Here is a 112056-nt window from a genome sequence, read left to right on the forward strand (position 1 = left end):
CGCCTGCTGCAGATCGACACCATCCACGTCGTGGCGCGCAGCCCGTACCTGGTGCTGCACGCGCGGCTGGGCGATTACCCACCGGAGTGGCTGGAGCAGGCGCTGGCACAGGGCGAACTGGCCGAATGCTGGGCCCACGAGGCCTGCTTCGTGCCGTCGGGCGACTATGCGCTGCACGATGCCTGGCGCCACCAGCGCGGACACCACTGGTCGTACCGGCACGCGGCGCGTGTGCACCAGGAGCATCGAGCGGAAATGGACGATCTGCTGGCGCACATCGCCCGCGAGGGGCCGGTGCGCGCGGCCGACTTCGCCCGCGAGGATCGCGGCGCCGGCGGCTGGTGGGCGTGGAAACCGGAGAAGCGCTGGCTGGAGGCGTGGTTTGCGCTGGGCGAATTGATGGTGGCCCGCCGCGAACGCTTCCAGCGGGTCTACGACCTGGCGGCGCGGGTGCGCGCGTCGTGGCCGGTGGCTGCCGACGATGGCGGGCTCGCCACCGAGGCGCTGCGCGAGCGCTTCATCCTCGACACGGTGCGTGCGCTCGGCATCGTGCCGGCGCGCTGGATCGCCGATTACTACCGGCTCAAGCCGCAGGTGAGCGATCGCGAACTGGCGTCGCTGGTGGCCTCCGGCCAGCTGCTGGCGGTGGCCGTGCGAGGCTGGAGCGTGCCGGCCTACGTCCATGCCGACCACGCGCCGGCGCTCGCCAAGGCCCGCGCCGGCCGGCTGCGCGCCACCCATACGGCGCTGCTGTCGCCGTTCGATCCGCTGGTGTGGGATCGCCAGCGTGCGCAGGGCATGTTCGACTTCGACTATGCGCTGGAGTGCTACACGCCGGCGCCCAAGCGCCGCTACGGCTACTTCGTGTTGCCCATCCTGCATCGCGGCGCGCTGACAGGACGGCTCGATGCCAAGGCGCATCGTGCGGACGGCGTGTTCGAGGTGAAGGCGCTGTTCTTGGAGGAGGGCGTGGTGCCCGGCGAGCGGCTGGTCACCGAGCTGGCCCGGGCGCTGCAGGATCTGGCCCACTGGCACGGCACGCCGACGGTGCGCGTCCTGCGGTCCCGGCCGGCCGGCTTTGCCGGTGCGCTGAGGGCCGCGCTCAAGCGGCGCTGAAGATCGCTTCAGTGCGTGCCGCCGCTGCCGGCGGCTGCCGGATCGGGCGCGCACGCCTTGCCGTGCAGCGCCTGGCGCAAGGTGCCGGCGAGCGAATTGCAGCGCGCGGCGAGCTGCGGGCGGATCTCCGGCCGCAGTGAATCCCGCAGCAGGCTCCGGCGCATTTGCTGGTAGTGGGATTCGATCTGGTCCGGTGCATAGATGGCGGCGGTCCGGTGGCAGGCGCGGTAGCTGGCCAGGTAATCGTCGCAGGCCGGGATGCCGGTGTTCGCTGGGAGCGTGCCCTCGGCCCGCGCCGTGTCGCCGGAGGATGCCTCGCTCGCGGCCGCAGGATGGGCATGCGCGGGGTGCGATGCGCGGGTGGCGGGCTTTACCGGCTTGTCCGCGCAGCCGCCAAGGAGGATGCAGAGGGCGAGGCCGGCAAGGGCAGGGCGGGGCAGCGGCATGGTGGTGTTCCTTGGAGCGGGCGCGAATGCCGCGACTAGACTACGCGGCTGGTCAAGAAAACCTGAATGCCGACCGGTCAAGCGGCGCTGATAGGCCGTCAGGCAGGGGCTGCGGCCATCGCGGAGCTTTCCGACCTGTGGTTATAATTTTCCCGCTGTGTTTGCCGGGGTCACCAGAGTCTTCTGACCCGATGCCGCTGATGCCTATCTGCTTCATCGCTTCACCCCTAGGATTTCCGCGCATTCCAGTCCCCTCGGCGTCCCTCGTGGTCGCCGGGTTCGATACCAGAAAACCTACGGAGTGACTCCCATGTCTGATCGTCAGATCGGTACCGTCAAGTGGTTCAACGACGCCAAGGGCTTCGGCTTCATCAGCCGCGACAATGGCCCGGACGTGTTCGTGCATTTCCGCGCGATCACCGGCAACGGCTTCAAGAGCCTGCAGGAAGGCCAGCAGGTCAGCTTCAAGGTGGTGCAGGGCCAGAAGGGCCTGCAGGCCGAGGAAGTGACCCCGGCCTGATCGGCTCCACGCCATTCTTGACCGAAAAGCCGGGCAGCGATGCCCGGCTTTTTTCTTCCGCGCGCGCCGCGCCCGGGCGGCCGGCTTGCGGACGGCGAAAATCCGCTATGCTTTTTTCACTGTGTCAGCTCCTCGCCCCTGCGGGTCCGTGCCGGCGTCAAGTCCGGTTGAGCCCACCGCGTTGCGCATGGCCCAGTCGGCCGTCGCCCGGGCGGGTGGCGGACCGGTCACGTCGAGCGTAATCGGAGTGAGTCATGTCGGATCGAGAGATTGGCACCGTCAAATGGTTCAACGACGCCAAGGGGTTTGGCTTCATCAGCCGTGAGAGCGGCCCGGACGTGTTCGTGCACTTCCGCGCCATTACGGGCTCGGGTTTCAAGAGCCTGAAGGAAGGGCAGAAGGTGAGCTTCAAGGTGGTGCAGGGCCAGAAGGGCCTGCAGGCCGAGGAAGTCACCCCGGCCTGATCGGCCGCAAGCATGTACTTTGACAGGAGGCCGGCATCAGTTGCCGGCCTCCTGCGCGTGTCCGGCATCCGAGCCGGCGTGGCGCGGCAGCGTCATTTCTCTGCTGGCCTGCGCGCCGGCTTTTCATGGAAGCGCGATGATTTCCCTTGCTGAAATGACGCCCCCGGCGCCCGACATCGTGCCGGTCGAGACGGTCGATGGCGCGCGATTCGAGCTGATCCTGGTGATGTCGCCCGAAGCCCCGGCACGTCGGGCGTTGCTGTGGCTGCCGGCGATGGGTGTGCCGGCGCGTCACTACCTGCCGCTGGCGCAGGAGCTGGCCGCGCGCGGCGTGACGGTGGCGATCCACGAGTGGCGCGGCATCGGTTCGAGCGACCGTCGCGCGAGGCGGCGGATGGACTGGGGTTATCGCGAGCTCCTCGAGCGCGATCTCGCCGCCAGCGCGGCGCTGCTGGGCGATCGCATGCCTGGCATCCCCTGGGCGATGGGCGGGCACAGTCTCGGTGGCCAGCTGGCCTGTCTCTACGCGGCGCTGCATCCGCAGCAGGTCGACGGCCTGGTGCTGGTCGCCAGCGGCGCGCCCTACTGGCGCGCATTCCCTCATCCCTGGTCGCTGCGCGCCGCGTTTCATCTGGCGCCGCTGCTGGCGCACCTGCGTGGACATTTGCCGGGACGCCGGCTGGGCTTTGCCGGCAACGAGGCGCGTGGCGTCATCGCCGACTGGGCCCGCACGGGCCGCAGTGGCCGCTACGCGGCGCGCGGCATGGCGCAGGATCTGGAGGCGGCGCTCGCCGAGCTGCGCACGCCAGTGCTGGCGATTCGCCTGTGCGACGACTGGCTGGTGCCTCCCGCTTCGCTGGACTGGCTGCTCGGCAAGCTGCCGGCATCGCCCGTGCAGCGGGTGGAACTGGCGGCCGACGCGCTCGACGGCCAGCGCGCCGACCACTTCGCCTGGATGAAGGCGCCCGCCGCCGTGGCAGACGCGATCGCCAACTGGTTGCGCTGAGGAAACACCGCGTTCGCCAGTCGACTCCGTTCGCGCCTTGAAGATGCGCCCGCGCGCCAGCAACTCGTTCTTTTGTTTTCGCCCAAGAGGTCTGCCATGTCCCTGTTCGAACCGCTGCCGCAGCGCTCCCTCACGCTGCGCAACCGCCTGGTAGTGGCGCCGATGTGCCAGTACTCGGCCAGCGACGGACTGCCGGACCACTGGCACCTCGTGCACCTGGGCAGCCGCGCCGTGGGCGGAGCTGCCTTGGTGATCAGCGAGGCGACCGCGGTGTCGGCACAGGGTCGGATCTCGCCCGGCGACACCGGCATCTGGAACGAGGCGCAGCGGGAAGCGTGGGCGCCGATCGCCGCCTTCATCAAGCAGCAGGGGGCGATTGCCGGCATCCAGCTGGCGCACGCCGGCCGCAAGGCCAGCGCGCAGCGTCCGTGGGAAGGCGGCGGCCCGCTTGCCGCCGAAGCGGGCGCCTGGTCCACGCTGGCGCCGTCCGCGATCGCCTTCGACGAGGGCTGGCACGTGCCGCAGGCGCTGGATCAGGCGGGGATCGACCAGGTCATCGACGATTTCCGCACCGCCGCCCGGCGCGCGCTGGCCGCCGGCTTCCAGCTGGCCGAAGTGCACGCCGCGCACGGCTATCTGCTGCACCAGTTCCTCTCGCCGCTGAGCAACCAGCGCACCGATCGCTACGGCGGCAGCTTCGAGAACCGCACGCGGCTGGTGCGCGAAGTGGTGAGCGCCGTGCGCGAGGTGTGGCCGGCCGAGCTGCCCGTATGGTTGCGCATCTCGGCCACCGACTGGGTCGAGGGAGGCTGGGACGCGGCGCAGAGCGTAGCCCTGGCGCGCATGGTCAAGGAGCTTGGCGTGGACCTTGTCGACGTGTCGAGCGGCGGCCTGGTGCCGCACGTGAAGATTCCCGTCGGGCCGGGGTACCAGGTGCCGTTCGCCGCGCAGATCCGCCGCGAGGCGGATATCGCCACCGGCGCGGTCGGCATGATCGACGAGCCGGTGCAGGCCGAGGCGGTGATTGCCGACGGTGCCGCCGACGTGGTGCTGCAGGCGCGCGAAAGCCTGCGCGATCCGTACTTCCCGCGTCGTGCCGCGAAGGCCCTGGGCGCGACGCTGCACGTGCCTTTGCAATACCTGCGCTCGTGGTGATGTGATCACTGCCTGCTCCTCAACTGCCGACGGAGGCCCGCCATGAACACCACTCCGCTTTTGATCGACGGACGCGTGCACGACCTCGGCGATGGCTTTCGCGTGCGCCGCCTGCTGCCCGTGCTGCAGGCTCGTCATGTCGGCCCGTTCGTGTTCTTCGATCACATGGGGCCGGCCGACATGCCCGCCGGCAAGGGCATGGACGTGCGGCCCCATCCGCATATCGGCCTGGCCACCGTGACCTGGCTGTTCGACGGCGCCATCCGCCACCGCGACAGCCTGGGCAGCGCGGTGGACATCCGCCCCGGCGCGGTGAACTGGATGACCGCCGGACGCGGCATCGTGCACTCCGAGCGCACGCCGCCGGCCGAACGCGAAGCCGGCCACACCCTGCACGGCGTGCAGGTGTGGGTGGCTCTGCCGCAGCCCGATGAGGAGGTGGTGCCCGAGTTCCATCATCACGAGGCCGGCGAGTTGCCGCGGATCGCCCGCGAGGGCGCCTCGCTCACGTTGATTGCCGGCACCGCCTACGGCGAAGCCTCGCCGGTGAAGGTATTCGCACCGATGTTCTTCATCGAGGCCCGGCTGGAGGCCGGGGCCACGCTGGACTGGCCGGCCGAGCACGCCGAGCGCGGCGTGCATGTGATCGAGGGTGAGCTGCAGTGGGACGAGCTGACGGTGCCGGCCGGCCTGATGGCCGTGCAGGCCGGCGACGGCGCGCCGCCGCTGCGCGCACGCGAAGCGAGCCGGGTGATGCTGTTCGGCGGCGCACCGCTGGATGGCGAGCGTCACCTGTGGTGGAACTTCGTCTCCACCCGTCGCGAGCGGATCGAGCAGGCCAAGGCCGACTGGCAGGAAGGTCGCTTCGAGCGCGTGCCGGGCGACGACGAGGAGTTCATTCCGCTACCGACGAAGTGATGCCGCAGGCGCGCTGCGCGGCTGTGCGTCATGCAATTGCGCAGTGCCGCGCGTAGGCTCGGGGACTCGCATCGGGGGTGCATATGGCCGGCTTTTCCAGCTTCCGCGAGTTCTATCCGTTCTATCTGGGCGAGCACCGCAATCGTGTGTGCCGCCGCCTGCATTTCGCCGGCACCGCCTGCGTACTGGCGATCTTGGCGGCGGCCGTCGTCACCGGGCGACCTGCCTGGCTGTGGCTGGCGCCGGTGGCCGGCTACGGCTTTGCCTGGGTCGGGCACTTCGTGTTCGAGAAGAACCGCCCGGCCACGTTCCGCCATCCGCTGTACAGCCTCGCCGGCGACTGGGTGATGTTCTTCGACGTGCTGCGCGGGCGCGTGCGGCTCTGACTTTTTTCTTGCAGCAATGAAAAAGGGCAGCCCGGACGGGCTGCCCTTTTTTTCGCGTGCCAGGCCGGCTTACTTGCGCTGGTCGGCGGTGGCGTCGCGGGCGGCGCGGAACTCGGAGTCGCGGCTCCAGTTCGGCCACTCGTCGGAGTTCGCCAGCTTCGAGCCGAGCGTGTAGAGCATGCCCAGGTCGTGCGCCATGCCGGTGAAGCTCCAGTCGGCCTGCCATTCGTCGGACGGCTGGTGGTAGTGGTCCTTGGTATACGCCTTCTCGGCGGCTTCGCCTTCCGCGACACCGCCGTTGGTCCAGTCGTCGCCCGAGCCGAACGAGATCGCCGGTACGCCGCGCTTGGCGAAGGAGAAGTGATCGGAGCGGAAGAAGTAGCCCGCCTCCGGATGCGGATCGGCCGCGTAGCTCACGCCGTCGGCCTTGGCCACGGCGATCAGGTCGTCGAGCAGGCCGAGCTTGGCGCTGCCGGAGATGGTGAAGTTGCGCGAGGGACCGTGCGGATCGAGCGCGTCCATGTTGATCACGCCCACCGTCTTGGCCTCCGGATAGAGCGGATGGGTGGCGTAGTACTCCGAGCCCAGCAGGCCTTTTTCCTCGGCGGTGACGTTGAGGAACACCACCGAACGCTCGGGCTTCGGCCCATGCGCGAAGGCCTTGCCCAGCGCGAGCAGGGCGGCGGTGCCGGTGGCGTTGTCCACCGCACCGTTGTAGATGCGGTCGCCTTTGGCATCCGGCTCGCCGACGCCCAGGTGATCCCAGTGCGCGCTGTAGAACACGGTCTCGTCCGGACGCTGGCTGCCCTTGACCATGCCCAGGATGTTCTGCGAGGTGATCACCGAGGCGTCGACGTTGAACTTCGCCGAGAAGGTTTCGCCCTTCAGCGTCACCGGCTTGAAGTCGCGGGTCTGCGCCTGCTTCTTCAGGGCGTCGAAATCCAGCCCGGCGTCCTTGAACATCTGCACGGCCAGGTCGCGCTGGATCCAGCCCTCGACCTTGGAGTGCACCTCGGCCGGATGCTCGCGCACGATGTCGAACTGGGTGTTGGTGTTGGAGTTCTTCACCGTGGGCCAGCCGTACGAGGCCGGCGCCGTCTCGTGGATGATCAGCAGACCGAGCGCGCCCTGGCGGGCGATTTCCTCGTACTTGTAGGTCCAGCGGCCGTAGTAGGTCATCGCCTTGCCGCCGAAGTCGCCCTGACCGGTCTCGAAATCCGGATCGTTGATCAGCGCCACCGCGATCTTGCCGTGCAGGTCCACGCCCTTGAAGTCGTCCCAGTTCCGCTCGGGCGCCTTCACGCCGTAGCCGACGAACACCAGGGGGGCGTTGGCGATGTCCACGCTGGTGGAGCCGTCCTGCGCGGCGCGCACGGCGATCTGGTCGCCCTGGGTCAGCGGTTCGCTCCTGCCGCCGATGGCCAGCGAGAAGCTCGGCTTGCCGGTGATCTCGAAGCGGCCCAGCGGCACCGGCTGGGTCCAGCTGCGCTTGCCGTCCTTGAGCGCGCCGGCCGGCTGCAGGCCGGCGGCCTTCATCTGGCTGATCACGTAGGCGACGGTGCGCTTCTCGCCGGCGGTGGCCGGGCCGCGGCCTTCGAACGCATCGGAGGCGAGTGTCTTCACCTGCTCGGAGAGGTAGTGCGGGTCGAAGGTCGGCGCCTTGGCGGCGTCGCTGGCCAAGGCGCCCTGGCCGGCGGCCAGCGCGGCGAGGATGGAACAGGCAAGCAGTCGTTTCACGATGGGTGGCACCTGCGTTTGGGAATCCCCTCGATCCTAGCGAGATTCCGCGTGCAGGCCCAATGCGCCGAAAGTCTCAGTCCGTCGCCGTATCGTCCTGCTCGCGCAGCCAGCGGCGGTAACTCACCACGCGCTCCAGCCCGAAGCGGTCCGCCACGTCGTCCACCACGGCGTAGTGGTACCAGTGCTCGCCGCGCACCGTGGTGGCCGGGATCATGCGCACCGGCGGCGCGCCGGCCTCGTCGCTGTAGAAGCCGTCGCGACTGCCGAACCAGGGCAGCGCCGTGCCATCGCGCAGGGCGGTCAGCACCTCGATCGGCGCGCCCAAGTCGCTGGCGATCTCGTAGTGGGTGCGCAGGTCGTCGTCGGTCTGGATCAGCACGAAGCGGCCGTGGCCGTCGGCATCGAGCAGCAGCAGGCCGGTGGGATTCACGTGCAGGTAGCACTCCACCGCAGGAAATTGCTGCAGCACCTCGCGCAGCACCGGCAAGAACACCGGATCGCGCAGGAAGTGCACGTCGCCCAGCGCCATCGCCTCGGAGACGAACTGCCCGGCGCGCTCGAAGTAGCGCTGCTGCAGCGTCACGATGGCCTGCTGCAGTTTGTCCATCGCCCGCGGGTCGTTCTTGCGGATGAAGCGGTCGATCAGCCCGGAGTTGAACGCCTCGATCGCCGTCTCGTCGTCGGCGCGGCCGGTGAGCAGCACCTTGCCGATGTACGGGTTGTCGAGCTGGCGGCAGAAATCCAGCCCGTCCATCTCCGGCATCGCCTGGTCGACCACTACCACCGACACCTCGGCGAAGCGGGCCGGGTCGTGCATGGTGCGCGCGATCGAGTCCACGTCCAGCGCCATCAGCTCGCGGTTCGGCGAAGGGTGCTCGCGCCAGCGGTACAGCCAGCCGCCGCCGGGTACGGCGCGGCTGTCGAGCCGGTGCAGGTCGGCCAGCGCCTGGCGCGGCGAGCTGTAGCTCTTCAGGCGCTGCAGCGGGTCGAGCATCAGCGGCACCACGCCGAGGTAGGTTTCGTGGTCGTCCACCATCACCGTGGTGGTGGGGAAGCGGAACGGCGCGAGGCCGTGGTCGAAGGTCAGCCTCATGCTCTGGCGTCCGTGTCGCGGGCAGGAAAGGAGATCAGGAATTCGGTGTACTCGCCCCAGCGCGAGCGGCAGGTGATGCTGCCGCCCATGCGCTCGACCGCCTCGCGCGAGAACGCCAGCCCGATGCCCAGGCCGGCCACGCCACCGCGGTCCTCGCTGTAGGAATAGAAGCGGTTGAAGATGCGCGGCAGCACGTCCGGTGGGATGCCCGGGCCGGTGTCGCGCACGCGGATCACGCCCTGGTTGCCGGCTCGCCCGATGCGGATGTCGATCTCGCCCTTGCCGGCGCGGCCGGTATGGAACAACGCGTTGCGCAGCAGGTTGAAGATCACGTGGGTCAGCAGCGGCTCGCTGCCGAGCAGGGTGAAGTCGCCGCCGTCGCGCAGGCGCACGCGCTCCTGCTCGCCGCGCGAGGCATAGGGATAGCGCGCCACCGCCTCGCGCAGCACCGCGCGGGCCTGCAGCGCGCGGAACAGCTGCGGATCGAGCGGGCGCGCGGCCATCAGCAGCATGTCGATCACCGTATGCGCGTGGCCCACCTCGTGCTCGATCGAGTCCATGCCGCGCTCCAGTGCCTCCAGATGGGCCGGGCGCAGCTCGGCCACCGGCAGCCCGGCCTCCTGCGCCAGCCGATGGCTCACCAGCAGGTCGGGCAGGTAGCGGCGGAACGCCTGGCCGGCAATGTGCAGCGCGCCCAGCGGCGTGCGCAGCTCGTGCGCGATGTTGTTCGAGGCACGCGTCAGCGCCTGGATGCGGGTCTGGTCCGCATGCTTCTGCGACAGGCTGGCCAGCGGGCCGAGCGCCAACGCCATGGCCAGCAGCGGCAGGTAGAGCAGGATGGGCCCGATCGGCATCGCCGCGTGCGGCCCGATCATCCACGCCAGCCACGCCAGCGCGCTGCCGATGGCGAAGATCAGCAGGAAGCTGACCACGTCGAACATCATCAGGGTGAGGTAGATCGACGCCAGATGGATCAGCAGCCACGCCGTGCTGCCGCCGTTGCGCAACAGCATGTAGCCGGCGAAGAACGGCAGCACGAAGGTCACCGCGACGTGCCAGTAGGCCGGCAGCACGGCGCGCAACTGGCGCGGCCACCAGCGCTGCGCCGACAGCGGCAGCAGCACCAGGCAACCGGCGATGCGCAGCGGCAGGCTCTCGAACGGCTGCGGCAGCGCGTACTTCCAGATCGGGTAGTACACCAGCATGCACAGCGAGCCGATCAGGCTCATCGTGGCCAGCGTGGGCTGGGACGGGCGCGCGTGCTCGAACATCGCGTCGTCCAGCTGCAGCAACCGCTGCCGCAGCCGTGACCAGAGCGTGGGCGTGGCTGGTGGCGTCATCGACACGCGCGTCTGCGGCCTCGCCTCAGCGGAAGCGCTTGTGGCAGCTGTCGCAGGCGTCATCCACCGGCTGCAGCGCGGTGGCCAGTGCGGCGCACGTGGTCGGTGCCGCCGTCACGGCGCTGCCGATGGTGCCCTGCAGTTTGTCCGAGGCATCCAGGAACGGCCGCTCCGCGCCCTTGAACGCGCCGGGGATGTCCAGCGCAGCGGACTGCAGGCGAGCCAGATTCGTGGCGATGGTTGCCGCGTCGCACTGTCCGGCTTTCACCGCATGGTGCAGTTCGCTGGAGTGGTAGGCCATCACCGTCATCACCGCCTTGGGCAGCGGCGTGCGCTGGTGCAGCGCGCTGAAGGTGAAGACGCTGCCGAGGATGCCGATGACCAGTCCCAGCACGATGAGCAGGGCAGAGCGCATGGGTTCGCATTCCTGTCGAAAAGGTGGCGGGCAGCATAGCCGAGCAGGGGCCGCTTTCCATCTGCCAGCCGTCGTGCGGGCGCGCCGTTTTACAATGTGCGGCCTTGTCCCTCGGAGTTGTCCGCATGTCGTCCCCGCCTGCCTGCCCGGAATCCGTCGGGGTGCGGCCATGAGCCGCGCCGGCGAGGAAGCACTGCGCGAGCGGTTTGCCGGCGTCGAGCGGCTGTACGGCGTGGGCAGCCTGGCCCGGCTGGCCGGGAAGCACGTGTGCGTCATCGGCATCGGCGGGGTGGGCTCGTGGGCGGCCGAAGCGCTGGCGCGCAGCGGCGTGGGGCGGCTCACCCTGATCGATGCGGACGAGGTGTGCGTGTCCAACACCAACCGGCAGATGCACGCGCTGGACGGTGAGTACGGCAAGCCCAAGGTCGGCGTGATGGCCACGCGCCTGCACGCGATCAACCCGCAGCTGCGGCTGGAGGCGATCGAGCGATTCCTTACACCCTCCACGCTCGACGAGCTGCTCGACCGCGGCTACGACGTGGTGCTGGATGCCTGCGATGCGTTCCGCGTCAAGCTCGAGGCCATCGCCTGGTGCCGCCGCCGCAAGCTGCCGATGGTTACGGTGGGCTCGGCCGGCGGTCGCACCGATCCCACCCAGATCCGCGTGCGTGATCTTTCGCGCACCGAGCACGACGCGATGTTCAGCCTGATCCGCAAGAAGCTCCGGCAGGACTTCAACTTTCCGCGCAGCCCCGCGCGCTACTTCGGCGTGTCGGCGGTCTACTCGCTGCAGAACGTGCAGTACCCGCAACCCGACGGCACCGTCTGCGGCACCCGGCCGCCCGGCGGCGACGCCTTGAACCTCGCCTGCGGCGGCGGATTGGGCGCCGCCACCCACGTCACCGGAGCCTTCGCCTTCGCGGCGGTGGGCAAGGTGATGGAGAAATTGCTCGAAAAGCGAGGAGTGACAAACGAGGAGTGAGTGAAGAGGAGTGAGTAGTGAGAGAGAGCTCGACGCGCTGCGGTTTGGCTTTCCCTCTCACTCCTCACTTCTCGATCCTCACTCCTGTTTACTCACCAACCCATGTAATGCCCGCCGTTGATGGCGAGGTTGGCACCGGTGATCCAGCTGGCCATGTCGCCGGTGAAGAAGGCCACGGCGTGGGCGATTTCCTCCGGCTTGCCGAGGCGGCCCACCGGGATCTGCGCCACGATCTTCTCGCGCACCTCCTCCGGCACCGCCATCACCATGTCGGTGCCCACGTAACCGGGCGAGACGGTGTTGACGGTGATGCCGAACTTGGCGTTTTCCTGCGCCAGCGAGATGGTGAAGCCGTGCATGCCGGCCTTGGCGGCGGCGTAGTTGGCCTGGCCATACTGGCCCTTCTGGCCATTGATCGAGCTGATCTGCACGATACGGCCCCACTTGCGCGCGCGCATGCCCTCGATCACCGGGCGGGTGACGTTGAAGCAGGCGTTCAAGTTGGTGTTGATCACGTCAGTCCACTGCTGGTAGTTCATCTTGTGGAAGGTGGTGTCGCGCGTGATGCCGGCGTTGTTCACCAGGATCTCGACCGGGCCGCATTTTTCCTCGATCGCCTTGATCATCGTCTCGCACGAGACCGGATCGGACACGTCGCCCGGCACCATGCACACCTCGATGCCCTCGGCCGCCATGGCCTTGCGCCACTGCTCGGCCTTCGCTTCGTCGCGGTAGTTCGACGCCACGCGATGACCCTGGCCGGCCAGGTAGCGAATGATGGCGGTGCCGATGCCGCCGGTGCCGCCGGTGACGAGCGCGGTGCGTTGGGTCATGTCCTCGATCTCCTTGGAGGGTGTGGCGCGGGCTGCGCGGCCGGTGCGGGACGCAGGCGCGAAGGGAAGATGTCCGCCGTGGCGGCAACCCTCTCTTTATAGCGGTTCAGACGTCCCATGCATTACTGCGTTGCCGCAAAAGTCCGGGATTGAAGCGCATCGATGTTGCAGCCAGCAGTTCGGCGGGCGTCGCAGCGGGCGCGTCGGCCGGCAAGCCGAGGAAATCCAGCGCGCGGCGCAGCGCCGGCAGCGGGTCGGCCGGGTCCACGGCGACGGCCTGGCTGGACTTGGACAGCTTGCGCCCCTCGGCATCCAGCACCAGTGGCAGGTGCAGGTAACGCGGCGTCGGCAGGCGCAGGCAGCGCTGGAGGTGGATCTGCCGTGGCGTGGAGTCGAGCAGGTCCGCACCGCGCACCACCTCGGTGATGCCCTGGTACGCGTCGTCCACCACGCAGGCCAGCTGGTAGGAATACAGGCCGTCGAGGCGACGGATCACGAAGTCGCCCACCGCTTCGCGCAGGTTCTGCCGTTGCGGCCCCTGCAGGGCATCGTCGAAGGCGAGCTCGATATCCGGAGCGCGCAGCCGCCATGCCGGTGGGCGCTGCGGATCTTCCGGCGAGACGCAGACTCCGTCGCGATGCATGCCGCCGGCGGCGGCCAGCTCGCTGCGACTGCACCAGCAGGCAAACAGGTGGCCGCCTGCCTGCAGTTGCTCGAAGGCTGCGTCGTAGGCGGCCCGGCGCTGCGACTGGAACAGCACCGGTTCGTCCGCCAGCAGGCCGAAGGCAGGCAGCGCGGCGAGGATGTCGGCGGCCGATCCCGGCACCTCGCGCGGCGGGTCGATGTCTTCCATCCGCACCAGCCAGCGGCCGCCGGCGTGGCGGGCACACAGCCAGCTGCCGACGGCGGCCACCAGCGATCCGAAATGGAGTGATCCGGTGGGCGAGGGGGCGAAGCGGCCGCGGTAGGTCATCGCGGCATTCTAAGCGGCCGGAGACACCTGCCCGCAAGGCGTCGGTGCGGCCCCAGCCCTTGAAACGGGCGGCCTGCGCCCCGAATAGCGGGAGACGGCGCAAGCCGCGAAGTGCCCCCTTTTCATGACTGCCAGAGAGCCAGCCATGCGTCGCATTGTCCTGTTCCTCGCTACCAACATCGCCGTCCTGCTGCTGCTGAGCATCGTCTGTCGCGTGCTCGGCATCGACCAGTGGGCGGCCTCACGCGGTTACGGTGGCATGACCGGGCTGCTGGTGTTCGCCGCCGTGTTCGGCATGGGCGGCGCGTTCATCTCGCTGCTGATGTCCAAGTGGATGGCCAAGATGTCCACCCGCGCCCGGGTGATCGAGCAGCCGGCCAACGAGACCGAGCGCTGGCTGATCGACACCGTGCGCCGCCACGCGCAGAACGCCGGCATCGGCATGCCCGAGGTGGCTATCTACGACGCGCCGGAAATGAACGCCTTCGCCACCGGCGCCAGCAAGAACAGCGCGCTGGTGGCGGTGAGCTCCGGCTTGCTGCAGCAGATGGACCGCGAGCAGGTGAGCGCCGTGCTCGGCCACGAGATCGGTCACGTCGCCAACGGTGACATGGTCACCCTCACCCTGATCCAGGGCGTGCTCAACACGCTGGTGATCGTCGCCTCGCGCATCGTCGGGCGGGTGGTGGACAGCTGGCTTTCCGGCGGTCGCGACAGCCGCGACAGCGGCGGCGGCATCGGCTATTTCGTCTCGGTGATGGTGCTGCAGGTGGTGTTCGGCCTGTTCGCCTCGATGATCGTGGCGGCCTTCTCGCGCTGGCGCGAGTTCCGCGCGGATGCGGCGGGCGCGCAGTTCGCCGGCCGCGGCGCGATGATCTCCGCGCTGGAGCGGCTCAAGGGCAACCACGGCGAGAACACCCTGCCCAAGACCATCGCCGCGTTCGGCATCTCCAGCCCGCTCGGCGCCGGCTTCGCCCGGTTGTTCATGAGCCACCCGCCGCTGGACGAGCGCATCGCGGCGCTGCAGAACGCGGCTGCAAGTTGATGAGAGCCTCGTCCCCGGTGAGATAGGGTGAGGGCGAGGCGAGGGGCCACAGCTCGCCCGGAAGTCTCTATCCCTCACGGTCATCCCGGCTTGACCAGCCATTCGGCTGTTGAGAGCCGCCGGGATGACGGCAGAAAGACAGAAGCTAATTCCAAGCAACCGCAACAAACGGAACCACCACGCATGAACGCACCCGCTGAAACCCGCAAGTTCGAAGCCGAAGTCGCCCAGGTCCTGCATCTGGTCACGCACTCGCTCTACTCGCACAAGGAGATCTTCCTGCGCGAGCTGATCTCCAACGCTTCCGACGCCTGCGACAAGCTGCGCTTCGAGTCGATCGCCAACCCCGCGCTGTCCGCCGGTGACAGCGAGCTGCACATCGACGTGAGCTGGGATGAAACCGCGCGCACCATCACCGTGCGCGACAACGGCATCGGCATGAGCCGCGACGAGGTGGTGGCCAACATCGGCACCATCGCCAGCTCCGGCACCAAGCGCTTCCTCGAGGCGATGAGCGGCGAGCAGAAGGCCGACGCGCGCCTGATCGGCCAGTTCGGCGTGGGCTTCTATTCCGCCTTCGTGGTGGCCGACAAGGTCACCGTGATCACCCGCCGCGCCGACGCGCCGGAAGGCGAGGGCGTGAAGTGGGAGAGCGACGGCAAGGGCGAGTACTCGCTGGAGCAGGTCGACCAGCCGCAGCGCGGCACCGCGGTGATCCTCCACCTGAAGGCCGACGAGGACGAGTTCCTCAAGGGCTGGCAGCTGAAGTCGCTGATCCGCAAGTATTCCGACCACGTGGCGTTTCCCATCCGCACGCCGGTGGAGAAGGACGGCAAGCCCACCGACGCGTTCGAGAGCACCAACGCCGCCTCGGCGCTGTGGACCAAGCCCAAGAGCGAGATCTCCGACGAGGACTACCAGAGCTTCTACAAGTCGCTCGGCCACGATTTCAACGACGCGCTGGCGTGGACGCACAACCGGGTCGAGGGCAGCCAGAGCTTCACCACCTTGCTGTACCTGCCCGAGCAGCCGCCGTTCGACCTGATGATGGGCGGGCGCGACGAGCGCAAGGGCCTCAAGCTCTACATCAAGCGCGTCTTCATCATGGACGCCGCCGAGGAACTGCTGCCGAACTACCTGCGCTTCGTGCGCGGCGTGGTGGATGCCGACGACCTGCCGCTCAACGTGAGCCGCGAGATCCTGCAGCAGAACCGCCAGCTCGATCGCATCAAGGGCGCCTGCGTGAAGCGCGTGCTCGACCTGATCGAGAAGCTGGCCCGCGACGAGCCGGAGAAGTTCGCCACCTTCTACAAGGCCTTCGGCAACACGCTCAAGGAAGGCATCAGCGAGGACGCCAACAACCGCGAGCGCATCGCCAAGCTGCTGCGCTTCGCCAGCACCAAGGGCGAGGGCACCGCGCAGAACGTCTCGCTGGACGACTACATCGGCCGCATGGCCGTGGGCCAGGACGCGATCTGGTACATCACCGCCGACAGCTACGCCGCCGCCGCCGGCAGCCCCCAGCTGGAGGCGTTCAAGGCCAAGGGCATCGAAGTGCTGCTGATGTCCGACCGCATCGACGAGTGGATGATCGGCTCCCTGAGCGAGTACGAAGGCAAGAAGCTCAAGAGCGTGGCCAAGGGCGACGTGCCGCTGGACGAGGCCGACAAGCAGAAGCAGGAAGAAGCCACCAAGGCCGCCGAGCCGCTGCTGAAAAAGCTCAAGGAACTGCTCGGCGACCGCGTGGGCGAGGTCAAGGTATCGGCCCGCCTCACCGATTCTCCCTCGTGCCTCGCGCTGAGCGACTACGAGATGGCGCCGCACCTCGCCCGCCTGCTGCGCGAAGCCGGCCAGGCCATGCCCGAGTCCAAGCCCACGCTGGAGATCAACCCGGCGCATGCCCTGGTCAAGCGGGTGGAAGCCGAAGCCGATGAAGCGAAGGCGCGTGATCTCGCCACTCTGCTGCTGGAGCAGGCCGAGATCGCTGCCGGCGCGCAGCTGCCCGATCCGGCGGCATTCGTGCAGCGCATGAATCGCGTGCTGTTGGGCTGATTCTGGTCATGCACCCGTAGCGAGAAGCCCGCCTATCGGCGGGCTTCTCTTTTGTCATCTGCATCGGCGCGAGCGTCGCAGCAGCGCTCGCACCCCGACCCTTTCCTGCCAAGAGCTGCCGAGACCGCATGCTTTGTACCGATTGCCAATCCGGCTATCACGCGCCCTACGACCGCTTCGAGCGGATGGCGGCAAACCCGGAAGTGCCCAGCTTCCTGATGCGCTGCAAGCACTGCGGCGCGCTGTGGAACGAAACATCCGGCGTGCCGGAGTTGCTGACCCGCACCCATGCCCGCGGGCTGTATACGCGCGCTCGCATTTAGTCCTCGCCAGGGGCCCGACCCGGCGGCAACGCAGGCCGCTTGCCGCCCTTATGGGCTGCCGGCAACGTATCGCCTAATGCTCCTGCGGAGCCAGAGTCACTTTTCTCTTGGGCGGCCAATAGAAAACCAAAAGAGATGGCCAATCCGGGCGCCGCTTGCCGAGCATCCATGCCCGGTAAGTCCGCAAGATGGTGCCGGGCTTTTCGACAGCACATCCCATCCCTGTGCTGGAGAAAAGGAATTGGCGTCCCGTCGACTCCCGCTAAGCGGCCTGACGTCCCCAGCTCACCGCCCCACAGGGGCCCCGGGTAGAGCGGCGTGCCATCCTGGCCCGTGCTCGGCGTGCCCGCTTATTCGCTGCCACCGTTGTGCGGGCCTGCGTGGTCACCGTTGTCCTCAATCGAATCAGAAGCAGTTGGGAGACAAGGAACAGTCCTACTTGCCTTCCGTGCGAAGGAAGCGACACGTCAGATCCCGCAAACCACCCCACAACGGGAGCGAAGCAATTTCTGTTGCCGTGGCTGGGCGAACGCCTTGGAATTCATGGAAGGCGTGATCGTCATCGGTGGGACCACCGCCAAAGGCGAACAGCTGATCGCACAGTGCAGGCACCCCGACCTGCTCGGCAACGAAGCATCCGTTCGCGTCGCAACACCCGCGGATCAGATCTTCTTCAACGTCGCGGCTCGCGCCGTAAAGAAGCAACATTCCGCCGGCCTTGTAGTTCGAGGCGTCACGGTACTGGTAAATGAAAACTTGGCGCTCGCCGTCGTCTTCGTCCTCATGCAGAAAATAGATTGCATCAGGAGTGTCTGAAGTCCACTCGCGTCGGGTCATGATGTATCCAAGCTTGTTGACGATGTGAAATCCCGGCATGGCGTACCAGTTCTCATCTTCATAAGCACCGGTATCGACGATGGTCCACACGCGCTCGACTGGCTGATCTTTGACGTCGTCGAAATCGAACATGCCACCATCGGATTTCTGGATAACGCCCCAGTCGCTCCAGAATGCATCTTCGGAAATATATGGGTCGCTCATGAGGCCTCAGTCGGCGACGTGTGTATCGAGCATGGTCATTCGATGCTTCGATACGAAGTACGGATCGGGAGCGAAGCGCTCGGGCATGTCGATTTGCTTGCCTTCAGTGGGCCAAAACACGTCCCGCAGGAAGCTGTCTTTGCTCGCTTTGATGCGATCGGACAGCACCACGCGCCAGTCGTCGCTCAGGCTGAAAAGATAATTATCGAAAGCCTTGTCGTGGATCGCGGACAGGCACAGGCCATTGCTCGGGTTCAGGCGGTTGGTCTTGTCTGCACTCCACGGAACGATATGGCTGGCCACCAGTAAACGCGGGTCGCTGACGCCAGAAATGCAGCAACGGCCCCGATAGCTGGCGAGCACGGTGCGGCGAAAGAAGTTTTGCTTGATGCGTTGCTGCACGATGGCTTGGCGAGTCTCGCCGGAGAAGTCGGTGAGCGTGATGCGATCGGGGGCGTCGCTTGGCTCCACCGCCGCCGTCCCACGATCGCGCATGAGGGATTGGCGCAGCTGCTCGCATTCCAGCGCGAGATCTTCCCAGTTCGCGTGAAAGGCGTCTCACGTTTCACGATCGAGGGCGGATGCGCCGCTCAGGCCTTTGCGGCCGGTATCGGTGATCGACGGATCGAGGCTGGCGAAGTTGACCAGCTTCATCGCCAGCGCGCTCGGGGTGCGGCCGATCAATGAGGCCAGCTCGACGATCTGCGGATTCTTGCCGTGAAGCTTGCCGAACGGAGTCTGGCAATAGAAATAGAAGGCGAGTCTGAGCTGTTCACTCGTCCAGTTGCCAGAGCTGGGGAAACGCGTGGCGGTGATGCTGGTGGGTTTCATTGGTGCAGGTTCTCGGGCCATAACCGTGAAAAGTGCTGCGGTCGAAGCAATGTGGGCAACACCGTGATATTGAATCGTCGTTGGCTCATGGAGCGAGACGCGCTGTCCGTGCGGGGAGCCAATGACTTGTTGGCGTTACGGCACTTCCTTCGTCGTCTTTTCGAGGATCTTCATCGCCTCGGCGTTTCGGCGCTTCCAATCGCGCAGCTCGGCGTCGGTTTGCGGAGTGTGGCCGTAATCGTGCACCGGGGCTGCTTGCACGCGTGCCGTGGTTGGCAAATAGCGTGGCGGTGTGGCGGGTGCCGGAGCCGCGGCTTGTGTCGGATAGATGTTGGCCGGTGAGGGTGTTGGGCGCGTGGCGTGGTTGAGCACGACGATCACAAGCAGACCCACGGCCATCGCGCCGATGAGCGCATGGGGCGTATCGACAAAGCGCGGCCGCTGCATTTTCGGGCGTTGTACCGAATGCACGGTGGCGATCAGCGCGCTGCCGTCGATCAGTTCGATGGGCTTGCCTTGCACGAAGCGTCGGGCGTCGAGGGTGTAGTCGCCCAGCGCGACGATTTTCACCGCATCGGCACGTTCGTGGGTGAGTACGCCATACATTTCACGTACCACGCTGACCGAGATGCGCTGGCTTCGCCATTGCTTGCACTGCACCAGGGTAGTCCGGCCGTCCTTGCGCAGAATCAGGTCGACGCCGCCATCGGCGCCGCCCAAGCCGTTCTCGGTGACGACGTAGCCCTGTCGACGAAACGCCTCGCCGGCAAGCATTTCGAAATCTTTCCAGCTCATGCGGCGCAGGCTGTCGAGGCCGGTCTGGGTGTCCAGCAGTACGCGTCGCTTGGCTTGGCCGAAGAACGACGCGGTGGCGGCTATCCAGCATCCGCCGAGAAGCATCCACCCGATCGGTGTGTAGATGCCTTTTGCGCTTGCCTCGCCAAGGCCGGACAAATACGGATTATGTGATGCCGTGAAATACCAGCTGATGCCGTAGCGCACGGCGAGATAGGCGATGAAGCCAAGCGCTATGCCGGCCGGCCATGGCATCGACGCCACCAGCTCGATGCCACTTTGATTTCTCTTCGCCATTGACTCCCCCTGAGTGCTCCTTGGCCCTCGCCACTATACGGCGAGCCATCGCGTTGACCGAGGCTTTCGCTATCCGCGGCTAATGAAAATCCCGCGATCCCGCCTGCAGTTTGCCGAGCAGGTCGCTGAGGTCGGTGAGGCGGTGGGCGAGGAGGTGGCGGACGCCGTCGACGTGTTGCCACTGGCCGTCGACCATCAGCAGGCGGGAGCCGATCAGGGCGCGGCGTTGCCGGGTGGCGATGCGCTGCCAGATGATCACGTTGATGGGGCCGTGTTCGTCTTCCATGGTGACGAAGATGACGCCGCTGGCGGTGCCCGGCTGCTGGCGGGTGATCACCAGGCCGGCGGCACGCACGGAGCTGCCGTGCGGTGCGTGTTGCAGTTCGCGTGAATCGCGGCAGCGTCGCGCGCGCAGCTGCGCGCGCAGCTGGCGCAGCGGGTGCGGGCCGAGGCTGAGGCCGGTGGCGGCGTAGTCGGCGGCGGTGTCCTGGGCCACAGTGGGCAGCGGCAGCGCGGCGGTGGCTTCCACGCTGCGCTGTCCCTCGAACAGCGGCAGTTGTGCCTGCACCCCGGTGACCGCCCAGCGGGCACGATGGCGATGGCCGGCGAGGCCGCGCAGTGCGCCGGCTTCGGCCAGCGCCTCGCGGTGCGGACGGCTGAGCTCGGCGCGCAGGCAGAGGTCTTCCACATCGAGGAACTCATGCTGCTTGCGTGCGGCAACCAGGGCACGCGCAGCGACTTCGCCGAGTCCGCTGATCATGCGCAGGCCCAGTCGCAGCGCGGGTTGGCCGCGGGCGTTGCGTGGATCGTCTTCCAGCGTGCAGTCCCAGTCGCTGTGGCGCACGTCAACCGGGCGCACGCGCACGCCGCCGGTGCGCTGCAGTTCCTGCACGATCTGGCTGGGCGCGTAGAAGCCCATCGGCTGCGAGTTGAGCAGGGCGCAGGCGAAGGCTGCCGGTTCGTGGCACTTCAGCCAGCAGCTGACGTAGACCAGGTTGGCGAAGCTGGCCGCGTGCGATTCGGGGAAGCCGTAGGAGCCGAAACCCTTGATCTGCTCGAACAGCTGGGCGGCGAATTCGTCGGTGTAGCCGAGCTTGAGCAGGCCGGCGGTGATGCGCTCGCGGTGCGGCTCCATGCCGCCGTGGCGTTTCCAGGCGGCCATCGAGCGGCGCAGCTGGTCGGCCTCGCCGGCGGTGTAGTTGGCCGCGACGATGGCCAGCTTCATCACCTGCTCCTGGAACAGCGGCACGCCCTCGGTCTTGGTGAAGATCGCCGCCACGCTGGGGTGGTGCTGCATGCGCTCGCCGCGGCCGTGCCGGCGCTCCAGGTACGGATGCACCATGTTGCCCTGGATCGGCCCGGGCCGGACGATCGCCACCTGGATCACCAGGTCGTAGAACACCTTCGGCCGCAGCCGCGGCAGCATCGCCATCTGCGCGCGGCTCTCGATCTGGAATACGCCCACTGTCTCGGCGCGGCGGATCATTTCGTAGGTCTTCTCGTCGTCCTGCGGCAGCGAGGCGAGGGTGGGGAAGTCGCGGTCGCCGTGTTGATTGCGTTGCGTGCGCAGCAGGTGCAGGCATTTGCGGATGCAGGTGAGCATGCCCAGCGCGAGGCAGTCGACCTTGAGCATGCGCATGGACTCGAGATCATCCTTCTCCCACTGGATGATGGTGCGGTCGGGCATCGCCGCGTTCTCCACCGGCACCAGGCTGTCCAGCGCGGCGTCGCTGATGACGAAGCCACCGACGTGCTGTGAGAGGTGGCGCGGAAAATCGAGCAACTGGAAGGTCAGCTGCATGACGCGACGGATCAGCGGGCTGTCCGGATCGAAGCCGCCTTCGCGCAGCAGCACGGGCAGCGGCGTCTCGCCCTGGCCGCGGGCGAAGATGCGGCTGAGCTGGTTCACCTGGTCCATCGGCAGGCCCAGCGCGCGGGCCACGTCGCGCACGGCGCTCTTGCCGCGGTAGCGGATCACCGTGGCGGCCAGCGCGGCGCGTTCGCGGCCGTACTTCGCGTAGATGTACTGGATCACCTGCTCGCGCCGCTCGTGCTCGAAATCGACGTCGATGTCAGGCGGCTCGTTGCGCTCGGCGGAGATGAAGCGCTCCATCAGCAGGTCGATCTTGCCCGGGTTCACCTCGGTGATGCCGAGCGCGAAACAGACCGCCGAATTGGCCGCCGAGCCGCGGCCCTGGCAGAGGATGTTCTGGCTGCGCGCGAAGCGCACGATGTCGGCTACGGTGAGGAAGTAGGCCTCGTACTGCAGCTGGGCGATCAGCTGCAGTTCGCGCTCGATCTGCGCGTGGATGGCATCCGGCACACCGTCGGGCCAGCGCCAGCGCATGCCGTCCTCGGTGAGCCGACGCAGCCACGAGGCCGCGCTGTGCCCGTCGGGCACCAGCTCCTTCGGGTAGCGGTAGTTGATGGTGCGCAGGTCGAAGGTGCAGCGTGCGGCGATGCGCAGGGTTTCGGCCATCAGCGTGGCGGGGTAGTTCGCCGCCAGCACCTCGCGCCGGCGCAGGTGGCGCTCGCCGTTGGGAAACAGCTTGTCGCCGATATCGGCCACCGGCTGGCGGTGGCGGATCGCCGTAAGTGTGTCCTGCAGCGCGCGGCGGCTGCGTACGTGCATGTGCACGTCGCCGCTGGCGACCAGCGGCAGCGCCAGGGTTTGCGCCATTTCGGTAAGCGCGTGCAGGCGCTGGCGATCGTCCGGGCCGTGGTGCAGTTCCACCGCCAGCCAGCAGCGGCAGGCGAAGGTCTGCACCATCCAGCGGCCGTGCTCGATCTCGGGTTTCGCCTCAGGAAGCCACAGCGCCAGCGTGCCGGGCAGGCCGTGGGCGAAGTCGGCGCGGGTGAGCCGATAGCTGCCTTTGTCGGCGCGGCGGCGCCCCTGGGTGATGACGCGACACAGCTGGGTGTAGCCGGCGTGGTCTTCGCACAACAGCACGAACTTCGGGCCGTCTTCCAGCTGGAATTCGGCACCGACGATCAGCCGCACGGCGGGCGGTTCGCCCCTCGCGGGACGGGTGGCGTCCTGCGCGTCGAGCGCGCGCACGATGCCGGCCAGCGAGCATTCGTCGGTGATCGCCAGCGCGGTGTAGCCCAGCGCCTGGGCGCGGGCGAACAGCTCCTCCGCATGGGATGCGCCGCGGTGGAAGGAGTAGGGCGACAGGCAGTGCAGCTCGGCGTAGTCGGGCGGTGGAGCGGGCGTCGGCGGCGTGCTGGGTGACATCGTGTCGCCCGGAGACACGACGCGCAGGCGCGGGCGTCCCTCGCGGCTCATGCGAACCAGCCGTGCAGCATCCAGCCGCTGCGCTCGTCCGGGTGTGTGCCCGGTGGACAGAACGCCCACGCGTGCTGGCCTTCGGCGGTTTCCAGCACGTAGTAGTCGCGGCGCAGGTCGCCGCCGTCCCACCAGCCGCTTTCGATCCGCTCCGGCCCGGCCAGGATGCGCACGTGCCGCGTGCGCAGCGGGATCGGCTGCGGCAGCAGCCAGGTGGGACGTGGGTGCACGCCCGGCGCGGCGGCACGCGACTGGGTCGAGGCCACGCGCTGCGCGCGTTCCGGGCGCGGGTCGCCGGTGGCCTCCAGCCGGTACACGGCGTCGTCGCCCAGCCGCGCGCGCAGGCGTTCGTGCAGGTGATCGAGCGGGATCGCATGCTCGGGGCGCGCGTCGAACAGGTCGCGCCGCTCGGGCACGAAGGGCGGCAGCTCGCTGGCGCGCAGCCGCAGCCATTCCACCGGATGCGCCAGCGTGATGCGCTCCAGCCGGCTGCGCGCAAATTCGAACAGTGCGGCGGCGTCACGCTCCGGCTGCAGCAGGCCGATCGGCACGTGGGTGGGCCGCTGACGGCGATGGCCCAGGCTCAGCGTGAAGCGCTGCACACCGCCATCGCGGCCGGCCAGGAACGCCGCCAGGTCACCGGTGAGCCGGCGCAGCGGAAACGCCAGCGAGGCCAGCTGCTCCACGTCGAAATTGAAGGTGATGCGCGCCTCGAACCGGTCCGGCGGCAGGTAGCGCGGGCGCGGCAGCTGGCGCTCGCCGAGCAGGTCGTCCAGATGATCGAGCAGGGCCGCGCCGAAGCGTCGCCGCAGGCCATCGCGCGGCAGCGCGAGCAGGGCGCCGAGGCGCTGCACGCCCATCCGGGCGAGCGCGTCGTCCAGTCCGTCCGGCAGGCCGGCGAGGCTGAGCGGGAGTTTGCCCAGTGCGGCGTGCAGTTGTTCGGGCGTGGTCAGCGCCGCGCCGTCCGCCGCCTCGGCCAGCACGCGCGCGGCCAGCGGCGTGGGAGCGAGCGCGAGGCGGTGGCGAAAGCCCATGGCGGCCAGGTCGTCGCGCAGCTTGCGCTGGAACTGCGGCCAGTGGCCGAACAGGCGCTGGCTGCGCTGCACTTCCAGCGCGATTGCACTGGGCAGCTGCAGCACCTCGGCGCTGTAGCGATAGGCCCAGGCGCCAAGCAAATCGTGCTGGCGCGAAGTGAGCGCGGGGTCGTGCGGCACGGCCTCGAAACGAGCGAGCAGGGCGTGCGCGGTGGTCAGCGGCTGGCCGGGCTGGATGCCGGCCGCGCGCGCGCTGTCATTGGCGTCGAGGACGCGGCGTGCCTGCAGCGGGCCGTCGATCAGCACCAGCGGCGCGGTGTCTTCCGGCGGGCGGCGACGCAGAAGCGTGTCCAGTGCCAGGTGCGGCAGCGTGATGCAGGCCCAGAGCATGGCGCGCCCTCATGCGTCCGCGCGGGCCAGCACGAAGGCCTGCGCCGGCGGCTGGCCGCCGCGGCATTTGCGCACCCGCCACTGCGGCTGCGGCTGGGTCTCCAGTTCAATGCGCAGGGCAGCCGGCGAGGCGTGCGCGGCGTGGCGACGATCGCGGAACAGGAAGCCCGGCGTATGCCCGCTTTCCGCCGCCACCTGCAGCCGGCGCAGCGCGCGTTCGTCGGCGTCGCCGGGCCAGCCCAGCACGGCCCCGCAGGCGCTGCTGCGCAGGCACTGCTCCATCGCCCACAGTGCGTCGCTGCCGGAGCCGGCGTGCACGATGGTGACGTGGCGCATGTCCACGCCGCGCGCCGACCAGCCGTCCACGCCGGGCACGTACGGCGGTGCCACCAGCATCGCCGGGCGCTGCCGGGTGGCGAGCGCGGCCAGCGCGGGCAGCACCAGCTGCAGTTCGCCCACGCCGTCGAGCGGCAGCAGGATCTCGCTCAGCGCATGGGCCGGCCAGCCGCCTTGGGGCAGGGCGGCATCCAGCGGGGCCCAGCCGGTGGGCACGCCGTCGGGGACGCCCTCGGTGGCCGGCCGCGCGCGACCGCGCCAGAGCCGGCGGGCGTCGAACAGCGGTGACAGCACCGCACCGGACAACACGTCGCCCATGGCTCAGCCCTGCCGGATCAGGCCCGCGAACAGGCCCTCGATGGCGAAGTCCTCGCGCGGGTCGGGATCGATCGGCTGGTAGCCCGCGCTGCGTGGCAGCAGGCGCAGCTGGCGACCCTTGCGGTACAGCCGCTTCACCGTGAAGCCGCCACCCACGCGGGCCACCACCGTCTGGCCGTGCTCGGCCACGGGCGTGGCGTGCACGCCGATCAGGTCGCCATCGAGAATGCCGTCGTCGCGCATCGAGTCGCCGCGCACGCGCAGCAGGTAGTCCGGGCGCAGCTTGAACAGCGCGGGATCCAGCCGCAGCACGCGCTCGGTGCCGGCCTCGCTCAGCAGCGGTTCGCCCGCCGCCACGCGCCCGATCAGGGGCAGGGCGAGCAGATCGTCTGTGGGCGAAGAGGGCGTCGCGGCATCCAGCAGCCGGATGCCGCGCGCGCGGTTCGGCAGCAGCGCGATGTGGCCCTTGGCCTCCAGCGCGCGCAGGTGCTTCACCACCGCATTGAGATGCTCGATCCCGACCGCCGTGCCGATCTCCTGCAGTGTCGGCGGCATACCCTGCGCCGCCGCGTGCTGATGCAGGAAGGCGAGGATCTCAGCCTGGCGGGTGGTGAGCGACATGGTGTAAATAATTTCACCTTTCGGGGCAGTTGCCAAGGGCGAGCGCAGGCATCAGAGCGCCCGGGCTTCTCAGCGGCTGCGACGGGTAGGGTGGCTTGCCGGCTGGCAGGCGAATTCATCGGAAAGGCCGAGCGTTTAGGCCAGCTCAAGCCCCTTGAGCTGCATCGTGGGGACCCACCCCGCATCGCCGGTGAGCACGTCAAATCCAGTGACCCTATCGGACGTCTGGCAACCCATTTGCATCGAGTCAGGCATGCCGTCTTTCATCAAAAATTTCACACGGCAGTGATCAGTCGTGATCACTGGATCTGCACGAATGGAATGTGAATTTATGCCGAAGTCGCTCTGCTGGCGGGTGCGCGAAGGATCGATGGATGCCTGACCCGGATCACGGATCGGAGTGGCCTTGAACCTTGAACGCAATGTCAGGCTCCCGTAGGGAAGGCCGCAGAACGGTTCTGGTCAATTGAATGACAGCGCAGCCGCGGACAGGCGAGAGGGGATCGCATGGGAATTCGTCTATGGATTGCAAATGGCCCGGCGTCTTCAGCGCTGCTGCATCCTCGTGCACGGAAGTGGCTCCTCAGACTTTCCGGTATCCAGATCGGCCATAGCGGTGTCATGCATGGCTGCACCTTTGGCGGTGACTTGAGGAAGCTCCGCATCGGCGAAGGCAGTTTCATCAATATCGCCGTTTCACTTCATCCCACCGGCGGTTTGGTGATCGGCGACAAGGTGGCCATCGGGCCAGGCACCATGATTTTTACCGGAACACACGACATCGGGCCGGCTCTCCAGCGAGCCACGCATCCGACCCGCTTCTCGCCTGTGACCATAGAAGATGGCTGCTGGATTGGTGCCAACGTGGTGATCAGTCCTGGCGTCACGGTGGGGGCAGGGTGTGTGATTGCCTCCGGCGCGGTGGTTATTTCGGACTGTGAGCCGAACGGGCTGTATGCGGGAGTTCCCGCTGTGCGAAAGCGCATTCTGGAATAGCGGTCAGAAGCATCAAGCGCGGGTGTGGTGCCCGGGAGTTAACCCCGCGCCGCAGCCGTGTGTGGACAACCCGAGCACACAAACGCCCCGGTTTGAGGCCGGGGCGTTTGTGAGATCAGGTGATGGAGTGCGCTCAGATGTCCTTGGCCAACCCCTCGGCCAAACCGACATACCCGCCTGGCGTCAGGTCCAGCAGTCGCTGCCTGGCATCGGCCGGCAAGGCGAGGCCGTCGATGAAGGTGCGCATGGAATCCCGGGTGATGCCTTGGCCGCGAGTGAGCGCCTTGAGCTGCTCGTAGGGCTCGGGCAGGCCGTAGCGGCGCATCACGGTCTGCACGGCCTCGGCGAGCACTTCCCAGCTGGCGTCGAGGTCGGCGGCGAGGCGGTCCGGGTTCACCTGCAGCTTGCCCAGGCCCTTGGCCAGTGATTCCAGCGCGACCAGGGTGTGGCCGAAGGCGGTGCCCAGCGCGCGCAGCACGGTGGAGTCGGTGAGGTCGCGCTGCCAGCGGCTGATCGGCAGCTTCTCCGCGAAGTGGCCGAGCAGCGCGTTGGCGAGGCCGAAGTTGCCCTCGGCATTCTCGAAGTCGATCGGGTTGACCTTGTGCGGCATGGTGGAGGAGCCCACTTCGCCGGCCTTCAGCGCCTGCTTGAAGTAGCCCAGCGAGATGTAGCCCCAGACGTCGCGGGCGAGGTCCACCAGCACGGTGTTGGCGCGGCGCACCGCGTCGCAGTATTCGGCGACGCCGTCGTGCGGCTCGATCTGCGTGGTGTAGGCGTTGTAGTCCAGGCCCAGGCTCTCGACGAAGCGCTGCGAGAACGCGCGCCAGTCCAGCTCCGGATAGGTGATGGCGTGGGCGTTGTAGTTGCCCACCGCGCCGTTGATCTTGCCGCTGATCTCCACTGCGGCCAGCTGCTTGCGCTGGCGCTCAAGTCGGGCGACCACGTTGGCGAGCTCCTTGCCCAGCGTGGTGGGTGAGGCGGTCTGGCCGTGGGTGCGCGAGAGCATCGGCAGCGCGGCGTGGGTGTGCGCCAGTGCGCGCAGGCTGGCGATGATCTTGTCGAACGCCGGTAGCAGCACGTCGCTGCGGGCATCGCGCAGCATCAGCGCGTAGGAGAGGTTGTTGATGTCCTCGCTGGTGCAGGCGAAGTGCACGAACTCCTTGGCCTGGGCCAGCGCGGCGTCGGCGCCGATGCGCTCCTTGATGAAGTACTCCACCGCCTTGACGTCGTGGTTGGTGGTGGCCTCGATCGCCTTGATGCGGCTGCCGTCTTCCACGCTGAAGTCGGCGGCGATGGCCTTGAGCGTGGCGATCTGCGCCGGCGCGAAGGCGGGCAGTTCGGCGATCGCCGGCTCGGCGCCCAGCGCCAGCAGCCATTCGATTTCCACGTGCACGCGCCGGTGCATTAGGCCGTATTCGCTGAAGATCGGACGCAGCGATTCGACCTTGCTGGCGTAGCGGCCGTCCAGCGGGGACAGGGCGGTGAGGGCGTGGGTGGACATCGGCGCGTTCCGGCAACGGGAAAACCGTCATTTTACATGGCGACCCGCCGTGACGGCTCGCGCGGCGGCGGGGCATTTTCGCGGTGCTTACGGGGAGGCGCCTATAGTGGCGCGGTCTTTCCAAGGAGTGTGGCCATGAGCGGCTTTCGCATCGAGCACGACAGCATGGGCGAGTTGAAGGTGCCCGTGGAAGCGCTTTACGGCGCGCAGACCCAGCGGGCGATCGACAACTTTCCGATTTCCGGGCTGCGGTTGCCGCGCGGCTTCATCCGGGCGCTGGGGCTGATCAAGGCGGCGGCGGCCGAGGCGAATCTCGCGCTGGGCCATTTGAAGAAGGGGCAGGCGGCGGCGATCCGCAAGGCCTCGCTGGCAGTGGCGGACGGGCAGTTCGACGATCAGTTTCCGATCGACGTGTTCCAGACCGGCTCGGGCACCAGCACCAACATGAATGCCAACGAGGTGATCGCGCACCTCGCCGCCAAGGCCGGCAGCAAGGTGCACCCCAACGACCACGTGAACTACGGGCAGAGCTCGAACGACGTGATCCCCACGGCGATCCACGTCAGCGCCACGCTGATGACGACGGAAGAACTGCTGCCGGCGCTGAAGCACCTGAAGAAGACCATCGAGCGCCGCGCCCGCGAGCTGAAGAACGTCGCCAAGACCGGCCGCACGCACCTGATGGACGCGATGCCGATCACCTTCGGTCAGGAGCTCTCCGGCTGGGCGGCGCAGATCGGCGCGGCGATCGAGTGCATCGAGGATGCGTTGAAGCGCATGCGCCGGCTGCCGCAGGGCGGCACGGCGGTGGGTACCGGCATCAATGCCGATCCGAAATTCGGCGTGGCAGTGGCGAAGGAGCTGAAGAAGCTCAGCGGGGTGAAGTTCGAATCGGCCGCCAACTACTTCGAGGGCATGGCCGCGCAGGACGCGGCGGTGGAGCTTTCCGGCGCGTTGAAGACGCTGGCGGTGGCGCTGATGAAGATCGCCAACGACCTGCGCTGGATGAACTCAGGTCCTTTGGCGGGCCTGGGCGAGATCGAGCTGCCGGCGCTGCAGCCGGGTTCGTCGATCATGCCGGGCAAGGTCAACCCGGTGATCCCGGAAGCCACCGCGATGGTGGCTGCGCAGGTGATCGGCAACGACGCCACCATCACCATCGCCGGGCAGTCCGGCAACTTCCAGCTCAATGTGATGCTGCCGGTGATCGCGTACAACCTGCTGCAGTCGATCGGCACGCTGGCCAATGTGTCACGGCTGCTCGCGGACAAGGCGATCCTCGGCTTCAAGGTCAACACCAAGCGGGTCAACGAGGCGCTGGCGATGAACCCGATCCTGGTCACCGCGCTGAACCCGGTGATCGGCTACGAGCTGGGCGCCGCCACCGCGAAGAAGGCGTACAAGCAGCAGCGGCCGATCATGGACGTGGCGCTGGAAACCACCGGGCTGTCGAAAGACGAGCTGAAGAAGCTGCTCGACCCGCTGACGCTCACCAGGGGCGGCATCCACGGGGGCGGTGGCGGCGGCTGAGCATCGGATCCAGCGGTTTCTCGACCGAGAACGGATGACGCCCGATGCCGGCATGGCACCGGGCGTTGCTTTTTACGGTTACGGCGGATTCTTCGACCGGTGCCGGCGAGGCATCAGTCGTCGTTGCTGTCGTTATCGTCCTTGCCGCAGTCGTCCACGTCTTTCTGCGTCATGGTCGCGTAGGGGCGGAACTCCGGCATCGCCGCGGCGAGCTTCTGCTGTGAGCTGAGCATGTCCGGCAGGCGAAGGCAGAGCTTCGCGGCGGCGGCCTTGATCTGCTCGGTCTGCGGCTTGATGCGGCCCTCGATCTCCTTGTCGCTCTTGCCGGTGAGCGCGCCCCAGATCGCTTCCTTCGCCGCCTGCGTGCCGAGGTTGGCGCCATGCTCGCCGATGTCCATGCCGGCTTCGGCGATGCCGACGATCTGCCGGCGATAATCCACCAGCATGGCGTGCTGCTCCGGCGTGGCCGGCACGGTCTTGCCGGCGATCACCAGATCGCCCTGCGGGGTGATCACTGCCTTGGGCAGGTCGCTGTGGTCATCCTTGTCGTCGTGATGGCCGTGGCCGACGTGGACGTTGTTGATGTCGATGTCCTTGGTGGCCAGCTCCTGCTTGGCCTGCTCGATGCCCTTGTGAATCTCGGCGGCAATCATCGACGGAGAGGTCTGGTCTTGCGCCTCCTTGATGGCCTGGGCGGCGTTGTCGGCGCTGTTCGAGCCGGTCTGGTCGGTCTGGCTGCACGCGGCCAGCGGCAGCAGCAACGCCAGCGCCAGGACACTGGTGGTGATCACGCGGCTGGTGATGGCGGTGTTCTTCATCGGATTCCTTCCTGCTCGGGATGATTGGGGGGTTCGCCTCGCCGGGACGCAGGCGGGCACGCTGCCGCAGCCTGGACGTGGCGGCGGGTGGGGTAACTAATCGCTGTTGCCTTTGCGGCACTCGCTCACGCTGTCGGCGGTGATCAGCTGGCCGTAGGGCTTGAAGGCATCCAGCTGGGTGGCGAGCTGGTCTTGCGCATCGCGGATCTGCTCGAGGTCGTCGCAGATCTTCAGCGCTGCCTGCTTCACCTTGTCGGCCTGAGCGTTCACCCGGTCTTCGGGCGATTTTCCCTCGCCGCCGGCGATACTGGATGCCACGCCCTTCAGCGCCTCCCCTGCAATCGCCGCTCCCGCCTTGCCGGTGGCCACGCCGTGCTCGCGTACGGCCGCGGCGCCGGCGTAGTACTGCAGCAGCAGGGCGCGCTGGGCGGGCGTGATTTCCACCGGCCTGCCGTCTACCGCGAAATCGCCCGAGCTGCCGATGGTGGCCGAGGCGCCATGCTCGGGATGAAGCACGATCTGGCTGCCTTCGACGCGGATGGCGCCGTCCTCGATGCTGGTATTGCCGCCGTTGATCAGGGTGAGGTGGTCACTGCTGCTGTTACAGCCGGCGAGCAGGGCGGTGGCGAGCAGGGCGGGAAAAAAGCGCGCGCGCATGGGAGGCTCCGTGAGATCCGTCGTTGGGAATGGGGACGGCGGCCGTGTGGCCGCCGTCGTGCGGTGATATCAGCTGTCGTCGCGCCAGCGGCGGAACCAGATGGCGGCGGCGATCAGGCCGATGCCAATGGCCACGCCGATCCAGAGGTTGGCGGTGGTCATCGCCGCCCAGCTCTGGCCGAGGTTCATTACGTCCAGGCCGTTGCCGTCGTTGATCACCAGGGCGTGACCGCTGCCGGTGTTGGCGGTGAAGCTGCCACCAGGGAACACGCTGAACAGGCCGCGCAGCACGATCTCTTTCCAGAACCACGTGGCGGGCAGGTTGAACAGGCCCATGATGCCGAACCAGCTGATCAGCAGGCCGGTGGCGACCGGCAGGGCGACCGCCCACAGGAAGGGCTTGCTGCGCGCCCAGGCCGAGCAGAGCAGGAGCCAGCCGGCAGAGGGCAGGGCCCAGAGCACGTACACCGGGATGTAGCCGAGCAGGTTGCCCATGACGCGGAACGGATGGGCCTGCATCAGCAGCTGCCACACGTTGACACCGTGGAAGGACAGGGTGATCGCCACCATCAGCAGCTGCGCCATGCCGGCGACGATGCCCACCACCACCGCGATCGCCGGGGCCAGCACGGTGGCACTGAGCACCTTGGACAACACGGTGCCGGTGTCGGAGATCGGCAGCGACTTCCAGAACAGGATGCTGCGGTCGCGACGGTCGTCGTACAGCGCACCCAGGCAGTAGAAGAACACCACGAAGCCGAGCACCACGGTGATGATGGCCATGGATGAGTACATGGCCACGTCCAGCGCCATGCCGACCTTGCTCATGTCGCCGGCGTCCATGCGCGACATGACGTTGCTCAGCTCGCCGCTGGCGCCGAAGTGGATGCCGTGGCGGGCGCCGAGCACCTCGGCAGTGATGATGCCCATCAGGTTGAGCAGCAGGAAGATGCCGCCGGTGATCACCGGCGCCCACAGGAAGCCGCCGCGGTTCTCCCAGAACTCGCGCTTCACCAGCCAGTACATGTTTGTCAGGGCGGAGTTTTTCGGGGCCAGGGTTTTCATGCGTAGGTTCCCTTCATGGTGGCGACGAACAGGTCGCTGACCGAGGGGCGGCGGGTTTCGCCCAGCGCCTCCAGTTGCGCGCGTTCGACGCCGTCGAACAGAAAGATGCTCTTGCCGAATACGGTGCGCTCGTCGATCGGGCGCAGCGCGCGGGCGGCCTCCGCGTGGTCGGCGCCGACCATCAACTCGATGAAGCGCTCACCGACGGCATCCATGTCGGCATCCAGCACGATCTTGCCGTCGCGGATGAACATCAGGTCGGTGAGGATGTGCTCGACCTCTTCCACCTGGTGGGTGGTGACGATGATGGTCTTGTCCTCGTCGAAATAGTCTTCCAGCAGGTTCTGGTAGAACTGCTTGCGGTAGAGGATGTCCAGGCCCAGCGTGGGCTCGTCGAGCACCAGCAGGCGGGCGTCGATGGCCATCACCAGCGCCAGGTGCAGCTGCACGATCATGCCCTTGGACATCTGCTTGACGCGCTGGTCCGGGGTCAGCTTGGTGCGCTTGAGGAAGGCCTCGCACTTGGCACGATCGAAGCGCGGATGGATCGCGGCGACGAAGTCCACCGCATCGCGCACCTTCAGCCAGCGCGGCAGCACCGCAACGTCGGCGATGAAGCACACCTGTTCCATCAGCTTGTTGCGCTCGGTGCGCGGGTCCATCCCCATCACGCTCAGCTGGCCCTCGAACGGGGTCAGCCCGAGGATCGCCTTCAGCGCGGTGGTCTTGCCGGCACCGTTGGGGCCGATCAGGCCCACGATGCGCCCGGACGGGATGGTGAAGCTCACGTTGTCCAGCGCGGCGGTGTTCTTGTAGCGCTTGCTCAGGCCGCTGGCGGTGACTACGGCGTTCATGCGGTTTTCTCCGTGCCGTCGCCGGCTTCGCGCAGCAGGGTCTTCAGGTCCAGGCCCAGGCGCTGCAGCCGGGCGAACAGGGTGGGCCATTCCTCGCGCAAAAAGCGCTCGCGCTCGGACTTCAATAGTGCCTCACGCGCTCCATCGTTGACGAACATGCCCAACCCCCTCCTTTTTTCAACCAGTTGATCGTCGACCAGCTCCTGATAGGCCTTGGAGACGGTCAGCGGATTGATCTGGAAATCCGCTGCCACCTGGCGTACCGACGGCAGCGGGTCGCCTTCGTTCAAGGCGCCGTCCAGGATCATCGCCACCACGCGTTCCCGCAGCTGGCGATAGATCGGGACGCTGTCGTTCCAGGTAATGGTCATGTTTTATTCCTTGGTGATGCGGCCGAGCTTGTTGCCAAAAGAGTAGTAGGGCATGGCCATTTGCGAACCGACCAGGGGGATGTCGGCTTCGGCGCGACCACCCAGGCCGTTCGGGGCCGGCAGGGCGGGGGCATTGATGACCGCGGTAAGGGCGGCGGCGCGCAGCTCTTCGGCGGTCGGCGTCACGTTGACCGGCGCCAGGTCGATGATGTGGATGCCGTTGATCTCGGCGACCGGCACGCGGGTGATGCCGTGGTTCATGGAGGCAAGGCCGGCGGCGGTAATGAGGACGGCGGCGGACAGGGCGAGCAGGTTCGGTGCTTTCATGACGGATCTCCTTTAGTGATCTCGTGGACCGGTGTTGTAGTGAACTATAACACCACATTTTGGACCGTCAATAGGCGAAGGCGAAAATCGCAACATGACTGATGGCCTATGCCGGAAAACCGCACCACAGAGCCGTTCTCCCCGTGCGCTGGGCGGCTCGCGATAGGCTTGGCAGCCTTTGGGCACGGGAGACAGGGCGATGGATCTGGAGCTTTCCGGGTGCCGGGTGGTGATCACCGGCGCCAGCAGGGGGATCGGACTGGCCTGCGCGCATGCCTTTGCGGCCGAAGGTGCAAAGGTGGTGGGGCTGGCGCGCTCAGCCGAGGGTCTGGCGCAGGCGCGCGAGGTGCTGGCGGCCGCCGGCCATGCAATGGCAGTGCATCCGGTAGACCTGCGCGATGCCGCCTCGACGCGGGAAATCTTCGACCGCATCGCGGCCGAACACGGCCCGGTGGACGTGCTGGTGAACAGCGCGGGCGCCGCGCGGCGGCGCCCGCCGGACGAGCTTGACGCCGCCGCGCTGCACGAGGCGATGGATGCCAAGTACTTCACCTACATGCACGCCATCGACGCGGTGATCCGTGGCATGGCCGCACGCGGCCGCGGCGCCATCGTCAACGTGATCGGGCAGGGCGGGCGGCAGGCCAATGCGCTGCACATCGGCGGCGGCGCGGCCAATGCGGCGCTGATGCTGGCCACCGTGGGCTATGCGCAGGCTTATGCGGCGCAGGGCGTGCGGGTGAATGCGATCAACCCCGGCATCACTCGCACCGATCGCATGGAGGAAGGCCTGGCCGCGGCGATGCGGGCCTCCGGGCTCGACCGTGCGGCGGCGCTGGCGCAGCAGATGGCTGGCGTGCCAATGGGACGCCCGGCCGAGCCGGAGGAAGTGGCTGATCTGGCCGTGTACCTGGCTTCGGCGCGCGCCGGCTACGTCACCGGCGCGATCGTGCCGATGGATGGCGGCAAGGCCTCGGTCATCTGACGCCCGCCGCGCGGCGCATCACTGTGCCGCGTACACCTGCTTGCCGCCGACCCAGGTCTGCAGCACGCGGGTCTTCCAGATGTCGGCGGGCGGGCCGGCGATGATGTCGCGGTCGATCAGGATGAAGTCCGCCCACTTGCCCGGCTCCAGCGTGCCGAGCGTCTTTTCGGCGTGCTCGGCGTAGGCGGCGTCGAGGGTGAAGGCACGCAGCGCCTCGGTCATCGTCATCGCCTGCTGCGGGTACCAGCCGCCCGGCGGCTGGCCCTGGTGGTCCTGCCGGGTGACCGCCGAGTACAGGCCGAAGAACGGGTTGGGCGATTCCACCGGAAAGTCCGAGCCACCGGCGATCACCGTGCCCTGGTCGAGGAAGGTGCGCCAGGCGTAGGCGCCGGCCATGCGCGCGTGGCCGATGCGTGCCTCGGCCATGTTCATGTCCGAGGTGGCGTGGGTGGGCTGCATCGAGGCGATCAGGTCGAGCGTCTTGAAGCGGGGGATATCGCTTACCGCCACGATCTGCGCGTGCTCGACGCGGTTGCGGAACGCCTTCGCTTCCGGATGCACCTTGTAAGCCGCGGCATAGCTGTCGAGCACCTCGCGGTTGGCCGCGTCGCCGATGGCGTGGATGCACACCTGGTAGCCCTTGCCGAAGGCCTTCTCGATCATCGCGGTGAGCTGCGGCTGCGGCTGGAACAGCAGGCCGCGGTTGTGCGTGTCGTCGGAGTAGGGCGACAGCAGCGCCGCGCCACGGCTGCCCAGCGCGCCGTCGGCGTACAGCTTCACCGCGCGTACGCTGAGGAAGTCGTGGCCGTAGCCGATCAGCGGGCCGCCTTGGCTGATCGTGTCGAAGTCGGCACCGGTGTTGTGGATCATCGCGTAGATGCGCGCGGTGAGCTTGTGCGCGTCCGCGTAGCGGCGATACAGCTGGTAGGTGGCCAAATCGATGCCCGGATCGCCCACGCCGGTCAGGCCGACCTTGGCCATCTCGGCCAGTGCGGCGTCCAGTGCGGCTGTGCGCTGGGCCGGCGTCGGTTCCGGCACCTTGGCGTTGACCAAGTCGGTTGCGCCGTCGACGAACACGCCGGCCGGGTTGCCTTGGGCGTCGCGATCGATGCGCCCGCCCTTGGGGTCAGCGGATTTTGCGGTGACGCCGGCGAGGCGGATCGCCGCGCTGTTGGCCCAGGCCGCGTGGCCGTCGACGCGGCTCAGCCACACCGGGCGATTCGACACCACGGCGTCGAGTTCCTTGGCGGTGGGGAAGCGGCCGAGCTTCCAGATCTCCTGGTTCCAGCCGCCGCCGATGATCCATGGTGCGTCGGGGTGCGCGTCGGCGTAGGTCTTGATCCGGGCCAGCGCCTCGTCCAGCGAGCGGGTGCCGGTGAGGTCGACCTGGGTGCTGTAGTAGCCCAACTCCATCACGTGGCCGTGGGCGTCGATCAGGCCGGGCAGAAGCGTGCGACCGCCGCCGTCGATGACTTGCGCCCCGCCGGCCTTCGGCTGCAGTGCAGCGAGCTTGCCGGTGGCTTCCACCTTGCCGTGATCGACCAGCAGCGCATCGAAGCGTTGCAGCTGGCCGTGGCCGTCCAGCGTGTAGCCGTTGACGTTCTTCACCAGCAGATCGGCGGCCATGGCCGGAGCGGCGAGCCCCAGCATCAGCGGCAGCGCCAGGCGCAGCATCATTGGCTTCATTCGCGTCGTCCCCATCGGCCCGTGGCGGGCCGGATGCCCGCCGCAGGCCGCATTGGAACACAGGAGGACGCGGGCTTCCGAGCGCATTCCGCGGGAGACCGATGCGCCTGGTTGCGTTGCTCAGGCCGCCTTGCGCAATGCCAGCTCGCCGATCGTGGCGTGCGCCGCCTGCAGCGCGGCCTGCTTGGCCTCGTCACCCATCGCCACGCCCTCGGCGCGCACGAACTCGATGTCGGTGATGCCGATGAAGCCAAGCACCGTGCGGAGGTACGGTTCCTGGAAATCCATCGCGGCGGCCGGGCCTCCGCTGTACTTGCCGCCGCGGCTGGAGGCGATGATCACGCGCTTGCCGCCGGCCAGGCCCTCCGGACCGTTCGGCCCGTAGCGGAAGGTGCGCCCGGCGACCAGCACACGGTCGAGCCAGGACTTCAGCTGGGTGGTGATGGTGAAGTTGTACATCGGCGCGCCGAGCACCACGATGTCGGCATCCACGAACTGCTGCAGCACGGCTTCATCGCGCAGGGCGTTGTCGCTGGCCGGGTCCGGGTTGGGCAGCCAGTGCGGCAGCGGCTCGGCCGCCAGGTCGCGGTAGCTCACCGAGCTGGCCACGCCATCGCGCTGCAGTTGGCCGACGATGGCCGCGGTGAGCTGGCGGGAGATGGAATAGGTGCCCAGTGCGCTGGTATCCAGATGCAGAACGTTCATGGCGAAATCCTCGTGCTCGTGCGGATGCCGGCAGGTCCGGCGTTGCAGAGAACGATAGATTGCGAACGATAAACCGATAAGATGGGCAAATCAGGACGTATTGTCTTTTAATGGGAACAATCATGTATCCGCTTACCGGCACCCTGCAGGACCTCAACGATCTCTACTTTTTCGCCGCCGTGGTCGAGTACAGCGGCTTTTCGGCGGCCGGCCGGGCGCTGGGCATTCCCAAGTCGCGGCTGAGCAAGCGCATCGCGCAGCTGGAGGAGCGGCTGGGCGTGCGGCTGCTGCAGCGAACCACGCGGCGTTTCGTGGTGACCGAGGTGGGCGAGCGCTTCTACGGGCACTGCCGCGCGGTGCTCGAAGAAGCGCGCGCTGCGCAGGACGCCGTGGACGAACTGCGCGCCGAGCCGCGCGGCATCGTGCGGCTGAGTTGCCCGGTATCGCTGACCCAGACCATGCTCGCGCAGGTGCTGCCGGATTTCCTGCTGCAGTATCCGAAGGTGCAGGTGCGCGTGATCGCGACCAACCGTCGCGTCGACGTGATCAGCGAGGGCTTCGATGTCGCCATCCGCGTGCGCAACAAGCTCGATACCGACGCCACGCTGGTGGTGCGCAGCTTCGGCCAGTCGCGCGTGCTGCCGGTGGCCAGCCCGCGGCTGCTCGACGAGCGGGGTCGCCCGGCCACGCCAGCGGAGCTCTCCGTGCTGCCCGCGCTGTCGATGAGCGAGCACGATGGCGCGCAGAGCTGGGAGCTGATCGATGCCTCCGGCGAGCGCGTGGTGGTGGACATCCAGCCGCGGCTGATCTGCGGCGATTTCGCCATGCTGCTGTCCGCTGCCCAGCGCGGCGCCGGCGTGGCGATGCTGCCGGAGTTCGTCTGCGCGCCGGCGGTGGCGCGCGGCGAACTGGAGGTGCTGCTGCCGCAATGGAGCGCGCCGGAGGGCGTGATGCACTTCGTCTATCCGAGTCGTCGCGGGCAGCTGCCGGGCGTGCGTGCGCTGGTGGAATTCCTGGCCGAGCGGCTGCCCGAGGCGTCGCGGCAGGAAAGCGATATCTGCAGTCGCCACAAGGCGGAGGCGGCCGCTGCGTGACGCATGCTAGCATCGTCGTTTAGCCATCCAGACGTATGAATCCATGCAGATAAGCAGCAAGCTTCCGGCCGTCGGCACCACCATCTTCAGCGTGATGAGTCAGCTGGCGGCCGAGCACAAGGCAGTGAACCTGGGGCAGGGCTTTCCGGACTTCGAGCCGCCGCAGGCATTGCGCGAAGCGGTGACGCGCGCGATGGCCGATGGCCGCAATCAGTACGCGCCGGGCATCGGCCTGGCCAGCCTGCGCGAGGAGATCGCGCGCAAGACGCAGCGGCTGTACGGTCATTCGGTCAATCCGGACATCGAGATCACTGTGACCTCGGGCGCCACCGAAGCGATCTTCGCGGCGATTGCCGCGCTGGTGCGCCAGGGCGAGGAGGTGATCGTGTTCGATCCCGCCTACGACTGCTACGAGCCGGCGATCGACCTGCAGGGTGCGCGCGCCGTGCACATTCCGCTCTGCCAGCCGGATTTCTCGATCGACTGGCAGCGCGTGCGCGATGCGATCACGCCGCGCACGCGAATGATCCTGATCAACAGCCCGCACAACCCGTCCGGTGCCGTGCTCTCGGCGGACGATCTAGACGCGCTCGCCGATCTCGTGCGTGATACCGACATCGTGGTGCTGTCCGACGAGGTGTACGAACACATCGTGTTCGACGGCGCCGCGCATCAGAGCGTGCTGCGCCACCCCGAACTCGCCGCGCGCAGCGTGGTGGTGTCGAGCTTCGGCAAGACCTATCACTGCACCGGCTGGAAGGTCGGCTACGCGGTGGCGCCGGCGGCGTTGAGTGCGGAATTTCGCAAGGTGCATCAGTACCTCACCTTCTGCACCTTCCATCCGGCGCAGGTGGCGTTCGCCGAGTTCATGGCGAGCACGCCGGAGCACTACCTGGAGCTGCCGGCGTTCTACCAGGCCAAGCGCGACCGCTTCCGCGCGCTGCTGGCGCCGTCGCGCCTCAAGCTGCTCGACGTGCCGGGCGGCTATTTCCAGCTGGTCGACTACTCCGCCATCCGCGACGAGGGCGACCTGGCCTTCTGCCAGTGGCTGGTGCGCGAGGGCGGCGTGGCGGCGATCCCGCTTACCCCGTTCTGCGCCACGCCACCGGGCACGCGCTTGGCGCGGCTTTGCTTCGCCAAGAGCGACGCAACCATGGAGGCGGCGGCCGAGCGGCTGTGCCGCCTGTGAGCACCATGCAGCCACTCACCGTCACGCTCGTGCAGGGTGCCACGCGTTGGCACGACGCGGAGGCCAACCGCGAGTACTACGGCGCACTGGTGCGTGCGCATGCTGGCGCGAGCGACCTGTTCGTGTTGCCCGAGACCTTCCTCTCCGGTTTCAGCAACGACACGCGCGCCAGCGCCGAGACCATGGACGGCTCCGGCGTGGCCTGGCTGCGCGCCCTGGCGGCCGAGGTGGGCGCGGTGGTTACCGGCAGCCTGGCGATCCGCGAGGGCGACACCGTCTACAACCGCCTGCTGTGGGCCACGCCCGACGGCGACCTGTTGCAGTACGACAAGCGCCATCTGTTCCGCATGGCCGGCGAGCACACCCGCTACGGCGGCGGCAGCGAGCGGCTGATCGTCGAGTTGAAGGGCTGGCGCATCCTGCCGCAAGTTTGCTACGACCTGCGCTTCCCGGTCTGGCTGCGCAACCGCCGCCAGGAAGACGCGGCCGGTGGAATGGATTATGACCTCGCGCTGTTCGTCGCCAACTGGCCGGCGCCGCGTCGCCAGCCGTGGCGCACGCTGCTGCGCGCGCGTGCGATCGAAAACCTCAGCTACGTGATCGGCGTGAACCGTGTCGGCGTGGACGGCAACGACCTTCCGTACGCCGGCGACAGCGCGGTGATTGATCCGGTCGGTGAGCCGCTCTTCGAATGCGGCGCGCAGGAGCAGGTGGTCACCGTGCACATCGACCCCGCGCCCCTGCTTGCGCATCGCGAGCGCTTTCCCGCGTGGATGGATGCCGACGATTTTCAGCTGCTTCCGTAAGGGATGACAGGTGTGTAGGTGTTTTCTCGACACGACTGTCGGGCCAGCGCGCGACGAATGAAAAACGCCGGAAATCGCGAGATTTCCGGCGTTTTGCTGTTGATCTCGTTGGCCGTGGACCCGTAGCCTTCCGGCCATCCGACGCGGCGCCGCACAGACGCGATTGCTTCGGATGCCGTTATCTCTTCAGGGGAAGAATCGATGTCACGCATGGATGCGATGGTGCGCGCCGACCGGTGCGCACTGCGGCCGATGGCCACGGTCGACGATGGGCTCACGACGCGGAACCTGCGTAGCTGGACCTGGCTGCGGCCCTAGCGCTTGCGCTCACGGTGCGGCGTCGCACGACACCGCCCACACCAGTACGTCCGACACGATTTATCGCCTTTCGTCCTGGAAGGCACGGGACGCCTTGTCCCTTTTCAGCCCGGGTGGCCGCTGGTCGCACCCGTTTCCACTTCAGTATCGACAAACGGAGTAATCATGAGAATTGACTCTCTCAAGCATGGCCTGTTCGCCGCCGCGATTGCGGCCGCTCTGACCCTGACCGGCTGCTCCACCATGCAGACCGGCGGTGGCAAGAATCCGGTGAGCGGCTCGGCCGGTGGCGCCCACAGCGCCAACGCCAACCCCACGCTGGAGCACTGCCCCAAGCCGCTGGGCACGCTGGCGGTGGAAGAGGATGAAGGCGAGCCGTGGTACGCTGTGCTGACCCAGCAGTACCACCTGCCGGCGACCACGCCGCTGATCCGCATGATGATCCAGCAGAGCAACTGCTTCGTGGTGGTCGATCGTGGTCGCGGCATGACCTCGATGATGCGCGAGCGCGACTTGGCGGCATCGGGCGAGTTGCGCGGAAACAGCAACCTGCGGCCGCACCAGATGGTGGCGGCCGATTACGTGGCAACGCCGAACATCCAGTTCTCGCAGAACACCGGTGGCGGTGCCGCCGGCCTGGCCGGCCTGGTGCCTTACGGCGCTCTGATCGGTGCCGTGGCCGGTTCGATGAAGACCAGCGAGGCGTCCACCACGCTGATGCTCACCGATACCCGTTCGGGTGTGCAGGTGGCCATTGCGCAGGGCAGCGCGAAGAACATGGACTTCGGCTTTGGAGGCCTGTTCGGCGGTGGTGGGGCCGTCGGCGCCGCCGGTGCCTACGCCAAGACGCCGCAGGGCAAGGTGATTGCCGCGGCCTTCCTCGACTCGTACAACCAGATGGTGAAGGCGGTGCGCGAGTACGCGCCGCAGCGGGTGGCCGGTGGGCTGGGTACCGGTGGCCAGCTCGGGGTGGATGGCCAGGAGCGTCCCGGCCAGGGCGGTGGCGAGGCCGGCTATTCGCTGATGGATGCCCAGCGCAAGCTGGCTACGCTGGGTCTGTACAAGAGCAAGGTGGACGGCCGGCCCGGTCCGGGCACGTCGTCGGCGCTGAGCAGCTTCCAGAAAATTCGCGGCCTCTCGGTGACCGGCAAGCTGGACGCCGACACTGCGGCCGCGCTGCAGGAGTAGGGCGCCGACGAACGCGGCTCGTCTGATGGCCGGCCGCGTCCATGCCAAAACGAACAAGCCGCCCGCGGGCGGCTTGTTCGTTTGCTCTTACATGGCGCTGAGCGCCAGGGTGAAGCCGAGGTCGGTCATCGGCGAGCGCTCCTGCTCCAGATCGGCTTCGGTGAGCGGATGCTGTTCCAGCCACGCGGCGGGCAACGCCAGCCGCAGGCGCTGGCGCGTGGCGGCCAGGCGCATGGTGGGCAGGGACTCCGCGCGACGCGCACGCCGGAACAGCACGGCCAGGCGCAGCAGCGCGGTGATCTGCCGGGCTAGCAGCCGGTAGCGCTGGGGCAGGGCGGAGATCAGCGCCTTCTCCGGCTTGCGCCGATGCAGTTCGACGATGGCTGCCAGCAACTGCTGCTCCTGCCGCGAGAAGCCGGCGAGATCCGCGTGGCGCAGGATGTAGGCACCGTGACGATGGTGCTGGCTGTGCGCGATGGCCAGACCGATCTCGTGCACGCGCGCGGCCCACGACAGCCACTCGCGGGTTTCCATGTCCAGCTTCCACTGCGGGGCGATCTGGTCGAACAGCATCAGCGCGGTGGATTCGACCCGGCGCGCCTGCGCGCGATCCACGCCGTAGCGTGCAGCCAGCGCGTCGATGCTGGCGGTGCGCGGATCGCTGCCGCCGGCACGGCCGAGCAGGTCCCACAGCAGGCCTTCGCGCATCGAGCTTTCACACACGCGCATGCGCTCGATGCCGAGCGCGGCGAACGCCGCCTCGAAGATCACCACGCCGCCGGCGATCACCGGCGCGCGGTCCTCGCCCAGTCCGGGCAGCTTGAGCGCGCTGATCTGCCCCTGCTCCAGCAGGGCATCGCGCAGTGAGGCCAGCGACGATGGCGTGATGCCGTCGTCGGAGAACTTCATCGCCTGTACCACCGAGCCGATCGCCTTGGCCGTGCCCGACGAACCGAACGCCTCGGTCCAGCCGGCTTCGCGGTAGTCCTCCTCGAACTGCTGCATCAGCAGGCCGATTTCGCCGCGCGCTTTCTGCCAGCGCTTGCGGTTGAGCTTGCCGCCGGGGAAGAAACGCAGCGTCGAGGCGATGCAGCCCACCTGCACGCTTTCCGTATGCAGCGGGGCCACGCCGCGGCCGATGATGAATTCCGTGCTGCCGCCACCCACGTCGATCACCAGGCGCGGTTCGCGCGAGGCGGGCAGGTCGTGCGCCGCGCCAAGAAAGATCAGGCGGCCTTCCTCGCGGCCGGAGACCACCTCCACCGGATGGCCGAGCGCGGTTTCCGCCGCGGTGAGGAAGGCCTGCGGCGAGGCAAGGCGGCGCACGGTGTTGGTGGCCACCGCCCTCACATGTAGCGAAGGCAGGCCGGCGAGGCGCTGGCCGAAGCGCTTGAGGCAGCTGAGCGCGCGGGCGCGGTGCTCGGCATCCAGCGTGCCGTCGCCGCGCAGGCCGGCGGCCATGCGCACGGTGTCGCGCAGGCGGTCGATCACCCGTGGTTCGCCGTGCTCGACGCGCGCCACCACCAAGTGGAAGCTGTTCGAACCCATGTCCACGGCAGCGATCAGTTCGCCGTCGCGGATCGGCACGTGGTCGGCCAGCGTCATGCGTGGCATCCGTCAGCGCAGCGGCCGCAGGGGGCGGAAAGGAAGAAAGGCATGCGGGTCGTCCCTTACTTGGCAGTCGATGCGCAGAGCTTGTCGAGCAGCGTCTGCTGGGCGTTGTGCGCCGGCGCGTCGCCGGGCGTGGCGCGGGCATAGCGCCCGTTGCTGCCGAGCAGCCAGGCCTGGGTATTGTCGGCCAGCGTGTTGGCCAGTGTCTCGTCGTACACGCGCGCGGCCAGCTCGGGATCGAGGATGGGAAAAGCCACCTCGATGCGCCGCATCAGGTTGCGCTCCATCCAGTCGGCGCTGGCACAGTAGATCTCCGGCTCGCCGTCATTGGCGAACCAGTACACGCGGCTGTGCTCAAGAAAGCGTCCCACGATCGAGCGCACCCGGATGCGTTCGGAGATGCCTGCCAGGCCGGGCCGCAGCGTGCAGGCGCCGCGCACGATCAGGTCGATCTCCACGCCCGCCTGCGAGGCGCGGTACAGCGCCTCGATCACGTGCGACTCGTTCAGCGCATTGAGCTTGGCGACGATGCGCGCGCTCCTGCCAGCCTTCGCGTTGGCGGTCTCGCGCTCAATCTTCGCCACCACGCTCTTGTAGAGAGTGAACGGCGAATGCAGCAGGCGCTTCAGGCTGATCGTGGGCCCCAGTCCCGAGAGCTGCTGGAAGATCTTGTGCAGGTCCTCGCCGATCTCTTCGTTCGCCGTCATCAGGCCGATGTCGGTGTAGAGCTTGCTGTTGGCCTGGTGGTAGTTGCCGGTGGACAGGTGCACGTAGCGGCGCAGCCCGGCGCCCTCGCGGCGGACGATCAGCATCATCTTGGCGTGCGTCTTGAAGCCGACCACGCCGTAGACCACCTGCACGCCGGCTTCCTGCAGGCGCGTTGCCAGGCGGATGTTGGCCTCCTCGTCGAAGCGCGCGCGCAGCTCGATCACCACGGTGACGTCCTTGCCGTTGCGGGCCGCGTCTACCAGCAGGTCGACCAGCGGCGTGTCCTCGCCGGCGCGGTACAGCGTCTGCTTGATCGCCAGCACGTTCGGGTCCTGCGTGGCCTGGCGCAGCAGGTCGATCACCGCGGCGAAGCTTTCGTAGGGGTGGTGCAGCAGCACGTCGCGCTGCGCGATCACCTCGAACTTGTTGCGGCTGGCCTCCATCGACGCGGGAATGCGCGGCGTGAAGCGCGGAAACTTCAGCTCCGGGCGGTCGAGCCAGTCGTAGATCAGACCGGCACGGATGATGTTGACCGGGCCGTCGCAGCGGTACACGTCCGCTTCGTCCAGATCGAAGTTCTCGATCAGCATGCGGGTGATCGCCTTGGGGCAATCGGTGCCGATCTGCAGCCGTACCGGCCGGGCGTAGCCGCGGCCGACCAGTTCTTCGGTGAGCGCGCGCGCCAGGTTGTCGACCTCGGCTTCTTCCACCATCAGTTCGCTGTTGCGGGTGACGCGGAACTGGTGCGAGCCGAGCACCTTGAAGCCCGGGAACATCAGATCGACAAAGGCGTGCAGCAGCTCGGCGAGGAACACGAAATGCTCGCCCGGGCCGCTGACTTCGGCCGGTACGCGGATGATCCGCGGCAGCGAGCGCGGCGCACGCACCAGCGCCATGTGGCCCTCGTGGCCGAACGCGTCACGGCCCTTGAGCACCACCGCGATGTTGAGCGTCTTGTTGAGGATGCGCGGGAACGGATGCGCCGGGTCAAGCCCCAGCGGCGAGAGCACCGGCAGCACCTCATGCTCGAAGTAACCGCGCAGCCAGGCGTGCTGGCGCTTGCTCCAGCGGCTGCGCGGCAGAATGCAGATGCCCTCCGCCTCCAACCGCGGGCTGAGGTCGTCCTGCCAGGTGGCGTACTGCTCGGCGACCAGGTCCAGGACACGGGCGCGGATGCGCGCCAACAGCTCGCCGGAGGGAATGCCGTCCGGCCCGGGTGACGCCGAACCGTAGTAGTGATGGTGCTTGAGCATGGCCACACGCACCTCGAAGAACTCGTCGAGGTTGTTCGCCACGATGCTCAGGTAGCGCAGGCGTTCGAGCAGCGGCACCTGTGGGTCGCGCGCCATCGCCAATACGCGGAAATTGAACTCCAGCGCCGCCAGTTCGCGGCTGAGGAAGAGTTCGGGAGCACAGGATTCGCCCGGGGCAGGGGCGTGGGGCATGGATGAGCGGCGCATTCGGACATTCTGTCGCATCTCACCGCGACGCACATCCCGTCAGTGTCCGGGCGCTGCGACAGCGGCGCGGCGCCGGTTCAGCTCTCCTCGGCGCCGGCCGGGCCGAGCAGGCGCTCACGGCCGAAATGGCAGGAGAAGGTGGAGCCCTGGCCCGGCGTGCTCTCGATCTGCAGCCTTGCCTGGTGCAGGTTCAGCACGTGCTTGACGATGGATAGGCCCAGTCCGGTGCCGCCGCTGTCGCGCGAGCGGCTGGACGATACGCGGTAGAACCGCTCGGTGAGCCGCGACAGGTGGCTGGCCGGGATGCCGAAGCCGGTGTCGCTGACCGAATACACCGCGCCGTCCGGACTGCGCTGCCAGCGGATGGTGATGGTGCCGCCGGCCGGCGTGTAGCGCACCGCGTTGCTGACCAGGTTGGACAGAGCGCTGTGCAGGTCTTTCGGCGAGCCAAGCAGGTCGGCCTCGGCGGTGGACTCGAGCACGATGTGGTGGCGACCCTGGCTCAGCGCTTCGGCCTCCTTGCGCAGCGTGGCCAGCAGCGGCGCCATCGCCACACGCTCGTCGGCCACGTGTTCCTGGGTTTCCAGTCGCGACAGGGTGAGCAGGTCCTCGACGATCTGGCCCATGCGCTTGGACTGCGCACGCATCTCGCCGAGCACCGGTGCGAGCTCCGGCACGTCCTCCGGATCGAGCAGCTCGAGGTAGCCGTGGATCACCGTCAGCGGCGTGCGCAGTTCGTGCGACACGTTGGCGACGAAGTCGCGGCGGATCTGCTCCAGCCGGGTCAGGTCGCTGATGTCCCGCGCCAGCAGCAGGCGCTGGCGGCGGCCGAACGGCAGCAGGGTGACGTTGAGGTGGCGATCCGGACGACCCGGCGCGGCGATGTCGTTGAGCGGCTCTCGCGCGCCGTCCTCCAGCCAGCCGGCAAGATCGGAGCTGCGCAGGCGCTCGTGCAGGTCGGCACCGCGATCCTGCGGGCGGCGCAGGCCGAGCAGGTCCTCGGCGGCATGATTGAACCAGCGCACGTGCTGCTCGTTGTCGAGCAGCACCACGGCATCGGGCAGGTTCCCGGCGGCGCTGCGCAGGTCGCGCAGGCTGGAGGCGATACGGCGGGTTCGCGTCATGAAACGGTCATGCGAGAGGAGGGAGGTGGGCGATGACGCCACCGGCATCATGGCGCTGCGCAGATGACTGATCGACGACAGCAGCAAGACGATTTCCGCCGCCGCGACCAGCGCGAATCCAGCCAGCGCATGGCCGCCGGCCAGCTGGCCCAGCAGCGCGCCCGCGGCCAGCGCGACCGCGAGCCAGGCGGCGAGGATTGGCGCGGAGGGCAGGCGAAAGGTGCTCAAGGATGGACGGCCCCGCGGTCATGGCGAGCCGGCAGCATCGGCAAAACCCCTCATCTGCGCAAGCGCCGCGGCGCACGCTCAGATGCTGGCGGAGAAGCGGTAGCCGGAGCCGCGCACGGTCTGCACCATGTCATCGAGCTTGAACGGCTCCAGCGTCTTGCGCAGTCGGCGGATGTGCACGTCCACGGTGCGCTCCTCCACGTAGACGCTGCCGCCCCACACGTGGTCGAGCAACTGGGCGCGCGAGTAGACGCGCTCCGGATGGGTCATGAAAAAGTACAGCAGGCGATATTCGGTAGGACCGATCGCCACCGGCTCGTCGCCGGCGAACACGCGATGCGCCGGGCCGTCGATGCGCAGGCCGCCGAGTTCGACGATGCCCGAGCCGTCGTCGCCCTGGCTGCGACGCAGGACCGCCTTGATCCGTGCGATCAGCTCGCGCGTGGAGAACGGCTTGATGACGTAGTCGTCGACGCCCGCTTCCAACCCGTTCACCCGGTCCATCTCCTCGCCGCGGGCGGTGAGCATGATGATCGGGATCTCGCGGCTGAGCTCTTCCTTGCGCAAGCGTCGCGCCAGTTCCAGGCCGCTGGTGCCCGGCAGCATCCAGTCCAGCAGGATCAGGTCGGGCACCTGCTCGGCGATGGCGAGCTGGGCGGCGCGGGCGTCGGCGGCCTGGGTCGCCTCCATGCCAGCCTTGCGCAGTGCGAAGGCGACCATGTCGCGGATCGACGCTTCGTCTTCAACGATCAGGATGCGCTTGTGCACGCTTGCATTCGCCCGGGTGTCTGTGACGGTGAGATTGCAGCGTCATTATGTTACGTCGCAATGACAGTTGTACCGCCCGATGATGACGGTCGGGTTACTGCGCGCCGCGATCGGGATTGTCCTCGGTCTGCACCTTGCGCTTGCGCAGCTCCAGCACCAGCGGCGTGAGTTCGGCGATGCGTGCCTGGATGCGCGCGCGGGCGTAGTAGTCGAGGTCGTCCCGCTTCAGCAGGCGCTTGAGTTGTTCCAGCGCATCGAACGGACGGCCGGCCAGGTAGCTGGCATTGGCATAGGCTTCGCCGGCACGGGCCTGGTGGCCGGCTTTCTCGCTGGCGCGGGCGTAGGTGCGGAAGATGTCGGGATCCTCGCTGGTGTCCAGCGCGGGCCGCAGCAGATTGGCGGCCAGCTCGGCCTGCGCGCTCGACGAGGTGCCCTGGATCAATGCCTTGGCGTAGGGCAGGGTGATCGACGGGTTGCGCGGCGATTCGCTGTTCAGGCCGGCGTAGCGGGTCAGTGCATCGGCACGATCGCCCTTCTGCAGCGTGGCGTCGGCCATGGCCAGGCGCAGCACGAGGTTGTCCGGATGGCTGGCCAGCATCGGTGTGAGCACGTCCACGGCCTTGTCACCGCGGCCGCTGCGGATCAGCGCCAACGCGTAGCCGTAGCGGTTGGCCGGCGTGTCGAAACCGGGGCGAGGCAGGTTGGCGGCGTAGTAGGTCGCCAGCTGTGGCGCATCGCCGGCCAGCACGCGCACGCGCTCGCGCATTAACGCGTAGGTGTCCAGCACGGCGCCCGCGCTGCCGCCGCTGGCCACCGACAGCAGCGCGGTCGGATCGCGCACGTAGGCAATCGGTGCGGTGTTGCGTGCCCACTGCTGCGGGTCCAGCGTGTTGCCGCTCGGGTGTTGTTTCTGCATCGCGATCAGCGCACCGGCACGGGCCTTGGCGTCGCTGATGCGGGTGGTGGTGACCGGATGGTCCTGCAGCAGTTCCGGCACGCCTTCGCCGCCGGAGCCGGCGCGCATGGTGTCGGACATGCGCTCGAAGAACCCGGCCATCGCATTGGGGTCGAAGTCGGCCTTGGCCAGGGTCTGGATACCCACGCGGTCGGCTTCGGTCTCGTCCTTGCGGGTGAAGTTGATCTGCTTCTGCAGCAGTGCGCCCTGGCCGCCCATCAGGATCGCGCCGGCCGCGTCGCCCGCATGCGCGCCGGCCCCGGCGGCGATCGCGCCCAGCAGCACCAGCGCCATCAGCGGGGCGTCCTTCTTGGACGCCTCGAACGCGCGCTGCAGGTGGTTCTGGGTGATGTGGCCGATCTCGTGGGCGATCACCCCGGCCAGCTCGCTCTCGCTGCGGGTGATCTGGATCAGGCCGGAGTTCACCGCGATGTAGCCGCCGGGCGCGGCGAAGGCGTTGATCTCGGGATCTTTCACGATGAAGAACGCGAAGTGGTCCTTCGGCTTGTCGCAGGCGGCCACCAGCCGGTAGCCGAGGTGGTTGATGTAGTCGTCCAGCAGCGGGTCGTCGACCACCATGTCCAGTGCGCGCATCTGCCGCAGCATGGCGCCGCCGTAATCCTGCGCTTCCTGATCGGAGATGAGCGCGTTGGCGGAGCTGCCCAGGTCGGGCAGGCGCACGTTGTCCTGCGCACCGGCGCCCAGGCACAGGCCGGCGGCGATCAGGGCGGTAAGCAGGCGGGGGATGGGGCGTCGTGGTGCCATGGCCATAGGTCGGCGACAATAGCACTGCGACCGCCGCGGTCGCGCCCGGTTCCGGACTGCATCCAGCCGCGCGTTCAACCGGCGGCAGAACTTGCGCGCCGTCCCGCGCGCCCCCACATCCAGCCACCTGTCGGTTTCCGGAGTTCGGCAATGCCCAAGATCGAGGTTTATTCCACCGCCTTCTGCCCTTACTGCGTCTCGGCGAAGAACCTGCTCAAGTCCAAGGGGCTGGAGTGGACGGAGGTGCGCATCGACATGGACCCGGCCCAGCGCGACGCCATGCTGGCGCGCAGTGGCGGTCGCCGCACGGTGCCGCAGATCTTCATCAACGATGCGCATGTGGGCGGCTTCGACGACCTGGTGGCCGCCGATCGCAGCGGCAAGCTGGCCGAGCTGCTGGGAGCGGGCGCATGAGCACGGAGAAGGATCGCCTCGCCGAGTTCACCGCGTTCCGCCAGCGCATGAACGAGCGCATCCTGGCCGAAGACAATCAGGTCGTGCGGCGCTTCTTCGCGCTGGACACGCAGACCTACAAGGCCGGCGCGCTCGACGTGAAGACCAAGGAGCTGCTCGGCCTGGTCGCCTCGATGGTGCTGCGCTGCGACGACTGCATTAGCTACCACGTGGCGCAGTGCAAGGAGGTCGGCGTGACGCGCGAGGAGTTCTTCGAGACCTTCAGCGTGGGGTTGGTGGTAGGCGGATCGATCGTGATCCCGCACCTGCGCCGGGCGGTGGACTTCCTCGACCAGCTCGAAGGTGGCCAGGGCGAAGCGGCCGCCGGATGCGTCGATCACGCCTGAGTGCGTGCAGCTTTTTGGGATGCTCCATCCCAGCATTTGCATCGTCTGTAGCGGCCATTCCGGTGGCCGCTGCAGTGGGCATAAGCGATAATTGCGCAGTTATAAGGCCCGGATATCCCCGTCCGGGCCTCTGCTGACGCACCCCAAGGAGCATCCCCATGAGCAAGACCATTGCCGTGATCCCCGGCGACGGCATCGGCCCCGAGATCATGACCGCCACGCTGCGCGTGCTTGACGCACTCGACTGCGGCCTGGCCTACGATTTCGCCGACGCAGGCATGGTGGCGCTCGACAAGCACGGCGACCTTTTGCCCAAGGCCACGCTGGACAAGATCGCCGAGCACAAGGTGGCGCTCAAGGGCCCGCTGACCACGCCGATTGGCGGCGGCTTCACCTCGATCAACGTCACCCTGCGCCGCCACTTCGACCTCTACGCCAACGTGCGCCCGGCCATCAGCTTCCCCGGCACCAAGTCGCGCTACGAGAATATCGACATCATCACGGTGCGCGAGAACACCGAGGGCGCCTACCTGGCCGAGGGCCAGACGCTGTCCGAGGATGGCGAGGTCGCCCAGTCGATCATCCGCAACACCCGCAAGGGCAGCACCCGCATCGTGCGCTACGCGTTCGAGATGGCGGTGAAGAAGGGCCGCAAGAAGATTACGGCCGTGCACAAGGCCAACATCCTCAAGACCAGCACCGGCCTGTTCCTCAACGTGGCGCGCGAGATCGCCAAGGAATATCCGCAGATCGAGTTCAACGAGATGATCGTGGACAACACCTGCATGCAGCTGGTGATGCGCCCCGAGCAGTTCGACGTGATCGTCACCACCAACCTGTTCGGCGACATCATTTCCGACCTGTGCGCCGGCCTGGTCGGCGGCCTGGGCCTGGCGCCGGGCGACAACATCGGCGAGCACGCGGCCATCTTCGAAGCGGTGCACGGCTCGGCACCGGATATCGCCGGCAAGGGCATTGCCAACCCCTGCGCCCTGCTGCTGGCTGCCGCCGACATGCTCGATCACCTGGGCCAGGTGGAGAAGGGCACCAAGCTGCGTCAGGCGATCCGCGACACGCTGACCCACGATCGCGACAGCGTGACCCCGGACCTGGGCGGCAAGGGCACCACCGAGAGTTTCGGCGAGGCGATCGCCAGGCGCGTCGCGGCCTGATCGAGGTCACGTCGTCTGAGCCATGAAGCCGCGGGGCCCGCAAGGCCCCGCGGCTTTTTCATGTGCGGCGTTGGCCTCGTGGGCGGGCGCGGCGCGATATCACTTGGCACAGCTCAGTGTGCGGCGGGTTTGTAACGTCCGGCGGGCGTGCGGGCGGCCAGGTTGATCCGGTTCCAGCTGTTGATGGCCGTCACCAGCAAGGTGAGGTGGACCAGCTCGCGCTCGTCGAAGTGCGCGCTCGCCTCTACGTACAGGGCGTCGGAAACGCTGTCGTGACCGTCGAGGCGGGTCAGCGCCTCGCACCACGCCAGGGCCGCCCGTTCGCGCTCGGCGTAGCAGTCCGCCTCGCGCCAGGCGGGCAGCAGGTACAGGCGCTGCTCGGTCTCACCGGCGGCACGGGCATCCTTGCTGTGCATGTCCAGGCAGTAGCCGCAGCCGTTGATCTGCGAGGCACGCATCTCGACCAGCGTGATGAGCCTTGGCTCCAGCCCGGAGGCCTGAATGGCCTGGTTCAAGGCAAGTAGTGGCTGGAAGGTGGCGAAGTGGCGTTGGATGGCGAAGCGGGACATGAGCATCTCCTGTGGCTTGAGTGACGGCGGTGGATGGCTGCTCACTGCAAGGACACGGGAGTGCCCGGTTTCGTGACCGCCTCGATGCGGGCGAGCTTGTCGGGATGGCGGATGGCGTGGACGGCGGTGATGCCCTCGTCCGTGCCGTCGATCCACATGGCTGATGCCAGCTGATGGTCGACCCACAGCAGCAGCATCGGCTCGCCGTTGAGCGAGCGCATCTCCCAGCGCGGATGCCGCGGCGCCACGTTGTGCACGATCTGCAGGTACAGCCGGGCCAGGCGCTCGGCGCCGTGCAGCGGCCTCAGCGTGGCGCTGGCCAGTCCGCCGCCATCGGCGATGTGCACGGCATCCTCCGCGAACAATGCAGAGAGGGTTTCCAGCGTGGGCTGCGCCATGGCCTCCAGCAGCCGCTGCAGCAGGCGCTCGCGCGTGGCCTTTGCTACCTCGAAGCGTGGCCGACCCTCGCGCAAGCGTGTTTTCGCCCGGTGCACGCGCTGGCGGCAGGCCTCTTCGCCGATGCCCAGCATGCGCGCCGCCTCGGCATGGCTGTAATCGAACACCTCACGCAATAGGAAGGCGGCGCGTTCGTCGGCGCTCAGGCGTTCCAGCAACAGCAGGAAGGACAGGTTCAGGCTCTCGGCGCGTTCCAGTTGATCGGGCGGTGCCTCGACCGTGTCCGGCAACGGCTCGGGCAGCCAGGGGCCCGTGTAGTGCTCGCGTTCGGTCCGCGCGCGGCGCAGTCGGTCAAGCGCGAGGCGGGTGGTGACGGTGACCAGCCAGGCTTCGGGGTCGTCCAGCGCGTCGAGGTCCTGCGCATGCCAGCGCAACCAGGCGTCGTGGAGCACGTCCTCGGCGTCGCTGGGCGTGCCAAGCATGCGGTAGGCCAGGCCGAACAGGCGCTGGCGGTGCTGCTGGAATAGGGCGGTTTGCGCGTCCATCGGGCGTTCCTTTGGCGGGTGACGCTAACCAGGACGCGCGGGCCGTGCGGAACGTGACAGCTATCAGCCCACGAACGGCCAGGGCGCCAGGAAGATCAGCCAGATCAACACCAGCATGCCGGCATACTTCACGGCCCGGAACAGTTTCGGGTGCTTCTTCTTGAACGCCCGGTTGCGTTCGCGGCTGCGCTGGTTGAGTGCGAACACGCGGTTGACGAAGCCGGTTTTCTCTTCCGGCGATTCGGTGTTCGGCGAGGCGGTGATCTTGCCCATGAACGCCCCGACGCGGCGGTTGATCGCGCTCATCCAGCGCGTGCGCAGCGGGCGCTCCACATCAGCGAACAGGATCACGCGGGTCTGCTCGGTCTTGTTCTCGGCCCAGTGCACGTAGGTTTCGTCGAACACCACGTCCTTGCCGTCGCCCCAGGCATGCATCTCGCCGTCGACGAAGATGCGGCAGTCGTCCGAGTTGGGCGTGATCAAACCCAGGTGGTAGCGCAGCGAGCCGGCGAACGGATCGCGGTGCGGGTTGAGTTTCGAACCCGGCGGCAGCAGCGCGAACATCGCCGCCTTCACGCTGGGAATGCTGTTGAGGAGCTTCACCGTCTGCGGGCACAGCGTCTCGGCCGAGGCCAGCGGTTCGCCGTACCACTTTAGATAGAAGCGTTTCCAGCCCTGCTTGAAGAAGCTGTTGAAGCTGGCGTCGTTGTGCTTCTCCGCGGCGCGGATGTGGCCTTCGTCGAACAGTTGCAGCGCTTCGGCGCGGATCGCCTGCCAGTTGGCCTGCAGCAGGTCCAGCTGCGGGAAGCCGCGGCGGTCGAGGATCGGTCGCGCCGGCACTGCCGAGAAGGCGTACATGAGGAGGTTGTACGGCGCGAACACGGCGGAGTGGTCGACCAGCTGGCGATCGAAACGCAGCCGGGCCCGGCCGCGCAGGTGCACGAGGAGCACGCACAACGCAAACAGCGCGAACAGCAGCAACAGGGCGAGCCGGGGAGCGAGGATCATGGCGCAGCGATCGATGGGAGACTCGCCGATTCTACGCCGCAGGAACGTTCCTCACGCGATGTCCACTGCAGGAGCCCGCGAGCGCGGACTCCTGCAGTGGACGGTTACAGCGCCTCGGAGGCGAAGTCGGCCAGGCGGGAACGTTCGCCGCGGCGCAGGGTGATGTGCGCCGAATGCGCCCAGTGCTTGAAGCGGTCCACGGCGTAGGTCAGGCCGGAGGTGGTTTCGGTGAGGTAGGGCGTGTCGATCTGCTCCACGTTGCCCAGGCAGACGATCTTGGTGCCGGGGCCGGCGCGGGTGATCAGCGTCTTCATCTGCTTGGGGCTCAGGTTCTGCGCCTCGTCGATGATCAGGTAGCGCGACAGGAAGGTGCGTCCGCGCATGAAGTTCAGCGAGCGGATCTTGATCCGCGAGGCGAGCAGGTCGTTGGTGGCCTGGCGCCCCCAACTGCCGCCTTCCTCCGGGTTGGCCAGCACCTCGAGGTTGTCGGTGAGCGCTCCCATCCACGGCGTCATCTTTTCCTCCTCGGTGCCGGGCAGGAAGCCGATGTCCTCGCCGACCGAGACCGTGGCACGGGTCATGATGATCTCTCGGTAGCGCTGCTGGTCCATCACCTGGGCCAGTCCCGCGGCCAGCGCCAGCAGGGTCTTGCCGGTGCCGGCGGTACCGAGCAGGGTGACGAAGTCCACGTCCGGGTCCATCAGCACGTTGAGCGCGAAGTTCTGCTCGCGGTTGCGCGCCGCGATGCCCCACACGCTGTGGTTGGGATGGCTGTGGTCATCCAGCAGCACCAGCGTGGCCTGCTCCTCGTCGACCGACATTACCCGCAGCTCGACGCTCTCTTCGCCAGGCAGGAACAGGCACTGGTTGGCGTACCAGTCCTCGCCTTCGTTGCGGTCCACCCGGTAGAAGGTACGGCCGCGCTCGTTCCACGACTCGACCTCCGCATGGCGGTCCCAGAAATACTCCGGCAGCTCGGTGGCGCCGGTGTAGAGCAGGGCGAAGTCGTCCAGCGCGCGGTCGTTCTCGTAGTCCTCCGCATCGATGCCGTAGATGGTGGCCTTGATGCGCAGGTTGATGTCCTTGCTGACCAGGATCACCGACCGGTCCGGCTGCTGCTCACGCAGCTCGATCACGGCGGCGAGGATCAGGTTGTCCGCCTTGCCGTGGTTGCTGGTCGCCCGCTGCTGGAAGTACAGGCGGCCGGTCTCGGCGCCGCGCTTGAGGTTCACCCCCTGCGGATTGTCCAGCGACAGGCCATCCTTGATGCCGTGGCCGTTGCCGCGCTCGATCAGCTCGTTGAGGAAACGGCTCACCTGGCGCCCGTTGCGGGAGACTTCGGAGGCGCCCTTCTTCTTCTCGTCCAGCTCCTCCAGCACCGTCATCGGGATGAAGACGTCGTGCTCCTCGAAACGGAACAGCGACGTCGGGTCGTGCAGCAGCACGTTGGTATCGAGCACGTAGATGCGCTTGCTTCCGGTCATGCGGAAGAAACCTCGCTGGGCGGGATGGACAGGGGAAATGACACTGGCGCCACTGGTTGCCGCAGAGAAGATCGGCGGCGGAAAAGTCGATCGCGCGCGTGGCGCCGAAGCACGATCGACGGGTGGGAATCAGGCCGCTGCGATAGCATCAAGTACGGCCTGCGCGTGGCCGGCGACCTTCACGCCGCGCCACTCGGCGGCGAGGCGGCCATCCGGATCGACCAGGAAGCTGCTGCGCACCACCCCGAGGTGCTTCTTGCCATACAGCACCTTTTCGTGGATCACATCGAATGCGTTGCACCAGACTTCATCGGCGTCGGACACCAGAGGAAACGGCAACCCCTGCTTGGCGGCGAAGTTGGCATGCGAGCGGATCGAATCGCGTGACACGCCGATGACTTCGGCGTTGCGCTTGCGGAAGGCCGGGTAGAGGTCGCGGAACTGCTGTGCTTCGGTGGTGCAGCCCGGCGTGCTGTCCTTGGGGTAGAAATAGATCACTACCCACTGGCCCTTGTAATCCGACAATTTCAGCCCGGAGTCGTCGCCGGTGTGCCCTTTCAGGGCGGGAATCTTCTTGCCGATCTCAGGCATGGGGTCTCCTGCAGCGGCCGGGGGCCGTCGCACAGTCATGGAATGGGGAGGAGGGTGGTGCGGCCGCGTGGGCGGCGAGAGGGGCGATATCGGTGGCGGTCGGGGCGAGGCCGCGAAGGCGGCTGTGGTTCCACGAAAGGTGCCCTGACTGCATGGCCGGCCTCACAAACGTCCCGGCCCAGAGACTAGCGCGTCTGCCAGCGAATGAAAGCCCTTGTCAGGGCGCTTTCGCCGCGCGATCCTCAGAACTTGACCGGATCCATGATGGCATCGAGGTTGAGGCTGTCGCACAGCTCCAGGAAATCGTCGCGCAAGGTGGCGATATGGCTGTCCGACGGAATGCCGATCGTGATCTGCGCCTGGAACATTTCCGCACCGGTCTGCATCGCCTGGTAGCGCATCGAATTGAGCTGCTCGATGCTGATCCGGTTGCGGTGGAAGAATTCCACGATGCGCACCAGGATGCCCGGGCGATCCGCGCTCACCACTTCCACCAGATACGGCAGCAAGTGCGAATCTGGCTCGCGCGGCTGCGTGCGGTAGTGCACCAGGTGCATGTCCTCGTCTCGGGCCAGCTTGCCGAGTGCGTTCTCCAGCTTGGCCAGCGCGTCCCAGGCACCGCTGGCCACCAGCAGCAGAGAGCTGTCGGCGCCGATCGCGGAGACACGCGCATCGGACAGGTTGCAGCCGGCATCGGCGATGCGCCGGGCCAGCGTGAGCAAGGGACTCTTGCTGGTCGAGGACAGGGTCTGGATCAGCAGCTGATGATCGCTGCCAGCGCGCGGGGCGGTGCGGTTCAAAGATTAGGCCTGCCTGTGCGGGGAAGCGCCTGATGCGAGTGCGTCAGGCGCTGGATTTTCGAGCTTACTTGCCCCTCGCGCGAGCCCGCAAGTAACATGCACGACTCGATTTTTTGCTGGAATTCGTCCCTTGGACATCCGCGGAAGCATCTGCGCCCTGGCCACCCCGTTCAGCGATGATGGCTCGCTCGACCTGGCCAGCTTTGCGCGCCTGCTCGATTACCAGATCGTCGGCGGCACTCAGTCCGTGGTGGTGGCCGGTTCCACCGGCGAGGCGCACATGCTCGAGCACGACGAGTTCGAGCAACTGCTCGCGTTTGCCGTGCAGCACGTGGCCGGCCGCGTGCCGGTGATCGCCGGCACGGGCGAGGCCGGTACCGCCAAGACGGTGGCACTGACCCGCCGCGCCGCGGCGCTGGGTGCCGATGCGGCGCTGGTGGTGACGCCTTATTACGTGCGCCCGACCCAGGAAGGGCTGCGTCGGCACTTCACCGAGGTGGCTGATTACGGTGGCCTGCCGGTGATCCTCTACAACGTCCCCGGGCGTACCGGTTGCGACATGTTGCCCGAGACCGTGTCCGTGCTGCGCGATCACCCGCGCATCATCGGCATCAAGGAGGCGCGTGCCGACGGCGAACGCATCCGGGCGATGGCGGAACTTGTCCGGGCGGATTTCGTCTATCTCTCCGGCGACGACGGCACCGCCAGGCAGGCCATGTTGTCCGGTGCCGCCGGAACCATCTCGGTGGTCGCCAACCTGGTGCCCGGCGTGTTCCGCGAACTGTGCGATGCTGCGGTGGCCGGCCAGGCGGAAGCGGCCGAGCGCATCGATGAGCGACTGTCACCGCTGGTGGAGGCGCTCAATGGTGCGCCCAACCCGATTGCGGTGAAATCGGGCCTGCCGTTGCTCGGTCTGGGCACGGCCGTCCCGCGCCTGCCGCTGGTCGAGCTTGCCAACGGCGCGGTGCGCGACGAAATCCACCGGGCGCTGGCCCGCCTTGTTCCACTGGCTGCCGCCGCCTGAAACCGGCGACATGACTCTCCCACGGAAATCCAACTACATGAAGAAAACGTCGCTCGCTGTGGCCCTGCCGGCCCTGCTTCTCTCCGGTCTCATGCTCTCGGGCTGCGGCATGTTCCGTTCGCACAAGTCGTGGGACACGGCCAAGCAGGAAGCTCCGCTGGAGATTCCGCCTGGGCTGGATACGCCCTCGGCCAGCGAAGCGCTGGTGATTCCGCCGCCTGGCGCCAACCAGCCCACCGCCAATGGCGCAACCGCCGCGGCACCCGGTGCCAACGCCACGATTACCGACGGTTTCGTGCTCAGCGACAGCGTCGATGCCGCGTACAAGCGCGTGGGCGATGCGCTGGCGCAGGGTGAGATCGGCCAGGTCACCGCGCGCGACGACGCGGCGCACACCTACACCGTTACCGTGATGGCGGCTGCGATGACCGGCAAGAAGCCCGGCTTCTTCGGTCGCCTGTTCGGGCGTGGCAAGGGCGAGGGCGATGCGTCCCGCGCCATGCCGCACGAGGTGAGTGTCTCGATCGCGCCCAGCGGCCAGAGCGGCAGTGAAGTGCGGGCGCAGGGCGAGGCGCCCGGCGTGGCCAAGCTGGTCGATGGCCTGAAGGCGAAGCTCGGCGGCTGATTCACCGACGCCGGGCAACAAAAAAACGCCGCCTCAAGAGGCGGCGTTTTTTCATGCCGGTTCGACGCTTTCCGTTGTTCGGGGCGTCTGCTGGAAGATCAGCGTTCGAGCAGATCGATCTTGTCCGGCTTGCCTTCCCACGCCTTCGCGTCAGCCGGAGGATCCTTGCGCTCGGTGATCACCGGCCATGCCTTGGCAAGCTCGGCGTTCAGCGGCACGAACTTCTCCTGACCCGCCGGCACGTCGTCTTCCGGATAGATGGCGTTGATCGGGCATTCCGGCTCGCACAATGTGCAGTCGATGCACTCGTCCGGGTCGATCACGAGAAAATTGGGGCCTTCATGGAAGGCATCGACAGGACAGACTTCGACGCAATCGGTGTACTTGCACTTGATGCAGTTGTCGGTGACGACAAAGGTCATGCTGCCGATCGCCTGTCGAGACGTCCGGCGCTTCGGCCGGACTGAATTGGCGCTCCCTACGAGGTTCGAACTCGTGTTCCCGCCTTGAGAGGGCGGTGTCCTAGGCCACTAGACGAAGGGAGCGTTCTGTTTCAGAGCGCGCTAGTATAACGAAATTGTTTCGCTCGGCAATGCTTTTGTCGCTTCGGTGCGCCGGTTCTCCTGCGTACTGTTCCGGCGGCACGCAGTGCGCTGCGGCTATCTGCGGGATGCTCTTGCATCCGCACGTGCGCTAGGCTTCCGGGATTCTCCGATCGGCAGGGATTCTTACCGCTTGAACTTCCAGACAGGGAACGATGACGCGCCTGCGCTGCGGATCATTCCGCGCGACCAGCATGCGATTTCCCGCAAGAGCATCAGCAAGGCCGCCCTGCGGGTGCTGTACCGCCTCAACGAGGCCGGCTTCGATGCCTATCTCGTCGGTGGTGCCGTTCGCGATCTGCTGCTTGGCGGGCACCCCAAGGATTTCGACGTGGCGACCAACGCCACGCCCGACGAAGTCAAGAAGCTGTTCCGCAACTGCCGGCTTATCGGCCGCCGCTTCCGCCTAGCGCATGTGGTGTTCGGGCCGGAGATCATCGAGGTGGCCACGTTCCGCGGCACCGGCGAGGACGACACCGAGGGCGATCGGCACATCGTCGATGGCCGCATCGTGCGCGACAACATCTGGGGCACGATCGAGGAGGATGCGGTGCGCCGCGACTTCCGTGTCAATGCGCTCTATTACGACATCAGCGATTTCTCGGTGCGCGACTACGTCGGCGGCATGCAGGACGTGGCCGATCGCGTGCTGCGCCTGATCGGCGACCCGGTGACGCGTTATCGGGAAGATCCGGTACGCATGCTGCGCGCCGCTCGCCTGGCGGCGAAGCTCGAGTTCCGCATCGATGCCCCGGCGGCGGCCCCGTTCGAGGCGCTCGGTCCGCTGCTCACCGAAGCGGCGCCGGCGCGCCTGTTCGACGAGTCGCTCAAGATGTTCCTGGGCGGGCACGGCCTAAAGAGCTTCCGCATGCTTGAACAGTGCGGCTTGCTGAAATTCCTGTTTCCCTCGACCGCACGGGCGCTGGAGCGTGGCGACCACGCGTTGCGCTCGCTGGTGGAGCAGGGCCTGGCCAATACCGACGCACGGGTGATCGAGGGCAAGTCGGTGACGCCGGCCTTCCTGTTTGCCGTACTGTTGTGGGGTGAGGTGCGCGATCACGCCCACGCGTGGATCGCCCAAGGCATGGAGTTGTCCGAAGCCTGGGCGCGCGCTGCAGCGCACGTGGTGGGCGAGCAGTGCCAGCGCGTGGCGATCCCGCGGCGGTTCACGTTCACGATGGAAGAGATCTGGTCTCTGCAGCCCCGCTTCGAGCAGATCCAGCGCAAGCGGGTGTTCCGCCTGCTCGCGCAGCCGCGGTTTCGCGCGGCGTTCGACTTCCTGCTGCTGCGCGCGGAGGAGTCGCCGGCGATGCGCGAACTGGGCCAGTGGTGGGCGCATGCGCAGCAGCTGCCGCAGGACGTGCTGGCGGCTGCGTTGCCGGCCGCCAGCGGCCCGATCGGGCCGGACGCGCCCGCCGCGGTTGCGGTCGGACGACCGCCTCGCAAGCGTCGCCGTCGCCGCAAGCCGTCTGGCAAATCCGGCTCGGCGTGATCGCGTCGGTACCGGCCCGCGATGCCTATGTGGCGCTGGGCAGCAATCTGGGCGATTCGCAGCGAACGCTGAGCTTGGCGATCGACGCTTTGGGTTCGCTGCCGTCCACCGCGATCACGGCCCGCTCGCGGCTCTATCGCACGGCTCCCTGGGGCATGCACGAGCAGCCGGACTTCATCAATGCGGTCGTGCGTTTGCACACCGCGCTCTCTCCGCATCAGCTGCTTGATGCCTTGCTGATGATCGAGGCGGCCGCCGGCCGGGTGCGTGACGGCGAGCGCTGGGGGCCGCGCACGCTCGATCTGGACCTGCTGCACATGGACGGCGTCGTGCTTGACGACCCCGCGCTGACGTTGCCCCATCCGCGCATCCGGGAGCGCGCGTTCGTGCTGGCGCCGCTGGCGGATGTCGCGCCGCAGCTGGAGCTGCCGGGCCAGGGGCGGGTCGCGGAGTTGCTGCAAAGAGTGGACTCCGCCGGCTGCATTGCGCTGGATTGATTCCCTGCCGTGCTGCACTGCGGCGGCGAGGGTTTATGATGTGCGGCCCGCTCGCCCGAACAGGATCGCCACGTGTACGTGCAGAACGCCAGTAACCCCGACCGCAAGCCGGTGACCGCGCCGGGCCTGCGGGCGATGAAGGCCGAGGGGCGCCGCATCGTCATGCTTACCGCATACGACGCCAGCTTTGCCTTCCAACTGGAAAGTGCCGGGGTGGACGTGGCGCTGGTCGGCGATTCGCTCGGCATGGTGGTGCAAGGCCATGCAAGCACGCTCCCGGTCACGCTCGACCACATGGTCTATCACACGGCGGCCGTCGCCCGTGGCCTGCATTCGACCCTGCTGGTGGCTGACCTGCCGTTCATGAGCGACCGCGACACGGCGCATGCGCTGGAGGCCGGAGCGCGTCTGGTGGGCGAGGGCGGTGCGGCGATGGTCAAGCTCGAAGGCGCTGCGCCGCACGTGCTGGAGGCCATCAGCGCGCTGGTGGCGCGGGCGATTCCGGTGTGCGCGCACCTGGGCCTGACACCACAGTCGGTGCACAAGTTCGGCGGTTTCCGCATCCAGGGCCGCGAACAGGAGGCGGCCGATCGCGTGCTGGCCGAGGCGCGGGCCGTGGAAGCGGCCGGCGCCGACCTGATCGTGCTGGAAGGCATGCCGACGTCGCTGGCCCAGCGCATCACCGAGGCCGTCGCCATTCCCACCATCGGCATCGGCGCGGGCCCGCACTGCGACGGCCAGGTGCTGGTGCTGCACGACCTGCTCGGCGTCACGCCGGGCAAGCGTCCCAAGTTCAGCAAGGATTTCCTGCTCGGCCGCGACTCGGTGGCCGCCGCCATCGCCGCCTACGCCGACGAGGTGCGCCGCGGCGTGTTTCCTGCTCCCGAGCACTGCTTCAACTGAGGTTCTTTCGATGCAGACCGTGCAAGATGCCGGCGCGTTGCGTGCCGCGATTCGCGGCTGGCGCACCGCCGGACAGACCGTGGGTTTCGTGCCCACCATGGGTAATCTCCACGCCGGCCACTTCTCGCTGATCCGCCTGGCGCGGATGCGTGCTGACCGGGTGATTGCCAGCGTGTTCGTCAATCCCACGCAGTTCGGGCCGAACGAGGATTTCGACCGCTACCCGCGCACGCTGGTGCAGGATCAAGCCGGGCTGGCCGAACACGATTGCGACCTGCTGTTCGCCCCCGACGTGGCCACCATGTATCCGTATGGCCCCACCAACACCGTGAGCCTGCGCGTGCCGCAGATCACCGAAACGCTGGAAGGGGCGCATCGGCCTGGCCATTTCGACGGCGTGGCGACCGTGGTGTGCAAGCTGTTCAATCTGGTGCAGCCGGATCTGGCCGTGTTCGGACAGAAGGATTTCCAGCAGCTGAAGGTGATCGAGCGGATGGTGCGCGACCTCGGCTTGCCGGTGAAGGTGATCGGTGCGCCCACGCAGCGTGCGGAGGATGGTCTGGCGCTGAGTTCGCGCAACCAGTACCTGACGTCCGAGGAGCGCGCGCTGGCGCCGCGCATCCACGCCATGCTGGTGCAGATGCGCGAGTTGATCGCCAAGGGGCACGCGGTGAGCGTGGTGGAGCAGGCGGCCGCCTCGCAGCTAGAGCGCGCCGGGTTCGCACCCGATTACGTGGCGATTCGCCGGGCGGAAGATCTTCTGCCGCCCAGTGGCGAGGAGCGCACGGGGCTGGTGGGCCTGGTCGCCGCGCGGCTGGGCAGTACGCGGCTCATCGACAACTTGCTGTTCGACTGAACGCCACCATTATTGGGCTGCAAAGCCGGTCGTGTTGCAGCGCATGGCCGGCGGTTCGATAATTGTCGGCTACGCAGGCCGTACCTGCCGGAAGTGATGCCATGCACCTGACCATGCTCAAGGCCAAGATCCACCGCGCCACGGTGACCCACGCCGAGCTCCACTACGAAGGTTCCATCGCCATCGACAGCCTGCTGCTCGAAGCGTCGGGCATCCGCGAGTACGAGCAGATCCACGCCTGGAACATCAACAACGGCAAGCGCTTCGTCACCTATGCGCTGAAGGCCGAGGCCGGCTCGGGCATCATCTCGGTGAATGGCAGCGCCGCGCATCGCGCGCAGCCGGGCGACCTGATCATCATCGCCGCGTTTGCCCAGCTGTCCGAAGCCGAGGCCGAAGCGCATCAGCCGATGCTGGTGTACGCCGACGCGAAGAACGGCATCTCGCACACCAATCGCTCGATCCCAACCCAGATGGCCGCGGCCTGAGGTCCGTCCGACCGCGTGGTGCGCTGCGGCGCCCACGCCCTGGTTACGGGTGAGCCACCGGCGTGCCTTGGTGATACACCGCCTTCCATCCTTCCACGGTGCGCCGCCACAGCGTGGTGCGCCGCGTGATGCGCTCGTCCTGGCGCAGCCGATAGCTCAGCAGGTACAGGCTCGGCGACAGCGGATGGCAGGCGAAGTCGTCCGCGGCCAGCGATTCATGGGGCGGATGCGCCACGCGCTGGCGCAATACTTCGAGCACGTCGTCGCGGCTGTAACGCTGGCCGGACGCGCCGATTTCCCAGAAGCCGGGTTCGGTGATCCGTTCGCCGTCGGCGGGGCCGGCGCCAGACTCGGGGCGGTGGAAGATCGGCTCCAGCTGGCGCAAGTCCTCCAGCACCTCCTCCAGTCGCGGCATTGCTTTCAGGTGCTCGTTCATCGCTCGTCTCCGGTCACGGTGGATGCCTCGTGCTGCTGCAGGGCCCAGGCGACGTGTTCGCGCACCACGGCCGAGGGATGGTCGGCGCGCGCGCGCAGCGCGGCCAGCACCGGCTCCGAGCGCGGCGCGTTGCCCAGCGCCACGGCGATGTTGCGCAGCCAGCCTTCGTAGCCGGTGCGACGGATCGCCATGCCTTCGGTGCGGCGCAGGAACTCGTCCTCGCTCCAGCCGAACAGCTCGGTCAGGCGGGCGCCGTCGAGCTGGTGGCGCGGCGCGAAATCCGGCTCTTCGGTCTGCTGCGCGAACTTGTTCCAGGGGCACACCAGCTGGCAGTCGTCGCAGCCGAAGATGCGATTACCCATGGGCTTGCGTAACTCTTCCGGGATGTTGCCCTTGAGTTCGATCGTGAGATAGGAAATGCAGCGTCGCGCATCGAGCCGGTACGGCGCCACGATGGCCTGCGTGGGGCAGATGTCGATGCAGCGGCGGCAACTGCCACAGTGCTCTGTGGCGGGCACGTCCACCGGCAGCGGCAGGTCGGTATACAGCTCGCCGAGGAAGAAGTACGAACCGGCGCGGCGATGGATCAGCACCGTGTGCTTGCCAATCCAGCCCAGCCCGGCGTTGCGCGCCAGCGCCTTCTCCAGCACCGGAGCGGAGTCGACGTAGGCGCGATGGCCGAACTCGCCGATTTCCCCGCGGATGCGCTCGGCGAGTTTCTGCAGGCGCCCGCGCATCAGCTTGTGGTAATCACGCCCCAGCGTGTAGCGCGAGATGTAACCCAGCTCGCCGTTCCCTATCACCGACCAGGCGCTGCCGATGTCCGGCGGCGCGTAATCCATGCGCACCGAGATGACCCGCTGCGTACCCGGTTCGAGTTCCTGCGGCCGGCTGCGCTTGGCGCCGTGGCGCGCCATGTAATCCATCTCGCCGTGGTGCCCGTCGGCCAGCCACTGCTGCAGGTGCTGCTCGTCGCGGGCCAGATCGACGCCGCTGATGCCGGTGTCGGCAAAACCCAGTTCGCGCGCCCATTGCTTGATCGACCGCGCGAGCGCGGCGTAGTCGATGGCGGGAAGATCCGGGGCAGGCATGCGGCTAGTTTAAGCGCTGCGGCGCCGCGCCCCGCGTTGCCTATAATCCGCCGATGACCGACACCGACCACCGCCACGCGCTGTACACCGTCGAGCAGGTGCGTGCGCTCGACCGCCGTGCCATCGAGGTGCTCGGTATTCCGGGTTTCGAATTGATGCGCCGTGCCGCCGCTGCGGGGCTAGCCAGCCTGCGGCGGCACTGGCCGCAGGCTCGCCGCCTCGCTGTGTGGTGTGGTCCGGGCAACAACGGCGGTGACGGTTATCTGCTGGGTGCGCTGGCGAAAGAGGCCGGCTGCCAGGTGGAGCTGGTCGCGCTGTCCGGCCAGGCCACAGGCGACGCCCTGCAGGCCCGCACGGCCTTCGAGTTTGCTGGCGGCCGCGTGCATCTGTTCGATCCGACCGCGCCCTGGCCGGATGCGGACGTGCATGTGGATGCGCTCTACGGCAGCGGCCTCAACCGCGCACCCGAGGCGCCGGTCGCTGGCCTGATCGAGCGCATCAACGCCTGCGGCAAGCCGGTGCTTGCGCTGGACGTGCCTTCCGGCCTGAATGCCGACCTCGGCACTTGCCCCGGCGTGGCGGTGCGCGCAGTGGTCACGGTGTGCTTCATCGCGGCCAAGCGCGGGCTGCATACCGGCGTGGCGGCCGATCACGTCGGCCGGCTCGAACTCGACACGCTCCAGCTGCCGGAAAGCCTTTGGCAGGACCAGCCGCACGATGCCGAGCTGCTGCGGGCGAGCCACCTGCCGCCGCGTTTGCGGGTGGCGCACAAGGGCGACAACGGCCATCTGCTGGTGATCGGCGGCGAGCACGGCATGGCTGGCGCGGTCCGCCTGTGCGGCGAGGCGGCGCTGCGTTCGGGGGCCGGGCTGGTGAGCGTGGCGACTCACGAGGCACATGTCCCGGCGCTCAATGCCGGACGTCCGGAGCTGATGGCGCATGGCGTGAACGGGCCGCAGGCGCTGGCCCCGCTGATTGAACGTTCCGACGTGCTCGCCGTGGGGCCCGGGCTGGGGCAGGGCGCCTGGGGTCACGCGCTGTGGCTGACCGCGCTCGACTCGGATCGGCCGCTGGTGCTCGATGCCGATGGTCTCAACCTGCTTGCCCGCGAGCCGCGGCGATTCGAACGCGCGGCCGTGCTGACGCCGCATCCGGGCGAGGCGGCCCGATTGCTCGGCGTGGAGATCGCCAACGTGCAGGCCGATCGCTTCGCCGCTGCCCGCGAGCTGGCGCGTCGGCACGGCGCGGTGGTCGTGCTGAAGGGGGCGGGCAGCCTGATCGCCCATCCGGATGGACGGCTCGCCGTGTGTCCGTGGGGCAATCCGGGGATGGCGGTCGCCGGCATGGGCGATGTGCTTACCGGCGTCATTGCCGCCCAGCTGGCACAGGGTGCCACGGCGTGGGAGGCTGCCTGCCTCGGCGTGGGCCTGCATGCGCGGGCGGGCGATACCGCCGCCGAAGCGGGCGAGCGCGGCCTGCTCGCCGGCGACCTGTTCGACCCGCTGCGCCGGCTCGGCAACGGCCTGGGTCATGCGTGAGCTAAGCGTGGACCTGCCCGACGAGGCAGCGACCGCGGCGCTGGCCGGACGGGTCGGTGCGGCCATCGACGGCGGACTGGTCTGCTATCTGCACGGCCCCCTCGGTGCCGGCAAGAGCTCATTCGCGCGCGCGTTGCTGCATGCGCTGGGCGTGTCCGGCCGAATCAAGAGCCCGACCTATAGCCTGGTGGAGTCCTATCCGTTGGGTGATGCGCAGGCGTGGCATCTGGATCTCTATCGCATCGCCGATCCGGACGAGCTCGAATGGCTCGGCATGGACGCGCTGGGCGAGCCCGGTGCGGTGGTCCTCATCGAGTGGCCGCAGCGAGGTGCAGGCGCCATTCCCGCCGCCGATGTCGAGGTGTTTCTCGATTACGCCGGTGCCGGCCGTCGCGTCGTGTTGCGTGCCGACAACGATCGCGGTGAGCGCCTGCTGCGTCGGCTCCAGGCGACCTGATCAATACCGGCCCACGGCGATGCCTTGCGGCTAAGTTTCCGTTTCTGCAAGGAAAAATTGGCGTTGTGCCGGGGCGATTAATGCCTGAAAAAGCGCGGCTTGCAGGGGGCTTCTGGATATCGCCTGACAAATGCGGTGCAGGTAGCGGATATCCAAGGAAAAAATGCTTGCAATGGCGTTTTCGCTGCGATTCAATGCAGGCCATGAGGGCATCCCTGTTCAGGATCGGCTTGATCGCGCTGGCGGCCACTTCCGCTGGCTTCCCCGCGCTGTCGGCCCGCGCCGCCGACGTTCGCGCCGCGCGGGTCTGGGCTGGCCCGGACTACACCCGCGTGGTGTTCGATCTCAGCGGCCCGGTGAGCTACCAGCTTCACCAGGGCGACGGCAAGGTGCAGATCGATCTGGGCAACGACCGGCTGGCTTCAGAGTTCGCCACACCGTCGGCGCAGGGCCGGTTCAAGGGGCTGAGCAGTCGTCGTCGCGGTGGCCGGCTTGAACTGGTCGCCGACGTGGATGCGCACAGCGCGCCCAAGAGCTTCGTGCTCAAGCCCGGCGGTGGATATGGTTACCGGCTGGTGCTGGACCTCTATCCCGACGGCGCTAGCAAGACTGCAAGCGCTCCGGTGGCCGCCAGTGCGCCGCCGCCCGTGATGAAGGCCGTGCACGCGAACAAGGCCACGCCGAGCGAGGTGATGACCTTGCGTCAGGTGGCCGAGCAGATGGGCGGCCAGCGCAAGGTGGTGGTGGCGGTCGATGCCGGACACGGCGGCGACGATCCGGGCGCGCACGGCCCGGGCGGCACGCTGGAGAAGAACGTCACCCTCGCCGTGGCGCGCCAGCTGGCTGCGCTGATCAACAAGCAGCCGGGCATGCAAGCCGTGCTCACGCGCGACGGCGACTACTTCATCCCGCTCAAGCGCCGCTACCAGATCGCCCGCGAGAAGAACGCGGACATGTTCGTCTCCATCCACGCCGATGCGTTCAAGAACGGCGACGCGAAGGGTTCGTCGGTGTGGGTACTGTCGCCGCGCGGCAAGACCAGCGAGGCGGCCCGCTGGCTGGCCGATCGCGAAAATCGCGCCGACCTGATCGGCGGCGTATCGCTGGACGACAAGGACGACAGCCTCGCCGCGGTGCTGCTGGACCTGCAGCAGGGTTACGCGATGCAGGCCAGCGAGTCGATCGCGGGCAACGTGCTCAAGGCCCTGGGACATCTCGGGCCGACGCATCGCGGCTACGTGGAGCGCGCCAACTTCGTGGTGCTGCGCTCGCCGGACGTGCCGTCGATCCTGGTCGAGACCGCCTTCATCAGCAATCCGGCCGAAGAGCGCAAGCTGCGCGATCCGACCCATCAGACCGAACTGGCGCAGGCGGTGATGGGCGGCGTGCGCAACTACTTCGAATCGACGCCTCCGCCGGGCACCTGGTTTGCCGCCGAGGCGGCCCGCCGCAGCGGCGCCATGCTGGCTGCCGCGCAGCCCGACACCGACAGCAGCGGCTCCTCGGCCGTCACTTCCGGCCGCGCGGATGCGTCCGTGCGCGACCTGCATCGTGTCGCCCGCGGCGAGAGCCTCGGCAGCATCGCGCGCCAGTACGGCGTGAGTGTCGGCGCGCTCAAGAGCGCCAATCGCATCGACGGCAACACCGTCCACGCCGGTGCAGTGCTGGCGATTCCCGCCGGCTGACGCGCCGATCCTTCAGACGGCACTGCAGCGACCGGTTCGTTGCATCCGCCCTGAGCGAAGCGATGTTGAAGGAACGGTGGTGACCATGCCGGTGGTCCCATCCAACGGTGCTTGCCAGACCGCTCGCCTTCTCGATCTACAGCCACTCCCGTAAGCTACGCCGATGCCTGTCATCCGCGTGCTGCCTCCCGAACTCATCAACCAGATCGCCGCTGGCGAGGTCATCGAACGGCCGTCGTCGGTGGTGAAGGAACTGGTGGAAAACAGTCTCGACGCGGGCGCCACGCGCGTCGAGGTCGACATCGAGCAGGGTGGCGCGCGGTTGATCCGCGTGCGCGACGACGGCGGCGGCATCGCACCGGACGAGCTGCCGCTCGCGGTAGCCTCGCACGCCACCAGCAAGATCGGCAGCTTCGACGATCTGGAGCACGTCGCCAGCATGGGTTTTCGCGGCGAGGCGCTGGCATCGGTATCGTCGGTGGCGCGCTTTGCGCTGACTTCGCGCGCGCGCGGCGCGGAGGCAGCGTTCCGCATCGAGGTGGACGGCGGCAAGCTGCAGGCCGCGCGACCGGCACAGCATCCACCGGGCACCAGCGTGGAAGTGCGCGACCTGTTCTACAACGTGCCGGCGCGGCGGAAATTCATGCGCGCCGAACGCACGGAGTTCGCGCACATCGACGACCTGCTGAAGTCACTTGCGCTGGCGCGCAGCGGGGTGGAGTTCCGGCTCAGCCACAACGGCAAGCCGGTGCGCGTGTGGAAGGCCGCGCGCGATGAGCAGGCCGCCCTGGCGCGCGTGGCCGACGTGCTCGGCGAGGAGTTTCCCGAGCGCAGCCTGCGCATCGACCACGCGGCCGCCGGACTGCGCCTGTCCGGCTGGGTCGGCCTGCCCACCGCTTCGCGCGGCCAGCCCGATTCGCAGTTCTTCTACGTCAACGGCCGCCTCGTGCGCGATCGCGTGGTGGCCCACGCCGTGCGCCAGGCGTATGCGGACGTGCTGTTCCACGGCCGCCATCCCGCGTTCGTGCTGTATCTGGAACTCGACCCGGTGGGCGTGGACGTCAACGTGCACCCGGCCAAGCACGAGGTGCGCTTTCGCGAGCAGCGGCTGGTGCACGACTTCCTGTTCCGCAGCCTGCACGAAGCGCTGGCGCAGACGCGCGCGGGACAGGCCATGCAGCCGGCTGCCGTAGCCGACACGGCATCGACGGGCGCAATCGCCGCCTCATCATCGTCGTACGGTGGCGGCTGGTCCAGCGGACCGGCGATGCAGAATCGGCTCAGCCTGGGCGTACGCGAACAACCGCTGGGCGACTATGCCGCCTTGCTCGGAGCATCGCCGCCGCGGGTGGACTCCTCCGACTGGGCCGCCCCCTCCATGGCGCCGGACAGCCCCGACCAGGCGCCGCCGCTGGGCTTTGCGATCGCCCAGCTCAAGAGCATCTACGTGCTGGCGGAGAACGAGCACGGCCTCGTGCTGGTCGACATGCACGCGGCGCACGAGCGCATCACCTACGAGAAGCTGAAGGCCGCGCGCGCCGCCAACCACCTGCGCTCGCAGGTGCTGCTGGTGCCGCTCAGCCTGGCCGTGAGCGCGAAGGAAGCGGCGGCCGCCGAGGAGCATGCCGAGGCGCTGGCGGCATGGGGGCTGGAGTTGTCGCGCGGCGGCCCGTCGGCAGTGGTGGTACGGCGCATCCCGGCGCTGCTGGAAGGCGCGGACGTGAGCCAGCTCACCCGCGACGTGCTGGCGGAGCTCGCCCAGCACGGCAGCTCGCGCCGGTTGCAGGAGCTGGAAAACGAGCTGCTCTCGACCATGGCCTGTCACGGGTCGGTGCGCGCCGGCCGTCGCCTGAGCCTGCCGGAAATGAATGCGCTGCTGCGCGAGATGGAGGCGACCGAGCGCTCCGCCCAGTGCAATCACGGACGCCCGACCTGGACCCAGCTGAGCCTGGCCGAGCTGGACCGGCTGTTCCTGCGCGGCCGCTGACCGGCGGCATTTGCCTCGCTGCCCGAGCGCTGCCCATACTCGGCGTTCCCTCCCCACCGGCTGACCGCCTGATGATCCGTCGCGCCCCGCTGGCTGTCGCCTTACTGCTTGGAGTTCCGCTCGTGCACGCTGCCGATGTTCCCGTAGTCCCGACTCTTTCCGCCCAGGACGTCACGCGCGAAGTCGAGCATTGGCGGCAGGGCCGGCTGCAGAGTCTGACTGCGCCGGACGGCTGGCTCAGCCTGATTGGCCTGGAGTGGCTGCACGAGGGCGTGAACCGCGTCGGCCATGCGGCGGACAACGATATCGTGCTGGCCGCGGGCCCGGATCACCTGGGCACCGTGACGCTGGGCAAGGACGGCGCGCTGAGCTTTGCGCCCGCCGGTGGCAGCGGTGCCACCGTGGACGGCAAGACCGTCACCAGCGCACCGCTGATCGACGACATGCACGCCGGGGCCGGCAACCCGACGACCGTGCAATTCGGCACCGCGAGCTTCTACGTGATCGATCGCGACGGCCGCAAGGCGCTGCGCGTGAAGGACACCGAGGCGCCCACCCGCAGGCATTTCCTAGGCATCGATTCGTTTCCGATCGACCCTTCGTGGCGCATCGTGGCGAAGTGGGTGCCGTTCGATCCGCCGCACAAGCTGGAGATCGGCTCGGTGATCGGCACCATCGACGCCGTCGACGTACCCGGCAAGGCGGTATTCGAGCGCGACGGCAAGACCTTCGAACTGCTGCCCTACCAGGAAGAGCCGGGCGGCGAGCTGTTCTTCGTGATCGCCGACCGCACCTCGGGCAAGGAAACCTATGGCGCGGCTCGCTTCTTATACGCCGCACTGCCCGCCGGCGGCGTGAAGCAGCCCGGCAGCGTGGTGCTGGATTTCAACCGCGCGTACAACCCGCCGTGTGCGTTCACGCCGTTCGCGACTTGTCCGCTGGCGCCGCCGGAAAACCGGCTGGATATCGCCGTGACCGCCGGCGAGAAAAAGTACGCAGGCAGCCACCACTAAAGCCTGCGTCCCCTGGTAGGAGCCCGCTCGCGGGCGATGCTCTTGGCTCCGATGCCGCATCAAAGCGAAAAGCATCGCCCGCGAGTGGGCGCCTACCGCAGTTACGCGAGGGGATTCAGCGGCCCTTGAACTCGGGCTTGCGCTTGTCGAGGAAGGCGCGCGTGCCTTCGCGCATGTCCCCGCTGGAGAACACCAGGGCGAATGCCTGGGTTTCGAACTCCAGACCCTGGTCGAGACCGGTTTCGCCGCCCTGCAGTACGGCGTCGAGGATGCCGGCGGCGGCCAGCGGCGCCGCGGCGGCGAGCTGGTCGGCGAGGGCATCGACCGATTCGTCCAGCGCCTCGGGTGCTACCACGCGGGTCACAATGCCCAGCTCGTGGGCGCGCTGCGCGCCGATCGTCGCGCCGGTGAGGCACAGCTCCAGCGCCGCGCCGCGGCCGGCCAGGCGCAGCAGGCGCTGGGTGCCGCCGAAGCCGGGGATCAGGCCGAGATTGATCTCCGGCTGGCCGAACTTCGCCTTCTCGCTGGCCACGCGCAGGTGGCAGGCCATCGCCAGCTCCATGCCGCCGCCCAGCGCAAAGCCCTGGATGCGCGCGATCACCGGCTTGCCGAGGCGTTCGATCAGGCTCATCAGGCGCTGCCCGGTGCGCGAGAACGACTGCGCCTGCAGCGGCGTGTAGCCGCTCATCTCGGCGATGTCGGCACCAGCAACAAAGGCCTTCTCGCCGCTGCCGGTAAGCACCACCGCGCGCACGCTGTCTTCCTGCGCCGCTTGGGTGAAGGCGAGGGTGAGCTCGTTGAGCGTGTCGCGATTGAGTGCGTTGAGCTTGTCCGGGCGGGCTACGGTGATGGTGCGGACGGCGCCGCGGTCGGCGATCTCTAGGTTGCGGTAAGCCATGGCAGGAACCTGCGGCAGAAAAAGCGCAGATGGTAGCAGCGGGAACCTTTGCGACCGGCCGGAATCTCATGCCGGGTATCGCACCCGGCGATGCTGCGTCGGGCAGGCATAGCGCATAGCATGCCCGCCTGGCGTCACGGTTTCGGAGAGCGGCATGGTGAAGTGGGCAGGACGGTTCATGGCGGCGGGACTCGGGCTGATCGGCACGGTCGCGCAGGCGCAGCAGTCTCCCAAGCCACTCGCCGTCCCCACCATCGACAAGGCCAAGCTGTCCTACGCGATCGGCTACCAGATCGGCAGCCAGTTCGCTGACGGCGAGCCGTCCGTCGACCTGGCCACGCTGCAGCGGGCGATCCAGGACGCCGCCGCCAAGCGCCCGCCGAGCGTGCCGATGCCGGACATGCGCGCCCAGCTGCATGCGCTGGACGAGCAGATGCACGCCCGCGCGGTGGACGAGTTCCGCCGCGTCGCCGCCGGCAACGCCCGCAAGAGCGAGCAGTACATGGCGCACAACCGCACCCAGCCCGGCGTGGTGCAGCTGCCCTCGGGCGTGCAGTACGCAGTGATCAAGCAGGGGCAGGGCGGCACCAGCCCCACGGTGGACAGCAAGGTCACCGTCAACTACCGCGGCATGTTGATCGACGGCACCGAGTTCGACAGCACCTTCGCCCACGGCAACCCGGTGAGCTTCGTGGTGAACAGCGTGATCCCCGGCTGGCGCGACGTGATCCCGCGCATGCACGTGGGCGATCGCTGGAAGGTGGTGATCCCGCCAAAGCTGGCCTATGGCGAGCGTGGCGCGTTGCCGCGCATCGGTCCGAACGAGGCGCTGGTGTTCGACATCGAGCTGCTGGACATCGCCAACCCCTGATCGGTGCGCCGTGCAGGCGCTATCATCGCGGGCCATGTCGACCGATCCCCGTGCTTCCTTCTCCCAGGCGCCGCTGACGCCCTGCATCGGCCTGTGCCGGCTGGACGGTCGCGGCTATTGCCTGGGCTGCCAGCGCTCGATGGGCGAGATTGCGCGCTGGGGCACCATGCCCGATACCGAGCGGCTGTACCTCATGCGCGTGGTGCTGCCGACCCGCAAGGCCTCGTGATGGAGCGGATCTGGCACGCGCTGGAGCCCGCGCTGCTGCCGTTGGCCGAGCCGCCGCAGCCGCCGGGTTGGAACCACGCGCACATGAGCGAACTGCTCGGCACTGCCGTGCGCCGACCCGCGGCGGTGCTGGTGGGCGTGCGCGAGGGCGTTCAGCCGCGCGTGCTGCTCACCGTGCGCACGGCGCACCTGCCGTCGCACGCGGGCCAGGTGGCGTTTCCCGGCGGCGGCAGCGATCCGGACGATCGCGATGCGATCGCCACCGCCCTGCGCGAGAGCAAAGAGGAAATCGGCCTGGACCCGGGCCTGGTGTCGCCGCTGGGCTTCTTGGACGTGTTCGAGACCATCAGCGGCTACTGCGTGACGCCGGTGGTGGCGCGCATCGCGGAGCACGCCCGGCTGACGCCGGCACCGGACGAGGTGGCCGAGGTGTTCGAGGTGCCGCTGGGGTTCTTCCTGGAGCCGGGCAACCTGCGCCGCTACACGATGGAATTTCGCGGCCATCAGCGGCCCATGGTCGAATTCCTGCACGGCGGACACCGCATCTGGGGCGCCACCGCGGCGATGATGCTGAACCTGCTGCAGAGGATGGGACGCGCATGAAGACCACGCTGATTTCCGCCGCCGAGCTGGCTGCGTTGCCGCCCGACGAGGTGCTGATCGTCGATTGCCGCGTCGACCTCGCCGATCCCGGCAAGGGCGAGCGCGACTGGCGTGCCGGACACATTCCCGGGGCGGTCTATGCCAGCCTCGACCGCGACCTGTCCGACCTCTCGCGCCAGTCGCTCGGGCTGGGCCGGCATCCGCTGCCGCTGGAGGCGGATTTCGCGGCCGTACTCGGCCGCTGGGGCTGGCATCCGGGCGTGCAGGTAGTGGCGTACGACGCCGCGGGCGGTGCACTTGCCGCGGCGCGGCTGTGGTGGCTGCTGCGGCTCATCGGCGAGCGCGCAGTGGCCGTGCTCGACGGCGGCCTCGGCGCGTGGACCGCCGCCGGGCTGCCGCTGGAAGCGTCGTTGCCGGAGCGCGCGCCGACGCAGGTGACGATCCACTACGACCCCGCGCAGCTCATCCTCGATCATGCCGCCGTGACGGCGCGGCCGGAGCAACTGCTGCTCGACGCACGCGCCGCCCCCCGCTACCGCGGCGAGACCGAGCCGCTCGACCGCGTGGGTGGCCACGTACCCGGCGCGAAGAATCGTCCGTTCGCGGACAACCTCGCCGTCGACGGACGTTTCAAGTCTTCCGGCGAGCTGCGGCAGGAGTTCCTTGCGGTGATCGACGGACAGCCGTCATCGCAGGTGGTGCACTCCTGCGGCTCCGGCGTCACTGCCTGCCACAACCTGCTGGCGATGGAGCACGCCGGACTGACCGGCTCGCGGCTGTACGCACCCTCGTGGAGCGGTTGGGTCAGCGATCCGTCGCGGCCGGTGGCCACCGGACCGGGCTGAGCGCCCGGCCGGCTCGACTCATTTCTTGCGCAGCCGGTCCACCAGGCCTTGCAGCACGACCTGGGTCTGCGGGTGGAAGAAGCCGTCCACGAACGCATCCAGCGGCAGCGCATCCACATCGGCGTATGCATCGGCCAGGTCAGCGCGGGCCAGCGCGCGGGTGGCGAGCATCGCATGCGCCGGCAGCGCCAGCAGTTCGCGCAGCCAGTGCAGCGCGCGGGTGGTGACCTGGTCCACGCCGGTGAGTTCGTCGACCATGCCGCAGGCCAGCGCCTGGGACGATTCGATCATCGCGCCGGCCACCAGCAGCCGCTCGGCGCGGTAGGTACCCACCACGCGGCGCAGCGCCAGCTGGATGCAAGTGGGCACGCTGAGCCCCACCTGCACCTCATTGAGGCCGATCTTGAACGGCCCCTCGGCCATCACACGGTAGTCGCAGAACAGCGACAGCACCGCGCCGCCGGCCGGGCTGTGTCCGGTGATCGCCGCCACCACCGGCACCGGCGAGCGGGCCAACGCCGCGCAGACGGCGAAGAACTCGCGCCAGAACGCACGCACCTCGCTGCGTTCGCGGCCCATCAGTGCCGGCACGTCGACGCCGGCGGAAAACATGCCCGGTGCGCCGGACAGCACGATGCCGCGCGCGCCGGTTGCGGGCGCTTCTTCCAGCGCGGCACGCAGGCTGCGCAGCAGTTCGAGATTCAGCGCGTTGACCGGCGGGCGGGCCAGCTGGAGTTCGACGATGGTGTCGTGGGTGATGCGGTTGAGCATGGTCGTTTCCCTGAGGGTCGGGCTTATTGCGGCTGGTCGTCGGCGGTCCAGGTGTAGCGCACCGCGTAGTCGAGGGTGGCGCTGCCGTGCGCCGGCACCTTCACCGCGAAGCCCAGCGTGTCGGCGGTGGTGACGGTGGGCTTGAGGCTGGAGGAGGCCAGTACCCAGGTGCGCCAGCGCGACGGGTGCTCGCGCACGGTGACGGTGCGCGCGCTGTCGCCCGCATTGGTGAAGACGAGGCTGAAGGCTTCGTCCATGGTGCGGCCGTCACGATCGACGTGGAACGCGGTGCGCTCGCGCTTGGCGCGCAGGTCGAACACGCTGCCGAGGGTGAGCTTGACCTCGCCACTCTTCGGGGTGTCCTCGATGCGGCTTTCGCCGATCACCTGCGCGGCGCCGCGGTCGTCGCGGGCCAGCACGCGCAGGTAGCCAGCCGGCAGGCTGTCGAAGGCGCGGAAGGCGAGCGTGCCGACCACGTTTGTTGGTCCTTCGACCATGATCGACGGCTGCGTCATCGGCTGCGGGGGCTGGTAGCTGCCGCCGGTCTCGTACAGCGCGGTGCGCTCGCAGGCGATGCTCTTGGGCGCGTACAGCGGCAGCAGACTGACGCTGCCGTCCGGCAGGTCGACCGGCGCGGGCAGGCGGTAGCTGCGGTAGTCGGCAAGCGTGGATTGTTGCGGCAGGTCGGCGGCCTTGCCGCGAAACGCCATGGTCATCACCGGCGCGGCCGACTTGTCCAGCCGCGGCTCGCCGGCGATGAGCGTGACCTGCACGTCGTGCCAGTCACTGCCGCTGCGATTGGCGACGCTGGCACGCGACTGCAGGTCGAGCCGGCAAGCCCCGGCATCGGCAAGCGTGCCGATGTAGGAGGCACGCCAGCCGAGGCCGCCCGTCACGTAGCTAAGCTGCGCCGTGGCCGGTCCGGCATGTCGCGCGTCCACGCGCAGGTCCAGCCGGGAGCCGCCGTCGACCGTGCCGATGGCACGTACCGCGGCATAGTCGTGTACCAGCACGGTGACGTCGTCCTGACGGATCTGCAGCGGGCCGCCGGCCGAGAGCAGGGTGCCGCTGGCGATCACGTTGCCCTGGTCGCCGAGCACGTCCACCTTGCGTCCGACCAGGCCGCCGACCAGCGCCGAGCCGCCCTGGGCCAGCTGCAGCCGCTGCGAGATCACCGAGGCTCTGGCGTCGTCGAACTCCAGTGCCAGCGCTTCCGGGTCCAGATACAGCGGCAGGCCGCCGAGGTGGATGTCCTGCACACCGGCGGCTAGGTTCACCGTGCGCGGCTGGCGCACCTGGGCGTAGCCGGCCGGGACGCTGGCGCCGTCGTTGGCAAACAGCGAGGCATCGTCGCTGCGGTAGATGGTGATCTCGCCGTGTTCGGCGGCAGCGGCGCCGGTGGCGAGCGTCAGCAGCAAAAGGGCGAGGGGCGTCTTGCGCACGGCGAACTCCTTGTCAAAGCGGTGCCGGCGATCTTACCGACACCGCATGAAGCGCAGACATCGGTGTCGCTGGGCGCACGACCCCGTCGGGCGGCGTCGTGCGTTCAAGCCGCGGCAGCGGCCGCCGAGTCGCGGATCGCCTGCGGCAGCGGTACCGGCTTGCCGGTGGCGGGGTTCATCCACACCAGCACCACATGCCCGTCGCAGTAGAGCCGCTCGCCGTCGTCTGCATCGAAGATGCGATGGGCGAGGGTGATCGAGCTGTTGCCCAGCCGCTCGCAGAACAGCTCCACGGCCAGATGGCCCGGCCAGGCGATGGGTTGGCGGTAGTTGAGGTTGCTGGCCGCGAGCACGGGCATCGACGCTTCGTCGAACCATGGGCCGGGGACGTGACGCAACCACTGCAGCCGCGCCTCTTCGAGGTAGGTGAGGTAGGTGGAATTGTTGACGTGGTTGAAGGCGTCCAGGTCGCGCCAGCGCACGTCGAGACGGGCCACGAACAGCGGCGCAGGGTGTGCACGGTCTTCGACCGGCGCGGTGATGGTATCGGCGGCCGCGGGTGTGCCGGCGGCCTTGCTTGCGCGCGGCTTGCGCGCCGGCTTCGGGGTGTCCTGCGGAGAACTCACGAACGCTTCTTCCTGGGCATGGGCCGGTGCTTGTCGGCCGAGGCAATGTGCTTGGTGGCGGCCTTGGTGCGCTTGGGCGCATCGGCCCGCTTGGACTTGGTGGCGTGAGTGGATGTGAGGTGCGGCGCGAGGAAGCGGCCGGTGTGCGAGCCGGGCGTGGCGGCCACCGTTTCCGGCGTGCCCGACACCAGGATGCGTCCGCCGCCGGAGCCGCCCTCGGGACCGAGGTCGACGATCCAGTCGGCGGTCTTGATCACGTCGAGGTTGTGCTCGATCACCACCACCGTGTTGCCCTGGTCGACCAGCTGATGCAGCACGTCGAGCAACTGCTCGATGTCGTGGAAGTGCAGGCCGGTGGTGGGCTCGTCGAGGATGTAAAGCGTGCGACCGGTATCGCGCTTGCTGAGCTCCTTGGACAGCTTTACGCGCTGCGCTTCGCCGCCAGACAGCGTCGTCGCGCTCTGCCCGAGCTTGATGTAGTCCAACCCCACGGCGCGCAGCGTGTCGAGCTTGCGGGCGATGGTCGGCACGTTCTCGAACAGCTTCAGCGCGTCCTCCACCGTCATGTCGAGCACGTCGGCGATGGTGTGGCCCTTGTAGAGGATGTCCAGCGTCTCGCGGTTGTAGCGCTTGCCGTGGCAGACGTCGCAGGGCACATAAACGTCGGGCAGGAAGTGCATCTCCACCTTGATCATGCCGTCGCCTTCGCAGGCCTCGCAGCGGCCGCCGCGCACATTGAAGCTGAAGCGGCCGGCGGTGTAGCCGCGCGAGCGCGCCTCCGGCACCTGCGCGAACATCTCGCGCAACGGGGTGAACAGGCCGGTGTAGGTGGCCGGGTTGGAGCGCGGCGTGCGGCCGATCGGCGACTGGTCGATGTCGACCACCTTGTCGAACAGGTCCATGCCCGAGGCCGAGGCGTACGGTGCCGGCTGCGTGCCCGCGCCGTTCAATTCCATCGCGGCGAGGCGGAACAGCGTGTCGTTGACGAGCGTGGACTTGCCCGAGCCGGACACGCCGGTGACGCAGGTGAACAGGCCGGCCGGAACCGACAGGTCGACGTTCTTCAGGTTGTTGCCGCTGGCGCCCTTGAGGTGCAGCCAGGACGCCTTGTCGATCGGCTGGCGGCGCTTCTCCGGCACCTCAATGGCGCGCTTGCCGGAGAGGAATTGACCGGTGACCGAGCGCGGCGAAGCCAGCATGTCCTCCACCGTGCCCTGCGCCACGATCTCGCCGCCGTGCACGCCGGCGCCGGGGCCGATGTCGAGCACGTGGTCGGCCATGCGGATGGCGTCCTCGTCGTGCTCGACCACGATCACCGTGTTGCCCAGGTCGCGCAGGCGGGTGAGCGTGCCGAGCAGGCGCTCGTTGTCGCGCTGGTGCAGGCCGATCGAGGGCTCGTCGAGCACGTACATCACGCCGACCAGGCCGGCGCCGATCTGGCTGGCCAGCCGGATGCGCTGCGCCTCGCCGCCGGACAGCGTGTCGGCCTGGCGATCCAGCGTGAGGTAGTTCAGGCCCACGTCGTTTAGGAAGGTGAGCCGCTCGCGGATCTCCTTGACGATCTTCACCGCGATCTCGCCGCGCCAGCCGGTGAGGGTGAGCGTGTCGAAGAACGCCAGCGTGTCGTCGATCGAGCGATGGGTCAGCGAGGGCAGCGCGTGGTCAGCCACGAACACGTTGCGCGCCGAGCGGTTCAGCCGCTGGCCTTCGCAGGTGGGGCAGGGCTGGTCGCTGATGTACTTGGATAGCTCCTCGCGCACCGCGGCCGATTCGGTTTCCTTGTAGCGCCGTTCGAGGTTGGGAACGATGCCCTCGAACGGATGCTCGCGGGTGACCCGCCCGCCGCGCTCGGTGAGGTAGCGGAAGGCGATCGCTTGCTTGCCGCTGCCGAACAGCACCGCCTGCTGGGTGGCGGCCGGCAGGTTTTTCCACGGCTCGTTGACGTCAAAGCCGTAGTGCGCAGCCAGCGACTGCAGCAGCTGGAAATAGTGCGGGTTGCGCCGATCCCAGCCGCGGATCGCGCCGCCGGCCAGCGAGAGCTCTGGATGGCCGACCACGCGGGCCGGATCGAACACCTGGGTCACGCCCAGACCGTCACAGCTGGGGCAGGCGCCGATCGGCGAGTTGAACGAGAACAGCCGCGGTTCCAGCTCCGGCAGCGAGTAGTCGCACACCGGGCAGGAGTAGCGCGAGGAGAGCATCTGGTCCGGCTGGTCGGTGTGGTCCATGTCGGCCAGCAGCACCAGCCCGTCGCCCAGCCTTAGCGCGGTCTCGAACGACTCGGCCAGGCGCTGCTTGATGTCCTCGCGTGGGCGGAAGCGATCGATCACCACTTCGATGGTGTGCTTCTGGCGCAGGGTGAGCGGCGGCACGGCATCCAGGTCGTATACCGCACCGTCGACGCGGGCGCGCACGAAGCCCTGGGCGCGCAGCTGGTCGAACACCTGCACGTGCTCGCCCTTGCGGTCGCGGATCACCGGCGCCAGCAGCATCAGGCGCTTTTCCGGATCCATTGCCAGCGTGGCATCGACCATCTGGCTGACCGTCTGCGCCTCCAGCGGAATGCCGTGGTCGGGGCAGCGCGGCGTGCCCACGCGGGCGTACAGCAGGCGCAGATAGTCGTACACCTCGGTGATCGTGCCCACCGTGGAGCGCGGGTTGTGCGAGGTGGATTTCTGCTCGATCGAGATCGCCGGCGACAGGCCCTCGATGTGGTCCACATCGGGTTTCTCCATCATCGACAGGAACTGCCTCGCATACGCCGAGAGCGACTCGACGTAGCGCCGCTGTCCCTCGGCGTAGATGGTGTCGAAGGCGAGTGAGGATTTGCCCGAGCCGGACAGGCCGGTGATCACGATCAGGCGATCGCGCGGCAGGTCCAGGTCGATGTTCTTGAGATTGTGCGTGCGTGCGCCGCGGATGCGAATGGTGTCCATCGCGCCGTGATATGGGGGAAACGATCACTATACCAATGCCCCGTGATCGGACCGTCGCGCCGGCGGCCGGTGCGTCACTCGTCCGCATCAGCGTCCGGAGCGTTTTGTCGGCAGCGGCGGCTGTGGCTAAATGCCGGGCTGATCAGCCAACCTGGAGTGGATACGCATGAAGCCGAAATCGATCAAACGCGCCTGGCGCACACTGGCCTGCAGCGCCGTCTTCGCCCTCGCCTGCAGTCCGGCATGGGCCGCCCAGGCCAGCGCCAAGCAGGTGCGCGAGCTGATGGACGTGTTCGGCGTCAATCGCATGTTCCAGCAGATGAACACTCAGATGGCCGGCATGATGGGCCAGCAGCTGCCCTGCGTGCCCGCCAGTTACTGGAACAACTTTCTCGACGAGAAGGGCATGCAGGAGCTGTCGGAAAAGATGATCCCGATCTACCAGCGCCATTTCAGCGCCGAAGACATCGACGGCCTGCTGAAGTTCTACCGTTCGCCGTTGGGCCGCAAGGTGGTCGCCGAGATGCCCGCCACCATGGCCGAGGGCATGCAGGTGGGCCAGCAGTGGGGCCGTGAGCGCGGTCAGGCAATGATGGAGCAGCTGCAGAAGGCTGGCACCATCACCGGCGAGGGGCACTGCCCGGCCACCGCACCGGCTCAACCCGTGCTGAGCAAGCCGGCGGCCAAGCCTTCCAAATAGGCGCCGGGGCTGCCGATTCGAGGGGTGGTCAAGGATTGACCAGCGCGCACGGGGCTCGCTATAATCATGAGTCCGCCGGGGTCAGAGCATCGCCCGCGGAACCCAAGAGAATAACGACAGAAGGGACAATCCCATGAGTTATGCAGTCATCAAGACCGGTGGCAAGCAGTACCGCGTGCAGCAGGGTGACGTCCTGCGCGTGGAGCTGCTGAACGCCGAAGAAGGCGCCACCGTGAGCTTCGACGAAGTTCTGCTGGTGGGCGAAGGCGAGTCGATCACCGTGGGCGCGCCCATCGTGTCGGGCGCCACCGTCAGCGCCACCGTGCGCAAGCACGGCCGTGCGGACAAGATCCGCATCATCAAGTTCCGCCGCCGCAAGCACCACAAGAAGCAGCAGGGACATCGTCAGCATTTCACCGAAGTCGAAATCACGGGCATCAACGCCTGAGCAACTGGAGCATTGAGTCATGGCACATAAAAAAGGCGTAGGTTCCAGCCGCAACGGTCGCGATTCGAACCCGAAGTATCTCGGCGTCAAGATCTACGGCGGCCAAGCCATCGAGGCCGGCAACATCATCGTGCGTCAGCGCGGTACCCAGTTCCACGCCGGCACCGGCGTCGGCCTGGGTCGCGACCACACGCTGTTTGCGCTGGTCGACGGCACTGTGCAGTTCAAGGTCCGCGGCGAGAAGAACCGCCGTTTCGTGGACGTGATCCCGGCCTGAGCCCGTCACGACGCGTTGTGCAAGGGCCCCGCTCCGGCGGGGCCTTTGTTTTTCAGGCGGGCGTGAAAAGCTCCGTGGCAATCGCCATCGGACTAATCTTGTCCCGCCCTGCCCATAGCACCCGGATGTATTCCCATGAAATTCGTCGATGAAGCAGTCATCAAGGTCCAGGCCGGCGACGGCGGCAATGGCTGCATCAGCTTCCGCCGCGAGAAGTTCATCCCGTTCGGCGGTCCCGACGGCGGCGACGGCGGCTTCGGCGGTTCGGTGTGGCTGGTCGCCGACGAGGGGCTCAATACCCTGATCGATTTTCGCCACCAGCGCAGCTTCAAGGCGCAGCGCGGCCAGAACGGCATGGGCAGCCAGATGTACGGCAAGGGCGGCGAGGACACCATGGTCCGCGTGCCGATCGGCACCGTGGTCACCAACGTGGACACCGACGAGATCATCGGCGACCTCACCCAGCACGGCCAGCGCCTGCTGGTGGCGCAGGGCGGCAAGGGCGGGCTGGGCAACATCCATTTCAAGAGCTCGGTGAACCGGGCGCCGCGCAAGTCCACCCCGGGTACGCCCGGTGACGTGCGCGAGCTCAAGCTCGAGCTGAAGCTGCTGGCGGACGTGGGGCTGCTCGGTTTTCCGAACGCGGGCAAATCGACCTTCATCCGGGCGGTGTCGGCGGCCACGCCGCGGGTGGCGGATTACCCGTTCACCACGCTGCACCCCAACCTTGGCGTGGTCAGCCTGGGTACCGACCAGAGCTTCGTGATCGCGGACATCCCCGGCCTGATCGAGGGCGCCGCCGATGGCGCCGGGCTGGGCATCCAGTTCCTGCGTCACGTGTCGCGCACCAGCCTGCTGCTGCATCTGGTCGACATCGCGCCGATCGACGGCGCCGACCCGGTCGAGCAGGTGCGCGCGATCGAGCAGGAGCTGGCGAAGTTCGATCCGGAGTTGCTGGAGCGCCCGCGCTGGCTGGTGCTCAACAAGGCGGACGTGCTGCCCGAGGACGAGCGCCAGAAGGTGGCCGAGGACATTGTCGCTCGCCTGGGCTGGACCCAGCCGTGGTTCCTCGTGTCGGCGATCGCGCGCGACAACACCATGGCGGTCTGCCAACAGGTGCAGCGCTTCTTCGAGGCGCAACGCGAGGCGCGGCGTGAATCTGCTGACGAGATGCCGGCCAATGATGTGCGTTTGCGCGGCGATGCCTGAGGAATCAGTGCGGACTGAGGCGCCCTTGGGCGCCTCAGTCAATCAGACACCGGCATAAAAAAAACCGGCGCCTTGGCGCCGGTTTTTTTTGCTTCCAACCGAATGATCGGAGGGCGCTTTACGCCAGCTCGCGGATCTTCGCGTTGAGGCGGCTCTTGTGGCGAGCAGCCTTGTTCTTGTGGATCAGGCCGCGCGCGGCGTAGCGGTCCATGACCGGCTGCGCAGCGGCGAACGCCTCGACGGCGGCAGCCTTGTCCTTGGCCTCGATGGCCTTGACGACCTTCTTGAGGGCGGTGCGGACCATGGAGCGGGCGCTGACGTTGCGCAGGCGGCGCTGCTCGGACTGGCGCGCGCGCTTCTTCGCGGACTTGATGTTGGCCAAGGTAAAACTCCGGAAATGCTTGGGTTGGAAAAAGACGCGCAATTATGCGGGCAATGCGCTATGGCGTCAACCGCTTAGCCTTTGCGGGGGCGGTTGCCTGCAGGGCTTTTGCAGACCCTGCGGCGGGGCGACGTGCCCGCATTGTGCCACAAGCGGACTGCCAACTCGGCCGCGTCGGCTGTCACACTACCCGGCCTGCATGGCGTGCCCGCCGAGACGGCGCATCCAGGTTCACTTCACAGAGGTAGCGTCACCCGCATGAAGTCCCCCAGCATGCTGCGCGGGCTGCTGTCGTTCAGCAGCATGACGATGATTTCGCGGGTCCTCGGCCTGATCCGCGACATTTCGATGAGCCACGTATTCGGCGCCAATGCGGCGACCGATGCGTTCGTCATCGCCTTCCGCATCCCCAATTTCATGCGGCGCCTGTTTGCCGAGGGATCATTTTCCACCGCCTTCGTGCCGGTGTTCACCGAGGTCAAGCAGGCCGGCTCGCGCGACGAGCTGAAGGAGCTTCTGGCCCGCGTCTCGGGAACACTCAGCGGCGTGCTGCTGCTGATTACCGCGCTAGGCATGATCTTCGCGCCACAGGTGGCCTCGATGTTTGCGCCGGGGGCGCTGGACAACCCGCACAAGTTCGACCTCACCGCCGATCTGGTGCGGCTGACGTTCCCCTTCATCTTCTTCGTGTCGCTGAACGCGCTCGCCGCCGGCGTATTGAACAGCTTCCACCAATTCGCACTGCCGGCGCTGGCGCCGGTGATCCTCAATATCTGCATGATCGTCGGGGCGCTGTGGCTGGCGCCGCGGTTGCATGTGCCGATCATGGCAATGGGCTGGGCGGTGCTGATCGCCGGCGTGCTGCAGTGGCTGTTCCTGCTGCCGGCGGTGCGCCGGCTCGGACTGCTGCAACGGCCGCGTTGGGGCTGGCGCCATCCGCAGGTGCGCCGGATCATGACGCTGATGGTGCCGACGCTGTTCGGCTCCTCCGTGGCCCAGCTCAACCTGCTGCTCGACACCGTGGTGATCTCCTACCTAGTGACCGGTTCGCAGACCTGGCTGTGGCAGTCCACCCGCTTCCTCGAACTGCCGCTGGGCGTGTTCGGCGTGGCGCTGGGCACGGTGATCCTGCCGGCGCTCTCCCGTCACCACGTCGGTACGGACCGGGCGGGCTTCTCCCGGGCGCTGGACTGGGGATTGCGCATCACCTTGCTGATCGCGCTGCCGGCGATGCTGGCGCTGCTGGTGCTGGCCGAGCCGCTGGTGGCGACGTTCTTCCAGAACGGCCACTTCTCGGCGTTCGATGCGCGCATGGCCTCGCTGTCGGTGCTGGCGCTGAGCGCCGGCCTGCCGGCCTATGCGCTGGTCAAGGTGCTGCTGCCTGCGTTCTATGCGCGGCAGGATACCCGCACCCCGGTGCGCGCCGGCGTGGCGGCGCTGGTGGCCAACATGCTGTTCAACGGCGTGTTCATCGCGCTGCTGTTCGAGCTGTGGGCGACCCCGGCGCAGAAGCACGGCAGCTGGATCGACGGCATCGCCCAGGTGCCGGGTCTGCATGTGGGGCTGGCGATCGCCAGCTCGCTGTCGAGCTACGTGAACTTCGTGCTGCTGTGGCACTGGCTGCGGCGTGACGGCGTGTACCAGCGTTTGCCCGGATGGTCACGGCACTGGCTGCGGCTGGGCGTGGCGTGCGCGGCGATGGTCGCGGTGCTGCTGGCGGGTCGTTGGCTGTGGCCGGACTGGACCGACGTCGCGGTGCTGGCGCGGCTGTGGCACCTCATGGTGCTGGTGATCGCCGGCGCCGGCACCTACGTCGGCGCCCTGTTCGCGCTGGGGTTCCGGATGCGGGACCTGCGCGGTGCCTGAGCTCCAGGCGCATGCGGCCGGCCGCTATACTGGAGAGATGATCAAGCTTTCCAGGGATGTCGCCGGTGCTTGCCTGACGCCGCGCGGCAGCGTGGTGGCGATCGGCGCGTTCGACGGTCTCCATCGCGGCCATCAGGCCCTGCTGGCGCAGGTGCATGAGCGTGCGCTCGCGCTGGACGTCGAGCCGGTGGTGGTGAGTTTCGAGCCGTTGCCGCGCGCCTATTTTTCGCGCGACCCGCTGCCGCGCCTGTCCAGCGTGCGCGAGAAGTTGCGTGGCTTCGATGCCGCTGGCGTGACGCAGGCCCTCCTGCTGCGCTTCAACGCGGCGCTGGCCGCGATGTCCGCCGAGGATTTCGTGCGCCGCGTGCTGGTGGAGCGACTGGCCGCCCGCGAAGTCTGGGTGGGCGGTGATTTCCGCTTCGGCCACCGCCGCGCGGGTGATGTGGCGATGCTGGAGCGTCTGGGCGAGGCGTTCGGGTTTGTCGCGCGCACCATGGCGCCGGTCACACTGCATGACGAGCGCGTATCGGCGACCCGCGTGCGCGAGCTGCTGGCGGCCGGCAATTTCGCCGCGGCGGCACCGCTGCTCGGCCGGCCGTTCGTGATCGAGGGCAAGGTGGAGTACGGCAAGCAGCTGGGCCGCACCCTGGGCTATCCCACCGCCAACATCCACTTGCGCGAGCGGGTCAGCCCGATCCACGGCATCTTCGCGGTGCGGATCGGCCTGGGCGATGGCGAGTGCGCCTGGCCGGGCGTGGCCAGCCTGGGCGTGCGGCCCACCGTCAACGAGGTGGCCGAGCCGCTGCTGGAAGTGCACCTGTTCGATTTCGAGGGCGACCTCTACGGCCAGCGCATGGCGGTGGAGTTCGTCGGGAAGTTGCGCGACGAGCAGAAGTTCGACAGCCTCGACGCGCTGACCGCCCAGATGGAGCGCGACGCCGCGGCGGCGCGTGCCATGCTGGGCATGAATCCCGTGCTGGTGGGCGCATGAGGACCGCGCGCCGCGCCGCGCCCGCCGGGCTTGCGCCAAGCCCGACCAGCATTAGCATCTGAGGGCTGCCCGTGGCGTGCGCTGGCCGCACGCACGCGGCCAGCCATGCATCACGTTCGTCCGGGATGGCCCGGCGAACCCACCCGACGGCAACCAGGCTATGACCCAGGATTACAAGAGCACCATCAACCTGCCGCAGACGGATTTCCCGATGCGCGGCGATCTGCCCAAGCGCGAGCCCGGCTGGCTGGCGCAGTGGGAGCAGGTGGATCGCTACGCGCAGATCCAGGCGCACACGGCGGGGCGCGACAAGGTGTTCGTGCTGCACGACGGCCCGCCCTACGCCAACGGTGCCATTCACATCGGCCACGCGGTCAACAAGATCCTCAAGGACATGACGGTCAAGTCCAGGCTGCTGGCCGGCCATCGTGCACCGTACGTGCCGGGCTGGGACTGCCACGGCCTGCCGATCGAGATCGCGGTGGAGAAGAAGTACGGCAAGCCGGGCGACAAGCTCGATGCCCGTGCCTTCCGCCAGAAGTGCCGCGAGTACGCCGCCGAGCAGGTCGACGCGCAGCGCACCGACTTCAAGCGCCTGGGCGTGCTGGGCGATTGGCAGAAGCCCTATCGCACCATGGACTTCACGTACGAGGCGAGCATGGTGCGCGCGCTGGCGCGCATCGTCGCCAACGGCCATGTGGTGCGCGGCGCCAAGCCGGTCTACTGGTGCTTCGACTGCGGCTCGGCACTGGCCGAAGCGGAGATCGAGTACGCCGACAAGCAGTCGCCGGCGGTGGACGTGGCGTATGACGCGCTCGATCCGCAGGCGCTGGCCCGCCTGTTCGGCGTGGACGCGGGCGATGCCATCGTCGCCGTGCCGATCTGGACCACCACGCCATGGACCTTGCCCTCCAGCCTGGCCGTGTCGCTGGGCGCGGAGCTGGAGTACGCGCTGGTGGAAGGTCCCGCCCGCGACGGCAGGCGCGTGCTGCTGGTGATCGCCAGCGCGCTGGCCGAGCGTGCCCTGCAGCGTTACGGCGTGGAGCAGGCGGTGGTACTGGGCACGGTCAACGGCCTGGCGCTGGAAGGCGTGCAGCTGAAGCATCCGTTCTACCCGCGCGAAGTGCCGGTGATCCTGGGCGAACACGTGTCGGCCGAGGACGGTACCGGCGCCGTGCACACCGCGCCCGATCACGGCGTGGAGGATTTCACCGTGTCGCGCCAGTACGGCATCGGCACGATCAACCTGGTCGACGGCCGCGGCATCTATCGCGCCGACACGCCGTCCGCCGACGGGGTCGAGCTGGCCGGCCAGCATCTGTGGAAGGCCAACCCGGTGATCGTCGAGCTGCTGCGCGCACGCGGCGTGCTGCTGGCCCACGTCACCATCGAACACGCCTACCCGCACTGCTGGCGCCACAAGACGCCGGTGATCTACCGCGCCACGCCGCAGTGGTTCATCGGCATGGAGCAGGCCGGCCTGCGCGACACGGCGCTGAAGTCGATCAAGGAGGTGCGCTGGGTGCCGGGCTGGGGCGAGGAGCGCATCGCCGGCATGGTGGCAGGGCGTCCGGACTGGTGCATCAGCCGCCAGCGCACCTGGGGCGTGCCGATCGCGCTGTTCGTGCACAAGGCCACGCAGGAGCCGCACCCGGATTCCGTCGCGTTGATGGAGCAGGTGGCGCGGCGGATGGAGCAGGGCGGCATCGATGCGTGGTACGAGCTCGATGCAGCCGAGCTGCTCGGTGACCAGGCCGGCGATTACGAGAAAGTCACCGACGTGCTCGACGTGTGGTTCGACTCCGGCGTCACCCACTTCGGCGTGATCGGCCAGCGCCCCGAGCTGCAGCAGGGCGACGCGCACGACTACAAGGTGATGTACCTGGAAGGCTCCGACCAGCATCGCGGCTGGTTCCAGTCGTCGTTGCTCACGTCGTCGGCGATCCACGGTCGCGCGCCTTACAACGACGTGCTCACCCACGGCTTCACCGTCGACGCCTCCGGCCGCAAGATGTCCAAGTCGCTGGGCAACGTGGTGGCGCCGCAGAAGGTGATGGACACGCTGGGCGCCGACGTGCTGCGCCTGTGGGTGGCCTCGGCCGACTACCGCAACGAGATGACCGTCTCGGACGAGATCTTGAAGCGCGTCTCGGACAGCTACCGCCGCATCCGCAACACCGCGCGCTTCCTGCTCGGCAATCTCGACGGTTTCGATCCGGCCAAGCATCTGCTGCCGGTGGAGGAATCGTTGCTGCTCGACCAGTGGGCCGTGCAGCAGGCGTACGACCTGCAGCAGGCGGTGGTCGCCGCGTACGACCGCTACGACTTCCCCGAAGTGGTGGCGCGGGTGCAGAACTTCTGCACCAACGAACTGGGTGCGCTGTACCTGGACATCACCAAGGACCGGCTCTACACCATGCCGACCGACAGCCGCGGCCGGCGCAGCGCGCAGAGCGCGATGTACCGCATCGCCGAGGCAATGGTGCGCTGGTTGGCGCCGGTGCTCAGCTTCACCGCCGAGGAAATCTGGCAGGCATTACCCGGCGCGCGCGGCGAGACGGTGCTGTTCGAGACCTGGTACGAAGGTCTTGCGGCCACGCAGGCGTCGCCGGAGCAGCGTCGCTACTGGGCCGACCTGCTGGCGATCCGCGACAGCGCCTCGCGGGTGCTCGAGGGCATGCGCAAGGCCGAGCAGATCGGCGCGGCGCTGGAGGCCAAGGTCACGGTGCATGTCGACGATGCGCTGCGTGCCCGTTACGCCCCGGCGGCGGGCGAATTGCGCTTCTTCTTCATCACCTCCGAGCTGACGCTGGCACCGCTGGCTCCGAGGCCCGACGATGCGGCGAAGGTCGAGCTGGACGGCAGCGAGGCGTGGGTTTCCTCCAGCGTCAGCGACGCGGCCAAGTGCGTACGCTGCTGGCATCGTCGCGACGACGTGGGCAGCCACGCCGATCACCCCGAGCTGTGCGGCCGCTGCGTGAGCAACGTCGAGGGCCCCGGCGAGGATCGGCGCTGGTTCTGACCTGCGCACTTCAAGCCTGTGTAGGAGCTCACCCTGTGCGCGATCGCTCTGGCGTCAATTGAGGCCAAAGGCAATCGTGCACAGGGTGCGCTCCTACCCACAAGGAATCAGAATCATCGAATCGGAAGCTACGCCGCCCATGACCACCAAACCCAACGCGCTTCCCTGGCTGCTGCTTTCCGCCGCCGTCATTGCGCTCGACCAGCTCAGCAAACAGTGGGCGCTGGGCGCACTGCAGCCCGCCGGCATGCCGCATCCGGTGATCCCCGGCTTCCTCAACTGGACCTTGGCGTTCAACACCGGCGCGGCCTTCAGCTTTCTCGCCGAAGGGGCCGGCTGGCAGCGCTGGTTCTTCGTGGTACTGGCGCTGGTGATCAGTGCCGTGCTGGCGGTGTGGCTGGCGCGCACCGCGCGGCGCGACTGGCGCACGGCGGCGCCGCTGGCGCTGATCATCGGGGGCGCGCTCGGCAACCTGATCGACCGCCTGCACGCGGCGGCCGTCACCGACTTCATCCAGGTCTACTGGCGCCAGTGGAGCTACCCGGTATTCAACGTGGCCGACTGCGGCATCAGCGTGGGCGCGGTGATGCTGATCGTATTTGGCCTGTGGGCCGGCAAGCGCTCCGCGGCCTGAGGGAAGCCACGAGCGGCATGCGATAATGGCCGCCTGCTTCCCACTTTCGAGACATCCGTGGACATCCTTCTCGCCAATCCCCGCGGTTTCTGCGCCGGCGTCGATCGCGCCATCGCCATCGTCGAGCGCGCGCTGGAATCCTACGGGGCGCCGATCTACGTGCGGCACGAGGTGGTGCACAACCGCTACGTGGTCGACAAGCTGCGCGCCGACGGCGCGGTGTTCGTGGAAGAGCTCCACGAGGTACCGGACGGCGCCACCGTTATTTTCAGCGCCCACGGCGTTTCGCAAGCGGTGCGCGAGGAGGCCGAGCAGCGTTCGCTCAAGGTGTTCGACGCCACCTGTCCGCTGGTGACCAAGGTGCACATGGAAGTGGCGCGGCTGGGGCGCATCGGTCGCAGCGTGGTCCTGATCGGTCACGCGGGCCATCCCGAGGTCGAGGGCACCATGGGGCAGTGGAACTCGGCCAACCGCGGCGAGATCCTGCTGGTGGAATCGGTCGAGCAGGTGGCCACGCTGGCGCCGGCATTCGCGCACGAGCTGTCCTATGTCACCCAGACCACGCTGTCGGTGGACGACACCAAGGCCATCATCATTGCCCTGCGCGAACGGTTCCCCGACATCGAGGGGCCGCGCAAGGACGACATCTGCTACGCCACGCAGAACCGTCAGGATGCGGTGCGGCGACTGGCCGAATCGGTCGACCTGGTGCTGGTGGTTGGTTCGGTGAACAGCTCCAATTCCAACCGGCTGCGCGAACTGGCCGAGAAGCAGGGCGTGCGCTCGTTCCTGATCGATGGTGCCGAGCATATCGAGCGGGACTGGCTCGCAGGCGTGCAGCGCATTGGCGTCACCGCCGGTGCCTCCGCCCCGGACAAGCTCGTGAAGGAAGTCATCGCCCGGTTGCAGTCATGGGGGGCGGGCGAGGTGCGCGAGCTGGACGGCGAACCGGAAAACATCACCTTTGCCCTGCCCAAGGAGCTGCGCCTGGCAGACGGCCACGCTGGCATCGCCTGAGCCCGACAGGTCCGCCAGACCAGCAAAAAGGCCCGCATCGCTGCGGGCCTTTTTGCTGGTCTGGTGCCGGAAATAGGAATCGAACCTACGACCTACGCATTACGAATGCGCCGCTCTACCAACTGAGCTATTCCGGCGAAGAGCCGCAAAGTCTACGTAGCAGGACGGGCTTGTGCAAGCGCTAGAACTCCCTGCCGAGGGTTCGCTCAAGTTGCAAGGGGCCGGGCCGTTACCTGGAATGCACCGCCCGGTGTCCCATCGCCATGGAGTGGCACTCGACGAGCCCCCTCCTTGCTGCGATATGCGCCCCCACCGCGAATGCTTGCCGGCTGCCTTGCGGCACTGCTAGTGCTCTCCGTTGCGGCCATGGCGGGCGAGGCTGGGCCACCGGCGGGAGCTGGATTCGATCGCCTGGCGGACCAGCTGGAGCGTGGGGAGCTGGTCATCACCACACACGCCGACGCGCTCAGGCTGCTCGACCAACTCAAGCAGCAGATTCCGCCCGGGGACGATCGCCGCGAACTGCGTTACCGCTACATGTTCTGCATCCTGGGCATGGACAACGACCCGGCCAAGGGCGTGGCCTATGCCGAACAAGGCATGGCCGATGCGCGCCGCGTCGGATACGCTGATGCGGAAATCAATTTCCATTTCTGTCGCGGCTCCAAGCAGGAGTCGCTGACGACCGCCCGCGACGCGCTCCCCGATTACAACGCCGGGATCGAGCTCGCCCGCCATGCGGAAAACATCCGGCTGGTGGCCGACGGCCTGACCTGGCGCGGCTCCGTGCAATCGCTGCTGGGGGAGCATGCGCTCGCCCTCGTCGATTTCCTGGAGGCGCAGAAGTTCTACGACAGCGCCGGCGAGCCGACCGAGAGCGAGCAGAACCTCTTCAACATCGCCGTGGCATATCGACGTCTGGGCGAGCGCACCGAAGCGCGCGGCTACCTTGATCGTTTGATGCAACTCGGAGGCGAGCGCAAGGATCTGCCTCAGCAGATGGCGGCTCACATGCAGCTCGGTTTCCTCGACCTGGAGACCGGGACGGATCACCTTGCAACCGCGCGCGCGCATTTTCTTGCTGCGCTGCAGATGGCCCGGTCCATTGGGAGCCACGTGTCGCAAGGATCGGCGCACATGGGGCTGGCGCAGGTGCTCAATCAGCTGGGTGACTACCGCGGCGCCCTGAGCGAATTGGGGGCGGCGCGTGCCGAGTACATCACTACGGGCGACCATTCCGACGGCGACATGTTTGCCCTGCAGGAGGGCGAGGCGCATGCCGGCTTGGGCGATCACGTCCTGGCGATCAGCGATTTCAACCGCTCCGAAGCATTCCTGCAAAAGAGCGGCAACCTGCGCTACCTCGCCGACCTCCTCGACCATCGCTCGCGCAGCTACGAGGCCTTGGGGAAAACCGCCCAAGCGCTGGCGGATCTTCGTCGCATGGTGAAAGTTCACGAGGCGCTGGATCGAAAGGCGCAGTCGTACACCACGACCCTGATGAGCTACCAGTTTGATACCTCCCGCAAGGAGCAGGAAAACCGCAAGCTTGAGGCCGACCGCACGTTGCGCGACGAACAGCTCGCCTCGCTGCAGCGCGTGCGCCGCTGGCAACGCGTTGCGCTGACGCTCGGCGGCGTGCTGATCGTGCTGCTGCTATGGCAGGCACAGCGCCAGTTGCGCCGATCCCGCCGCCTGCACCGCATGGCCATGACCGACCCGTTGACTGGAGTGGCCAACCGGCGTGGTCTCGAATATTTCGGCGAGCGGGCGCTGCAGCACGCGCGCCTGATCGAGGAGCCCATGTCGGTTCTTGCCATGGACCTGGATCACTTCAAGCGCGTCAATGATGAATATGGACACCCGGTGGGTGATGAGGTGCTCAAGCGATTTTCTGGTCTATGCCTGGAAAGCCTGCGCCAGATCGACCGGATCGGAAGGATGGGCGGAGAAGAGTTCGTAGTAATCCTTCCCGGCACGACGCTTGAAGCGGCCACCTCCATCGCTGAGCGGATTCGCGAGGCGGTGTCGGCGTTGGCGCTGGATGACCTTGAGACGGGTCTGCGCATCTCCGTGAGCCTTGGAATCACCGAGCGACGCGAGGCTGACAGGGAATTTGCCCAGCTGGTTGCACGCGCGGACGAGGCTCTATACGTGGCCAAGCGGCAGGGCCGGAACCGGACAGAGTCCCTTTGAGGGCGGGTGCGGTCGGAGCTTGTGACGTCCGTCGCCCTTTCCAGCGCTGAACGACCGCTGATCGGGAGAATTGCGCCGCTTGTCGGGTGCTATCGAGTCTGGCCCTCCTTGGATGCTTATTCTCCATGCCTTGGAATAGGGGAGAGCCATGGGCCAGTTTTTCGGGCAACTTGATCACGCCGGGAGCAGCGTCTGCGCTGATGACAGTGGGGCGAGTACAGCTCTGCGGGTGGCTCGCAGCCACTGTCAGCTGGCGCGGCGGAAGGAGGGCGAGCGGGGATTCACTCTGATCGAGCTGATGGTGGCCGTGATGGTGGCGGCTGTATTACTTGCCATAGCCGTGCCGAGCTTCAGGTCGATTATGGTGTCGAGCCGGCTAAACACATCAGTCAACGACCTCATTGCCTCGCTCAATACGGCGCGCATGGAGGCCATCAAGACCAACTCCGGCGTGCTGTTCTGTAGTAATTCGGCTTCTACCAATACGAATACCACTGACCCTAAGGATGCTGCGTTGGGCTCCAAATGCGGTACGGATACAGGTGCGGTTATAGCGACTATTGGCTCGACCCCTACCGTTGTTCGTGCCGGTCCTGCGTTGACCACTGGTGCAATCCAGGTCAGTGGCAATGTCCAAGCCCTTCACTATGGCGGTGACGGCCTAGCCCGCGCCGTGGGACAGAGCACGCTCTACGGCGGCACTGTCGCCAAGATCTGCAGCAGCTCGCTTACTTCCAACAACATACGCACCGTCACTATGACCGGAGGCTCGATCCTTGTGACTGCGCCTAGTTCGGGGGGCTGTCCATGAGAATCACCACTGTGTTGGAAGTGCCTTCTCTTGCACTGCAGGAATGTTTTTCTGTCGCCTCGCCAGAGGCGAGGGCTTGCCATACGCCCATGCGGTCTCTTGGGGGTATGCATCGTGGCTTCAGACAGTCGGGCGTTGGGTTGATCGAGGTGCTCATTGCGGTACTGGTGCTGTCGATTGGATTTCTCGGCATGGCCGCGCTGATGGCCAAGTCGATGGCAACTAACAACAGTGCGATGGCCCGGAGTATGGCGACCATCTCCAGTTACTCCATTCTTGACGCCTTGCGGGCCGATATCGTCGCAGCAAGGGCTGGCACCTATAACGGGAAGGTGACGGCCGACTCCTGTCCTGCAGCGGGCGGCTCTTTGAGCAGTTTTCAGCTGAACCGTTGGTGCAAGGAGCTTGGCAACGCTCTAGGCGCCCAAAGCACAACCAGCGGAGAAGTTGCGTGCACCGGTGCTGGTGAATGCACGGTCACCATTACCTTCGACGACAGTCGCGCTGGCGCCGGTGGCGCTGCGGATCAGAAAGTGATCACCAAGGCTATCTTATGAGCGGACATAGCGCTTCCCCTTTCCAGTTCGTTCGACAGAAAAGCTTAATCCAGCGAAGTTCTCAGATCGGCTTCTCCCTGATCGAACTGATGATTGCGATGGTGCTCGGTCTGATTGTCATCGGCGGCGTCATCAGCGTGTTTCTAGCCGGCCAGCGGTCCTACGTCACCAACACGGCGCTTGGGGATGTGCAGGACGGCTCGCGGATCGCATTCGAGATGATGGCGCGCGACATTCGCGATGCCGGTCTTACCGGATGCGGTAATCGTGATCGCGTCTCCAATGTACTGAACAACAGTCCCACGGCAGGTGGGTCGACGTGGTGGGCGGACTGGAGCAACGCAGTTCACGGCTATGGCGCCGGCACTGCGACTGCCGACCCGGCTTTGGTGGGCTTGAACCAAGTGGGCGGAACAGATTCGCTGCAATTGCTTGGTGCAACCGATTCCGGTCTGAGCGTGGCGGCTACCCCTAGTTCAACAGCGGCGAATTTCAAGCTGAATGACAAGAGTTCCGATCTCGTTACAGGGGACGTCATTATTGTGTGCGATCCTGATCACGCTGCGATCGTCCAGATCACTGACTACAACGACAGCACCGTCACCGTTGTCCATAATGATAACAGCGGAAATAAGACCATTCCGGGCAATTGTTCCAAGGGTTTGGGTTATCCCCCTCTTTGCACCACCAACGGCAATGGTTACCAGTACGGACCGAATTCACAGATTTTCAAGTTTGCTGGTGTGGATTGGTATATTGGAACTAATCCGACGGGTGGGAAATCGCTTTATCGCGTGTCCGTGACCACCGTAAGCAATAAGCCCACTCCGACGTCCCAAGAGATGGTGCGCGACGTTACGGCCATGAGCATTCGCTACCACCAGGCGGGACAGTCTTCCTTCGTGGATGCTGCGACTGTCGGTACAAACTGGGCTGCCGTGGACGCCGTGCAGGTCCAACTCACGCTGGAGAGCGTTGACAAGAGCGCTGGCACCAACGGCAAGGCCATCGCCAGAAACTTCACTGCCACAACCACCGTGCGCAACCGAGTGCAATGACATGAGTCACGTTCACTGTTTCTCTCATTCGGCTGGAGCGACGACCCGAGGCGAGCTCTTGCGTAGGGCGCGCCGAGCACACCCGAACGGGGAGCGAGGCGTGGCTTTGGTAGTTGCGCTGATCTTGTTGGTGGTTATCTCATTGGTGGGGCTGGCGGCTTCGCGTGGCACGATCATGCAGCAGAAGATGGCCTCCAATATGTACGATCGGCAGATTGCTTTTCAGAGTGCGGAGGCTGCTATGCGTGCCGCTGCCGCCAGCATTCCCGTCAGTCCCGCCAACGTTGCCCGCAATTGCCAGTCCGCCAGCGTGATTTGTCTGGCGAACCCGTTCGACGATCCCAATCTCCCTCCCGGTAGTATCAAGAATCTTTCCACCGGCCAATACACGGCATCCACGCTCGCGACCGGTCAGCCCCAGTACGTGATCGAGAACATGGGAAATTATCAGGATCCGAACGCCAACACGGGCTTCAATCAGAGCGCCAATGCGCACAATTACGGCGTCAACGGCGGCTCCATTACCAACATCTACTACCGGGTTACTGCTCGCAGTGGCGATCCGTCCCAGGTCGATGGCCGTGCCGTGGTGGTTTTGCAAGCCATGATCAAGCAGGGCTGATTGTCTGGCCATGCGCCGAGTTAACAAGGATGCATGGGCCTCCCCATGCTGCGCCATCGCAAAGAGCGAAACCGATATGAATACCAATCCCCATACGCGCAGCAATGTTGGCCGTTTTATGAGCAGGCTGCTGACGACCGGCCTCACTGTCTGGTTGCTGGGTGTGGCATTTTCTCCAGCGCAGGCCGCCACCATGACGACACCGAGCCCGGTAGTCGACCAGGCGCCACTCATCATCCAAAAGCCGCTTCCGCCCAATCTTGTGCTGATGCTGGATGATTCTGGATCGATGGCTTGGGACTATATGCCGGATTGGGGGTATTTGAAAAATAATAGCAATAATGACGCCTTGATTGATGCGGCGAACAATGGTGTTTATTACGATCCGACGATCGTATATACCCCGCCTCTGAAGGCGGATGGTACGCGCTACCCGGACGCAACCGGCCTTACCAGTGCGTGGGTCAATGGGTTCAGTACTGCAACTTCAAAGGCTACGGCTGACTTGACGGCGTACGGCGGCGAGTCCGGTTATTTCGGTAGTAATTCTTCGCACAATATCTCATACTCATCGAACACCTTCCAGACATCAACGTATGATTACGTTGGCTATTATGATTGCCAGAGCTATTACAACAATCAAGCGGGTGCATTTGATTATAGCTATAAAACATATAATCGATATTATTCTCAAGGCCTTTGCACAGTTTACTACAACAGGGTTTTTACGGGTTATTTTCAGTATTCTCAAGGTCCTGCCGCTGGTCCCTACGTTGTTCATTATGTGGCGGCAGTCGCATGCGGAGGGCAGCCGAACTGTGTGACAGCATCCGACACTTCGGGTGTGGCGGCGCCGAATAAGGATGCTGCTGGCAATACGCTCAAGGCTCAAGATGGCACTGCTCTGACGGCAGGTCAGAATATTGCCAATTGGTTTGCGTATTATCACACTCGAATCCTGATGGCGAAGAGTGGGATGATGAATGCTTTCGCCGACATAGATCAGAATTTTCGTATTGGGTTTGGATCTATTGATGGCGGTGATAGCGGTAATAAGAATTACATAAACCTTCCTGCTGGCCGGTATAGCTACGCTGACAGCTACAACGATGGAAACAATTACATTGCGCAAGTCCAGCCCTTTGGTGTAGGCACAGATACGGGCAGCCAGAAGAGCGCCATGTGGAGTTGGATTAGTCGAGCCAAAGCCAGCGGTGGTACTCCTCTGCGTCAGGCGTTGGGCGCGGTCGGTTCGTACTACCAAACGGCTCAGCCTTGGACGTCGAAAAATCCTACGACAGGCGGCGACGAGGAATTGGCTTGTCGGCAGTCCTATACCATTCTCACCACGGATGGTTTCTGGAATGGCAACTCGCCAGGCGTGGGAAATGTGGACAACACGGCCGCAGGTCCCATCACCGGCCCAACGAATCAGCCCTTTACTTACAATCCAGCCCCTCCTTTCGCGGATGCCAACAGCGATACGCTGGCCGACGTGGCGATGAAGTATTGGGTGACGGATCTGCGTCCTGCAGCGAACGAGGTTCCGACCAATAAGGAAGACCCTGCTTTCTGGCAGCACATGACCACGTTCACGTTGGGTCTGGGCTTTACTCCACAAAACATCAGTCCTGCCGGAACTACTAGCGCCGATATTTGGAGCTGGGTCACGGGGGGCACTGTCGATCCCAACTTCAGCTGGCCAACGCCGTCAAAGGACAGCATCAACAATATTGCTGACCTCGAGCATGCGGCTGTCAATGGTCGAGGCGGATTCTATTCGGCCACGACCCCCCAGGCATTCGCCGATGGCTTGAAGCAGGCGTTGAAGCGTGCCACCGATCGGGTCGGCACCGGAGCGAGCTTGGCAGCAAATTCTACCCAGTTGAAGAATGGCGCATTTGCCTATCAAGCGAACTACTACACGGGAAATTGGAAAGGCGACTTGAAAGCCATTGCCGTGGACCCCAACAGCGGCACGCTTGCTCTTAACCCAAGCTGGACCGCGGTCAGTCAGTTGCCTGTGTTCGGCAGCCGAAATATCTATACTTACAATCCTGACGTGAGTCCGGTGGCGGCTGTGGTGTTTAACAGTACAACTGGATTGTCGAGCGCCGAATTGGCCGCGCTCGGCGCGGATGCGACCTCACAGCAGGACATGATTGACTATCTGCGCGGCGATAGTGCGAAGGAGCAAAGCGCGAAGAATGGTATCTACCGTACTCGCGAAACTCCGCTTGGCGATATTGTCGATTCTCAGCCGGTTTATGTCGGGCAGCCCTCCGCCAACCAGTTTATCAACCAGTCTTTCACCGGGACTGACGTTTACGCCAGCTATGCGGCAACCGTCCGGCAGGGGTTGATTTTCGTTGCTGCGAATGACGGCATGTTGCACGCTTTCAACGCCGATACAGGTGTCGAGACCTATGCATACCTGCCAGCCGCCGTGATTACCAGCGGCCTGAAAGCCCTCGCGGACCCGGACTACGGCACGACCTCAGCAGTACCGCACCAGTTCTTCAACGATGGCGAACTGACCGTAGCCGACGTCTATTTCGGTTCCGCGTGGCATACCGTGGCGGTGGGTACAACTGGGCGCGGGCCGGCCAAGGCAGTATATGCCCTCGATGTGACGGACCCTGCCAATATCAAGCTGTTGTGGGAGCGATCGGCCGGTGATGGCAAGGCGAACGCTGACTATATTGGCCAGATGACCGGCAAGCCTGTTATCGCCCAAACAAATGTTGCCGCCGGCGACGTCACCGGTAACGGCAACTGGTCAGTGCTCATTGGCAATGGCTATAACAGCAAGAACGGAGTGGCGGCGCTGCTGCAGTTTGCAATCAGGGATGGAACGCTCACCGTACATGCGACGGATTCTGCCGGGGGCAATGGTCTTGCGGCCCCAGCGGTCTGGATGGGTGATCTGTCGGTTGGCATCAGCACAGTCGCCTATGCGGGCGATGCGCTTGGCCGGGTGTGGTCGTTTGGCCTGAACGTCGCGACGGTGACCAAGGTAAAGGGAGTCTCTACGACCACTTATGCGTCAACCCCCTCAAGTGCCGGTGTTAAGTTGTTCACGGCGACGGATGCCGCCACGGGCGGTAATGCTCAACCGATTACCTCCGGCATGCTGGTCGGGCAGAATCCGACGACTCAGGATTTGTGGTTGTTTTTCGGTACGGGCCAATACCTGAGCAGCAGCGATCTGGTCAGCAGGTCGACTCAGTCTTGGTACGGCTTGATCGTGAAGTCCTCGACCGCAAATGTTGCGGCCGATGGGACTAATAATGTGGGTCTGGGCAACCTTGTGCAGCGCTCGATTATCGCGGAAACGCCCGGGACCCCGGCGGTCCTCAATAGCGATGGAACCGTAAAAACTGCGGCGATTGCCCCGGCTCGTGCTTTTACAGCAACTCCCACCTCATCCGACATGACTGGCAAGTCGGGTTGGTACATCAATCTGCTGTCGCCTTCCAGCGTTACCGGCACCGGTGGAGCGGTGACCTACACGCCCAATCAATTGGCCGAGGGTGAGCGGATCGTTACGCCAGTCCAGTTTCAGGGCAACCGGTTGGTGGCTACGTCGCGGATCCCGCAGGCAACGGACCTCTGCAATCCTTCCGGACGCGGCTGGATCATGGCAGTGGACCCGTTCACCGGCACGAATCCGCAAACGAGTTTCTTTGACCTCAATGGAGATGGTCAGATCAACCAACCTGCAGACTACATTATGGTGGACGGAAAACCGGTGGCGACCGGTGGCATTGGCTTTAGTTCTCTGCCCAACAATCCGATCTTCATGGGTGGCAGCATGCTGGTCAGTTTCGATAACGGCAGCGCCACCAGCATCAAGACGTCCGGCACGTCCAATACACTGCAGCGCGTTTCTTGGCGTGAGCTGATCAACCAGTAAGGAGCAACGTCATGAAAATGTCCTGGCGCGTAGTTGGTGATGGGAATGTTGCAGCTTTGCGCCGGAGGGCTATGCAGACGCCTTTTCGAAACTCTGGTGCAGGCTTCACCTTGGTCGAGTTGATGGTTGTGGTGGCTATCGTTGCGATTCTGGCAGCGATCGCACTGCCGGCCTACAGTCGGTATGTGGTCAAGACGAGAAGGGCGGCGGCCACCGCCTGTCTTTCCGAATATGCCAACTACATGGAACGTTACTACACTACCAATCTGCGTTATGACCAGGATGCCAGCGCCACGGCCAATGCCATCCCAACATTGGACTGCAGCACGCCGCAACAGACAGGCAATAACTACCAGTACACGACCACCGTACTCACCGCAAACGCTTTCACGTTCCAGGCCAAGCCCATAGGCGGACAGGCGACAAGCGATACCCAGTGCGCGACGTTGACCATCGATCAGGCGGGGAAGCGCACGGATAGCGGTACCGGGAGCCTTTCGGAGTGCTGGTGAGACGCGCCGAGACGTAACCGGTGTTGATGGCGAATTGAAGCGAGTTAGATTCGATTTGTATGCGTTGGAAAGTGGGCCGGCTTTTGCCGGTCTCCGCTATTAGTTCGTTGTAACAGAAGCCTTTGCCAGACACAGTTTCCTTACCAGCTGTTTCATTTGTTGCGCTTTGCCATTTCAGGTCCGCTTGTAGCGACTGGCCAGTGTCGGGCCGGCGCGAGGAAGGGTTTTGTGGTGAACGTCGCGCAATCAGCGAGTACTCGAGCAAACCGCATGCGGTGGCATGTTCCGTGCTAAAAATCCATCGGTGGGCCCGCATCTCCGGGCTCTAGGGGAAACAGCATGGTGGAGCAGCCTGGAAGGCAGCGATGGGCGGGCGAGCGTGGGCCCGCGCGCGTGCTGGCATCCGCGGCCATCCTGGCTGGGCTCCTCGATGCCTGCCGGCTAGCGGCTGGATCCGCCTCCTTTGTGACGCTCGCACCCGGCCTGTTGCTGGCAGGTGTGGCACTCCTTGTGATGCTGTCGCCCATTTCTGCCAGCCGCCGCTTACGCGGACTTTGGGTGGCGCTGGCCATTGCCACGATCGCGGGCATGGGCTTTATCGGCCAGTTTGCCGGCGAATGGGGCGTTTCGCGGTGGCTGCTTGCCATGTTGTGGATCGCGGCGGTCGCCAACGCCATATCCAGCTCTCCGGGTGTCACCTTCGTGGCGCGCGGGTGTGCCCTTGGAGTGGGGATGTCCGCGCTCGCCGGGCTGGCCGCCACGCAAGGTGGCGCCGCTGGCCAGCCGTTGCTGCTCGGTGCCGGCATGGTCTTGCTCGGCGCACGGTTCGCCTTGATGCCGGTCGGTGAGTCGAGGCTGGTCTTTCCCTCCTTGCTGGCGGGCCTGGGCTGGATGGGGCTGGCCGGCCTGGCGCTTCGCCTGCCCTGGCTCAGCAGGGGAGGCGTGGGCTCGGTGCCCATGGCTTTGAGCGCAGCCATTGCCTTTGTGCTGCTTGCGCAGGGTTTGTGGTCGCTTGAGAAGCGGAAGTTCGGTGCTGCGCTGGCATGGGGAGTCCCATGCCTGGCCTTGGGGCTGACACCGCTGCTGGTCCAGTACGCCGGCGTTCCGGACCTGATCGGGCTCGCGCTGGGTGCGTGGCGTGGATCGCCGTGGCCGGTGTCGCTCAGTGGCCTGTCACACAACGCCTCGGTGGCCATTGTCCTTTCCGTGGCTGCGCTGGCTGCGGCCGCTTTCGTCAGTCGGCGGGCCGGTGTGTGGACACTGGTGTGGGCGCTGGGTTTGCTGGTGGCGATGCTGGGGCTGTTGTCGGTGGCAGGGCTCGTGCTCGGGATGCCGACCATGGACGCCTTGGGCGGCCACGATCAGGTCTCCTGGCCCACCGCATTGGGGCTCGTCGTGCTCGGTCTCGGCCTGGTGGCCGCATGTCCACGCTCGCCGTGGGAGAGAAATTACCGCACCTATCTTTTCCCGGCAGGCATGGGGCTGGGCGTGGTGCTGTTGGCGGTGATGCTGTGGGTCATGCTGGTGCGTCAGCAGGCGGCCATCGAGCAGCGGGAGCAGGCCAGCCGGCAGGACAGCGTGCTCACCGCGCTGCGAGGCGGCATGGATGCCCAGGTCCTGGCCATTCGCCGGATGGCGCGGCGAATGGCGAGCGTGGACGAAGCGACACGGCGCCAGCTCTTCGCCGTCGACGCCCCGCAGTACCTGGATGACCTGCCCGGGCTGCGCGCGATGAGCTACGTCGACCGCGGACGCGTGTTGCGAATGATCGAATCGCGCGGAGGCTTGCCCGTCCAGCCCGGCCGGCAGGTGGATGAAGTACCCGCGCGCCGCCAGGTCTTCGACGCGGTGGATGCCATCGGCGATGTGCGGTTGAGCGGTCCCATGCCCTTGCTGCTCGGTGGCACCGGTGCATTGATCGTGTCGCCCATCGATGCCGCCACCGGGCCGCGTGGATACGTGGTGGGCGTGGTGGTCTATGACCGCCTTTTCCCTGCGCTGCTTGCGGCGCAGCATGCCGTCGGCCAGGTGCGTGTGCTCGAAGATGGCCGCGCGCTGTACGCAAGTGGCGCCGCCACCGCCATCCCCGCCGCGGCCGCGTCGACGGCGAGCCAGTCACTGCCGATGTACGGCAGGACGTGGCAGGTGGAGCTGGGCGAGCGCAGCGGATCGCCTCCCACTTATGCGTCGCTCGTGCTGCTGCTGGGTTTCGCCCTGGGCGGGCTGCTGGCGGTGACGCTGCGCCTGTCGGCGCTGGCGCGCGAACGGGCGCGGCTGGCCGAGGCGGTGAGTCGGGAACTGCGCGAGCAGGTCGAGGCGCGCGAAGTGGTGCAGGCCGCCCTGGTGGATGCCGAGCGCGACATGATCGCGGTGCTGGAGAGCATCAGCGACGGCGTCTTCATGGTCGACCGCGAGTGGCGCTTCACCTACGTCAACCCGCAGGCGGCGCGCATGTTCGGTGCGCAGGCGTCGTTGCTGCTGGACGTGCCGTGCTGGAGCGTCCTTCCCGACGTGCTGGACGATGGCGGGTCCGACGGTCATCTGCGGCGCATATGGCAGCGCGCCCTGCGCGACGGCACGCCGCTCAACATCGAAGCCGCTCACGGGCCGAGCCAGCGCTGGTACGAATTGCGCGCGTATCCGCACGCGCACGGACTGACCGTCTACCTGCACGACGTCTCCTCGCGCAAGCGACAGGAGCGCGAGCTGCTCAAGCGCGATGCCGAATCGCGCCATGCGCTGCAGCTCGGTCGCATGGGCAGCTGGGAGCTGCATCTGCGCAGCGGTCGCCTGCACTGGTCGGCGGAAACCTGCGCGATCTTCGGCGTCGAGCGCAGCCCGGAGGAAGAGGGGCTGGAGGCGCTGCGTCGCCGCGTCCATCCCGATGACTGGGATTCCCTGATGGCAGATCAGGATCGCCTGCGCGGGGGCGAGGGTGTGATCGACCGCCAGTACCGCATGATCCGGCCCGATGGCGAGGTGCGGGTGATCCGCGCCCTGGCCGAGCTGGTGGCCAAGGACGGCGACCCCATCGTGTCCGGCGCGGTGCAGGACATCACCGAGCAGCAGCGCGCCAGCGAGGCGCTGTCGCGGGCGATGGAGGCCACCCAGTTGGTGATGGACAGCGCGCCTGACGTGATCATCGTGCTCGATCGCGAGGGTCGGTTCCTGCGGGTGAGTGCGGCGGCCGAGCGGTTGTGGGGCTACGCGCCGGAAAGCCTGCTGGGCGAATCCATGGGCAGCCTGATCCATCCCGACGACCGCGCGTCCAGCTTCGCCGAGGTAGTGCGCATCGCCGGCGGGCACCCCAACCCCAATTTCCGCAACCGCAATGTAACCCGCGATGGCCGCGTGCTGTACATGCAGTGGTCGGGCGTGTGGTCGGAGCAGGCGCAGTGCCTTTATGTGGTGGGACGCGACCACACCGAGATGCACCGTGCCGAGCAGATGGACGCCGCGCAGCGGCGCATCCTCACCGCGATCGCCAGCGGCCAGCCACTGGAAGAGGTGCTCGAAGCGATCGTGCTGGCCCACGAGAAACAGCAGCCCGATACGCTGTGCTCGGTGCTGCTGCTGAGCGATGGACGCCTGCATCACGCGGCGGCCCCGCATCTGCCACGGCAGTACGTGAAGGCCATCGAGGGCATGCGCATCGGGCCGGAAGCGGGCTGCTGCGGCACAGCGGCGTGGCGCCGCGAGCGGGTGATCGTTGCCGACATCGCTACAGATCCGCTGTGGCAGGACTACGCCGCAATGGCGCTGCCGCACGGGCTGCTGTCGTGCTGGTCCACCCCGATCATGGCGCGGGACGGCGTGGTGCTGGGCACCTTTGCTGTCTATCACGGCGAGTCGCACGAGCCGTCCGAAGCCGAGCTGGCCAGCATCGACGGCCTCACCGCACTGGCCGCCATCGCGATCGAGCACGACCACGCCTTCCAGCAGCTCAGCGCGAGCGAGCAGCGCTTCCGCTCGCTGTTCGATCACCATCCTGATGCCGTGTTCGCGCTCGATGGCGATGGCCGTGTGTTGCAGGCCAACACCTCGGCCCAGGCACTGCTCGGCGAGACGGTTGGCGAGCTGCAGCAGCGCCCGCTGCTGCGCTTCTTCGACGGCGATCGCGAGCGCATCGATGCCGCCCTGGAGGCGGCCGCCGCAGGTCATGCGGAGCGCCTGGACGTGTCGGTCCGCGACGGCAGGGGTGGGCGCTTCCCGGGTGCCTTGATCACGCTCCCGATCATGGTGGAAGGGCGGGCCCGAGGCATGTTTGCCGTCCTGCAGGATCACCGCGAGCTGCGTCGCGCCCAGCAGGCCATGGCCAGCCAGCTGGCGCTGCTTTCGGCGGTGGCCGACAGCGTGGGCGAGGGCCTGCTGGCCGTGGATGCCGCGGGCGTGCCCACGTTTCTCAACCGCACCGGCGCCCGGCTGCTGGAGCTGCCGGTTTACGGTCTGCCGCAAGCCGATGCGCTGCCGTCGGCCGGGCGCGAGGCGCTGCGCGGCATCCTCTGCGGCAATGGTTACGCCAGCAACGACGATGCGCGTTTCGCGCTGGGCGAGGGTCGTGAACTCGACGTTGCCTACGTCGCCACGCCGCTGCGCATCGACGGCAAGCTGGCTGGTGCGGTGCTGGCGTTCCGTGACATCGGCGACATCAAGGAGGCCCGCCGTTCGCTGCACGAACGCCAGCGCTTCTTCGAGCTCTCGCTGGAGGTGTTCTGCATCTTCGACGCCGACAGCGGTCACTTCGTGCAGGTCAACCAGGCCTTCTGCCGCCTGCTTGGGTACGAAGAGGAGACGATCCGCACGATTCCGCTGGTCGAGCTGGTCCATCCGCAGGACCGCCTCGCTACCGAGGATGCGGCCCGCTGGCAGCAGGAAAGCGGCGAGCTGTTGACCGGTTTCGTCAACCGCCTGCGCCGCGCCGACGGCACCGACGTATGGCTGGAGTGGACCTCGCGGCTGTCGCCCGAGGGGCTGATCTTCGCGGTGGCCCGCGACGTCACCGCCAAGCGCCGGGCCGACGCGGCGCTGGCCAAGGCGATGGACGATCTGCGCATCCGCAACCGCGAGCTGCAGGACTTCGCCTATGTCGCCTCGCACGATCTGCAGGAGCCGCTGCGCAAGATCCAGACCTTCGCCGATCGCCTGCAGTCCCGCCTCGCCGACAAGCTGGACGAATCGGCGCGCGACTATCTGCAGCGCATGGGCGACGCCGCCTCGCGCATGCAGACGCTGATCGACGACCTGCTGGCCTATTCGCGCGTGGGCACGCGCACCAGCATGCCGGTGGCGGTCGACCTTTCCGCCGAGCTGGCCACCGTGCTGGATGATCTGGACGCGCGCGTGCAGGAGGCGGCTGCGACGGTGGAGGTCGAGCCGCTGCCGACCATCCATGCCGACGCCTCGCAGATGCGTCAGCTGCTGCAGAACCTGCTGGCCAATGCGCTGAAGTTCCGCGCGGCCGATCGGCCCTGTCACATTCGGGTCGCTGCCCGTCCGCTGGGCGAGCAGGACATGGCCCCCGACCGCTGGGAAATCCGGGTACAGGACAACGGAATCGGCTTCGATCCGGCGTACGCCGAGCGCATCTTTGCCCCGTTCCAGCGACTGCATCCCCGGAATGTCTATGTGGGTACCGGTATCGGATTGGCCATCGTCAGGCGTATCGTTGAGCGGCACGGGGGATCGATCCACGCCGAAAGCCGCAGCGGCGAAGGCGCCAGTTTCATCGTGACCCTGCCGGTACAGGCGTCCGCCACGCTCACGCGCATGGCGGATGATGCGCCCTTGGTGAACATGGATTCGTCGGGAGCAGGGACATGACGCAAATGCAGGGATCGTTGTCGATACTGGTGGCCGAGGACGACGCCGACGACCGCGTCCTGCTCGCCGATGCTTTTGCCGAGAGCGGCGTGGTGGTGGCGCTGGACTTCGTCACCGATGGCGTCGAACTGATGCAACGGCTGGCACTGCGCGACTCCGACGTGAACCTGGGATTGCCGGATCTCGTGCTGCTGGATCTCAACATGCCGCGCATGGATGGCCGTGAGGCGCTGCGCGCCATCCGCGAGCACGAGCGGTTGCGGCACCTGCCGGTGATCATCCTCACCACGTCCAAGGCCGAGCTGGATATCCGCGTGAGCTACCAGCTGGGCGCCAATTCCTATGTCACCAAGCCGCGCCGCTTCGACGAACTGATCGCGGTGCTGCGTTCGCTGGAGCGCTACTGGATGGATATCGTGCAGCTTCCTTCCGATGCCCGGCGGGTGCAGCCATGACGCGCCAGCCGCTGCGCGTGCTAGTCGTCGACGACGACGAGGACGATTTCATCCTCATCCGCGACATGTTGCGGGACGTCAGCGAAGGCGGCTACACATTCGAATGGTGCGCCACACCGGAGGAAGGGCTCAGCGAGCTGCGGCGCGGCGCGCACGACGTCTACCTGGTGGATTACCTGCTCGGCCCGGCCAGCGGGCTGGACCTGATCGAGGCGGTGAACCGCGAGGGCCTGACCCGCGCCTTCATCGTGCTCACCGGCCGCGGCAACCAGTCGGTGGACATGGCCGCGATGGAGGCCGGTGCCAGCGATTATCTGGTCAAGGGGCTGATCGACGCCGAGCGGCTGGCGCGCAGCATCCGGTACGCGGTGGACCACACCCGTTTCGTCGAAGTGCTGCGCGAGAGCGAAACCTGCCACCGCCTGCTGTTCGACGAGGGCCCGGTGCCGCTGCTGCTGTTCGATGCGCACAGCCGCGAGATCCTCACTGTCAACGCGGCGGCCCAGAACGAATATGGCGACCTGCTGCCGGAGCTGGTGGGGCAGCGCTTCGACGCGCTGCTTGCTCCGCACGAGAGCGAGCGGTTTCTCGCGCAGCTGGCGTCCGGCCAGCTCACCAACGGCGAGCTCGGTGCCTGGGACTATCGCCGCGACGGACATGCGCTGCGCCATGTCGAGGGCATCTTCCACGCCATGGACTACCGCGGCTCGCGGGCGGTGCTGGCGCACATCCAGGACGTCAGCGCACGGGTGCTCGCCGATGCCCAGCTGCACCTGCTCGACCGGGCCATCCAGTGCACAGGCAACGGCGTGGTGATCGCCGCGGCACGCCAGCCCGATCAGCCGATCATCTTCGTCAACCGCGCGTTCGAGCGCATCACCGGCTACAGCGCGACCGAGGTGATCGGGCTCAACTGCCGCTTCCTGCAAGGCGGCGAGGACAATCATGCCGAGCGCGCGGTGATCCGCCAGGCGCTTGCCGCCCGCCAGGAGAGCAGCACCCTGCTGCGCAACGTGCGCAAGGACGGCACGCTGTTCTGGAACCAGCTCTACATTTCGCCGGTGAGCGACGCGCGCGGCGAGGTCACTCACTACATCGGCATCCAGATGGACGTCACCGCACAGCGCGATACCGAGGCGCGGCTCGCCTATGCGGCCACGCACGACGCCGAGACCGGGTTGGCGCGTTACCCGGTGATCGAGGCGATGCTGGAAGAACACGCGCTGCATCGCGTCGACCGGCCGATGACGCTGATCTATGCCGACGTCGACCGCTTCCATGCGATCAACGAGACCTTGGGCCACGAGGTGGGCGACCTGGTGGTGGCCGCGCTGGCCCTGCGCATGCGCGAGTGCGTGGGCGACCGCGGCCGGGTGGCACGCTTCACTGGCGACGAGTTCGTGATCGCCTTGCCCGGCATGCCGCTGGATGACGCCATGGTGCTGGCCGAGCAGCTGCGCCAGCGCGCGGCGGCGCCCATCGGCATCGGCACGGGCGAGGTGCTGGTGACCATGAGCATCGGGGTCGCCACGTATCCGCAGCGGGTCGACCAGCTGGCCGACCTGCTGCTGCGCGCCGAGGCATCGATGACCCGCGCCAAGCACCTGGGACGCGATCAGGTGTGCGCGTATTCGCAGGAGGACATGCTGCGCGTGGAGGATCGCCGCATGCTGGGCGCCCGCTTGCGTGCGGCGCTGCAGGCCGGCGAGCTCTACCTCGACTTCCAGCCGCAGGTGTGTGCCAGCAGCGGCCGCATGCTCGGTTTCGAGGCGCTGCTGCGCTGGCGCAGCCCCGAGCTGGGTCTGGTGATGCCCGATCGCTTCATCGCGGTGGCCGAAGGCATGGGCCTGATGCCGGAACTGGGCCAGTGGGTGCTCGATCATGCCTGTGCGCAGATGCGCGCATGGATCGACGGCGGCCTCGCCGATGGCCTGGTGATGGCGGTGAACGTGGCGGCTCAGCAGGTGCAGCGACCGGACTTCGCCGAGCACGTCACCGATACGTTGCAGCGCCATGGACTGGAGCCGGCGCAGCTGGAACTGGAGTTCACCGAAAGCTCGCTGATGGAGAACATCGAACGCGCGCTGCAGTCCATCCACCGGCTTTCCGCGTCCGGCGTACGGCTGGCGTTCGACGATTTCGGCACCGGTTACTCCAGTCTGTCCTACCTGCGGCAGTTCAAGGTGGACCGGCTGAAGATCGACAAGTCCTTCGTGCACGATCTGCCCGACGACGAGGACAGCGTGGCGATCGCCCGCACGATCATCGCGGTCGGCCACCAGTTGCAGATGGACGTGGTCGCCGAGGGCGTGGAAACCCCCGAGCAGGCGCGCCTGCTCAGGGCGCTGGGCTGCGACGTGCTGCAGGGCTACCTGATCGGCTATCCGATGAACGCGCCCGCTGCGGGCGACTGGCTGCGTGGCCATCCGGCCGGCGTGCCGGTGCCGGACAGCGCCTGAGGCTCCGCGCCATCCCGGTCGCCGGGTTCGTCAATCCAGCAGGATCGGCTCGTGCATTCCCGGCATCTGGCTGGGGATACCCAGCTGGTCCAGTCGCTCGCGCATCACGCGCATGCCCACGTCGTAATCGCCGTGCACCAGCAGCACCTTGCGTCGCGGCGCGCGGCCCAGCCAGTGCAGCAGGGTGGCCTGGTCGGCGTGGGCGGAGAAGCCGTTGATGGTCCAGATCTGCGCGCGCACGCGGATCTCCTCGTTGAAGATGCGCACGGTCTGCGCGCCGTCCACGATGCGCCGTGCCAGCGTACCCTGTGCCGCATAGCCGACGAACACCACGCTGCAGCGCTCCCGCCACAGGTTGTGCTTGAGGTGGTGGCGCACCCGCCCGCCGTTGCACATGCCCGAACCAGCGAGGATCACCGCGCCGCCCTCCATCCGGTTGATCGCCATCGACTCGGCCGTCTCGCGCGCGAAGTGCAGGTTGGGCATGGCGAACGGGTCGCCGCGCTGCAGCTCCTCGCGAAAGCCGTCGTCGAAGCACTCCGGATGGCGGCGGAAGATCTCGGTGGCGGAGATCGCCATCGGTGAATCAAGAAACACCGAGGTGTGCGCCGGGATGTGCCCGTCGCGGATGCCCTGGTGCAGGTAGTAGAGAATCTCCTGCGCGCGTTCCAGCGCGAAGGTGGGGATGATCACGTTGCCATGCCGCGCCACCGTTTCGCGGATTGCCCGGTACAGCTCCTCCACCGTGTCCGGCAGCGAGCGGTGCGGCCGGTTGCCGTAGGTGGTTTCCATCAGCACGTAGTCGGCTGCGGGCGCCGGCACCGGGTCGCGCAGCAGCGGGCGCCCGGGGTTGCCCTGGTCGCCGGAAAACACGATGCGCCTTACCTGCTCGCCGTCGTCCAGCGTGAGCAGGATCGAGGCCGAACCAAGGATGTGGCCGGCATCGAGAAACTGCGCCTGCACGCCCGGCGCCAGCGGCACGATCTCGCCGTAGGACACCGGATCGGCGAAGAAATCCAGCGCGTGGAAGGCGTCATCGAGGGTGTACAGCGGCGTGCTGGCCGCCTCGTCGCGCCGGCGGCCGCTGCGCTGGGCACGGCGGGCCTCCTCTTCCTGCAGGCCGGCGGCATCGAGCAGTACCACGCGAGCGAGATCGCGGGTGGCCGCGGTGGCGAGAATGCGGCCGCGAAAGCCCTCGCGCACCAGCTTGGGAATGCGGCCGCAGTGATCCAGATGCGCATGCGTAAGTAGCAGTACGTCGACACTGGCCGGTTCGAAGCCGAACGGCTCGGCGTTGGCGCGCTCCTCCTCGTCGCCGCCCTGGAACAGGCCGCAGTCCACCAGCACGCTGAACTTGCCGAAGCGCAGCAGGTGGCACGACCCGGTGACCTGCTTGGCGGCGCCGTGCGCGCTGTAGACGGTGTGCCGGTTCATGGGCGCGTTCTCCGGTGGGGTGGGGCGACGGTGCGCAGGCGGCCGCCGCAGCGCGCGAGCATCACCTGCGCCAGATCCTCGCTGAGGTCGATCTGCGCCTGCGGCGAGGCGATGGTGTTGCTGGTGACCACGCGGCCCGCGCCCGCGGCGTGCAGGGCCTGCAGCGCGCCGTCGGCGAAGATGCCGTGCACGGCCACGCACACCGGCGGCGGCAGCGAGCGCTCGCGCAGGCACTGCACCGTGGCGATCATGGTGTGGCCGCTGGCGATGATGTCGTCCAGCACCACCGGTGTATGGCCTTGCCAGCGATCCAGCGCGGGCAGGGTGATGCGCACGTCGCGGTCGCCGTGGCGCTGCTTGGCGGCTACGGCCCACGGCGCGTCGAGCATGCGCGCCACGGCGCCCACCCACTGCGCGCTCTCGCCGTCGGGGCCGATCAGCAGCGGCTTAGGTACTTCGCGCGCGATCCACTCGGCCAGCCGTGCGGCCGCGTGCACCACGTAGCCGTCCAGCGGGTAGACGTCGCCGAGGCGACGATAGCGGTGCAGGTGGGGGTCCACCGTGATCAGCCAGTTGAACGCGCCGCCCAGCAGCTGGCCGAAGACGCGTGCCGACACTGCCTCGCCGGTGTGGAAGCGCGTGTCCTGGCGCATGTAGGCCAGATAGGGCGCGATCAGGCCCACGCGCGAGGCCCCCAGTTCGCGGGCGGTGGCCGCGGCCATCACCAGCGGCAGCAGCTTGGCATCGGGATGATCGAGCGTGCAGACGATCACCGCCACGCTGCGTGGCACAGGCGGCTCGATGCGCACGCGGCTCTCGCCGTCGGGAAAGCGATGCACCTGCACCACCCGGCGCGGCAAGCCACTGTGCTGCGCCAGTCGGTCGGCGAAATCCTCGTTGCCGGGCAGGGCGTAGATGGCGCTCAC

104 protein-coding genes and 2 tRNA genes (2 of these 106 cut by a window edge) are annotated in these 112056 nt (G+C 67.1%); 56 read left to right on the top strand and 50 right to left on the bottom strand.

Going from position 1 to position 112056, the window contains the following annotated elements:
• Positions 1-1116 carry the 3' portion of a winged helix-turn-helix domain-containing protein gene (locus ISP17_RS16390; RefSeq protein WP_404635031.1) on the top strand. Its footprint begins 3 nt before the window's first position, so only the last 1116 of its 1119 coding nucleotides appear in the window; its start codon lies beyond the left edge, outside the window; the stop codon is at positions 1114-1116.
• Positions 1117-1124: 8 nt separating this feature from the next.
• Here ISP17_RS16390 and ISP17_RS16395 read toward each other — a convergent pair whose 3' ends face one another.
• A complete protein-coding gene (locus ISP17_RS16395) occupies positions 1125-1562 on the bottom strand; it encodes a hypothetical protein (protein ID WP_404635033.1) in 438 nt (145 codons plus the stop codon).
• A gap of 310 nt (positions 1563-1872) precedes the next feature.
• On the opposite strand from ISP17_RS16395, the gene ISP17_RS16400 reads away from it, so the two are divergent.
• From ISP17_RS16400 to ISP17_RS16425, 6 genes are all read left to right on the top strand, one after another.
• Positions 1873-2082: a cold-shock protein gene (locus ISP17_RS16400; protein WP_324894316.1), complete on the top strand. Its 210-nt coding sequence runs from the start codon at positions 1873-1875 to the stop codon at positions 2080-2082.
• Between the two features lie 254 nt (positions 2083-2336).
• Positions 2337-2546 carry a cold-shock protein gene (locus tag ISP17_RS16405; RefSeq protein WP_404635035.1) on the top strand — a complete coding sequence of 70 codons (210 nt, stop codon included), beginning with the start codon at positions 2337-2339 and terminating at the stop codon, positions 2544-2546.
• 136 nt (positions 2547-2682) lie between these two features.
• Positions 2683-3552 (top strand): alpha/beta hydrolase family protein, encoded by an 870-nt coding sequence (locus ISP17_RS16410; RefSeq protein ID WP_404635037.1) that lies wholly within the window; start codon positions 2683-2685, stop codon positions 3550-3552.
• Positions 3553-3648: 96 nt separating this feature from the next.
• Positions 3649-4707, top strand: a complete 1059-nt coding sequence (locus tag ISP17_RS16415; RefSeq protein ID WP_404635039.1) for an NADH:flavin oxidoreductase/NADH oxidase — start codon at positions 3649-3651, stop codon at positions 4705-4707.
• Positions 4708-4749: 42 nt separating this feature from the next.
• Entirely contained in the window at positions 4750-5625 is an 876-nt protein-coding gene (locus ISP17_RS16420; RefSeq protein WP_404635041.1) for a pirin family protein, read from the top strand.
• An 83-nt stretch (positions 5626-5708) separates the two neighbouring features.
• The gene (locus ISP17_RS16425; RefSeq protein ID WP_404635043.1) at positions 5709-6011 is read left to right on the top strand and encodes an Mpo1-like protein; all 303 of its coding nucleotides are present in this window, start codon (positions 5709-5711) and stop codon (positions 6009-6011) included.
• Positions 6012-6080: 69 nt separating this feature from the next.
• Here the strand turns inward: ISP17_RS16425 and ISP17_RS16430 are convergent, their stop codons facing one another.
• The 4 genes from ISP17_RS16430 to ISP17_RS16445 form a co-directional block, all read right to left on the bottom strand.
• On the bottom strand, positions 6081-7724 hold the full coding sequence (locus ISP17_RS16430) for a M28 family metallopeptidase (protein ID WP_404635398.1): 1644 nt from the start codon (positions 7722-7724) through the stop codon (positions 6081-6083).
• Between the two features lie 100 nt (positions 7725-7824).
• Positions 7825-8844: a response regulator gene (locus ISP17_RS16435; RefSeq protein ID WP_404635045.1), complete on the bottom strand. Its 1020-nt coding sequence runs from the start codon at positions 8842-8844 to the stop codon at positions 7825-7827.
• Entirely contained in the window at positions 8841-10184 is a 1344-nt protein-coding gene (locus ISP17_RS16440; protein WP_404635046.1) for a sensor histidine kinase, read from the bottom strand. The genes ISP17_RS16435 and ISP17_RS16440 overlap by 4 nt, the downstream gene beginning before the upstream one ends.
• 25 nt (positions 10185-10209) lie before the next feature.
• Complete coding sequence (locus tag ISP17_RS16445) at positions 10210-10599, bottom strand: cytochrome C (RefSeq protein ID WP_404635047.1); 390 nt, start codon at positions 10597-10599, stop codon at positions 10210-10212.
• 169 nt (positions 10600-10768) lie between these two features.
• Between ISP17_RS16445 and ISP17_RS16450 the strand changes: the two genes are divergently transcribed.
• Complete coding sequence (locus tag ISP17_RS16450) at positions 10769-11581, top strand: tRNA threonylcarbamoyladenosine dehydratase (protein WP_404635049.1); 813 nt, start codon at positions 10769-10771, stop codon at positions 11579-11581.
• 92 nt (positions 11582-11673) lie between these two features.
• Here the strand turns inward: ISP17_RS16450 and phbB are convergent, their stop codons facing one another.
• Together phbB and gluQRS are read right to left on the bottom strand one after the other, a co-directional pair.
• The gene (gene phbB, locus ISP17_RS16455) at positions 11674-12414 is read right to left on the bottom strand and encodes an acetoacetyl-CoA reductase (RefSeq protein ID WP_404635051.1); all 741 of its coding nucleotides are present in this window, start codon (positions 12412-12414) and stop codon (positions 11674-11676) included.
• 106 nt (positions 12415-12520) lie between these two features.
• Positions 12521-13387, bottom strand: a complete 867-nt coding sequence (gene gluQRS / locus ISP17_RS16460; protein WP_404635053.1) for a tRNA glutamyl-Q(34) synthetase GluQRS — start codon at positions 13385-13387, stop codon at positions 12521-12523.
• 145 nt (positions 13388-13532) lie between these two features.
• On the opposite strand from gluQRS, the gene htpX reads away from it, so the two are divergent.
• From htpX to ISP17_RS16475, 3 genes are all read left to right on the top strand, one after another.
• Positions 13533-14432 (top strand): protease HtpX, encoded by a 900-nt coding sequence (gene htpX, locus ISP17_RS16465; RefSeq protein ID WP_404635055.1) that lies wholly within the window; start codon positions 13533-13535, stop codon positions 14430-14432.
• A 183-nt stretch (positions 14433-14615) separates the two neighbouring features.
• Positions 14616-16484 carry a molecular chaperone HtpG gene (htpG, locus tag ISP17_RS16470; RefSeq protein ID WP_404635057.1) on the top strand — a complete coding sequence of 623 codons (1869 nt, stop codon included), beginning with the start codon at positions 14616-14618 and terminating at the stop codon, positions 16482-16484.
• 128 nt (positions 16485-16612) lie between these two features.
• Positions 16613-16807, top strand: a complete 195-nt coding sequence (locus ISP17_RS16475) for a hypothetical protein (RefSeq protein WP_404635059.1) — start codon at positions 16613-16615, stop codon at positions 16805-16807.
• 435 nt (positions 16808-17242) lie between these two features.
• Here the strand turns inward: ISP17_RS16475 and ISP17_RS16480 are convergent, their stop codons facing one another.
• The 8 genes from ISP17_RS16480 to lexA all read right to left on the bottom strand — a co-directional run bounded on the left by ISP17_RS16480 (position 17243) and on the right by lexA (position 25756).
• Positions 17243-17848, bottom strand: a complete 606-nt coding sequence (locus tag ISP17_RS16480; protein ID WP_404635061.1) for a hypothetical protein — start codon at positions 17846-17848, stop codon at positions 17243-17245.
• Between the two features lie 6 nt (positions 17849-17854).
• Complete coding sequence (locus ISP17_RS16485) at positions 17855-18343, bottom strand: HNH endonuclease (protein ID WP_404635063.1); 489 nt, start codon at positions 18341-18343, stop codon at positions 17855-17857.
• 63 nt (positions 18344-18406) lie between these two features.
• Positions 18407-18679, bottom strand: coding sequence for a hypothetical protein (locus ISP17_RS16490; RefSeq protein ID WP_404635065.1), 273 nt, complete (start codon positions 18677-18679; stop codon positions 18407-18409).
• A 135-nt stretch (positions 18680-18814) separates the two neighbouring features.
• Entirely contained in the window at positions 18815-19771 is a 957-nt protein-coding gene (locus ISP17_RS16495; protein ID WP_404635067.1) for a restriction endonuclease, read from the bottom strand.
• A 79-nt stretch (positions 19772-19850) separates the two neighbouring features.
• Entirely contained in the window at positions 19851-23006 is a 3156-nt protein-coding gene (locus ISP17_RS16500; RefSeq protein ID WP_404635400.1) for an error-prone DNA polymerase, read from the bottom strand.
• A 47-nt stretch (positions 23007-23053) separates the two neighbouring features.
• On the bottom strand, positions 23054-24481 hold the full coding sequence (locus ISP17_RS16505; protein WP_404635069.1) for a Y-family DNA polymerase: 1428 nt from the start codon (positions 24479-24481) through the stop codon (positions 23054-23056).
• A gap of 9 nt (positions 24482-24490) precedes the next feature.
• Entirely contained in the window at positions 24491-25135 is a 645-nt protein-coding gene (gene imuA / locus ISP17_RS16510) for a translesion DNA synthesis-associated protein ImuA (protein WP_404635071.1), read from the bottom strand.
• A 3-nt stretch (positions 25136-25138) separates the two neighbouring features.
• Positions 25139-25756 carry a transcriptional repressor LexA gene (lexA, locus tag ISP17_RS16515; RefSeq protein WP_404635073.1) on the bottom strand — a complete coding sequence of 206 codons (618 nt, stop codon included), beginning with the start codon at positions 25754-25756 and terminating at the stop codon, positions 25139-25141.
• Between the two features lie 507 nt (positions 25757-26263).
• Here lexA and ISP17_RS16520 point away from each other — a divergent pair.
• Positions 26264-26752, top strand: coding sequence for an acyltransferase (locus ISP17_RS16520; protein WP_404635075.1), 489 nt, complete (start codon positions 26264-26266; stop codon positions 26750-26752).
• A gap of 133 nt (positions 26753-26885) precedes the next feature.
• Here ISP17_RS16520 and purB read toward each other — a convergent pair whose 3' ends face one another.
• Positions 26886-28253: an adenylosuccinate lyase gene (purB, locus tag ISP17_RS16525; protein ID WP_404635077.1), complete on the bottom strand. Its 1368-nt coding sequence runs from the start codon at positions 28251-28253 to the stop codon at positions 26886-26888.
• Between the two features lie 135 nt (positions 28254-28388).
• Between purB and ISP17_RS16530 the strand changes: the two genes are divergently transcribed.
• On the top strand, positions 28389-29783 hold the full coding sequence (locus ISP17_RS16530) for a class II fumarate hydratase (RefSeq protein ID WP_404635079.1): 1395 nt from the start codon (positions 28389-28391) through the stop codon (positions 29781-29783).
• A gap of 113 nt (positions 29784-29896) precedes the next feature.
• Here the strand turns inward: ISP17_RS16530 and ISP17_RS16535 are convergent, their stop codons facing one another.
• The 6 genes from ISP17_RS16535 to ISP17_RS16560 form a co-directional block, all read right to left on the bottom strand.
• A complete protein-coding gene (locus ISP17_RS16535; RefSeq protein ID WP_404635081.1) occupies positions 29897-30601 on the bottom strand; it encodes a YggN family protein in 705 nt (234 codons plus the stop codon).
• 96 nt (positions 30602-30697) lie between these two features.
• Positions 30698-31258: a YggN family protein gene (locus tag ISP17_RS16540; RefSeq protein ID WP_404635083.1), complete on the bottom strand. Its 561-nt coding sequence runs from the start codon at positions 31256-31258 to the stop codon at positions 30698-30700.
• Between the two features lie 69 nt (positions 31259-31327).
• Positions 31328-32323: an ABC-2 transporter permease gene (locus ISP17_RS16545; RefSeq protein ID WP_404635085.1), complete on the bottom strand. Its 996-nt coding sequence runs from the start codon at positions 32321-32323 to the stop codon at positions 31328-31330.
• Positions 32320-33177, bottom strand: a complete 858-nt coding sequence (locus ISP17_RS16550; RefSeq protein WP_404635087.1) for an ABC transporter ATP-binding protein — start codon at positions 33175-33177, stop codon at positions 32320-32322. Before ISP17_RS16550 ends, ISP17_RS16545 begins: the two co-directional genes overlap by 4 nt.
• Positions 33174-33548 (bottom strand): GntR family transcriptional regulator, encoded by a 375-nt coding sequence (locus tag ISP17_RS16555; RefSeq protein ID WP_404635089.1) that lies wholly within the window; start codon positions 33546-33548, stop codon positions 33174-33176. The genes ISP17_RS16550 and ISP17_RS16555 overlap by 4 nt, the downstream gene beginning before the upstream one ends.
• Positions 33549-33551: 3 nt before the next feature.
• Positions 33552-33875: a hypothetical protein gene (locus tag ISP17_RS16560; protein WP_404635091.1), complete on the bottom strand. Its 324-nt coding sequence runs from the start codon at positions 33873-33875 to the stop codon at positions 33552-33554.
• 199 nt (positions 33876-34074) lie between these two features.
• On the opposite strand from ISP17_RS16560, the gene ISP17_RS16565 reads away from it, so the two are divergent.
• Positions 34075-34860, top strand: coding sequence for an SDR family oxidoreductase (locus tag ISP17_RS16565; RefSeq protein WP_404635093.1), 786 nt, complete (start codon positions 34075-34077; stop codon positions 34858-34860).
• 18 nt (positions 34861-34878) lie between these two features.
• Here the strand turns inward: ISP17_RS16565 and ISP17_RS16570 are convergent, their stop codons facing one another.
• Together ISP17_RS16570 and ISP17_RS16575 are read right to left on the bottom strand one after the other, a co-directional pair.
• Complete coding sequence (locus ISP17_RS16570) at positions 34879-36546, bottom strand: amidohydrolase (protein ID WP_404635095.1); 1668 nt, start codon at positions 36544-36546, stop codon at positions 34879-34881.
• A gap of 120 nt (positions 36547-36666) precedes the next feature.
• Entirely contained in the window at positions 36667-37251 is a 585-nt protein-coding gene (locus ISP17_RS16575; protein WP_404635097.1) for an FMN-dependent NADH-azoreductase, read from the bottom strand.
• 122 nt (positions 37252-37373) lie between these two features.
• Between ISP17_RS16575 and ISP17_RS16580 the strand changes: the two genes are divergently transcribed.
• Genes ISP17_RS16580 through ISP17_RS16590 form a run of 3 tightly spaced genes read left to right on the top strand, consistent with a single transcriptional unit; the run spans position 37374 to position 40340 of the window.
• The gene (locus ISP17_RS16580; RefSeq protein ID WP_404635099.1) at positions 37374-38345 is read left to right on the top strand and encodes a LysR substrate-binding domain-containing protein; all 972 of its coding nucleotides are present in this window, start codon (positions 37374-37376) and stop codon (positions 38343-38345) included.
• A 43-nt stretch (positions 38346-38388) separates the two neighbouring features.
• A complete protein-coding gene (locus ISP17_RS16585; RefSeq protein WP_404635101.1) occupies positions 38389-39534 on the top strand; it encodes a pyridoxal phosphate-dependent aminotransferase in 1146 nt (381 codons plus the stop codon).
• A 5-nt stretch (positions 39535-39539) separates the two neighbouring features.
• Positions 39540-40340: an amidohydrolase gene (locus ISP17_RS16590; RefSeq protein ID WP_404635103.1), complete on the top strand. Its 801-nt coding sequence runs from the start codon at positions 39540-39542 to the stop codon at positions 40338-40340.
• Here the strand turns inward: ISP17_RS16590 and ISP17_RS16595 are convergent.
• Entirely contained in the window at positions 40325-40618 is a 294-nt protein-coding gene (locus ISP17_RS16595) for a hypothetical protein (RefSeq protein ID WP_404635105.1), read from the bottom strand. The genes ISP17_RS16590 and ISP17_RS16595 overlap by 16 nt on opposite strands.
• A gap of 205 nt (positions 40619-40823) precedes the next feature.
• Here ISP17_RS16595 and ISP17_RS16600 point away from each other — a divergent pair, with 205 nt between their 5' ends.
• Positions 40824-41846, top strand: coding sequence for a peptidoglycan-binding protein (locus ISP17_RS16600; protein WP_404635107.1), 1023 nt, complete (start codon positions 40824-40826; stop codon positions 41844-41846).
• A gap of 87 nt (positions 41847-41933) precedes the next feature.
• On the opposite strand, the gene ISP17_RS16605 is transcribed toward ISP17_RS16600, so the two are convergent.
• The 5 genes from ISP17_RS16605 to ISP17_RS16625 all read right to left on the bottom strand — a co-directional run bounded on the left by ISP17_RS16605 (position 41934) and on the right by ISP17_RS16625 (position 49471).
• A complete protein-coding gene (locus ISP17_RS16605; RefSeq protein WP_449757878.1) occupies positions 41934-43460 on the bottom strand; it encodes a Ppx/GppA phosphatase family protein in 1527 nt (508 codons plus the stop codon).
• A gap of 56 nt (positions 43461-43516) precedes the next feature.
• A complete protein-coding gene (gene ppk1 / locus ISP17_RS16610) occupies positions 43517-45625 on the bottom strand; it encodes a polyphosphate kinase 1 (protein ID WP_404635111.1) in 2109 nt (702 codons plus the stop codon).
• A 77-nt stretch (positions 45626-45702) separates the two neighbouring features.
• Complete coding sequence (phoR, locus tag ISP17_RS16615) at positions 45703-46800, bottom strand: phosphate regulon sensor histidine kinase PhoR (protein WP_404635402.1); 1098 nt, start codon at positions 46798-46800, stop codon at positions 45703-45705.
• 255 nt (positions 46801-47055) lie between these two features.
• Positions 47056-47745: a phosphate regulon transcriptional regulator PhoB gene (gene phoB, locus ISP17_RS16620; protein WP_404635113.1), complete on the bottom strand. Its 690-nt coding sequence runs from the start codon at positions 47743-47745 to the stop codon at positions 47056-47058.
• 94 nt (positions 47746-47839) lie between these two features.
• Complete coding sequence (locus tag ISP17_RS16625) at positions 47840-49471, bottom strand: M48 family metalloprotease (RefSeq protein WP_404635115.1); 1632 nt, start codon at positions 49469-49471, stop codon at positions 47840-47842.
• A gap of 144 nt (positions 49472-49615) precedes the next feature.
• Here ISP17_RS16625 and grxC point away from each other — a divergent pair, with 144 nt between their 5' ends.
• The 3 genes from grxC to ISP17_RS16640 all read left to right on the top strand — a co-directional run bounded on the left by grxC (position 49616) and on the right by ISP17_RS16640 (position 51437).
• Positions 49616-49879 (top strand): glutaredoxin 3, encoded by a 264-nt coding sequence (gene grxC, locus ISP17_RS16630; RefSeq protein WP_404635117.1) that lies wholly within the window; start codon positions 49616-49618, stop codon positions 49877-49879.
• The gene (locus ISP17_RS16635) at positions 49876-50265 is read left to right on the top strand and encodes a carboxymuconolactone decarboxylase family protein (protein WP_404635119.1); all 390 of its coding nucleotides are present in this window, start codon (positions 49876-49878) and stop codon (positions 50263-50265) included. Before grxC ends, ISP17_RS16635 begins: the two co-directional genes overlap by 4 nt.
• Before the next feature lie 158 nt (positions 50266-50423).
• Positions 50424-51437: an isocitrate dehydrogenase gene (locus ISP17_RS16640; RefSeq protein WP_404635121.1), complete on the top strand. Its 1014-nt coding sequence runs from the start codon at positions 50424-50426 to the stop codon at positions 51435-51437.
• Positions 51438-51550: 113 nt separating this feature from the next.
• Here the strand turns inward: ISP17_RS16640 and ISP17_RS16645 are convergent, their stop codons facing one another.
• The 6 genes from ISP17_RS16645 to ISP17_RS16670 all read right to left on the bottom strand — a co-directional run bounded on the left by ISP17_RS16645 (position 51551) and on the right by ISP17_RS16670 (position 56830).
• A complete protein-coding gene (locus tag ISP17_RS16645) occupies positions 51551-52006 on the bottom strand; it encodes a carboxymuconolactone decarboxylase family protein (protein ID WP_404635123.1) in 456 nt (151 codons plus the stop codon).
• Positions 52007-52047: 41 nt separating this feature from the next.
• Positions 52048-52947 (bottom strand): RNA polymerase sigma factor SigJ, encoded by a 900-nt coding sequence (sigJ, locus tag ISP17_RS16650; RefSeq protein ID WP_404635125.1) that lies wholly within the window; start codon positions 52945-52947, stop codon positions 52048-52050.
• A 63-nt stretch (positions 52948-53010) separates the two neighbouring features.
• Positions 53011-53955, bottom strand: coding sequence for an aspartyl/asparaginyl beta-hydroxylase domain-containing protein (locus tag ISP17_RS16655; RefSeq protein WP_404635127.1), 945 nt, complete (start codon positions 53953-53955; stop codon positions 53011-53013).
• A gap of 104 nt (positions 53956-54059) precedes the next feature.
• Positions 54060-55439: a PhoH family protein gene (locus ISP17_RS16660; protein WP_404635129.1), complete on the bottom strand. Its 1380-nt coding sequence runs from the start codon at positions 55437-55439 to the stop codon at positions 54060-54062.
• 129 nt (positions 55440-55568) lie between these two features.
• Positions 55569-56030, bottom strand: coding sequence for a peroxiredoxin (locus ISP17_RS16665; RefSeq protein WP_404635131.1), 462 nt, complete (start codon positions 56028-56030; stop codon positions 55569-55571).
• A gap of 242 nt (positions 56031-56272) precedes the next feature.
• A complete protein-coding gene (locus ISP17_RS16670) occupies positions 56273-56830 on the bottom strand; it encodes a glycine cleavage system protein R (protein WP_404635133.1) in 558 nt (185 codons plus the stop codon).
• 130 nt (positions 56831-56960) lie between these two features.
• Between ISP17_RS16670 and dapA the strand changes: the two genes are divergently transcribed.
• Positions 56961-57854, top strand: coding sequence for a 4-hydroxy-tetrahydrodipicolinate synthase (gene dapA, locus ISP17_RS16675; RefSeq protein WP_404635135.1), 894 nt, complete (start codon positions 56961-56963; stop codon positions 57852-57854).
• A 37-nt stretch (positions 57855-57891) separates the two neighbouring features.
• Positions 57892-58479, top strand: a complete 588-nt coding sequence (locus ISP17_RS16680) for a hypothetical protein (protein ID WP_404635137.1) — start codon at positions 57892-57894, stop codon at positions 58477-58479.
• Positions 58480-58577: 98 nt separating this feature from the next.
• Here ISP17_RS16680 and fdxA read toward each other — a convergent pair whose 3' ends face one another.
• Positions 58578-58901 carry a ferredoxin FdxA gene (gene fdxA, locus ISP17_RS16685; protein WP_404635139.1) on the bottom strand — a complete coding sequence of 108 codons (324 nt, stop codon included), beginning with the start codon at positions 58899-58901 and terminating at the stop codon, positions 58578-58580.
• A gap of 47 nt (positions 58902-58948) precedes the next feature.
• Positions 58949-59024: transfer RNA gene (locus ISP17_RS16690), tRNA-Glu, on the bottom strand.
• Between the two features lie 190 nt (positions 59025-59214).
• Between ISP17_RS16690 and pcnB the strand changes: the two genes are divergently transcribed.
• The 5 genes from pcnB to panD all read left to right on the top strand — a co-directional run bounded on the left by pcnB (position 59215) and on the right by panD (position 63317).
• A complete protein-coding gene (gene pcnB, locus ISP17_RS16695) occupies positions 59215-60573 on the top strand; it encodes a polynucleotide adenylyltransferase PcnB (RefSeq protein ID WP_404635141.1) in 1359 nt (452 codons plus the stop codon).
• Positions 60573-61070: a 2-amino-4-hydroxy-6-hydroxymethyldihydropteridine diphosphokinase gene (folK, locus tag ISP17_RS16700; RefSeq protein ID WP_404635404.1), complete on the top strand. Its 498-nt coding sequence runs from the start codon at positions 60573-60575 to the stop codon at positions 61068-61070. The genes pcnB and folK overlap by 1 nt, the downstream gene beginning before the upstream one ends.
• A 72-nt stretch (positions 61071-61142) precedes the next feature.
• The gene (gene panB, locus ISP17_RS16705; RefSeq protein WP_404635143.1) at positions 61143-61973 is read left to right on the top strand and encodes a 3-methyl-2-oxobutanoate hydroxymethyltransferase; all 831 of its coding nucleotides are present in this window, start codon (positions 61143-61145) and stop codon (positions 61971-61973) included.
• Positions 61974-61983: 10 nt separating this feature from the next.
• The gene (gene panC / locus ISP17_RS16710) at positions 61984-62829 is read left to right on the top strand and encodes a pantoate--beta-alanine ligase (RefSeq protein WP_404635145.1); all 846 of its coding nucleotides are present in this window, start codon (positions 61984-61986) and stop codon (positions 62827-62829) included.
• 101 nt (positions 62830-62930) lie between these two features.
• Positions 62931-63317, top strand: coding sequence for an aspartate 1-decarboxylase (gene panD, locus ISP17_RS16715; protein WP_404635147.1), 387 nt, complete (start codon positions 62931-62933; stop codon positions 63315-63317).
• A 43-nt stretch (positions 63318-63360) separates the two neighbouring features.
• Here panD and ISP17_RS16720 read toward each other — a convergent pair whose 3' ends face one another.
• Together ISP17_RS16720 and queG are read right to left on the bottom strand one after the other, a co-directional pair.
• The gene (locus ISP17_RS16720) at positions 63361-63753 is read right to left on the bottom strand and encodes a nuclear transport factor 2 family protein (RefSeq protein ID WP_404635149.1); all 393 of its coding nucleotides are present in this window, start codon (positions 63751-63753) and stop codon (positions 63361-63363) included.
• Entirely contained in the window at positions 63750-64844 is a 1095-nt protein-coding gene (gene queG / locus ISP17_RS16725) for a tRNA epoxyqueuosine(34) reductase QueG (RefSeq protein WP_404635151.1), read from the bottom strand. Before queG ends, ISP17_RS16720 begins: the two co-directional genes overlap by 4 nt.
• A gap of 53 nt (positions 64845-64897) precedes the next feature.
• On the opposite strand from queG, the gene ISP17_RS16730 reads away from it, so the two are divergent.
• The 5 genes from ISP17_RS16730 to ISP17_RS16750 all read left to right on the top strand — a co-directional run bounded on the left by ISP17_RS16730 (position 64898) and on the right by ISP17_RS16750 (position 71524).
• Entirely contained in the window at positions 64898-66382 is a 1485-nt protein-coding gene (locus tag ISP17_RS16730; protein ID WP_404635153.1) for an NAD(P)H-hydrate dehydratase, read from the top strand.
• Positions 66375-66839 (top strand): tRNA (adenosine(37)-N6)-threonylcarbamoyltransferase complex ATPase subunit type 1 TsaE, encoded by a 465-nt coding sequence (gene tsaE, locus ISP17_RS16735; RefSeq protein WP_404635155.1) that lies wholly within the window; start codon positions 66375-66377, stop codon positions 66837-66839. Before ISP17_RS16730 ends, tsaE begins: the two co-directional genes overlap by 8 nt.
• A gap of 203 nt (positions 66840-67042) precedes the next feature.
• Positions 67043-68524 (top strand): N-acetylmuramoyl-L-alanine amidase, encoded by a 1482-nt coding sequence (locus ISP17_RS16740; RefSeq protein WP_404635157.1) that lies wholly within the window; start codon positions 67043-67045, stop codon positions 68522-68524.
• A 163-nt stretch (positions 68525-68687) separates the two neighbouring features.
• The gene (gene mutL, locus ISP17_RS16745) at positions 68688-70511 is read left to right on the top strand and encodes a DNA mismatch repair endonuclease MutL (protein WP_404635159.1); all 1824 of its coding nucleotides are present in this window, start codon (positions 68688-68690) and stop codon (positions 70509-70511) included.
• 71 nt (positions 70512-70582) lie between these two features.
• Positions 70583-71524, top strand: a complete 942-nt coding sequence (locus ISP17_RS16750) for a DUF1684 domain-containing protein (protein WP_404635161.1) — start codon at positions 70583-70585, stop codon at positions 71522-71524.
• A gap of 115 nt (positions 71525-71639) precedes the next feature.
• On the opposite strand, the gene ISP17_RS16755 is transcribed toward ISP17_RS16750, so the two are convergent.
• Entirely contained in the window at positions 71640-72422 is a 783-nt protein-coding gene (locus tag ISP17_RS16755; protein ID WP_404635163.1) for an enoyl-CoA hydratase/isomerase family protein, read from the bottom strand.
• 178 nt (positions 72423-72600) lie between these two features.
• On the opposite strand from ISP17_RS16755, the gene ISP17_RS16760 reads away from it, so the two are divergent.
• From ISP17_RS16760 to ISP17_RS16775, 4 genes are read left to right on the top strand one after another with little or no spacing between them, the layout of a single operon-like run.
• A complete protein-coding gene (locus tag ISP17_RS16760; protein ID WP_404635165.1) occupies positions 72601-73293 on the top strand; it encodes an FKBP-type peptidyl-prolyl cis-trans isomerase in 693 nt (230 codons plus the stop codon).
• 34 nt (positions 73294-73327) lie between these two features.
• Positions 73328-73522 carry a DUF1289 domain-containing protein gene (locus ISP17_RS16765; protein WP_404635167.1) on the top strand — a complete coding sequence of 65 codons (195 nt, stop codon included), beginning with the start codon at positions 73328-73330 and terminating at the stop codon, positions 73520-73522.
• The gene (locus ISP17_RS16770; RefSeq protein WP_404635169.1) at positions 73522-74124 is read left to right on the top strand and encodes a CoA pyrophosphatase; all 603 of its coding nucleotides are present in this window, start codon (positions 73522-73524) and stop codon (positions 74122-74124) included. The genes ISP17_RS16765 and ISP17_RS16770 overlap by 1 nt, the downstream gene beginning before the upstream one ends.
• The gene (locus tag ISP17_RS16775; protein WP_404635171.1) at positions 74121-74969 is read left to right on the top strand and encodes a sulfurtransferase; all 849 of its coding nucleotides are present in this window, start codon (positions 74121-74123) and stop codon (positions 74967-74969) included. Before ISP17_RS16770 ends, ISP17_RS16775 begins: the two co-directional genes overlap by 4 nt.
• An 18-nt stretch (positions 74970-74987) precedes the next feature.
• Here ISP17_RS16775 and ISP17_RS16780 read toward each other — a convergent pair whose 3' ends face one another.
• The 4 genes from ISP17_RS16780 to uvrA form a co-directional block, all read right to left on the bottom strand.
• A complete protein-coding gene (locus ISP17_RS16780) occupies positions 74988-75740 on the bottom strand; it encodes an enoyl-CoA hydratase/isomerase family protein (RefSeq protein WP_404635173.1) in 753 nt (250 codons plus the stop codon).
• A gap of 23 nt (positions 75741-75763) precedes the next feature.
• Positions 75764-77182, bottom strand: coding sequence for a DUF4139 domain-containing protein (locus ISP17_RS16785; RefSeq protein WP_404635175.1), 1419 nt, complete (start codon positions 77180-77182; stop codon positions 75764-75766).
• A 104-nt stretch (positions 77183-77286) separates the two neighbouring features.
• A complete protein-coding gene (locus tag ISP17_RS16790; protein WP_404635177.1) occupies positions 77287-77808 on the bottom strand; it encodes an acyl-CoA thioesterase in 522 nt (173 codons plus the stop codon).
• Entirely contained in the window at positions 77805-80744 is a 2940-nt protein-coding gene (uvrA, locus tag ISP17_RS16795) for an excinuclease ABC subunit UvrA (RefSeq protein ID WP_404635179.1), read from the bottom strand. Before uvrA ends, ISP17_RS16790 begins: the two co-directional genes overlap by 4 nt.
• A 166-nt stretch (positions 80745-80910) precedes the next feature.
• Between uvrA and ISP17_RS16800 the strand changes: the two genes are divergently transcribed.
• From ISP17_RS16800 to cgtA, 4 genes are all read left to right on the top strand, one after another.
• Positions 80911-81444 carry a DUF2059 domain-containing protein gene (locus ISP17_RS16800; RefSeq protein WP_404635181.1) on the top strand — a complete coding sequence of 178 codons (534 nt, stop codon included), beginning with the start codon at positions 80911-80913 and terminating at the stop codon, positions 81442-81444.
• 133 nt (positions 81445-81577) lie between these two features.
• Complete coding sequence (rplU, locus tag ISP17_RS16805) at positions 81578-81892, top strand: 50S ribosomal protein L21 (RefSeq protein WP_404635183.1); 315 nt, start codon at positions 81578-81580, stop codon at positions 81890-81892.
• A 19-nt stretch (positions 81893-81911) separates the two neighbouring features.
• A complete protein-coding gene (rpmA, locus tag ISP17_RS16810; RefSeq protein ID WP_404635185.1) occupies positions 81912-82169 on the top strand; it encodes a 50S ribosomal protein L27 in 258 nt (85 codons plus the stop codon).
• A gap of 135 nt (positions 82170-82304) precedes the next feature.
• Positions 82305-83378, top strand: coding sequence for an Obg family GTPase CgtA (gene cgtA / locus ISP17_RS16815; RefSeq protein WP_404635187.1), 1074 nt, complete (start codon positions 82305-82307; stop codon positions 83376-83378).
• Positions 83379-83496: 118 nt separating this feature from the next.
• Here cgtA and rpsT read toward each other — a convergent pair whose 3' ends face one another.
• Entirely contained in the window at positions 83497-83760 is a 264-nt protein-coding gene (gene rpsT, locus ISP17_RS16820; protein WP_017460878.1) for a 30S ribosomal protein S20, read from the bottom strand.
• Between the two features lie 258 nt (positions 83761-84018).
• Between rpsT and murJ the strand changes: the two genes are divergently transcribed.
• From murJ to ispH, 5 genes are all read left to right on the top strand, one after another.
• Positions 84019-85626: a murein biosynthesis integral membrane protein MurJ gene (murJ, locus tag ISP17_RS16825; protein ID WP_404635190.1), complete on the top strand. Its 1608-nt coding sequence runs from the start codon at positions 84019-84021 to the stop codon at positions 85624-85626.
• Positions 85627-85663: 37 nt separating this feature from the next.
• Positions 85664-86617, top strand: a complete 954-nt coding sequence (locus tag ISP17_RS16830; RefSeq protein ID WP_404635192.1) for a bifunctional riboflavin kinase/FAD synthetase — start codon at positions 85664-85666, stop codon at positions 86615-86617.
• A 160-nt stretch (positions 86618-86777) separates the two neighbouring features.
• A complete protein-coding gene (gene ileS / locus ISP17_RS16835) occupies positions 86778-89639 on the top strand; it encodes an isoleucine--tRNA ligase (protein WP_404635194.1) in 2862 nt (953 codons plus the stop codon).
• Positions 89640-89778: 139 nt separating this feature from the next.
• Positions 89779-90273 carry a signal peptidase II gene (lspA, locus tag ISP17_RS16840; protein ID WP_404635196.1) on the top strand — a complete coding sequence of 165 codons (495 nt, stop codon included), beginning with the start codon at positions 89779-89781 and terminating at the stop codon, positions 90271-90273.
• A 57-nt stretch (positions 90274-90330) separates the two neighbouring features.
• Complete coding sequence (gene ispH, locus ISP17_RS16845; RefSeq protein ID WP_404635198.1) at positions 90331-91290, top strand: 4-hydroxy-3-methylbut-2-enyl diphosphate reductase; 960 nt, start codon at positions 90331-90333, stop codon at positions 91288-91290.
• Between the two features lie 61 nt (positions 91291-91351).
• On the opposite strand, the gene ISP17_RS16850 is transcribed toward ispH, so the two are convergent.
• Positions 91352-91427: transfer RNA gene (locus tag ISP17_RS16850), tRNA-Thr, on the bottom strand.
• A 229-nt stretch (positions 91428-91656) separates the two neighbouring features.
• Between ISP17_RS16850 and ISP17_RS16855 the strand changes: the two genes are divergently transcribed.
• The 10 genes from ISP17_RS16855 to ISP17_RS16900 all read left to right on the top strand — a co-directional run bounded on the left by ISP17_RS16855 (position 91657) and on the right by ISP17_RS16900 (position 109696).
• On the top strand, positions 91657-93486 hold the full coding sequence (locus ISP17_RS16855) for a diguanylate cyclase (RefSeq protein WP_404635200.1): 1830 nt from the start codon (positions 91657-91659) through the stop codon (positions 93484-93486).
• Between the two features lie 148 nt (positions 93487-93634).
• Positions 93635-94297 carry a GspH/FimT family pseudopilin gene (locus tag ISP17_RS16860; RefSeq protein ID WP_404635202.1) on the top strand — a complete coding sequence of 221 codons (663 nt, stop codon included), beginning with the start codon at positions 93635-93637 and terminating at the stop codon, positions 94295-94297.
• A gap of 107 nt (positions 94298-94404) precedes the next feature.
• Positions 94405-94854: a type IV pilus modification protein PilV gene (gene pilV, locus ISP17_RS16865; RefSeq protein WP_404635406.1), complete on the top strand. Its 450-nt coding sequence runs from the start codon at positions 94405-94407 to the stop codon at positions 94852-94854.
• The gene (locus ISP17_RS16870; RefSeq protein ID WP_404635204.1) at positions 94851-95912 is read left to right on the top strand and encodes a PilW family protein; all 1062 of its coding nucleotides are present in this window, start codon (positions 94851-94853) and stop codon (positions 95910-95912) included. Before pilV ends, ISP17_RS16870 begins: the two co-directional genes overlap by 4 nt.
• Positions 95913-96012: 100 nt before the next feature.
• Positions 96013-96534, top strand: coding sequence for a pilus assembly PilX family protein (locus ISP17_RS16875; RefSeq protein ID WP_404635207.1), 522 nt, complete (start codon positions 96013-96015; stop codon positions 96532-96534).
• Between the two features lie 76 nt (positions 96535-96610).
• Positions 96611-100450, top strand: coding sequence for a pilus assembly protein (locus tag ISP17_RS16880; protein ID WP_404635209.1), 3840 nt, complete (start codon positions 96611-96613; stop codon positions 100448-100450).
• 11 nt (positions 100451-100461) lie between these two features.
• Positions 100462-100962, top strand: a complete 501-nt coding sequence (locus ISP17_RS16885; RefSeq protein ID WP_404635211.1) for a type IV pilin protein — start codon at positions 100462-100464, stop codon at positions 100960-100962.
• Between the two features lie 732 nt (positions 100963-101694).
• Positions 101695-106782 (top strand): PAS domain S-box protein, encoded by a 5088-nt coding sequence (locus ISP17_RS16890; protein ID WP_404635213.1) that lies wholly within the window; start codon positions 101695-101697, stop codon positions 106780-106782.
• Positions 106779-107237 carry a response regulator gene (locus ISP17_RS16895; protein ID WP_404635215.1) on the top strand — a complete coding sequence of 153 codons (459 nt, stop codon included), beginning with the start codon at positions 106779-106781 and terminating at the stop codon, positions 107235-107237. Before ISP17_RS16890 ends, ISP17_RS16895 begins: the two co-directional genes overlap by 4 nt.
• Positions 107234-109696, top strand: a complete 2463-nt coding sequence (locus tag ISP17_RS16900; RefSeq protein ID WP_404635217.1) for an EAL domain-containing protein — start codon at positions 107234-107236, stop codon at positions 109694-109696. The genes ISP17_RS16895 and ISP17_RS16900 overlap by 4 nt, the downstream gene beginning before the upstream one ends.
• A 30-nt stretch (positions 109697-109726) precedes the next feature.
• Here the strand turns inward: ISP17_RS16900 and ISP17_RS16905 are convergent, their stop codons facing one another.
• Entirely contained in the window at positions 109727-111130 is a 1404-nt protein-coding gene (locus ISP17_RS16905; RefSeq protein ID WP_404635219.1) for an MBL fold metallo-hydrolase, read from the bottom strand.
• Positions 111127-112056 carry a ribose-phosphate pyrophosphokinase gene (locus tag ISP17_RS16910; RefSeq protein WP_404635221.1) on the bottom strand — a complete coding sequence of 310 codons (930 nt, stop codon included), beginning with the start codon at positions 112054-112056 and terminating at the stop codon, positions 111127-111129. Before ISP17_RS16910 ends, ISP17_RS16905 begins: the two co-directional genes overlap by 4 nt.
• A protein-coding gene (locus ISP17_RS16915) for a thymidine phosphorylase family protein (RefSeq protein WP_404635223.1) crosses the window boundary here: on the bottom strand, positions 112053-112056 show its final stretch. It continues 1532 nt past the right edge of the window; 4 of the gene's 1536 nt are visible here — the last part of the coding sequence; its start codon lies beyond the right edge, outside the window — the gene reads right to left on this strand; the stop codon is at positions 112053-112055. Before ISP17_RS16915 ends, ISP17_RS16910 begins: the two co-directional genes overlap by 4 nt.

Origin of the sequence: Dyella ginsengisoli, from assembly GCF_044904665.1 — a bacterium.
Classification (GTDB): Bacteria; Pseudomonadota; Gammaproteobacteria; order Xanthomonadales; family Rhodanobacteraceae; genus Dyella_A; species Dyella_A ginsengisoli.

Bases quoted from the DNA above. Each gene is read 5' to 3' on its own strand.
- ISP17_RS16395 (WP_404635033.1), bottom strand. From the start codon at position 1,562: ATGCCGCTGCCCCGCCCTGCCCTTGCCGGCCTCGCCCTCTGCATCCTC.
- ISP17_RS16400 (WP_324894316.1), top strand. From the start codon at position 1,873: ATGTCTGATCGTCAGATCGGTACCGTCAAGTGGTTCAACGACGCCAAG.
- ISP17_RS16405 (WP_404635035.1), top strand. From the start codon at position 2,337: ATGTCGGATCGAGAGATTGGCACCGTCAAATGGTTCAACGACGCCAAG.
- ISP17_RS16410 (WP_404635037.1), top strand. From the start codon at position 2,683: ATGATTTCCCTTGCTGAAATGACGCCCCCGGCGCCCGACATCGTGCCG.
- ISP17_RS16415 (WP_404635039.1), top strand. From the start codon at position 3,649: ATGTCCCTGTTCGAACCGCTGCCGCAGCGCTCCCTCACGCTGCGCAAC.
- ISP17_RS16420 (WP_404635041.1), top strand. From the start codon at position 4,750: ATGAACACCACTCCGCTTTTGATCGACGGACGCGTGCACGACCTCGGC.
- ISP17_RS16425 (WP_404635043.1), top strand. From the start codon at position 5,709: ATGGCCGGCTTTTCCAGCTTCCGCGAGTTCTATCCGTTCTATCTGGGC.
- ISP17_RS16435 (WP_404635045.1), bottom strand. From the start codon at position 8,844: ATGAGGCTGACCTTCGACCACGGCCTCGCGCCGTTCCGCTTCCCCACC.
- ISP17_RS16440 (WP_404635046.1), bottom strand. From the start codon at position 10,184: ATGACGCCACCAGCCACGCCCACGCTCTGGTCACGGCTGCGGCAGCGG.
- ISP17_RS16445 (WP_404635047.1), bottom strand. From the start codon at position 10,599: ATGCGCTCTGCCCTGCTCATCGTGCTGGGACTGGTCATCGGCATCCTC.
- ISP17_RS16450 (WP_404635049.1), top strand. From the start codon at position 10,769: ATGAGCCGCGCCGGCGAGGAAGCACTGCGCGAGCGGTTTGCCGGCGTC.
- phbB (WP_404635051.1), bottom strand. From the start codon at position 12,414: ATGACCCAACGCACCGCGCTCGTCACCGGCGGCACCGGCGGCATCGGC.
- gluQRS (WP_404635053.1), bottom strand. From the start codon at position 13,387: ATGACCTACCGCGGCCGCTTCGCCCCCTCGCCCACCGGATCACTCCAT.
- htpX (WP_404635055.1), top strand. From the start codon at position 13,533: ATGCGTCGCATTGTCCTGTTCCTCGCTACCAACATCGCCGTCCTGCTG.
- htpG (WP_404635057.1), top strand. From the start codon at position 14,616: ATGAACGCACCCGCTGAAACCCGCAAGTTCGAAGCCGAAGTCGCCCAG.
- ISP17_RS16475 (WP_404635059.1), top strand. From the start codon at position 16,613: ATGCTTTGTACCGATTGCCAATCCGGCTATCACGCGCCCTACGACCGC.
- ISP17_RS16480 (WP_404635061.1), bottom strand. From the start codon at position 17,848: ATGAGCGACCCATATATTTCCGAAGATGCATTCTGGAGCGACTGGGGC.
- ISP17_RS16485 (WP_404635063.1), bottom strand. From the start codon at position 18,343: ATGCGCGATCGTGGGACGGCGGCGGTGGAGCCAAGCGACGCCCCCGAT.
- ISP17_RS16490 (WP_404635065.1), bottom strand. From the start codon at position 18,679: ATGAAACCCACCAGCATCACCGCCACGCGTTTCCCCAGCTCTGGCAAC.
- ISP17_RS16495 (WP_404635067.1), bottom strand. From the start codon at position 19,771: ATGGCGAAGAGAAATCAAAGTGGCATCGAGCTGGTGGCGTCGATGCCA.
- ISP17_RS16500 (WP_404635400.1), bottom strand. From the start codon at position 23,006: ATGTCACCCAGCACGCCGCCGACGCCCGCTCCACCGCCCGACTACGCC.
- ISP17_RS16505 (WP_404635069.1), bottom strand. From the start codon at position 24,481: ATGCTCTGGGCCTGCATCACGCTGCCGCACCTGGCACTGGACACGCTT.
- imuA (WP_404635071.1), bottom strand. From the start codon at position 25,135: ATGGGCGACGTGTTGTCCGGTGCGGTGCTGTCACCGCTGTTCGACGCC.
- lexA (WP_404635073.1), bottom strand. From the start codon at position 25,756: ATGTCGCTCACCACCCGCCAGGCTGAGATCCTCGCCTTCCTGCATCAG.
- ISP17_RS16520 (WP_404635075.1), top strand. From the start codon at position 26,264: ATGGGAATTCGTCTATGGATTGCAAATGGCCCGGCGTCTTCAGCGCTG.
- purB (WP_404635077.1), bottom strand. From the start codon at position 28,253: ATGTCCACCCACGCCCTCACCGCCCTGTCCCCGCTGGACGGCCGCTAC.
- ISP17_RS16530 (WP_404635079.1), top strand. From the start codon at position 28,389: ATGAGCGGCTTTCGCATCGAGCACGACAGCATGGGCGAGTTGAAGGTG.
- ISP17_RS16535 (WP_404635081.1), bottom strand. From the start codon at position 30,601: ATGAAGAACACCGCCATCACCAGCCGCGTGATCACCACCAGTGTCCTG.
- ISP17_RS16540 (WP_404635083.1), bottom strand. From the start codon at position 31,258: ATGCGCGCGCGCTTTTTTCCCGCCCTGCTCGCCACCGCCCTGCTCGCC.
- ISP17_RS16545 (WP_404635085.1), bottom strand. From the start codon at position 32,323: ATGAAAACCCTGGCCCCGAAAAACTCCGCCCTGACAAACATGTACTGG.
- ISP17_RS16550 (WP_404635087.1), bottom strand. From the start codon at position 33,177: ATGAACGCCGTAGTCACCGCCAGCGGCCTGAGCAAGCGCTACAAGAAC.
- ISP17_RS16555 (WP_404635089.1), bottom strand. From the start codon at position 33,548: ATGACCATTACCTGGAACGACAGCGTCCCGATCTATCGCCAGCTGCGG.
- ISP17_RS16560 (WP_404635091.1), bottom strand. From the start codon at position 33,875: ATGAAAGCACCGAACCTGCTCGCCCTGTCCGCCGCCGTCCTCATTACC.
- ISP17_RS16565 (WP_404635093.1), top strand. From the start codon at position 34,075: ATGGATCTGGAGCTTTCCGGGTGCCGGGTGGTGATCACCGGCGCCAGC.
- ISP17_RS16570 (WP_404635095.1), bottom strand. From the start codon at position 36,546: ATGAAGCCAATGATGCTGCGCCTGGCGCTGCCGCTGATGCTGGGGCTC.
- ISP17_RS16575 (WP_404635097.1), bottom strand. From the start codon at position 37,251: ATGAACGTTCTGCATCTGGATACCAGCGCACTGGGCACCTATTCCATC.
- ISP17_RS16580 (WP_404635099.1), top strand. From the start codon at position 37,374: ATGTATCCGCTTACCGGCACCCTGCAGGACCTCAACGATCTCTACTTT.
- ISP17_RS16585 (WP_404635101.1), top strand. From the start codon at position 38,389: ATGCAGATAAGCAGCAAGCTTCCGGCCGTCGGCACCACCATCTTCAGC.
- ISP17_RS16590 (WP_404635103.1), top strand. From the start codon at position 39,540: ATGCAGCCACTCACCGTCACGCTCGTGCAGGGTGCCACGCGTTGGCAC.
- ISP17_RS16600 (WP_404635107.1), top strand. From the start codon at position 40,824: ATGAGAATTGACTCTCTCAAGCATGGCCTGTTCGCCGCCGCGATTGCG.
- ISP17_RS16605 (WP_449757878.1), bottom strand. From the start codon at position 43,460: ATGCCACGCATGACGCTGGCCGACCACGTGCCGATCCGCGACGGCGAA.
- ppk1 (WP_404635111.1), bottom strand. From the start codon at position 45,625: ATGCGCCGCTCATCCATGCCCCACGCCCCTGCCCCGGGCGAATCCTGT.
- phoR (WP_404635402.1), bottom strand. From the start codon at position 46,800: ATGATGCCGGTGGCGTCATCGCCCACCTCCCTCCTCTCGCATGACCGT.
- ISP17_RS16625 (WP_404635115.1), bottom strand. From the start codon at position 49,471: ATGGCCATGGCACCACGACGCCCCATCCCCCGCCTGCTTACCGCCCTG.
- grxC (WP_404635117.1), top strand. From the start codon at position 49,616: ATGCCCAAGATCGAGGTTTATTCCACCGCCTTCTGCCCTTACTGCGTC.
- ISP17_RS16635 (WP_404635119.1), top strand. From the start codon at position 49,876: ATGAGCACGGAGAAGGATCGCCTCGCCGAGTTCACCGCGTTCCGCCAG.
- ISP17_RS16640 (WP_404635121.1), top strand. From the start codon at position 50,424: ATGAGCAAGACCATTGCCGTGATCCCCGGCGACGGCATCGGCCCCGAG.
- ISP17_RS16645 (WP_404635123.1), bottom strand. From the start codon at position 52,006: ATGTCCCGCTTCGCCATCCAACGCCACTTCGCCACCTTCCAGCCACTA.
- sigJ (WP_404635125.1), bottom strand. From the start codon at position 52,947: ATGGACGCGCAAACCGCCCTATTCCAGCAGCACCGCCAGCGCCTGTTC.
- ISP17_RS16655 (WP_404635127.1), bottom strand. From the start codon at position 53,955: ATGATCCTCGCTCCCCGGCTCGCCCTGTTGCTGCTGTTCGCGCTGTTT.
- ISP17_RS16660 (WP_404635129.1), bottom strand. From the start codon at position 55,439: ATGACCGGAAGCAAGCGCATCTACGTGCTCGATACCAACGTGCTGCTG.
- ISP17_RS16665 (WP_404635131.1), bottom strand. From the start codon at position 56,030: ATGCCTGAGATCGGCAAGAAGATTCCCGCCCTGAAAGGGCACACCGGC.
- ISP17_RS16680 (WP_404635137.1), top strand. From the start codon at position 57,892: ATGAAGAAAACGTCGCTCGCTGTGGCCCTGCCGGCCCTGCTTCTCTCC.
- fdxA (WP_404635139.1), bottom strand. From the start codon at position 58,901: ATGACCTTTGTCGTCACCGACAACTGCATCAAGTGCAAGTACACCGAT.
- panC (WP_404635145.1), top strand. From the start codon at position 61,984: ATGCAGACCGTGCAAGATGCCGGCGCGTTGCGTGCCGCGATTCGCGGC.
- panD (WP_404635147.1), top strand. From the start codon at position 62,931: ATGCACCTGACCATGCTCAAGGCCAAGATCCACCGCGCCACGGTGACC.
- ISP17_RS16720 (WP_404635149.1), bottom strand. From the start codon at position 63,753: ATGAACGAGCACCTGAAAGCAATGCCGCGACTGGAGGAGGTGCTGGAG.
- queG (WP_404635151.1), bottom strand. From the start codon at position 64,844: ATGCCTGCCCCGGATCTTCCCGCCATCGACTACGCCGCGCTCGCGCGG.
- ISP17_RS16730 (WP_404635153.1), top strand. From the start codon at position 64,898: ATGACCGACACCGACCACCGCCACGCGCTGTACACCGTCGAGCAGGTG.
- tsaE (WP_404635155.1), top strand. From the start codon at position 66,375: ATGCGTGAGCTAAGCGTGGACCTGCCCGACGAGGCAGCGACCGCGGCG.
- ISP17_RS16740 (WP_404635157.1), top strand. From the start codon at position 67,043: ATGAGGGCATCCCTGTTCAGGATCGGCTTGATCGCGCTGGCGGCCACT.
- mutL (WP_404635159.1), top strand. From the start codon at position 68,688: ATGCCTGTCATCCGCGTGCTGCCTCCCGAACTCATCAACCAGATCGCC.
- ISP17_RS16750 (WP_404635161.1), top strand. From the start codon at position 70,583: ATGATCCGTCGCGCCCCGCTGGCTGTCGCCTTACTGCTTGGAGTTCCG.
- ISP17_RS16755 (WP_404635163.1), bottom strand. From the start codon at position 72,422: ATGGCTTACCGCAACCTAGAGATCGCCGACCGCGGCGCCGTCCGCACC.
- ISP17_RS16760 (WP_404635165.1), top strand. From the start codon at position 72,601: ATGGCGGCGGGACTCGGGCTGATCGGCACGGTCGCGCAGGCGCAGCAG.
- ISP17_RS16765 (WP_404635167.1), top strand. From the start codon at position 73,328: ATGTCGACCGATCCCCGTGCTTCCTTCTCCCAGGCGCCGCTGACGCCC.
- ISP17_RS16770 (WP_404635169.1), top strand. From the start codon at position 73,522: ATGGAGCGGATCTGGCACGCGCTGGAGCCCGCGCTGCTGCCGTTGGCC.
- ISP17_RS16775 (WP_404635171.1), top strand. From the start codon at position 74,121: ATGAAGACCACGCTGATTTCCGCCGCCGAGCTGGCTGCGTTGCCGCCC.
- ISP17_RS16780 (WP_404635173.1), bottom strand. From the start codon at position 75,740: ATGCTCAACCGCATCACCCACGACACCATCGTCGAACTCCAGCTGGCC.
- uvrA (WP_404635179.1), bottom strand. From the start codon at position 80,744: ATGGACACCATTCGCATCCGCGGCGCACGCACGCACAATCTCAAGAAC.
- ISP17_RS16800 (WP_404635181.1), top strand. From the start codon at position 80,911: ATGAAGCCGAAATCGATCAAACGCGCCTGGCGCACACTGGCCTGCAGC.
- rplU (WP_404635183.1), top strand. From the start codon at position 81,578: ATGAGTTATGCAGTCATCAAGACCGGTGGCAAGCAGTACCGCGTGCAG.
- rpmA (WP_404635185.1), top strand. From the start codon at position 81,912: ATGGCACATAAAAAAGGCGTAGGTTCCAGCCGCAACGGTCGCGATTCG.
- cgtA (WP_404635187.1), top strand. From the start codon at position 82,305: ATGAAATTCGTCGATGAAGCAGTCATCAAGGTCCAGGCCGGCGACGGC.
- murJ (WP_404635190.1), top strand. From the start codon at position 84,019: ATGAAGTCCCCCAGCATGCTGCGCGGGCTGCTGTCGTTCAGCAGCATG.
- ISP17_RS16830 (WP_404635192.1), top strand. From the start codon at position 85,664: ATGATCAAGCTTTCCAGGGATGTCGCCGGTGCTTGCCTGACGCCGCGC.
- ileS (WP_404635194.1), top strand. From the start codon at position 86,778: ATGACCCAGGATTACAAGAGCACCATCAACCTGCCGCAGACGGATTTC.
- lspA (WP_404635196.1), top strand. From the start codon at position 89,779: ATGACCACCAAACCCAACGCGCTTCCCTGGCTGCTGCTTTCCGCCGCC.
- ISP17_RS16855 (WP_404635200.1), top strand. From the start codon at position 91,657: ATGGCGGGCGAGGCTGGGCCACCGGCGGGAGCTGGATTCGATCGCCTG.
- ISP17_RS16860 (WP_404635202.1), top strand. From the start codon at position 93,635: ATGGGCCAGTTTTTCGGGCAACTTGATCACGCCGGGAGCAGCGTCTGC.
- pilV (WP_404635406.1), top strand. From the start codon at position 94,405: ATGCATCGTGGCTTCAGACAGTCGGGCGTTGGGTTGATCGAGGTGCTC.
- ISP17_RS16870 (WP_404635204.1), top strand. From the start codon at position 94,851: ATGAGCGGACATAGCGCTTCCCCTTTCCAGTTCGTTCGACAGAAAAGC.
- ISP17_RS16880 (WP_404635209.1), top strand. From the start codon at position 96,611: ATGAATACCAATCCCCATACGCGCAGCAATGTTGGCCGTTTTATGAGC.
- ISP17_RS16885 (WP_404635211.1), top strand. From the start codon at position 100,462: ATGAAAATGTCCTGGCGCGTAGTTGGTGATGGGAATGTTGCAGCTTTG.
- ISP17_RS16890 (WP_404635213.1), top strand. From the start codon at position 101,695: ATGTCCGCGCTCGCCGGGCTGGCCGCCACGCAAGGTGGCGCCGCTGGC.
- ISP17_RS16895 (WP_404635215.1), top strand. From the start codon at position 106,779: ATGACGCAAATGCAGGGATCGTTGTCGATACTGGTGGCCGAGGACGAC.
- ISP17_RS16900 (WP_404635217.1), top strand. From the start codon at position 107,234: ATGACGCGCCAGCCGCTGCGCGTGCTAGTCGTCGACGACGACGAGGAC.
- ISP17_RS16905 (WP_404635219.1), bottom strand. From the start codon at position 111,130: ATGAACCGGCACACCGTCTACAGCGCGCACGGCGCCGCCAAGCAGGTC.